Here is a 115,343-nt window from a genome sequence, read left to right as displayed (position 1 = left end):
GATCTTGTTGTGAACAAGCCTCTCACTGACATTGTCATCAGCGGCAGCGGGCCTGCCGGGATGATGGCAGCGCTGGCGCTTGGCGCAAAAGGCTATCGCACCGTGTTGCTTGGACCGGAGACCGATAAGGGTGACCGCCGCACCACCGCACTCATGATGCCCGCCATCAGACTACTGGAGGGACTGGGCGTCTGGTCGGATATCGAGCCGGAAGCAGCCCCCCTCGCTTCCATGCGCATTGTCGACGCAACGCGGCGCCTCGTGAGAAGCCCTGTCGTCACCTTCCGTGCGGGCGAAATCGATGAGACTGCGTTCGGCTACAATATCCCCAATGCCGTTTTGAACGAGAAGCTGGCTGAAGCCGTTTCCCGCAATCCGAATATCCAGCGCATCAATGCCTCCGTCATCGAGTACCGCCACAATGGTGACCACGTAACCATCACGCTTTCGGGTGGCGACACATTGCATACGCGGCTGGTCGTGGCTGCCGACGGGCGCAATTCGATGGCCCGCGAAGCGGCAGGCATCCGCACACGCCGCTGGAGCTATCCGCAAACAGCCGTCGTGCTTTCCTTCTCGCATAGCGTCGACCACGAGAATATTTCGTCGGAGTTCCACACCGAAGAAGGCCCTTTCACTCAAGTGCCGTTGAAAGGCAAACGCTCAAGCCTCGTCTGGGTGGTCAATCCCGGTCGCGCCGAAGCACTGCTTGCGCTTGACGAAGCCACGCTCGCTCAGCGCATCGAAGACATGATGCAGTCCATGCTGGGCAAGATTAACCTCGAGATCAAGCCGCAAGCCTGGCCCCTTTCCGGCCTCGTGCCCCATGTCTTTGCAGCCAAGCGCACGATCCTGATTGGTGAAGCCGCGCATGTGTTTCCACCGATTGGCGCACAAGGCCTCAATCTGGGTTCCCGCGATGTCGAAACGCTGGTCAAGGCTATCGAAAGCGATCCTGTCGACCCGGGCTCAGATCGGGTCATTCGCGCCTATGACCGCGCAAGACGTCCGGATATTCTAGCCCGCACCGGCTCTGTCGATGCGCTCAATCGTTCGCTTCTCTCCGGCATGCTTCCGGCGCAGATCGCGCGTGGAGTGGGATTGGAAATGCTTCGCTCATTCGCACCGCTACGCGCATTCTTCATGCGTGAGGGGCTTCGTCCTGGCAGCGGTTTCTCGCATCTGCTACCGAAACTGCCAAGCCTTCCACACCGAAGCGACGGCAAACGTTCCAGCTAACTTGATTTTCGGACCATCCGAGACATCGAACAGACAGAATTGCCGGTTGCCGCCGACTTTAATTTGTCACGCGGTGAACTACATAGTGTTGCATGGGTATGACACAGATAAAGCACGCGAAATTTCAGATCGGTCAGGTCGTCAAGCACCGGCTATTCCCCTTCCGCGGGGTTATCTTTGACGTAGACCCCGAATTTGCAAATACGGAGGAATGGTATGAGTCCATTCCGGAAGAAGCGCGCCCGCATCGCGACCAGCCGTTTTACCATCTGCTCGCGGAAAACGCGGAATCCGAATATGTCGCCTATGTATCGGAGCAGAACCTGGTGCCGGATTTAAGCGGCGAGCCTTTGCGCCATCCTCAGATCGAGGAGATGTTTGATCGACAGGACAATGGTTCCTATCGCGTAAAGTCGCAACATTCTAACTAATATAGCACTATCTTCTAAAGTGATGGTTCAAAAAAGGGGCGCTCAAAGCGCCCCTTTTTCATAACACACTGGACAGACAGCAATTTAGTTCGCTGCGCCTTTTGCCTTGTCCTGTTCAGCCTTCATCTTGGCTTCGAAATCCTTCTGGCGCTTCTGGACGGCGTCCTGAAGTTCCTTCTGGCGTTCTTCCAGTTCCGACTGCTTGAGAGCCGGGCCGGTCAGAGCGCCAGAGAAGCCGGTGAGTGCAACCGGAATCGGGTTCGGCTTGTTCTGATAGTTGACCGAAGTCAGGGTTAGCTTGCCGCCCTTCTTGAGCGCATTAATGAGATCGTCGGTCAGCGGAGCTTCTGCGATGCAGCGATCCGGGAAGCAGATGCCGTATTCAAGCTTGACCGGCTTGTTGTTGTCGATCTGGAGGCCGACGCCGGCAGGAATCAGACGACCAATAGGAACGGTCACCTGAAAGATCTTGCGGTTGATCTTGCCTTTGATCTCGATGAGGTTGACGGCAGTCAGGAGCTGGCCAGAATCCGCGGTGACGATGTTCTGCGTGTTGCAGATGTCATTGTCTTCCTGCTTCGAGCAAACCTTGAACCAGCCCTGTGGCGGCTGCTGTGCCGATGCAGGCATCGTCGCGGAGGCAAGCAGGGCGAACGCGCCAGCAATGGCAGATGCGGCAGCGATTGTCTTAGTGCTGGACATGATCAACAGGTTCCTTTCAACGCTCTGATCTATAGTTCCCGTTCTGTATTATAAGTCAGCGATAGACCGTCACTGGTTTTAAAATGCGGCAACAGCGTGACCTTGGGGATTTTAGCCCCCATCCGGACCCTTGCGGGCCCCAATCCGGAGCCGTGTTACAACGACTAGGGGTATGAATCCAGATGAGTTTCGACATTCCATGCCCGGAATCCGCCAAAATCTTTATTTTAGCCCCTACTGTCGCGTGACGGACACGCCCTAATTCCGCACTTAATGTACGATCATGCTAGTTTTCGGTTCCGAATCGACGCCTCCCGGCGCCGACCATCAAACTTATTTACAATGGACGATTGAAGTTGAACGGATTGATTGCCTTTCTCCGCAAAGTGGTTCTTGCGAGCCTTACCGGAGCTGTCGTCGGCGTGCTGCCGGCGCAGGCGATAGCCGAAGCACAGCCGGACTATGCGCTCTCCATGCATGGAGATGTGGCGCTGCCGGCTGACTTCACCCATTTCCCCTATGCAAATGCCGACGCCCCGAAGGGCGGCGCCATCACAATGGGCGTTGTCGGCACTTTCGACAGTCTCAACCCATTTGTTCTGAAAAGCATGCGTACGACAGCGCGCGGCCTGTTCGGGGATGTCGACCTCGGAAATCTGGTTTACGAAACGCTCATGCAGCGCTCGCGGGACGAACCCTTTACCCTTTACGGCCTGCTTGCTGAAAAGGTTGCGGTTGACCCGGACCGCAAATGGGTCGAATTCACCCTGAACCCGAAAGCGAAATGGTCGGACGACCAGCCGGTGACGGTAGATGACGTTCTCTTCACCTACGATATCCTGACGGAAAAGGGACGCCCTCCCTACAACAACCGGATGAGTCGGGTCGAGAAGATCGAAAAGACGGGGGAGCGCTCTGTTCGCTTCACCTTCAACGACAAGTCGGATCGCGAATTTCCGATGCTGATTGCCTCATCGATGCCGGTGCTGCCAAAGCACGCCATTGATCGCGAAACCTTTGGCAATTCATCCCTGAAACCGCCTGTCGGCAGCGGCCCGTATCTCGTTTCCGGCGTGCAGCCCGGCCAGCGTATTATCTACAAGCGCAACCCTGACTATTGGGGCAAGGATCTGCCGTCGCAGCGCGGTCTCAACAACTTCGATACGTTGACGATTGAATATTACCGAAACGAGACGTCCCTGTTTGAGTCTTTCAAGAAGGGGCTGCTGGATGTTTTCATCGAGGCAAACCCGACTCGATGGGAGAAGCTTTATGATTTCCCGGCTGTAAAACAGGGCCGTGTCATCAAGGACAGCTTTGAGAAAGGCACGCCAGCCAACATGTTCGGCTTCGTGTTCAACACGCGCCGTCTGATTTTCGCCGACCGTCGTGTCCGGCAGGCTCTGGGACTGCTCTTCGACTTCGAATGGGCTAACCGCAACCTTTTCGCCGATCAGTACCGCCGCACGCAGAGTTTTTGGGAAGGATCGGAGCTTTCCTCCGTCGGCAAGCCTGCCGATGACCGCGAGAAGCAGTTGCTGAAACCATTCCCCGAAGCCGTTCGCGACGATGTCATGAATGGTACATGGCATCCGCCGGTAACAGACGGTAGCGGTCATGACCGCACGCCTGCAAAGAAAGCCTATGATCTCCTGACTGACGCGGGTTTTCAGTTTGAACACGGCCTCGCCGTTGATCCCTCTGGCAAGCCGCTTAAATTTGAGATCATGACGCGCTCGCCCGACGAGGAAAAAGTCGCGTTGGCTTACAAGCGCAATCTCGCACGACTGGGCATCACAATCGAAATACGCACGGTGGACGATGCCCAGTATCAGCAACGCCTCCAGACATTCGACTACGACATGATTCTCGGGGCGCTGACCGGATCGCTTTCGCCCGGCAACGAACAATGGATGCGCTGGGGCGCAGCCTCACGTGACGTTCAGGGAAGTTTCAACTATCCGGGTGTTGCCGATCCGGCAGTAGATGCGATGATTGAAGCACTGCTGGCTGCAAGAAGCCGCGCCGATTTCGTGAGTGCGGTCCGCGCGCTCGATCGTGTGCTTATCTCCGGGGATTACTACATTCCGCTTTACCACCTGCCCTATCAGTGGGTAGCGCGCTGGGATCGCATCGAGCATCCGAAGAAGACTTCGCTCTATGGCTATCAACTACCGACTTGGTGGCGCTCAAAGCCATGATCGGGCTTTAACGTTGATGTAATTCGCCCTACATGCACCCAATATATGATGAGTATTCAACCGGAGGCCACGCCTCTGGTTCTCGTATGGAGACATTGCCATGGCCACCAGAAAGATAACTATCGATGTCGTGTCCGACGTCGTCTGCCCTTGGTGCTTTCTGGGGCGCAAGCGCCTTGAGGCGGCACTTGCCATGGTGCCGGATGTGGAGGCGGAAGTGCGCTGGCGTCCCTTTCAGCTCGACCCTACCCTGCCTCCGCAGGGAAAGGATCGCCAGACCTACATGCGCGAGAAATTCGGCACCGGCGGAAAGATTGATGACATCCACAAGCAGCTGACCCAGCTTGGTGAGGAAAACGGCATTGTCTTCGATTTCGATGCCATCGCCCGAGCGCCAAATACTCTGGACGCACATCGCGTCATCCATTGGGCAGCACAGGCTGCACCCGATACGCAGGACCGGATGGTCGGCATGTTGTTCTCGCTCTATTTCGAGCAGGGACAGGATATCGGCGACCACGAAGTGCTGGTTGATGCTGCGGCAAGCGTCGGCATGGATGCCGAAGTGGTCGCCCGGCTCCTGCAAAGTGAGGCAGACAAGGCAACGATTCGTGAGGAGATCGATACCGCCAGCCGCATCGGCGTGCGCGGCGTACCATGCTTCATCATCGATCAGAAATATGCCGTCATGGGCGCTCAGACGGCAGATGTCCTTGCTGACGCTATTCGCCAGACGGCTGAAGGCTTTGAGCCGGGGATTTCTGAAGATCGCTAAAAGACGCGAAGCGGCGGGTTAACCCGCCGCGATCTTCGCCAGTTGGGTCATGATGACGGCAGAACCGTTGAGGCGTTTCTCGGGTGTCGGCCAGTCGCGGATGAAAACGATGCTCTGATCCGGCCTGATCTTGGCCATGGACCCTTGCTCGCCGATCATTTTCACCAGACCGACCGGGTTGTTGAACGTCGCATGACGGAACTGGATGACCACGCCCTTCGGACCGGCATCGAGTTTCTCGACATTCGCGCGGCGGCAGAGCGCCTTGATGTAAACGATCTTGAGCAGATGCTGCACTTCATCCGGCATCGGACCAAAACGGTCAATGAGTTCCGCACCGAAAGCATCTATATCCTGCGGCTCTTCCAGATCGGCCAGACGGCGATAAAGGCCAAGACGCAGTTGCAAGTCAGGCACATAGGCTTCGGGGATCATCACAGCCGTGCCGATGGCAATCTGTGGCGACCACTGGCTATCTTCGACTTCGCCCACACCCTTGAGCGTGGCCACCGCCTCTTCCAGCATCTGCTGGTAAAGTTCGAAGCCAACTTCCTTGATATGGCCCGATTGCTCCTCGCCGAGCAGATTGCCTGCCCCGCGAATATCCATATCGTGGCTGGCAAGCTGGAAGCCTGCGCCCAGCGTGTCGAGCGACTGCAGAACCTTAAGGCGACGTTCCGCCATCTGCGTCAGCATCTTACCTGCCGGAAGTGTGAACAGCGCGAAAGCGCGCTGCTTCGAGCGACCAACACGACCGCGCAGCTGGTAGAGCTGTGCCAGACCGAACATATCGGCACGGTGCACGATCATCGTGTTAGCCGTCGGAATATCGAGACCGGATTCCACAATGGTCGTGGACAGAAGCACATCATACTGGCCGTCATAGAAAGCGTTCATGATGTCATCGAGTACGCCCGGCGCCATCTGACCGTGGGCCACGGCCACTTTCAGTTCGGGCACGTGCGTTTTCAGGAACTCCTCTATCTCGCCAAGATCGGAAATGCGCGGGCAGACGTAGAAACTCTGGCCGCCACGATAGCGTTCGCGCAAAAGCGTCTCGCGAATGACGAGCGGATCGAACGGTGAGACGAAGGTGCGCACCGCCATACGATCGACGGGAGGCGTAGTAATGAGCGAGAGTTCTCGCACACCGGTCAGCGCAAGCTGCAAAGTGCGCGGGATCGGCGTGGCGGACAATGTCAGCACATGCACGTCCGACTTCAGTTCCTTCAGCCGCTCCTTGTGCTTGACGCCGAAATGCTGCTCTTCATCGATGATGAGCAGACCGAGATTCTTGAACTTGATCGAGTTGCCGAGCAGCGCATGCGTGCCGACGACAATATCGACAGTTCCTTCTTCCAGCCCTTTCTTGGCAGCAGCAAGCTCCTTCGTGCCGACAAGACGCGAGGCATGGGCAAGATTGATCGGCAGGCCATGGAAGCGCTTCGAGAAGGTCTTGAAATGCTGGCGCGACAGGAGCGTTGTCGGCACGACTATCGCCACTTGAACGCCACTCATCGCCGCAATGAAGGCAGCACGCAGGGCTACTTCCGTCTTGCCGAAGCCGACATCACCACAGATCAGGCGATCCATCGGCTTGCCAGCAGCCAGATCGTCCGCCACGGACTCGATTGCCGTCAGCTGGTCGTCGGTTTCATCATAGGGGAAGCGAGCAGAAAATTCGGCATAGAGACCATCTGGCGGCGTCATCACCGGCGCACCGCGCATCTGCCGTTCGGCAGCGATCTGGATCAGATGCCCGGCAATCTCAAGCAGGCGTTTCTTGAGCTTGGCCTTGCGCATCTGCCACGCGCCACCGCCAAGCTTGTCGAGAACCGCATCGGAGCCCTCCGAACCATAACGCGAGAGCAGTTCGATATTTTCAACCGGCAGAAACAGCCGGTCATCACCCGCATAATGGATTTCAAGACAGTCATGCGGAGCGCCAGCGGCGGTAATGGTCTTGAGGCCAATGAAGCGACCGATACCGTGATCGACATGGACGACGATATCGCCAGCGTTTAGCGAGGCAACTTCCGAGATGAAATCCTGATCGCGCTTGCGGCGCTTGGAACGGCGGATAAGACGGTCGCCCAGAATATCCTGCTCAGCCACGATGACGAGATCGCCCGCGTCGAATCCGCTCTCGACGGCCAGCACCGCCGCCGTCACCTTGTCGCGTGACAGCGCCTTGACGGTAGAAAGCCGGTCAACCGACTCGATCTTTTCCAGCCCATGTTCATCCAGGACCTGCAAAAGACGGTCGAGAGAACCTTCAGTCCAGGCAGCAACCAGCACTTTCTTGCCCGCTGCACGCAGTTCGGCAATATGCTTCACCACCGCTTCGAACAGGTTCACGTCGGTGGCCGCGCGCTCCTCGGCAAAGCTGCGGCCCTTGTGCACATCGGCATGAATAATCGTCCGCCCCGTAACCTCCGGCGCACCGAATGGCGTCAGGTCGATGCGCATACCTCCGGCCTCAGCGTGCTTCTCGACCTCTGACGGGGTTAAATAAAGCGCTTCCGGCTTGACCGGCTTGTAAGGCACGGCATCACTGCCCGGCTCCTTGCCCTCCGCCTGTCTCAGCCGCGCTTCGTAGTGATCGACAACCATTGTGTGGCGCTCGGTCAGCGCTTCATGCACCAGATGATCGAAAACCACCGGCATATTGCCCGCATGGTCGAAGACGGTATCAAGCTTGTCGTAGAAAAGCGGCAGCCAATGTTCCATGCCCGCAAAGCGACGACCTTCACTGATCGCCTGATAAAGCGCGTCATCGCGCTGCGGCGCACCGAACATCGCGACGTAATTCTTGCGGAAACGGCTGATCATGTCCGGCGAAAGCGTGATTTCGCTCATCGGCTGGAGCACGAATTCCTTGCGTGTGCCCGTGGTACGCTGCGAAGCCGGATCGAAAGCGCGGATCGATTCCAGTGTGTCGCCGAAGAAATCAAGCCGCAACGGCTCTTCCGCGCCGGGTGCATAAAGATCGAGAATACCACCACGAACGGCAAACTCGCCGATGTCGCGCACGGTGGAAACACGTTCGAAACCGTTGCGCTCCAGCCGGGATGCCAGATCGTTCATATCCAGCTGGTTGCCGGGACGCGCCGAAATCACCTGTTCGGCTATCGCCGCTTCCGGCGGCAGCTTTTGCAGAACGGCATTGGCTGTGGTGAGAATGATGGCAGGATGCGGTGCCTTTTTAAGCTGGGACAGCGCACTGAGTGCGGCGAGCCGACGTGCCGATGCGTCTGCGCCGGGCGATACGCGGTCATAAGGCAAACAATCCCATGCAGGCAGATGCAGAACCGGCATATCCGGCGCCACGAAACTCAAGACCTGCTCCAGATCGGCAATGCGCTGCCCGTCGCGCACGATATACATAATCGGCCCGCGTTCGCCGATCTCTTCCGCCAGACGAATAAGACAGAACGCCTCGTAACCGTCGGCAACGCCGTCGATCACGATATGACGATTTGCCCCGAGCGCGCTGGAGGACTTGAGACCTAGTTTGCTGAAAACGGGCATGGGAACCTTGAACTCAGAATTCTATGCGGTCGCGAAACGCGACAATATCGCGGAACAGAGGCGTGTCGTAATCGATCGGGATCGGGCTTTCACCCGTCACCCATTTCAGAAGATCGCGGTCAAGCACTTCAAGAATATGCTCGAACTCCTCGAGCTGCGGATCGGTGAAGCCGATAATATATTCATCCGCATATTGCCCGAGGATCAAATCCATCTCGCGCATACCGCGATGCCACGCCCGAAACAGAAGCTTGCGGCGCCGTACATCCAGATTTTCCGTCGCCAATGTGCTGCCAGTCATCCTCGGTAAGCTCCAATCATTCAAATTGCTGCTGGTATATAGCATCTGCGCCGCAAACGGGAACCCGTTTATCCAACAAGAACAAAAAGAGCACAGAAAGATTGCGCACCGCCCTTGCACCGCAGGACAAAGCAGTTAATGCTCAAGCCCATGCGCCCATCCATGCTCGATCCATTTTTTGCTTCCGTTCGTTCGCTTTCCGGCATTGGCCCGAAGGTTGCCGCCCTGCTTGGCAAACTGCTTGGCACCGACATACCGGGCGCGGAGCCCAAGGTCGGTCAGCTCCTGTTTCTGGCACCGCACAGCGTGATCGACCGACGCAATCGGCCTGGTATCGCGCTTGCTCAGGAAGGCGCAATCGTGACGCTGGAAGTCATCGTAGACCAGCATCAGCCTGCACCACCCGGGCGTGGCAATGTTCCGCATCGCGTCTTCGCTCATGACGACACCGGCGAAATCGCGCTGACCTTCTTCCATGCGCAATTGCCTTGGCTGCAAAAAATGCTGCCTGAAGGTGAGACTGTCATCGTCTCGGGCAAGGTGGAATGGTTCAACGGTCGCGCCTCCATGGTCCACCCGGACTATATTGCGAGCCTGGAAGATGCAGCCAATCTGCCGATGGTCGAACCGGTCTATCCGCTGACCGCGGGTCTGTCGCCAAAGACATTGGCGCGCGCCGTCAAGGAAGCACTGACCCGCGTGCCTCCGCTGCCGGAATGGATCGACGGCCCGTTGCTGGCGCGGGAGCGCTTCATCAGTTTCCAGCAATCGCTGAACACGCTTCACCTGCCTGAAGACCCGTCGGATATCGCGCTTGAAAGCATTTCGCGGCGCAGGCTTGCATATGACGAGTTTCTGGCCGGACAATTGGCACTCGCCCTTGTTCGCGCGAAAACACGGCGGCTTTCCGGTCGTCCTCTGGAAGGTACAGGGCGCATCGTCGCCGAAATCATGCGCCACCTGCCCTATCGCTTGACCAAGGGGCAGGATCAGGCTGCTCGCGAAATCATCACAGATCTTAAGTCGCCGGAGCGCATGTTGCGGCTTTTGCAGGGCGATGTCGGCTCCGGCAAGACGGTCGTTGGATTGCTTTCCATGGCCCACGCCGCAGAATCTGGTGGACAGTCAGCACTCATGGCGCCGACGGAAGTTCTCGCCCGTCAGCATTTTGCAACCATCGCGCCGCTTGCGGAGAAAGCGGGACTGAAAGCCGCCCTTCTGACCGGTCGCGAAAAGGGCCGTGACAGGAATGCAGTTCTCGAAGGATTGAAAACTGGTGAAATCGATATCGTCATCGGTACACACGCGCTGTTTCAGGAAAAGGTCGAGTATCACGACCTCGTTCTGGTCATCATCGATGAACAGCATCGTTTTGGCGTGCACCAACGCCTGATGCTGACCGCAAAGGGTTCTGCACCGGATATGCTGGTCATGACGGCTACACCTATTCCGCGCACCCTCGTCCTCACCGCCTTTGGCGATATGGACGTGTCGAAACTGACCGAGAAGCCTGCCGGACGCCAGCCCATTACGACCGCCATCGTGCCAATGGAGCGTATGAGTGAACTTGTCGAGCGCATCCGAAAAGCTGTGGCAGAAGGACAGAAAATCTACTGGATTTGCCCGCTCGTTGAGGAATCCGAAGTCGTTGAACTGACTTCGGCAGAGGAACGTTTCGAGAGCCTCAAACCCGTCTTTGGGGATCGCATCGGTCTCATCCATGGCCGCATGAACGGGGCTGAAAAAGACGAAGCCATGCGGGCATTCAAGCAGAGCGAAACGCGGGTACTGGTCGCGACCACTGTGATCGAAGTCGGCGTAGATGTCCCCGATGCGACGATCATTGTTATCGAACATGCCGAACGTTTCGGCCTGTCGCAACTGCACCAGTTGCGCGGTCGCGTGGGGCGCGGCGACAAACCGTCAACGTGCTTGCTGCTTTACAAAGGCCCGCTGGGCGAAATCGCACAAGCCCGACTGAAGGTCATGCGCGAGACCGAAGACGGTTTTCGTATCGCGGAAGAAGATTTGAAACTGCGTGGCGAAGGCGAATTGCTCGGCACGCGGCAATCCGGCACCCCAGGCTTCCGCTTGGCCTCCATCGAAGCGCATGGTGATCTTCTGGAAATAGCCCGCAAGGATGCGCGCTATATTCTGACAAGCGATCCAGATCTGGAAGCCGAACGCGGACAAGCACTGCGCGTGTTGCTATATCTTTTCGGGCGCGACGAAGCGATCAGGCTCCTGAGAGCAGGATAGCAAAATGGCGGCCATCAGCCGCCATTTCTATTAACTTATCAAGATTTTGCTATAATAAGCTGATTTTACTCGACAGTTACCGACTTTGCGAGATTGCGTGGCTGATCGACATCCGTCCCCATCAGAACGGCTGTATGATAAGCCAGCATCTGGATCGGCAGCGCATAGACGAGCGGCGTGATAAATTCCGGCACATCCGGCAGAATGATGGTTGCCATCGTGTCGATGCTTGCTGCCTCGGCACCCTTCTTGTCGGTGATGAGAATGATGCGACCGCCACGTGCTGCAACTTCCTGCATGTTGGAAACGGTCTTCTCATAGAGCCGATCAGACGGCGCGATGACGATAACCGGCATGGTTTCATCGATCAGCGCAATCGGGCCGTGCTTCAACTCGCCGGCGGCATAGCCTTCAGCGTGGATATAAGAAATTTCCTTGAGCTTCAGCGCGCCTTCCATGGCCAGTGGGAAAGACGTGCCACGACCGAGATAAAGCACATGATTGACCTTGGCCAGTTCATGGCAGACCGCAGCGATCTGGTCTTCAAGCTTCAGAACCTGGTTGATGAAACGCGGCGCCTCGGAAAGCTGGCGTACGAGTTCCTGTTCCCGCTTGTCATCGATTGCGCCACGCGATTTTGCAGCCGCAATTACCAGCGATGCCATGGCCGAAAGCTGGCAGGTAAAGGCCTTGGTAGAAGCAACGCCAATTTCTGGGCCCGCAAGCGTCGGGAAAACAGCATCAGATTCACGCGCAATGGTCGAGCCGGTGACATTCACGACAGCTGCGATCTTCAATCCTTGCGACTTGCAGTAGCGTAGCGACGCCAGCGTATCAGCTGTTTCGCCCGACTGCGACACGAACATCGCCAGCGAATCCTTCGAGAGAGGCATTTCGCGATAGCGGAATTCGGAAGCGATATCGCTGTCGACTGGCAGTCGCGCGATCTGCTCGAACCAGTATTTGCCAACCGAAGCCGCGTAGTAGGCCGTACCGCAGGCAGAAATCGTCAGGCGATCGATCTTGCTGAAATCGATATCAATGGCTTCCTGACGAACCTTGCCCGTCGTGAAGTCGAGATAATTGGCGAGCGTATGGGAAATGACTTCCGGCTGCTCGAACATCTCTTTCTGCATGAAGTGACGATGATTGCCCTTGGAGACGAGCATATTCGCCGTCTGAGTCTTCTGAATCGGACGCTCAACTTCGTTGTTGTTTTCGTCGTAAACGGTCACACCCTTGCGCGTCAGCACGGCCCAGTCGCCATCTTCGAGATAGGCGATGGTATCCGTGAAAGGCGAAAGTGCGATAGCGTCGGAACCGAGGAACATTTCGCCCTCACCGTAACCAACGGCGAGTGGCGGCCCCTGGCGCGCTCCGATCAAGAGTTCTTCGTCACCCTCAAACAGGAAAGCGAGTGCGAAGGCACCATGCAGCATCGGCAGGCTGTCGCGCACAGCTTCAACCGGAGACTTGCCTTTTGCCAGTTCACGGGTGACCAGATGGGCAACAGCTTCGGTATCGGTTTCCGTCTGGAACTTGTAGCCTTCGGCCTCAAGCATGGTGCGAAGCTCGGCGAAGTTCTCGATGATCCCGTTATGGACGACCGCGAGGCGCTCGGTAATGTGCGGATGGGCGTTGCGCTCCACTGGCTTGCCGTGCGTAGCCCAACGGGTATGGCCGATACCAATAACGCCGGGAAGCGGCTCTCCGGCCAGGCGCTTTTCCAAATTCACCAGCTTGCCTTCGGCACGGCGACGGTCGAGCTTGCCGTTCTGTAGTGTGGCAATACCGGCAGAATCATAGCCGCGATATTCAAGCCGCTTCAGTGCATCCACAAGAAGCGGAGCGACTTCGTTATTTCCGATGATGCCGATAATTCCACACATAGGCTGCTCCAAATCCGACGTTCAAGCGTGTTGCTTTGCGGTTTAAAGATTCTAACGCAGAACGGCAACCCAGAGGATTGCCGTTCGGTTAAACAATTGGACGACTTATTTGGTCGCAGTTTTAGCCGCTTTGATGGCAGCGTACTTCTCTCGCAGGATCTTCGCCCGCCCCTCTTTTGTTTCCTGCCGGGCACGACCGAAAGCCAGCGCATCGGCAGGGACATTGTCGGTAATCGTGCTGCCTGAGGCAATATAAGCATTGTCGCCGATTTCCACCGGCGCGACCAGTGAGCTGTTCGACCCGATAAACGCGTTTTCGCCGATCACCGTCTTGTATTTGTTGTAGCCGTCGTAATTGCAGGTGATCGTGCCAGCACCGATATTGCTGGAGGCTCCCACAGTCGCATCGCCGATATAGGTTAGGTGATTGATCTTCGCGCCTTTGTGCACGGTGGCATTTTTCACTTCGCAAAAATTGCCGACCTTGGTTTTCTCACCGAGATTTGCACCCGGGCGCAGCCGCGCAAACGGCCCGATTTCGGCCTTCGGCCCAACGTCAGCACCTTCCATATGCGAGAAGGAATGGATCAGAGCTCCCGTCGCGACATGCACGCGAGGACCAAAAAACACGTTCGGCTCAACAATGACGTCGGCTTCGATCAGCGTATCATGCGAAAAGAAAACAGTTTCAGGTGCAATAAGCGTTACACCTGCAAGCATCATCTCGCGACGTTTGCGCTGCTGCCAGATGGCTTCGGCTTCGGCCAGTTCAACACGATTGTTGATGCCGATGACATTATCGACCGGCACTTCGATGGCCGTCACGTTCATGCCCTTGCCATGGGCGATGGCGACGATATCGGTCAGGTAATATTCGCCCTTGGCGTTGTCATTGCCCACCGCATCCAAAAGCGTCAGGGCGTGTTGACCGCGAACTGCCATCAGTCCGCCGTTGCAGAATCCGATCTGTTTCTGCTCTTCGGTTGCTTCCTTTTCCTCAATGATGGCGACAAGTTTGTCGTCCTTCTCGATGAGGCGACCGTAGCCATGTGGATCGTCTGGGCGAAAACCGATAACGACAACGTCTGCACTCTCGGCCAGTCGTTCGCGAGCTTTCTGCAGAGATTGCGCCTCGATCAGTGGCGTGTCGCCAAAAACGATGAGCAAATCGTCATAGCCGCGTTCGATCGCTTCGCGCGCTGCCAGGACGGCATGCGCCGTGCCGAGACGCTCCTTCTGTTCGAAGGCCGACACCGGGCCTGCGTTCTTTTCCACTGCCGCCCGCACATCGTCGGCGCCACGCCCGACCACCAGCGCAATGTCGCTCTTTCCGGTCCCCTGAACCGCCGTGACCACGTGAGAGACCAGCGGCAAGCCTGCCACCTGATGCAGTACTTTGGGCAAGTTGGATTTCATGCGTGTGCCTTCGCCAGCAGCAAGTACGATGGAAAGGCAGGTACGGTCTGTCATGGTATCGTCCAGAAAATTGAGATGATTTTCGCTCTTAACATCAAAGCGTCTATGAAAACTTACGGGCTGCTGCCAAACCTTTAACCCAACCGCCCCAGCGCGGGGAAATTCTCAAGCAGCCAGAACGAGAAGGATTGCATGCCTCCGGTCAGGAACAGGACACCTGCAGCGACCAGAAGCGCGCCCATTGCTTTCTCCACCTTGCCGAGATGCACGCGGAAACGTGAAAGAAACCGCATGAATGCGCCGGAAAAAAGGGCGGCGATCAAAAACGGAATGCCAAGGCCAAGCGAATAGGTCGCCAGCAATAACGCGCCCTCACCAACCGTGCTGCTGCCGCCTGCAAGCGTCAGAATCGGCCCAAGAACTGGCCCGATGCACGGCGTCCAGCCGAAGGCGAATGCCAGTCCCATGACATAGGCTCCAAGCGGCGATGCCGGAGCGTTGCGTGCCTGAAAACGAGCTTCGCGGGACAGGAACGAGAAACGCAAGATGCCAAGAAAATTCAGTCCCATCAATATGATGACGACGCCCGCAACGATTGCGATCTCCTGCTGCCACGCGCGCAGGAAGGCGCCGATGGACGAAGCTCCAGCGCCGAGCGCCACAAAAACAGTTGTGAAACCGAGAACAAAACAGATTGCCGCAAATGCCAACGAGCGGCGCGCTGAAGGCGCGGCGGCAACGGCTGTCGCCTTATCTGCGCGAAAATCTTCTACGCTCACGCCCGCCATATAACACAGATAAGGCGGCACGAGCGGGAGAACACAGGGCGACAGGAACGACAGTGCACCGGCTCCGGCTGCGGTCATATATGAAATATCGAGCACCAATACCTCTTTCAGTTCATCAAATCGCTTGCGGTCTGGCCAAACCACAGGCTTATATAGACTAGATTCTGCTCTACTTAGAATATTTTCAATGCGGCATCTCGCTCGAACACAAGTTCGCCCTAAATCGAGATCATTGCGCGATTTATAATATATTGCTCCAACCGGACGACGTTCCTATGAGCCTTATTGATGATGAAGTGCCTTCAACACCACCTGCAACGTCGACAAGACATTCTGGCTGGCTCAAGCGATACCAACATTTTCTGTTTCCGATAGCGGGCATCGCCATTGCGCTGCTGGCGATCTATGTGCTGGAGAATCTGCTCCAGAATACGTCTCGCACGGAAACACTCGCTGCCTTCCACAACATTTCGTGGACGACACTTGGTTTAGCTGTGTTCTTCACAGTTCTGAGCTATGCAGCCGTCGCACTCTACGATGTGGTGGCTGTCGATACGATTGCGCCCAACCAGATACCGCGCCGCATCGCTGCCGTCGCAGGTGCTGCCGGCTACGCAATCTCCAACGCGCTTGGGTTTTCCCTGCTGACCGGCGGCGCATTGCGTTATCGCATCTATGCTGCGGAGGGTGTTAGCCTTGCCGATATCGGCAAGATTGTCGGGACATCATGGTTCGCGATCTGGTTCGCACTGATCATCATGGTCGGTGCAGCGCTTCTCATCGACCCGCAGGATGTTCCCTGGCTTTCCGCCATCGATTCCCGAATCGATATCGTCGCCGGTATCGCCATTCTGGGTGGCATCGGCTGGCTGATCTACTGGCTGTCGCATGGACAGCGTAGTTTTACGGTGGGTTCGTTCAGTCTGCGCCTGCCGAACTCAAAAGGCGCTCTGACCCAGATCTTTGCCGGGCTTGTGGATGTGGGCGCAGCTGCCGCTACGCTCTATGTGCTCATGCCTGCAGACGCCGTGCCAAGCTTTGCGGTTTTCGCGCTGGTCTATGTCATCGCCATCGTGCTGGGCATTGCCAGTCATGCTCCGGGCGGTCTAGGCGCATTTGAAGCGACAATCATTGCTGGACTCGGCCTAGGCGGGAAGCCGGATGCGATTGCGGGGCTTCTCGCCTACCGTCTTATCTATACGGTTATGCCGCTCGTTGTAGCGACCGCAGGCATTCTCATATGGGAGATCATGCGGCGGCGCCATATGCTCGGCAAGCAGGCGCGCTTCGCCAAACGTCTGGTCGAGCCACTCATCCCGAGCCTTTCTGCCAGCATCATCTTTCTCGGCGGCATCATTCTTCTGGTGTCCGGTGCGACACCAGACCTTCGCTACCGCGTGAAATTGCTCTCCGACATAGTTCCTGAATCTTTCATGGAAATGTCGCATCTTGCCGCCAGTCTGGTAGGTGTAGCGCTGCTGATCGTTGCACGCGGTCTGTCGAAGCGGCTTGCACGTGCGTGGGTCGCAGCACTAATCCTCCTCCTCAGCGGCGCTGTCTTTTCCCTCGCCAAAGGCCTTGACTGGGAAGAGGCGACCATCCTTTGCATTTCTGCATTCACACTTTGGGGCTTCCGGGATTCGTTCTATCGCCGCCCGATTTCCGGACCGTTCGATTTAAGCTGGAACTGGATCGCGACCGTCGGCACGACGGTGCTTGTCTCCACATGGCTCGGCTTCTTCGTCTATCGCCACGTGGAATATTCCAATGACCTCTGGTGGGATTTCGCATGGAACGGCAATGCGCCCCGGTTCTTGCGTGCGACTGTCCTTGTCTTCGCAGTGGTCGCTGCAGTGGGCCTTTACTCGATTATCAACCGGGCTGGTCACCGCAAACGCAAGGTAGATTATTCCATACCTGATGCCGTGCCGGATCTCGTCGCCCAATGGCCACATACGGATGCCGCTTTGGCAATGCTTGGTGACAAGCAATTCCTCCTTGCGCCAGACAAGAGCGCCTTCATCATGTATGCGCAATCAGGTGGCAGCCTGATTGCGCTCGGAGAACCCATAGGCCAGGAACAGACGGCTAAGGAGCTTGCATGGTCATTTCACGCACTGGCCGACGAGCTTGCCCTGCGAACCGTATTCTACGGTGTCGGCCCGCAAAGCCTGCCCCTGTTTCTGGATATGGGATTGATTGCCCTGAAGCTCGGCGAAGTCGCCCGCGTTGACCTCACCAATTTCTCGCTCGATGGTCCGCGTCGCCAGCCATTCCGCTATGCCGACCGCAAGATCGACAAGGACGGCCTTACGTTTGAAATCATTCCGGCGGCCGACGTACCGCCACTCATTCCACGCCTGCGCGAGATTTCCGATGCGTGGCTCGATTTCAAGTCGGGCAGCGAGAAAGGCTTCTCGCTGGGGTACTTCGATGACGAATACATGAAACGCTTCGACGTCGCAGTGCTGAAAAGTGACGGAGAAATTGTGGCTTTCGCCAATATGTGGCGTGGCGCGGACAAGTATGAAATCACCGTCGACCTCATGCGCTACATGCCCAATGTACACAAGCTTCTGATGGACGCACTGTTTGCAAAACTGCTGATGGCCAGCAAGGAAGAAGGTTACAAGTGGTTCAATCTTGGTGCCGCCCCGCTTTCCGGCCTGAGCGGTAGCAGGCTGGCGTCCCGCTGGAATCGTTTCGGCTCCTTCATCTACAAGCGTGGAGCCGATCTCTATCATTTTGACGGACTGAAAGCTTTCAAGGAAAAGTTCGATCCGGTCTGGACCCCGCATTATATGGTTTGCCCGGGTGGCCTGGAAACGCCGCGCGCGCTTCTCGATGCCACAACCCTCATCAATGGCAGTCCTCTGGAGTTCATCCGCAAATGACGAAAAGACGCGTTCTCTTCATTTTTCTTGGACTGGCGTTGGTGGCTGCGGTGGGCGCGTATGGCGCAATGCATACAGGCAAGATCGCCCGACTCTGGACGAAAATCACCGATTCCGATGAACCGGTCATCCACGCCAGTGCTGAAAGACTGTCCAATATTCCGGTCTACATGCCGAAGAACGACCCCGTCGGCCTTGCGATTTTACTAAGCGACGAAGGAGGTATGAGCGACCGGGAGAAAAGCTTCATGGACGCCATGCTTGCCCGGAACATGATCGTTCTGCCGGTCGAGCTTGGCCCGTGGCGCGCCGCACTCGATAAGGAAGATGGCGATTGCAACTATCTCGACTCTGATTTCGAAGCCATCGCCAAGGAGGCTCTGCGTGGACTTGATTTGGGCGTCTATTTTCATCCCGTTCTGACAGGCGTTGGACAAGGCGCTACCATCGCATATGCCGCAGCCTCGGATTCTCCGGATGCGACGATTGCAGGCGCCGTATCGCTTGATCCGGTCCCAGCCAAGACCCGTCTGCCTTCCTGCACCGAGAAAGCCGAAGCGACCAAGGCGCCCGATGGCGGCTTCACCTATGGCTTCAACGCGGTAATTCCCGCCCCTGCCCTTGTGGTCGGTCCCAGCGGATCGCCGGTCAACAATCCGGTTACAGCCCGCCAGGAAAATGTTGCCGTGCTTCAATCCGCTCCGGAATTTCCTGCTCGCATGAAAATGGCTGTCGACAATGTCGTCGCCATGGCGGATCAGGATGCCAAGAACGAGGCCCTGCCTATCGTCGATCTTCCCGCCAAAGGCGGCAAAGCCGATATGGTTGCCGTTTTCTATTCGGGTGATGGTGGCTGGCGAGATCTCGACAAATCCATTGGTGAATGGCTGCAGGCTCATGGCGTTCACGTGATCGGTGTGGATTCGCTTCGCTATTTCTGGTCGGAACGAACGCCGGAAGAAATAGCCAATGACACGACGGCCATGATCAAGAAGGCCGACCCGACGAACAAATTGCCGGTTGCAGTTCTGGGCTACTCATTCGGCGCCGATACATTCCCCTTTGCCTGGAAATATCTCGACCCTTCCATACAGGACCGGACGAAAATGATCGGGCTTCTCGGTGTCGAGACGACGACGACCTTCCAGGTTTCGATTGAAGGCTGGCTCGGAATGGATGGCGACAAAGATGTCGTTCCTGCTATCTCGACAATCCCGCTTGATCGGGTTGTTTGCGTCTATGGCGAAGAAGAAGATGATACCGCCTGCACAGCTGCCGAGCTCAAAGGGATGGAAGTCATGAAACTGGCCGGAGGTCATCATTTCGATGAAAATTATGAGCCAATTGCCGCCAGTCTTCTGGAAAAGATGCGCGTCCGTGCCGGATTGCCGCCACGACCGGCCAGTTGATAATTAAGCCAGAGCTGGCGCCCGGAAGACGGGCGCCAGCCTGTTGATTTAGCGCACGACTGGTTTTTGACCGCCAAACCACCAGCGCACGGAATCAACCAGCAAGAATGCAATCAGACTGATACCGACCAATGGCAGCGTCCAACCTACAAATACAGCAGCGATTGCGATCCCAATCTGTTGCGCGGCAGTGAGACGTCTCCAGCTTGCAATCAACGTTCTGGGCATTGATCCGGCAGGCGGGCGACGCTGCCACCAGATGCGATAGCCATAGACAATCATCACAATCAGCGAGAGGCCGAGCGCAGCCATCACGATCTGATTAGTGACCCCGAACAGGACACCCATATGGAGATCGATACCCCAGCGGATCAATTTTGCGATAAGCGGAAAACTCTCGAAGTCAGCACGGCTGATAACCTCCATATTTTGGGGATCGAGAGCAATCGTATCCACTTGTGTCGGCCAGGAACGGTCATATTCACGCACCAGCCAGCCTTGATCCGATGAACGGGGCAGTCGGATTTCAAGCATCGGGGAATCGAGTCCTGCCTGTTGTACAGCCAGATAAACACTATCCAGCTGTCCGACATGATCCTGCGCATCCCCTGTTCCGGACGGCATCGGCATGCCGCCATGGTCCTGATGCGCACTCTCTTGGCTAGATTCTGTCGCCTTATTCAGAACTGTCGAGACTGAAGGCGTAATCCAGCCAACCGCCGCTCTGAACTGATCAATCCTTTCCCCCGCCAATTGCGACCAGGTCATGCCGGTTGCCGAAAGGAACAAAAGACCGACAGCTATCCAGATACCGACCTGACTGTGAAAGCGACGGGTCTTCAGGTGGAGATTTTTCGTTTGTTTTTGTTTTCGCCGGATATTCCGATTCCACCACCAAAGCAGAGTGCCGCCTAGAGACGCGATCCACAACCAGGATGCAGCGAGTTCACTGTAGTAACGCCCAAAATCCCCGAGCATCAGATTGCGGTGTAGGTAGTCGATCGCCGCGCGAAACGGCAAGGTCCCGCTTGTGCCATAGGCAACGAGGTCGCCCTTTACGGCCAGCGTGACGGGATCGATGAAGATTGCCCGGCTTTCAGATTCTCCCAATCCAGGTTGGGTGAACATGACCCGTGTATTCCAGCCGGGAGCAATTGAAGGCCTCACAGCAAAAAGTTTTGGGCCCTCGCCTATAAAGGTTTCGGCCGCCTTCACCTGATCCGCCAATGGCTGCAAGGTTCCAAGCGATGCGGTACGCAACTGGTCGCGGTAGATGTAGTTTTCAAGCTGGGGCGTCAGCACATAAAGCGTGCCCGTCACAGCTGCGATCAAGATAAAGGGACCAACAAACAGGCCGACATAGAAATGAAGCCGTGTGATGAAGGCCTGGAAGCCGGAGTTCGCAGAACTAGCGGTATTCGGTCGTGCTTGTACCCCAGTTTTTCCTTCAAGAAGCGTATCCGTCATGGAACCCTCCTTGAAAAACAGTAGAAGCACAGCACAGTGCGTGGGCAGCCAGCATTGGCTGCCGCGATAAAATCATGATTTTGCATCGATATCTCCAAACGATATGAAATTGCCGTCGCGGGGCGGCGGCGTCGTTTTCAAAGATCGTGCAAAGCGGGAGGCCCTCTGGCTTGAGCAGCCGTAACAAACTGATCAGGAGGTGCGCGAACCGCGAGAGGAAAAGCGACCGTGTCTTTCGCAACAATCGAATCGAAAGACACGGTGACCGGCTGTTCTGGCAATCCTGTCCCAATGGCACATGCGGCCTGACATAGGGTCGAGCAGCAATGTCTGGCGAGATCTTTCAGGGGAGCGTTTGCATCTGCCTGCGTCGTGTGGACTGAACAGATCACGGACGAGGGACCAGCGCTCCACGCCGCCATGGAAGCCTGCGCGTATGCCGTTACCAGCCCTTGCAGAAGAATAACAAGCGTCAGCGATACAACCCAAAGGGCGGTATCCGACCGATCGCCAACAATTCTTCTACGCAAGGTCATGATCGCTCATGGCACTCTTGCAATGCAAAGTCACTACGACAAAGGTGAAATGAACTAATTTGAAGAGAAAGTGGTGAGCGCGCAGGGATTCGAACCCTGGACCTACTGATTAAAAGTCAGTTGCTCTACCGGCTGAGCTACGCGCTCCCTGTAGGAGCAAATCGCCCCCGGAAGTGCGGCGGAACATAAGGGTGGCTTACGGATTGGTCAACACCATAAAATCAGGTTTCTTCAACATAAATTCAAAAAAATCACAGGTCTGGGATACTCCATGCCAGACCGCCTCTTCCATATGCCGGTAAACAGGCGCTTTTCATGCTCATTTGGATACTTAACACCCTGAGCAGAAGGGCGATTCTGAATCGCGAGGCGCCTAACCAGGACTATTCAGCTCCTGCTTCTCCGTGCCGGGCCTTGCCGCCCGCTCTTGCTACAGCTAGTTTCATTCCAATGACTTAATCTGCGTGGTGCTTCATGTCTCTGGCCACCAAGGCATTTTCTCATTTCCGACGTTCCTTGTCCGGCGTGGGTATCGCGCTCGGAACACTGTTTTTCGCCGCAGCCCTCACCCCCAGCCTTATCCCGCGAACCTACGTCATGCAGGGAATTCTCGGAGGTGTCGCCTTCGGAGCCGGTTATGGCATCGGCGTATTGTGGCGCTGGCTATGGCATTATCTGGAATTGCCTGAACCCCGGAATCGGCTGCGCAGTCGGGCCAATCTTGTGGTGGGTTTGGTTTGTCTCGCCGTGGCCGTCGTGGCACTCTATTTTGCCGCGGGCTGGCAGAATTCAGTTCGTGCAGTCATGGATATGGAGCCGGTGCCCAGCGCCTATCCAATGAGTGTCTCCGCGTTAGCTGTGCTGACATTTCTGGTTCTGCTAATTCTGGTTCGCTTTCTCATTCTACTAGGGAAATTCGTCTCCGCCAAAATACAACTCGTTATGCCTCTCCGGTTAGCCAATGTCCTGGGCATTACGATCACTGTTGTGCTCATCTGGACCATCGCCAACGGCCTGCTCATCCAGTCCACTTTCAAGGTTCTGGATCGTTCGTTTCGCGAGTTTGACGCTCTGATCGAACCGGACCGCCCACAACCGACATCACCGAACGAGACTGGCAGCGCCGCTTCGCTTTTGCATTGGAACGAGCTTGGGCGAGCTGGACGTGAGTTCGTTTCCTCAGGTCCCGGAGCTGCCGATATTGCTGCCTTGACTGGCGAAAAGGCTATAGACCCGATACGGGTCTATGCAGGTCTGCAAGTAGCCGATACGCCTGAACAAAGAGCCGAACTGGCACTTGAGGAACTGAAGCGTCAGAACGGTTTTGAACGTTCTGTGCTGGTCGTCATCACTCCAACCGGTACAGGGTGGGTAGATCCAGCAGCCATGGACGGACTGGAGTTTCTGCACAATGGCGATGTGGCCAGCGTTGCCATGCAATATTCCTATCTTTCCAGTCCCTTGTCGTTGTTGTTTCAACCGGAATACGGAGCAGAAGCGTCTCGAGCTCTGTTCATAACCGTCTATAATTACTGGAAAAGACTTCCGCACGATCAGCGCCCACGTCTGTATCTCTATGGCTTGAGCCTTGGGGCGATGAATTCTGAAGTCTCAGCCGAGCTTTTCGAAATGCTTGACGATCCAATCAACGGTGCCTTGTGGAGCGGGCCACCTTTCCCGAGCAGGGACTGGAAAGCCATGACCAGACGAAGAAACCCTGGAACTCCAGAATGGCTACCAGTGTTCCGAGACGGCTCCTTTGCCCGTTTCATGAATCAGAATGGTGAAGCGCCGGGAAATGGAACCCGCTGGGGGCCGTTGCGGGTGGTGTATCTGCAATATGCCAGCGATCCGGTGACATTCTTCGACAGTCTATCGTTCTATCGTCAACCTGACTGGATGCAGGCACCGCGCGGACCGGATGTTTCACCAGAGCTGCGGTGGTATCCTGTCGTGACCATGCTGCAATTGGCACTAGATATGGCTTTTGGGACCGCCACACCGATAGGACACGGGCATGTCTATGCTCCGGAACACTATGTCAATGCGTGGCTGGAAGTCACCGACGTGACCGGATGGGACGCAGACAAGATCATGAAGCTAAAGCAGCACCTGCGCCAGAAAATGGATGGAGAAAACGTCGAAGGTTATGACCAGCGTGGGGGGTAGAACACATCCCGAAAAGGATGAAACGCTTTTCGGGATGTGCGTCAAACGTGACAGTCACGACCCAGCTGGTCTCTCTGCAACTATATCAATAGTCAGGTGATTTCTGCTGCGTCTGGGAATTGCTCAGGTTCAGCATGGGTATTGCTCCATTCGGTAGCATCGTGCTTGGCAGCTGACCGTCCCATCGTTCTGCTTGCGTCAGTGCGACAAGACCCGGATTGTCACGAAGCGCATCGCCACGCGCCTTGATGGCAGTTGCTTCTGCCTCACCCTTTATCCTTATCGCTTCTGCGTCGGCTTCCGCCTGCAGACGAACCGCATCGGCCTGAGCCTGGGCTTCGGCACGGCGTGCGTCTGCCTGCGCCTTTGCCTGCGTCACTGTGATTTCAGCCTGTACCTTTTCGCGCTCTGCATTCTGGCGGAGACGCTGCACTTCAACTTCGGCCAACATACGCTGTTCGATGGACTGCTCATAGGAGTCCGAAAAATCGATATTCTCGATCTGCACCGTGTCGATAATAACCGGACCGCGTACACTGCTCTGAATTGCCTCAGCAATTTCCTGATTGAGACGGCTACGCTCCTGAATGGCTTCCACAGCATTGAATTTGCCGAAAACAGTCTTGCTTTCCTCAAAAACGCGTCGCTCGACAAGGCGGGACAAGAGGCCGTCTTCACCGCCGTAGGTCGCGTAGACTTCCTCCACACGGTCTGGCGGAATGCGATAATTGACCGACAGGTTCATCGTAGCTGGTTGCTGATCGCGGCTATAGGCTTCCATGCTGTTATAGATCGCAGCCTTGGATTGCACCGATATTCGCACAATCGAATCGATCACCGGAATTTTGAAGCCCAGCCCCGGTTGTGCAACGCCGGAAACCGCCCCATAGCGCAAAACAACGCCGCGCTCACCTTCGTCAATCGTGTACCAGGAACCAAGTACTACGCTCAGTATGCCGAGTATAACTATACCGGCCAAAGCCTTGGGTAAAATCTGGCGCATCCCGTCTCCTTTAGCGCTTCGTTATGAAATGGGGAGACCGAAAGCGATTCAACAAATGCACCCCGGAATCTTATCCCGCCGCCTTTTAGAATGCACTGATATGGATGACAATTACTCACGGATACAGTTGATAGACTTAGTCCACAAAAACAAAGCCGCCCATGAAGGGCGGCTTCATTGAGTTTAACAAATTTCCACTGTCAGTATGGCGAATAACACTGCTGACGGGGACCGTTATACGGCTGGAAAGTGTTGTCGGAAGCCCGATAGGACCGATAACGATTATAACACCACTGGACATGCGAGTTGCTGTAACCATAAGCAGGCGCGCGATAGACCGGTGGGGGCGGCGGAGCTGCAATTGCACCACCAATGATTGCGCCAGCGCCGAAAGCTGCGAGCGGATACCACCACCCATCATTGCTGCGACGATAGCCATGACGGTAGTGCCGATAACCGCGGTGTCCATTCCAATAGCCAGGTCCCGGACGATGAGGACGACCATGCCAGCCCGGACGATACCCAGGTCGGTGTCCACCCCAGTTTCCATGTCCTGGCCCGCGGCGCCAGCGGTCATCGCGGACCTGCTGAACATTCTCATTACTCGCCGCAGGCGCAGTTGGCATGACAGGTGCAGCCGAGACCGGAACCATTGCGCCGATCAGAAAGCTTGCACCGACGAGGCCAACCATCATCTTTTTGAAGGTGTTCATCCTGTGCTTCTCCATTTCAATGATGCCATCATTGCTTTCCGTTTATGAATGCACGCTGAATATTGTCGGTAAATTATGTGCATGCCTTATTTTCACGTCGCAATGCATGGCCATTCCATCAATGATTTAACGAAAGATCCAATATTTTCGTTCGAGCTACTCCATTATTTTTGTTCGCAAATTAAGCGACAATGAGATAACTTGCGTGAATTAGGACAGCTTGTAAGCGTTTTCAGCGAGTGGGGTTTGCATTGGCAACAAGAGTACAGCCGTCCGTGAAAGTTTTGGGAGCATCTTTCTCCCAGGAAGCGAATCCCTTCACGGCAGCGGTTGAACTGACGCCCATGCCAATGCTCATCACAAATCCGCGTCTGCCGGACAATCCGATCATCTTTGCAAACGAGGCCTTCCAGAACCTCACTGGTTACGAGGCCGACGAAATCATCGGGAAGAACTGCCGCTTTCTTCAAGGCCCTGGCACAGACCCGAAACATGTCGAGATCATCCATTCGGCATTGGAAGCCGAACAGTCCGTTGAGATCGATATTCTCAATTATAAGAAATCTGGCGAGCCGTTCTGGAATCGACTTCATATCTCCCCGGTCAAAACCGAGAATGGCGAACTTCATCACTTCGTTTCGTCGCAGCTTGATGTGACGCTGGAACTCGGCAAACTGGTTGAGCTCGAAAAAGAACGCGAAACGCTCTCAATTGAAAAGCAGCGTAGCAGCGATCAACTCCAGTATATCGTTGAAGTGGCGAATGTCGGTTTCTGGACGCGGGATTACACGACCGGGGAGATTAGCTGCTCGGCCGAATATCGTCGCATTTTCGGACTGACGCCGGACGAACCAGTCAACTACGACAAGATCATCGACATGGTGATGCTTGAAGACCGGATAACGCTTATCCAGCGTTCGGAGGAATCTTTTGCTACAGGCAAATCTTTCCGGGTCGAATATCGCATTACCAACAGGCTGGGACAGGTGCGCTGGGTGGAAACACGAGCCAAAGCTCTCCTCGGCAAATCACCTGCGCTTCTGGGTATCGTCATCGACGTCACCGAACGCAAAAAAGCCGAGGCTGACAAGCACTTGTGACCCGTGAAATTTCGCACCGTTTCAAAAACTCAATGGCAATGGTGCAATCAATCGCCAACCAGACCTTGCGCAATGCCACCGATCCGCAAACCGCGAACGAACTATTCAGCGAGCGGCTGCGAGCGCTTAGTCAGGCTCAAGACATGCTGCTTCGGGAGGACTGGACGGGCACAACGATCAGCCAGATCTGCGAAACTGCCCTCGCCCCTTTCAACAGCACGTTCGGTCATCGAATCCGAACCAGTGGTCCAGAACTCGTGGTAAGCGACCGTGTAACGGTTTCGCTTTCGCTTGGTTTGTACGAACTCGCGACCAATGCCGTGAAATACGGCGCGCTCTCCAATGAAAACGGCACGGTCCAATTCAGCTGGATGTGCTCGAAAGGCAGGGCGAGCGAAAATTTCATATGCGCTGGGTTGAAGACGGAGGACCTGCAGTCGAACGCCCTACCCGTCGTGGCTTCGGCCAGCGGCTGCTCTATTCCGTTCTCACGGGCGAACTCAGGGCCAAATGCGACATCAACTTCGCGCCAGATGGACTGGTGATTGACGTCCTGGCCCCTATGACAGCGGATGTATTTCCGCAACTTGACAGTCTTTCCGACACACAAGCCGAGCCGGTATAAAAAGAGCAGCGAAATCGCTGCTCTTTTTCTTTGTTAGTTGTGCGGGCCGCGACGACGTGGCTCGATATAGATTCTGTCGCGATGACGATCACGATCATGGCGCCAGCGGCGATCACGATCCCGTTCGCGATAATAACGTGGTGAGTGACGATCCCATCCGCGACGATCATCCCGCCAGCGGCGATCCGTAACACAGCGACCGCTCGGCGTGCGAACCATGCCGCGACGGCAGCGATAGTCGACCTGAATGGCCGAACCAGTGCTATTGGCGGCTACAGCCGGAATCGGAGCCGGAGCAACCGGTGTGCCTGCTTCAGCGACAGCGGTAACCGCAAAGAGCGCGAGAGCCGCAGAAATTAACGTAAATCTCATTCCGGAGTCCTTTCCAGAGATGGCCAGAATTGGAATCTTGCCCGCAGATAGGTAGGCCAAACAACCATTTGGTAAAGTCACTTAATCTTACGACGCTCTATCAATCTCGACCGCACTCTACAAAAAGCGCTGCCAATTAAACCCAATTACTAACCCGCCATTTTGCGGAGAGACTTTTTAAGAAAGTCGGGATATTAGGTGCCTGTTGAATTCGCACGCAGCCCTTTCCAAGCAAAGGGAAAGCCGCAGATTCTCCAATCCGCGAGGCCGATCCGGCACCGGTCCAGCACCGGTAGCGGGCGGAGCTTTGCGGTCATCGCAAGGAGCAGGAACATGGACTATTCGACCTCTGAAATCGACATGACATGGGGATCGAAAACTGGACTGGGCGCAACCCAGACCGAATGGGTCGAGCTGGTCAGCGGCCTGCCCGAAGAACATGCTCTCTTTCTCCGTGATCTGATTGGCCGTCACCGCGAGCAGTTTGTCGGTGTTTTTTATAATCGCCTTATGAACAATCGTGATGCAGCGACATTCCTGTCCCAGAAAATGGTGCAGGAACGTTTGCACAATTCACTGAGCGACTGGCTGTTGAAAATGTTCCAGAGAACAGCCGACGATGTTGAGGCATTCATTCGTGAACAGCGCAAGGTTGGCGAGGTTCACGCCCGCATCGATGTGCCGATCCACGTCGTCATGCAAGGCGCGCGCCTGCTGAAAAACGAAATCGTCCGTCAACTGAAAGTGGAAGTTGCCTCAAGAGAGGTTCTGGCGCGCCTGATCGTGCATGTCAGCAATGCCATCGACATCGCTATCGAAATCATGAGCCAAGCCTTCGTCAAGGACGCGCGCGAAAGTGCCCAGACCGACGAAGCCTACCGGGCTTTCACGCTAAGTCACGATTTTCCGCTTGAACGCGAATCGCAACGTGCAGCGCTTATGGAATGGAGCCAGTCGCTTCTCTTCAACCTCTACGGCAATGCCGATAGTCCGCTTCACTCGCTCGCAAGCTCGGATTTCGGATTGTGGTTGCAACACAAGGCTGATCTGATGTTCTCCAACTCCGGTACGTTGGAAAACATCCGCCGGAATGTAGAACATATCGACAATGTTCTCCTGCCTGCCATCAACAGCGCACGCAAGGACAACCCCGCCGGCCTTGCGGCTTCGTTGGCACAGTTTCAAACCAAGATCGGTGAAGTGAAATTCCTGCTATCCGAATTATTTCAGGCGGCCGCCGCGATGGAAACAGGTCGTGACCCACTGACACGTGCTCTAAACCGGCGTTTCATGCCTTCGATCCTGACCCGTGAAGTGCGCATGGCCTCGCAAAAGGCCATGGATCTGAGCGTTTTGATGATCGATATCGATCATTTCAAGAACATTAACGACACATACGGACACAGCAGTGGCGATGCAGTCCTTCAGCAGGTGGCCGAAGCGATCCTGTCGCTTTGCCGCCCGAGCGACTTCGTGTTCCGCTATGGTGGCGAAGAGTTTCTCGTCGCTCTCGTAGAAGCCGACGAGAACAAAGCTTTTACAATCGCCGAAGAGCTTCGCAGACAGATAGCACAACAACCGTTGAACCTTCCCGATGGCGCACGCCAGTCTGTAACGCTGTCCATCGGGGTTGCAGCATTCAACGGTCATCCCGATTATAGCCATCTCGTCAATGCCGCTGACCGCGCGCTTTATCGGGCCAAGCAGGCAGGACGCAATCGCTGTGAAAAGGAAGTACCGCTCGCGATTCATTGATCGGGGAGGCATTTTGCCATCTGGCGGTCGCGCTGCAAAACCGCCATATGGTGCCATCATGACGAATAATTCCGCCTTCCCCATTTTCGAGACAGCTTCACAAAAGCCGCGTGAACGCGATGCGCTGGAGGCACATTTCCGGCCTGTCGCCGCTGATGCGGCTCCGGTCGATTGGGTCGTTGCCGAAGGGCTGACGGATTATGAAGAAGCACTCACTTTCATGGAAGCACGTGTCCAGGCCATCCGGGACGGCACTGCCAATGAACTGGTGTGGCTGGTCGAGCATCCCTCGCTTTACACGGCAGGGACGAGCGCCAATGCAGACGATCTCCTGACCCCGAACAGTCTCCCTGTCTTCAACACGGGGCGCGGCGGAGAATATACCTATCACGGACCTGGCCAGCGCGTTGTCTATGTGATGCTCGACCTGAAACGCCGCCGCGAGGACGTGCGCGCCTTCGTGACAGCTCTTGAGCAGTGGATCATCGAGAGCCTTGCCGAGTTCAACGTCAAAGGCGAGCGTCGTGAGGATCGTGTCGGCGTATGGGTTACACGGCCTGAAAAGCCGCGCCTTGCCAATGGCGGCATGTGTGAAGACAAGATTGCTGCTATCGGCATCCGCCTCCGTCGCTGGGTGAGCTTTCACGGCATAGCCATCAATGTCGAACCCGATCTCAGCCATTATTCCGGCATCGTTCCTTGCGGAATCTCGGAACATGGCGTTACCAGCCTTGTAGACCTTGGATTGCCGGTAACAATGGGCGACATGGACGTCGCTTTGGGAAGAGCGTTCGAGACGGTCTTCGGAGCCCGTCAGCTGAAATAGAGCATTTCCAGCAAAAGTGCGAAGCGGTTTTGCGTTGGGTAATGCGTAAAATAAAGAAATAGAGCGGTCCCACGATTCCGTTATAACTGGAACCGCTCTAGCTCTGCCTCAGGCCACGGCGTCGACTTTCACACGGCGCTCGCGCATGAAAACATAGAAGCCCGATCCGACGATGATCGCGATGCCGCACCATTTCGACGGTGTCGGGAAATCGCCGAACACGATCAGGCCGACCAGAACCGCATTGACGATTTCCAGATATTGGAACGGTGCCAGCATGGATGCCGGTGCCAGCTTGAACGCCTGCACAACCATCAAATGGCTGACGGTTCCGATCGTCCCCAAAAGCAGCAAAAGCAGCCAAGGCTGAATGCCTTGCGGCAGACCTAAACTCAGATCACCAAGCCCCGCCGCAGTTCCGAAAATCACGGCAACGCCAGCGAGTACCCACCCGCCCACACCCGCATAGAACTGCATGACCAGCGGGCTTTCCTTCGCACCATATTTTCGGTTCAAGATCAGGTAGATGGCAAAGGTTACGGCTGTCGCCAACGGCAGAAGCGAGACAGCACCAAATATCTCGAAACTCGGCTGGATCACGATCATCGTGCCGATGAGACCGATGCCGACCGCGCTGAACCTTCTCCAGCCCACTTTTTCTTTCAGGAAAATTGCCGAAAAGAGCGTCAGAATAAGCGGCTCGGCGAAGAAGACGGCCATAGCATCAGCCAGCGGCATATATTTGACCGCCGTGAAGAAGCAGAGCCCACCAAACCCCATCAAGGCTCCGCGGATGAGATTACCGGCCAGATACTGTGTTCGCAGCGCAGCGAAACCACCAACGATGAGCAGGATAAAGAACATCAGCCAGCATTGAATGAAAAAACGCATGAAGGTGACAGTGGCAGGAGGCATATTATCCACCATGGCGAGCCATTTGCCGATGGCGTCCATCAGCGGCAGCAAAAGCACCGAGAGCACCATGATCGCCATGCCCTTAACGTGCGCTTCCATGCCGCTTGTCGCGCTGTTTTGCATTTCAAACTCTCGGTATTCTGAATATTCCCCGCTATCGCTCTATGCGAACTGTGGTAGCGTTTCCATCCAATTTGATCGGAAATGTCCTGCTTGTTTGACTTTCGCCTTCTTTCTGGTGCAAATCAGTTCCGTTCTGAACAAAACCCTTTGAAAAAGCCGTGCGGAAACGGAACGTAAGGCGAACTTTAGTCGCCTTTCGTGAGCGCGCATGGCATCATTCAGTTGATTCGCGAACAGTATTTTCCGGTCGATGGCGAGCAGGCTCGGCAAAGACCTCCTGAAATTCAGATAGAGAGCTTTTCGGAACAGATGGACGATAGCAACGATCTCTTCTCGAGAGTGGTCAACAATGCCCGGGCCCGAGAACGGGAACAAGAACAGGGGCGCCAGGGGGAAAAGCCTAGCGCAAAGCCTGTGGCACCACAGCCTGTTGCGCAGCCAGTGGCAGCGCCCTCGCTCTCTGTTCCAAAGCCGGTAACGGCCAAGGCGCCGCCTGCTTCATCGGCAGGCGACGACTATAACGCATCATCCATCCGCGTTCTGGAAGGGCTGGAGCCGGTGCGCCTGCGTCCCGGCATGTATATTGGCGGCACGGACGAAAAGGCGCTCCATCATCTCTTTGCCGAAGTCATCGACAACTCAATGGATGAAGCTGTCGCGGGACATGCCAATTTCATCGAAGTGAGCTTCGATGCCGACGGGTTTGTCACGGTGTCGGACAACGGACGCGGCATTCCTGTGGATGAACATCCCCAGGTTCCCGGGAAGTCCACGCTCGAAGTCATCATGACCAAACTGCACGCGGGCGGCAAGTTCGACGGCAAGGCCTATGAGACGTCAGGCGGTCTGCACGGCGTCGGTGTTTCTGTGGTGAATGCCCTTTCTGACATGCTGGAAGTGGAAGTCGCGCGCAATCGCCGTCTTTATCGCCAGCGTTTCTCGCGGGGTATTCCGCAAGGCGGGCTGGAAGAGCTCGGCGAAGTGCATAATCGTCGCGGTACTCGCGTCCGGTTCCATCCAGACCCTGATATTTTCGGCAAGACAGCCCAGTTCGATCCGCATCGTCTTTATCGCATGGCGCGGTCGAAAGCTTATCTGTTTGGCGGGGTTGAAATCCGCTGGAACTGCGATCCTTCCCTGCTCGACCCAAAGAAGGAAACACCTGAAAAGGCCGTGTTCCACTTCCCTGGTGGCCTGAAGGACTATCTTGAGGCTTCGCTTGGCAAGGAACATCAGGTCACGCGCGAGATTTTCGCGGGCAAGACCGAGAAACAAGGTGGCCACGGCGCCGTCGAATGGGCCGTTTCGTGGTTTGGTGGGGACGGTTTCGTCCACTCCTATTGTAACACTATCCCGACCGGCGATGGTGGCACACATGAAGCAGGTTTGCGTATTGCCTTGACGCGAGGGCTGAAAGCCTATGCGGAACTGACCAACAACAAGCGCGCTTCGATCATAACCACCGATGACGTGATGGTATCGGCTGCAGGGATGCTGTCGGTTTTCATTCGCGAGCCGGAATTTGTCGGTCAGACCAAGGACAAGCTTGCCACGGTCGAGGCACAGCGCATCGTGGAGAATGCGATCCGTGATCCATTCGATCATTGGCTCACGGCCTCTCCGCAGGAAGCATCTCGCCTGCTGGAATGGGTGATCGACCGCGCCGACGAGCGCTTGCGTCGCCGTCAGGAAAAAGAAACAGTTCGCAAAAGCGCAACGCGCAAGCTGCGCCTGCCCGGCAAACTTGCCGATTGCACGCAGAATGCCGCAGCCGGTGCAGAACTGTTCATCGTCGAGGGTGACTCGGCAGGTGGTTCAGCCAAGCAGGCGCGCAATCGCGCCAATCAGGCTATCCTGCCATTGCGCGGCAAGATTTTGAATGTTGCCAGCGCCGGGCGCGAAAAACTGACGGCAAACCAGCAGATAAGTGATCTTGTGCAGGCACTCGGCAGTGGTACGCGCAAAAATTATCGGGAAGACGACTTGCGCTATGATCGCGTCATCGTCATGACCGACGCTGACGTCGATGGTGCACATATCGCATCGCTGCTCATCACCTTCTTTTATCAGGAAATGCCGGACCTGATCCGCAATGGTCATCTCTATCTGGCTGTGCCTCCGCTTTTCCGCCTAAGCCAGGGTGGAAAGGTCGCTTATGCGCGTGATGAAGCGCATAAGGATGAGCTTCTACGCACCATGTTTACCGGGCGTGGTAAAGTGGAAATCGGTCGCTTCAAAGGCCTTGGCGAAATGCGTGCCGAACAGCTCAAGGAAACCACCATGGACCCAAAGAAGCGCACGCTTCTGCGTGTTCAGGTGGACGAAGATTATGTCGATGAAACCCGCAACACCGTGGATGAACTGATGGGCACCAAGCCAGAGGCCCGTTTCCGTTTCATTCAGGACCGTGCGGCTTTTGTGGAAGAGTTGGATATCTAGAGCGCGTCCCGAAAAGTGGGAACTGGTTTTCGGAACGAGATGCGCGTAAAATAGAGCATTTCAGCGGACCCGAAACGTGCCCGAGAGTGCAGACAGGATGAACGGCAATGCGCAAGTACGGTGCCGTTCATTTTCTTTTTCAATAAAACTATTTAAGCCGTTGAGAAAAAGAAGCTTCAGGCTTTCACATCAATGCCTAGCTTGGCTTCAATCTCCTCAATCGACTCTTTGACGAAGAACGTCTGATCCGTACTCAGCGTAACAATACGTGTGCCGGTTCCATAAGCGTTATAAGAGAGAACGTGATTAAAATTCACGGCGAGCTTTTCGCCGTTCACTTCCGTCAACATGATCCACATCGCTTGCCCTCCTCTTGATGTTATCCACTCCAAGGAAGAATAGGCGCGATAGACCATTCGGCAACGGTTGCGGTAAGCTGGCCTTCAAAGATCAGCGCGCATCCTGACTTTCTCGACGGTTCTTTCGAAACTTTCCGACCACTCATCTCCTTGCCGGTCGATCCGGAAACCAGCCTTTTTGTAAAGATTGATCGCGGGAAGATTATCCGCATGGGTGCCGATCAGTGCTTCATCAAAACCATCAAGCAGAATTTGCGCCATCAGGGCATCAAGAATCTGTCTGCCAATCCCCTGCCCGTGATGCGGTGGATCGACCCATAAATCGGAAATGTAATTGCTTTGGGGCACCCTGGCACCCCAGCCTGCTAGTATTCCTGCCTTTTCGGCAGCCAGAACACCGTCCGCAATTTCTTGGAGATCGCGTTGAAACCTGGCTTCCAGCAGTTTCTGCCGCTCAGTGGTCAGTTCAATATCGCGCGCGGCTATCCGCCAGGCCCTGACCGCTAATGCAGCCATAGAAACAAATTCGCCGGGGAAACCCCGGCGAATAAGAAGTTCGGTTTTTACCACCACTTTGCCGGAGTAAACCGTCCGGCAGCCTGCTCAATGGCATGCGCTGCCTGGAACAAAGTCTCTTCTTCGAACGGACGTCCGATCAGCTGAAGGCCAAGCGGCAAGCCTTTGTCATTGATACCGGCCGGCACGGCAATGCCCGGCAGACCGGCCATGTTGACTGTTACCGTGAAGATGTCATTGAGATACATCTTGACCGGATCATTGGCGAGATCCTCATCGGCAAGACCAAAGGCAGCCGATGGCGTCGCTGGCGTCAGGATCGCATGCACGCCCTTGGCGAATACATCTTCAAAATCCTTCTTGATCAACGTACGCACCTTCTGCGCACGCAGATAATAGGCGTCGTAATAGCCAGCCGACAGAACATAGGTGCCGATCATGATGCGGCGCTTTACTTCCTTGCCGAAGCCAGCCGCGCGGGTCTGTTCGTACATATCGGCAATGTCCTTGCCGGGTACACGCAAACCGTAACGCACGCCGTCATAACGGGCGAGGTTCGAAGAGGCTTCCGCCGGTGCCACGATGTAATAAGCGGGCAGCGCATATTTCGTGTGTGGCAGCGAAATATCGATGATCTCAGCACCGGCATCCTTCAGATACTGGATACCCTTCTGCCAAAGTTCCTCAATCTCGTCCGGCATGCCGTCAACGCGATATTCCTTCGGAATACCAATCTTCATGCCCTTGAGTGACTTGCCGATAGCAGCCTCATAATCCGGAATAGGCAGATCGACCGATGTCGTATCCTTGAGATCAAGCGAAGCCATGGATTTCAACAGAATAGCGGCGTCACGCACGTCGCGAGCGATCGGACCAGCCTGATCGAGCGACGAAGCGAAGGCAACCGTGCCCCAGCGTGAAACGCGGCCATAGGTCGGCTTGATGCCAACTGTGCCGGTGAAGGCTGCGGGCTGGCGGATCGAGCCGCCTGTATCGGTTGCGGTAGCGCCAGCGCAAAGCTGTGCGGCGACAGCGGCAGCCGAACCGCCCGACGAACCGCCCGGCACCAGATCGGCGTTGGAGCCGTTGGCGCGCCATGGATTTTTGACCGAACCGTAATAGGAGGTTTCGTTGGACGAACCCATTGCAAACTCATCCATGTTGAGCTTGCCGAGCATAACCGCACCATCAGCCCACAGATTGGCTGTTACGGTTGACTCATATTCCGGCTTGAAACCGTCGAGAATGTGAGAGCAGGCCTGCGTATGCACGCCCTTGGTGGCAAACAGGTCCTTCACGCCGAGCGGAATGCCTTCCAGTGCGCCCGCTTCACCCTTGGCAATACGCTCATCCGAAGCTTTGGCCATCGAACGCGCCTGATCGTGAGTTACTTTCACATAGGCGTTGATGGTTTCATTCGCGGAATCGATAGCGGAAAGATAGGCGTCGGTGAGTTCGGTCGCGGTGATGGCTTTGGCCTTCAGCTTGTCGCGCGCCTCGGCAATGGTCAGTGCGGTCAGTTCGCTCATCGTCAAATCCTGTCAGTGCGCCTCAACGAGACGCTTTTCAAAAAAGGCGCTGTATTCGGAATCCGGATAGTCCAGAACCACACCGCAGCGCGTAAAACCTGAATTCTCATAAAGCCGCCATGCACCTGCAAAACCGGGGCCCGTGCCCGTTTCGAGTACAAGGCGGGAAATGCCCTTGGCCCTCGCCTGATCGACAATCGCATCCACCAGAACCGAACCAACGCGCTTTCCGCGCACTTCCGGAAGTGTGAACATACGCTTCACCTCACCGACGCCATCTTCGTGCATCTTCAAGGCACCGCAGCCGACTGCCTTGCCGTCTTCATCGCGCGCCACAAAAACCGTCGTATCTGGCCCCGCCATCTGCTCAACTGTCATCTTGAACTGGAATTCCAGCGGTGACAGCGGCAGAAGATGCGCATTCAGGCCCTCGACCAGTGCGCGCACATCATCCTGCAAGGGGGTCTCGACTGAAACCCGTATGGCCATAACCTACTCCACGACCTTTGGTACGACGAAGAAATTGTCTTCCGTAACCGGTGCGTTGGCCACCACCGCAGCAGCAATACCGCCATCCGTTACCTTGTCCTGGCGCATGCGCATGTCCATCGGCGTAACAGAAGTCATAGGCTCGATACCATCGACATTGACTTCGTTCAGTTGCTCGACAAAGCCCAGAATAGCATTGAGTTCGCCAGTCATGCGTTCGGCATCGTCGTCATTGACGGCAATGCGCGCCAGATGCGCGACGCGCTTGACGGTAGAAATATCGACGGACATCCTGTTCTCCGCAAATGCTAGATTGGGCGGCGAACCGCCACCCTGAAAAGTTTTCCTACCGGCTATAACGGCGCGATTGTTGAAGCGCAACATTTCTTGCGCTTCAAATCCAAAGTCAGAACGAATGAACGGTGCCAGCTGGATCGGCAATAACCTTCGTTTCCCGATGATCTGCCATTCCGGCCAAGAACTTATCCGCCGTCTGGTCGATGATCGGAAATGAGGCGTAATGGCATGGCAGCACGGTTTTGAAGTTGAAATAGCGCTGGCAGGCGAGAGCCGCGACCGCGCCACCCATCGTGAAGCGGTCGCCAATGGGAACGATGCCGATTTCTGGCTGATGGAGCTCGTTGATAAGCCCCATATCCGAGAAGATGTCCGTGTCGCCCATATGATAGAGCGTCGGTGCATCTTCGAAATGGAATACCAGACCATTAGGATTCCCCAGCGCCTGCGAGACACCGTTTTGCGTCAGCATTGCCGAAGAGTGGAGTGCATTGACGAAAGTAACGGTAAACCCGTCATGCGCCACCGTGCCACCCGTATTGCCAGGATCGAGCTTTTCCACGCCCTGGCTGCCAAGCCAGGTTGCAAGATCGGCATTGGCAATCACAATCGCGCCATGCTCCCTGGCGATGGCAACCGTATCGCCCACATGGTCGCCATGACCATGGGTCAGCGCTATATGGGTTACGCCCTTGGTCGCCTCCTTGAAGTCGATGCCCTTTGCACCGGGATTTCCGTTCAGAAACGGATCGATGAGAATAACAGCCTTTGCCGTTTCAATGCGGAAAGCGGCGTGGCCAAGCCATGTTAGTTTCATAAAGTCTCTCCTCAATCTCTGTTTCCGGCTCGATTTCCGGTTTGCGAACAGATATGACGCCGATAAAGTTGAAGGCAATATGAAACCACTTCAAAATCCGATGAGGACCAATGGCTGTCGTTGAAATCGAGGAAATTCCGGCGCTGCTTCAGTCCGGGCAGACCATTGCCGGACTGGATCTGGGAACCAAGACCATCGGCCTTGCGGTGTCTGATCTCGGTCTTTCCTTCGCGCATCCGCGCCCCGTTATCAAACGGGTGAAGTTTTCCATCGACGCACAGGTGCTTTTGAAGGCACTCGACGCCGACAAGGTCGGCGTTATCGTCATCGGTTTGCCTATGAATATGGACGGAACATCCGGTCCCCGCGTTCAGGCCACACGGGCATTTGTGCGCACCATGCAGCCGTTGACCGACCTGCCCTTCGTTTTCTGGGATGAACGCCTATCGACCGTCGCTGCCGAACGGGCACTGATCGGTATGGACGTCTCACGCGGCAAGCGGGCCGAACGGATCGATTCGGCTGCGGCATCCTTCATTCTTCAAGGCGCACTCGACCGCCTGCACAGTATCAGGCGGTCGGCATCCGACGATTACGACGCCGGATAAAGCTGATCCAGAATCCGTTCCGCATTGTGGCGCGCATCCAGCATGCCATAGGTCGAACGCCACTGGCCGCCAAGACGGGTCTCGATGAACGCATCAGCCACATCGTCGGCCCCAATCTGACGCAATTCTGCTGCTGCAGCAGCATAGGCCAGTTGCTCGGTTAGAAGGCGTGCGACACCCGGATCGGTTTCGGTCAGCTGCAATGCAGCACGCAGCACATCAAGTGTCCCTTGCCCACGCGGACCAAGCTGCCCGCCGATCCACTCCAGCACTTCATCGAAAAGCCCCGGTGCGCGCGACAGTACACGTGCCACGTCCAGTGCCATGACATTGCCGGAACCCTCCCAGATCGCATTGACCGGCGCTTCGCGATAGGCGCGTGCGAGATTGCCTTCTTCGATGTAACCGTTGCCGCCGAGGCACTCCATTGCTTCATAGAGTAATGCAGGTGCGATCTTGCAAACCCAGTATTTCACCACCGGCGTCATGCAACGGGCAAAAGCCGCCTCGGCACGATCACTGGCAGCCATATCGAAAGCGCGTGCCAGCCGCATGGAAAGTGCAGTCGCACCGGCAACATCGAGCGCCATGTCGGCAAGAACGCGCTGCATCAATGGCTGCTCGACAAGAGCCTTGCCGAATACCTGACGATAACGGCTATGGTGCACGGCTTCGGCGAGGCCTGAACGCATCAGTCCGGCCGACGCGACAGCGCAATCGAGCCGTGTCAGCGTGACCATATCCATGATCGTTTTGACGCCTTCACCGGGATTACCGATCAGATGACCGATGGCACCATCGAATTCAACCTCCGACGAAGCGTTGGACTTGTTGCCAAGCTTGTCTTTCAGGCGCTGGAAAAAGAACCCGTTCCCGCTTCCCTCTGAAGTGAGGCGCGGGAGCAGAAAACAGGAAAGGCCTTCTTCCGCCTGCGCGAGCGTCAGAAAAGCATCCGACATTGGTGCGGACATGAACCACTTGTGACCGGTTATGGCATAGGTGCCATCGTCATTGTGTGTCGCGCGGGTCGTATTGGCGCGCACATCGGTTCCGCCCTGCTTTTCAGTCATGCCCATGCCAAGCGTAATGCCCTGCTTGGCAAAAGCGGGTTTCTGCGAAAAATCGTATTTGCGCGACAGGATGACCGGCGACCATTCCTTATAGATTTCCGGCGATGCCATAAGTGCTGCGAGCGATGCGCTGGTCATGGTAAGCGGGCAGAGGTGTCCCGCCTCGAGCTGTGCGGTCAGGAAAAAGCGCGATGCACGCGCCTGATGACGGCGGCCGCTTTCGAGCGGATTGCCTTCCCAGATCGAGCAATGCAGTCCTGACGCGATGGAACGGCGCATCAGCGCATGATACGCAGGATGATATTCGACAAGGTCGATACGGTTGCCCTGCCTGTCATGCGTGCTCAATTTTGGCAGTTCGGTATTGGCGAGACGCGCAAGGTCCTGCGCTTCAGCCGACGACACAAAACGTCCCGTCTGTTCCAGATCGGCATGCAGTTCCTTCGGGAATCCTGCCGCAATCTGCATCAAGAGCGGATCGCCCAGATAGGCATTGTTACCCGTCATGGGTGGCGTCTGGTTGGTAACGTCGTGCGTTTTCAAAAGCTCGTTCCGTATTGTGCGATTCAATTTAATTTAGGTTTCTTGCATTGCATTTGCTAAAATTTTGCCATCCCGAACACAATTTGTCGTCAGAACAGCACAGGTTTTTCTTGGTGAATCGCCTGAAGCCATTATAAGGACGGTTGCGGGACCTGCCTCATGGTCCTATACGGGTGACTTGCCATGATAAATCAAACGGTCCCTCCGCTTTTCCCTCACCGCCACCTGCTGGGCATCAAGGGGCTTTCGCCCCTGGACATTCTCTGCCTTCTTGATCTCGCCGATCAGGAAATCGCTGTCTCCAGACAGCCAGAGAAGAAAAAGTCCGTGCTTCGCGGTCGCACGCAAATCAATCTCTTCTTCGAAGCATCGACACGAACGCAATCGTCGTTCGAGCTGGCCGGAAAACGGCTCGGTGCCGACGTCATGAATATGTCTGTCGGCAACTCGTCGGTCAAGAAAGGCGAAACGCTCATCGATACAGCGATGACGCTGAACGCCATGCAGCCGGATATATTGGTTATCCGTCACGCTTCGGCGGGCGCGGCTGCCCTGCTCGCGCAGAAAGTCGGCTGTTCGGTGGTCAACGCCGGTGACGGCGCGCACGAACACCCCACCCAGGCACTTCTCGATGCGCTGACCATTCGTCGCGCCAAGGGCGGAATCGAAAACCTGATCGTCGCCATTTGCGGCGATGTGCTGCATTCCCGCGTCGCACGCTCCAACATTCTCCTTCTCAACGCGCTTGGCGCAAGGGTGCGTGTCGTCGCGCCATCCACCCTTCTGCCTTCCGGCATGGCCGATATGAGCGTCGAAGTCTTCAATTCGATGGAAGAAGGCTTGAAAGATGCCGACGTCGTCATGATGCTGCGCCTTCAGCGTGAGCGCATGGCCGGCTCCTTCGTGCCTTCGGTACGCGAATATTTCCGCTTCTACGGCCTGGATAAAGAGAAGCTCAAAGTCGCCAAGCCAGACGCGCTCGTCATGCATCCCGGTCCGATGAATCGCGGCGTCGAGATCGCATCCGACGTTGCCGACGGACCGCAGAGCGTGATCCAGCAACAGGTAGAAATGGGTGTCGCCGTGCGTATGGCCGTGATGGAAGCCCTGCTCGATCCGCGCCGTAATCCCAGCAACGGAGAAGCAGCATGAGCGCGATCCTGTTTGAAAACGCGCGCGTCATCGATCCGTCGCGCGGTCTCGATGAAACCGGCAGCGTTCTGATCTGCGATGGCAAGATTGTTGCCGCCGGAGCGGATGCCCGCAATCAGGGCGCGCCGGAAGGCGCAGAAATCATCGACCTGAATGGCAAGGCAGTATTGCCTGGCCTCGTGGATGCCCGCGTCTTCGTCGGTGAGCCCGGCGCTGAACATCGCGAAACCATCGCCTCGGCAAGCCGCGCGGCAGCTGCTGGCGGTGTAACCTCAATCATCATGATGCCCGACACCGATCCGGTGATCGATGACGTAGCTCTGGTGGAATTTGTCAAACGCACGGCGCGTGACACGGCTGTCGTCAATGTGCACCCGGCTGCGGCGATCACCAAAGGTCTGCGCGGCGAAGAAATGACCGAAATCGGCCTGCTGCGCGATGCCGGTGCCGTCGCCTTCACGGAAGGCAGGCAGACGATCGCCAATACCCAGCTCATGCGGCGCGCTCTGACCTACGCCCGCGATTTCAATGCCGTGATTGCCTGCGAAACACGCGATCCGTTCCTTGGTGCGAATGGCGTGATGAACGAGGGTCTGTTTGCAAGCTGGCTCGGTCTTTCCGGGAGTCCGCGTGAAGCGGAGGTGATTCCCCTGGAACGCGATCTCCGTCTAGCAGCCCTGACCAACAGCAACTATCATGCCGCACAGCTTTCCTGCGAAATGTCGGCGGAAGCTGTTCGCCGCGCCAAGGATCTCGGCGCGAAGGTAACGGCAGGCGTATCGATCAACCATTTGTCGCTTAATGAAAACGACATTGGTGAATTCCGCACGTTTTTCCGACTTTCGCCACCTTTGCGCGGAGAACAGGATCGCCTTGCTATGGTCGAAGCCGTGAAGAACGGCACCATCGATATTGTCGTTTCGGCTCATGATCCGCAAGATGTCGATACCAAACGCCTGCCCTTTGCTGATGCCGAAGCCGGTGCCATCGGCCTTGAAACATTGCTGGGGGCCGCACTTCGTCTCTATCACAATGACAGCATTCCGCTGCCGCGGCTGGTTGAAGTGCTATCAACAGCTCCAGCGCGTATTTTCGGCCTTGATGCTGGTACGCTAAAGCCAGGCGCCAAGGCAGATCTCGCCATTGTCGATCTGGATGAGCCTTGGATCGTACGTGAAGAAGATCTGCACTCGCTATCCAAGAACAGTTGCTTTGAAAGTGCTCGCTTTCAAGGTCGCGTCGTCCACACCTTAGTGGCTGGCAAGACCGTTTACTCGGCTTGAAAAACGCCGCATAACCCGGAACAATCATTCGAAAATTCCGGGTAGGCGGAATCAAGAAACAAGGGGACATTCATGGCCGAACCGGGATTCCTTAGCTTGACGCTCATAGGGGCGCTCGTCTTCGGCTATTTTCTTGGCTCCATTCCATTTGGTTTGATCCTGACCCGGCTTGCAGGATTGGGCGACGTCCGGTCCATCGGCTCGGGCAATATCGGCGCGACGAACGTGCTGCGCACCGGTAACAAGAAGCTTGCCGCTGCGACGCTGATTTTTGACATGCTGAAAGGTACGGTCGCCGTTCTCGTCGCTTCACGCTACGGCCCGGACGCCGCTATTGGTGCAGGCTTCGGTGCCTTTATCGGGCATCTCTTTCCAGTATGGATCGGCTTCAAGGGTGGCAAAGGCGTCGCCACCTATCTGGGCGTCCTCATCGGGCTTGCATGGCCCGGAGCATTGGTCTTCGCTGCCGTCTGGATCGTGACGGCACTTTTGACGCGCTATTCCTCCCTTGCGGCACTTATCGCCAGCATCGTTGTTCCCATTGCGCTCTATTCGCGGGGGTATCCAGCAATCGCAGTGCTCTTTGCGATCATGACGGTCATCGTTATCTTCAAACATAAGGCCAACATTACGCGCCTCTTAAACGGCACCGAGAGCAAGATCGGAGCCAAGGGATGAAGGAAAGCGCGAATTCGAAAACTGGAATTCGCCTCTCTGATCGCCAGCGGCTTAACTGGCTACGCCTCATCCGAACCGACAATATCGGCCCTGTCACCTTTCGCGATCTGATTCTGTTTTGTGGCTCAGCATCAAGCGCGATAGAAATGCTACCTGATCTCAATATCAGAGGCGGCAGTGCCCGTCCGATCCGCGTTGCGTCCATGGACGACGCTGAGCGCGAGCTTGAAGCTATTGAACGCGCCGGTGCCCGTCTTGTCGGCATGGGCGAACCGGATTATCCACAGCAACTCAAGAATTGTGAGGCTCCGCCCCCTTTGGTTACGATCAAGGGGAATGCAGCCATTTTCAGCAAGCCACCCATCGCTATTGTCGGTTCACGTAATGCTTCGGTGATTGGCGCACGTTTTACCGAGCGTCTGGCACATGATCTTGGCGAGGCAGGATTTGCTGTGATTTCCGGACTTGCCCGCGGCATTGATGCCGCTGCGCACCGCGCAAGCATGAAAACCGGTACCGTAGCAGTACTTGCAGGTGGACTTGACCGCCCCTATCCGCCGGAAAACCTTCCACTCTATCACGCCATACCAGAACAAGGTGGCGCGCTCATAAGCGAAATGCCAATGGGCGCAGAGCCACGCTCGCGTGATTTTCCACGCCGCAATCGGATTATTGCAGGCTTGTCGCTGGGTTTGATCGTCGTCGAAGCAGCAGAGCGTTCCGGCTCGCTTATCAGCGCGCGTATGGCTGGGGACATGGGACGCACCGTGTTCGCTGTTCCTGGCTCTCCGCTTGATCCTCGTGCGCGCGGCACAAACCTGCTTCTGAAACAAGGTGCGACACTGGTTACCGAAGCAAACGATGTCATTGAAGCACTCCGGCCGCTGGCCGGTCCAAACGCCTATCAGGCGAATATACCAGCACAGCCAGATCTTTTATCCCCAGCGCTGGAAGAACCGGAATCGCTCCAACCGTTCGCAACGGAAGAGCAAAGAGACATCGTTATCGATGCGCTCGGTCCTGTACCGACCGACATTGACACCCTCGTTCGTCACACGGGTATGGATACTGGAGCTGTTCAGCTCATTCTGCTGGAACTGGACTTGGCAGGGCGGCTCCATCGATATGCCGGCAATCAGGTGGCATTGGTTCCGATGGAGTGACGACTGTTACGACTCGGCCTCATTGTGAAGCGCTTCCCGAGCCTCAATGAGAGCTATTTCGATCATATAGGCCAGCAACACATAATTCGTACTTTTCGCCATCAAACTGAGCTGTTCAAGCATCTGCTCTATATATGCTACCGTCTCGGAGCGAGTCGCGGTTTCCATATCCTCACCGTCTTCCATCTCTGGAAAACTCGCCGTATCATCCATACCTATCTCCTCGAGAGATAAACTCGATTTCTTCATACCCTATGCTACTATTGGTTTCATTCAACTTAACAGCAATCTTAAGTTGTATTTCGTGATTTTTGTTGTCCTGCTCTTGACCAAACGCTGCCCGCTGTTCATGTGAAGGCAACGAATTTCACGCGGAGAGGAGGTATTTTATCTCCATGGGGCGCGAATCTGGGCTGCTTTAAATGAACGTCGTCGTTGTCGAATCGCCTGCCAAGGCTAAAACCATCAATAAATATCTGGGCTCGAACTATAAGGTTCTGGCCTCGTTCGGTCATGTGCGGGACTTGCCAGCCAAGGATGGCTCGGTTCGTCCCGACGAAGACTTTGCAATGTCGTGGGAGGTGGATAGCAATTCCTCCAAACGCCTTGCCGATATTGTCAAAGCGCTGAAAGACAGCGATGGCATCATTCTCGCAACCGATCCGGATCGCGAAGGTGAAGCCATTTCCTGGCATGTGCTTGAAGTGCTCAACCAGAAAAAGGCGCTCAAGGGCAAGACAGTCAAACGTGTGGCTTTCAATGCCATCACCAAGAAGGCTGTTCTGGATGCCATCGCCAATCCGCGCGACATCGATGAACCTCTGGTCGATGCATATCTTGCACGCCGTGCACTGGATTATCTTGTCGGCTTCACGCTTTCGCCCGTTCTGTGGCGCAAACTGCCGGGCGCGCGCTCGGCTGGCCGCGTTCAGTCTGTTGCGCTGCGTCTCGTTGCAGATCGTGAATCCGAGATCGAACGCTTCATCCGTGAGGAATACTGGAATATCGCGGCGTTGTTGAAAACGCCGCGCAATGACAGTTTCACCGCCCGTCTCACTGCCGTTGACGGCAAGAAGCTCGGCAAACTCGACATCAAGAATGGTGAACAGGCAACGGCCATTCGCACCATGCTGGAAGGCGCAAGCTTCAAGGCTCTTTCTGTCGAGGCAAAGCCAACCAAGCGCAATCCGGGACCGCCATTCACCACGTCAACCTTGCAGCAGGCCGCATCCGGCCAGCTCGGATTTTCTGCCTCGCGCACCATGCAAGTGGCGCAGCGACTTTACGAAGGTGTCGATATTGGCGGCGAGACTGCCGGCCTGATCACCTATATGCGTACCGATGGCGTGCAGATAGCTCCGGAAGCCATCAATGCGGCCCGCGACGCCATCGGCAAAAGCTTCGGCGCAAAATATGTGCCGGAAAAGCCGCGCTATTATTCCAGCAAGGCAAAGAACGCACAGGAAGCGCACGAAGCCATCCGGCCAACGGATTTCTCGCGTCACCCGAAGGATGTGCGTCGCTATCTCGATGACGATCAGGCGCGGCTCTATGAGCTCATCTGGAAGCGCGCCATCGCCAGCCAGATGCAGGCTGCCGACATTGAGCGTACAACCGTCGACATTGAGGCGGTCAACAGCTCGCGTTCGGCCATGCTGCGCGCCAATGGGTCTGTCACTAAGTTCGATGGCTTCCTCGCAGCCTATATGGATCATCGCGAAGAAGAGGACGACGACGAGGATAGCGCAAAGCTGCCGGAAATTCGTTCCGGTGAAGCTCTGGCGCGCGCGAAGATCGATGCGACCCAGCATTCGACCGAACCGCCGCCGCGCTATTCGGAAGCTTCGCTCATCAAGAAGATGGAAGAACTCGGTATCGGTCGTCCTTCGACCTATGCCGCGACTCTGGCCACGCTGCGCGATCGCGAATACATCACCATCGACAAGCGCAAGCTCATTCCGGAACCCAAGGGTCGTCTGGTCACCGCCTTCCTTGAGAGTTTCTTCGAGCGCTATGTGGAATATGATTTCACGGCAGACCTTGAGGAAAAGCTCGATCTTATTTCGGACGGCAAGCTTTCCTGGAAAGACGTTTTGCGCGATTTTTGGCGCGACTTCTCGGGTAATGTCGATGACATCAAGGAATTGCGCGTCACCAATGTTCTCGACGCACTGAACGAAGAACTGGCACCACTGGTGTTCCCGGCACGAGAAGACGGTAGCGATCCACGTTCGTGCCCGACCTGCGGCACAGGAATGCTGTCGTTGAAGCTTGGAAAATACGGTGCATTCGTCGGCTGTTCCAACTATCCGGAATGCAAGTATACTCGCCAGCTCGGCGGCGACGCCAACGGCGAATCTGCTGCTGCGGACGAACCGAAATCGCTCGGCAAGGACCCCTTCACCGGTGAGGAAATCACCGCACGGACCGGTCGTTTCGGCCCCTATGTCCAACGTGGCGAGGGCAAGGAAGCAAAGCGCGCCAGCCTTCCGAAAGGCTGGACCGTAGATACGCTCGACCATGAGAAAGCCGTTGCGCTTCTGTCCCTGCCGCGCGACATCGGGCAGCATCCAGAAACCGGCAAGATGATCTCCGCTGGCATCGGTCGCTACGGGCCTTATGTTAGCCATGACGGCACGTTCGCCAATCTGGAGAATGCCGAAGAGGTCTTCTCCGTCGGCCTCAATCGCGCCGTATCGGTTCTGGCCGACAAACAGTCGAAGGGGGGCGGTCGTGGCCGCTCCACGCCGGCTGCATTGGCGACACTTGGCGACCATCCAGACGGTGGCTCGATTACAGTTCGCGACGGTCGCTATGGGCCTTATGTCAACTGGGGCAAGGTCAATGCCACTTTGCCGAAGGGCAAGGACCCGGCAAGTGTCACGCTGGAAGAAGCATTGGCTCTGATTACGGAAAAGGCCGGGTCGTCCAAGAGTAAAAAAGCCCCTGCTCGCAAGGCTTCAGCCAGCACTGAAAAGAAAGCTGCTGCAAAAAAGCCCGCGGCCAAGAAGGCATCAGCAAAAGCCAAGTCGACAGCCAAGCCGAAAGCCAAATCCAAGGCCGAGACGGTAGAGGAGTAGCAATTGGCACGCCGTTTTTCCAAATCCGATACCGGTCGATCCGCACGGACCGAACGGCGTGCAGCCAAAGCAAAATCTGCCGATGGGAAGAGCGATCCCAATGCGTTTCTGCCAACCCGCGAAGAGGTTCTCAAATATATTGAAGAGAATCCTGACCGGGCAGGCAAGCGCGAACTGGCAAAAGCATTCAACATCAAGGGCGATGCGCGGGTTTATCTGAAAGATCTTCTACGCGAACTTTCTGATGAGGGTCTGGTTGAAAAACGCGCCCGCAAACTGTCTCGCCCCGGCGCACTGCCTGCTGTCACCGTGCTGGATATTACCGGGCGCGACGAAGATGGCGGTTTGCTCGCACGTCCGTCGGAATGGGACGAGGCCGGTTACGGCAAACCACCTATTGTCCTGATCCGCCGCACCCGGCTCAACAAAGCCTCAGAAGGCGGCCCGGCAGTCGGCGTCGGCGACCGCGTTCTGGCGAAAATATTCCGCAGTGAAGATCGCGACGGACCAGATTATACCGCCCGCGTCATGAAGCGTCTCGAGCACCGCACGAACGCGGTGCTGGGTATTGTTCGCAAGCTCGGCAACGGTGAATGGCGGCTGGACCCTGTAAATCGAAAACAGCCTGAGGTGCAGCTCGATCCGGCACAGCTGGAAAACGCTGAAGCTGGCGATCTTGTTGAAGTGGACCTGATTTCCTCGCGTCGTCAGGGATTGCCGCGCGGCAAAGTTCGACAGGTGGTTGGGTCTATCGACAGCGAAAAAGCCCTGTCGATGATTGCCATCCATGAGCATGAAATTCCGCATGTTTTCCCGGCTGAAGCGCTGAGCGAAGCAGAAGCCGCCCAGCCTGCGACGATGGACGGCCGGGAAGACTGGCGTGACATTCCGCTTCTCACCATTGATCCGGCTGACGCCAAAGATCATGACGACGCCGTTTACGCCGAGCCGGATAAAGACCCTGAAAATCCGGGTGGCCAGATTGTTATCGTAGCGATTGCTGACGTCGCCGCCTATGTCCGTCCAGATTCCGCGCTTGATCGTGAAGCACAGAAGCGCGGTAACTCGGTCTATTTCCCGGACAGGGTCGTGCCGATGCTTCCCGAACGGATTTCAAACAACCTTTGTTCGCTTCGTGAGCTTGAAGATCGCCCCGCTCTTGCCGTCCGTATGATTTTTGCTTCTGACGGGCGCAAGAAGTCACACAAATTCCATCGCATCATGATGAAATCGGCAGCTAAGCTTGCCTACTCGCAAGCCCAGGCTGCCATTGACGGCGCGCCGGATGACAAGACCACGCCCATTCTCGACGGCATACTAAAACCGCTGTGGGACGCCTATGCTGTGCTGAAGCGTGGGCGCGATGCCCGCGAGCCGCTGGAACTTGACCTGCCAGAAAAGAAAATTCTGCTCACGCCCGATGGAAAGGTAGACAAGGTTATCGTTCCTGAACGGCTCGATGCACACAAGCTCATCGAAGAGTTCATGATTCAGGCGAACGTCGCTGCCGCAGAAACATTGGAAGCGCACCGCCAGCCGTTGATTTTCCGCATTCACGATGCTCCGGCTCTTGCCAAACAGGAAACCCTGCGTGAATTCCTACGTACGCTTGATCTGAGTCTTGCCAAGGGCGCGGAGCTGCAGCCAGCACAGTTCAACCGGATTCTTGAGGCCGTTGAAGGCTCGGATCATCAAGAACTGGTCAATCAGGTCGTGCTGCGCACGCAAAGCCAAGCGGAATATAACCCCGATAATATCGGGCATTTCGGCCTGCATCTGCGCCGTTATGCGCATTTCACCTCGCCGATCCGCCGCTATGCCGACCTCATCGTTCACCGCGCTTTGATCAAAGCCCTGAAACTGGGAAGTGACGGACTAACGACAGAAGAAGAAACACAGCTCGAAGAAATCTCCGCACTGATTTCCTCGACCGAGCGTCGCGCCATGCTGGCCGAGCGTGAAACAGTAGACCGCCTCATCGCGCATTTTCTCGCCGCACATCTCGGCGACGAATATGAAGGGCGCGTTACGGGCGTCACACGGGCAGGCCTTTTCGTGAACCTTGCGACATATGGCGCGGATGGGCTGGTACCCATTTCAACTTTAGGTCATGAATACTATTTATATGACGAAGCGAACCATGCGATTGCCGGTGAACGGAGCGGTAAAGGCTTCCGGCTTGGTGATACAGTGACGGTTCGGCTTGTAGAGGCGCTCCCCGTTGCGGGCGCGCTTCGCTTTGAGATGGTTTCGGAACCGCATCCCCTGCCGATGGCGACCCGCTCGCATCATAAGGCAAGCCGGACGATGCGTGGGCGAAGGGGTAAACCCGCGGGTATTCCGCGTCAGAAGAGAAGAGGTCGCTGATGAGCACGCTAGAGGCCAATTCCGCGCAAAATGTTCAGGTTTTCGGTGGCGAAAGCCCCAAGGCCGCTCACCCGAAACGCCCTTTGGGTGAAGCTATGTGGCGCGGCTTTCGCGGACGTTGCCCGCATTGTGGTGAAGGAAAGCTTTTCCGGTCGTTTGTGAAGCCAGTGGCGCAGTGTTCCGTGTGTGGCGAAGACTACACGGAACAACGTGCCGACGACCTTCCTGCATACCTCACCATTCTGATCGTGGGACACGTGGTTGTAGGCGCTTTCATGGGTGTGGAAGCAACCACCAATCTGCCACTCTGGGCTCATATGGCGATCTGGGGACCGTTGACTGTGATCATGTCGCTGCTGCTGCTTCAACCTATGAAGGGCGCGACTATCGGCCTGCAATGGGCGCTCTACATGCATGGTTTCGGAGGTAAGGGCGAAGGTGAATATGGCGACGTGACCTGAAAGTCACCATGACTGCCATGGTTCAGCCCCCATCCACTTCGACTAAAGCCGTGAAAGCTTTGCGACCGCGTGACGCCGCATCCCTTTTGCTTGTCGACCGGTCGGGCAGCAAGCCGCGAATTCTCATGGGCAGACGCCACGCCAGCCTCGCCTTTATGCCCGGAAAGTTTGTTTTTCCGGGTGGTCGTGCCGATCCTGTAGACGGCGCTATCGCTGCCGCGGCTGAACTGAATAGTAATGATGTTGCCAAGCTGCTCGCAGGCATGGGGGCTCGTGCATCGCTGCGCCGCGCCCGTGCACTCGGCCTATGTGCCATTCGCGAAACCTTTGAAGAGACTGGCCTTCGCATCGGGCAAGCGACCTCAGCACCGGTTGCTTTGCCCACACATCGCGACTGGTCGGCCTTCCTCAATAAAGGCATGATGCCGGCTTTGAACAGCCTGCGTTATTTTGCTCGTGCGGTAACGCCCCCGGACTATGTTCGCCGTTTCGACACCCGTTTTTTTATCGCATTTCGCGATCATATATCGAAACTCGATCAGCAGCCACTCGTTCCCAGTGGCGAACTGGAAGACCTCGATTGGGTTTCCATTGATCAAATCGATTCACTCGACGTCGCTCATATTACTCAGGCGATCTTGAAAGAAGCGCGCGTGCTTCTAACGGATACCGAATTTGAACTGCCAGCCACCTTGCCGGTGGTACAATATTGGAAGCGGCATGGCCGCTTCATTCGCGAAGTGATCTGAACCCGATGAATAAAGAAATCCAACCCGCCGATCTTGTCCCGCAAGAACCTGGCGGCGGGCCGGCAGAGGGCCAGATGCACTGGCGTTCGCTTGCAGCAGCCATTGCCACGATCAGTGCAGTTGGTGCAGCAATTGGGCTGGGCATTCCGCTGTTGAGCGTTCTTCTGGAAAGCCGCGGTCATTCCGCCAGTCTGATAGGCGCTAACACTGCCGTGGCAGGACTGGCATCCATCGTTGCGGCTCCCCTTGCCGCCCCCATCGCCGCACGACTGGGTGTGGTCAAGGCGATTTTCCTTATGCTCATCATCGGAAGCGGAGCCTTTCTCGGCTTCCACTTCTTTCAACCGCTCTGGGCGTGGTTTGCGCTGCGCATCGTCCTGCATTTCGCGCTGACCGTACTTTTCGTTTTGTCCGAGTACTGGATCAATGCCTCCGCACCACCTGAGAAGCGCGGGCTCGTGCTTGGAATCTATTCGACATCACTTTCGCTGGGCTTTGCACTCGGACCGTGGTTGTTCTCGAAAATCGGGAGCACGGGCGGACTGCCTTTCTATGTCGGCTTCGTCATCATTCTGATCGCCCTCATACCGGTTGCGTTCGCATGGCGCGACAGTCCCGACTTCGAAGAAGGCGAACACGTCCCGTTCCTGCCCTTCATCTTTGCCGTTCCGACTGCAACTATGGCTGTCTTTGTTTTTGGTGCTGTGGAAACCGGCGGCTTTGCCCTCTTTCCAGTCTTCGGAGCGCGTATCGGTTATCCGGAAGCAGACGCAGCACTTCTGCTTACGATGATCGGCCTCGGCAATGTGTTGATGCAGATTCCATTAGGCCTTGTCAGCGATCGCATTTCGGATCGCCGCAAACTTCTGCTCTTCTGCGCCACGACGGGCCTGATCGGTATGATCGCCCTGCCCTATCTCATGCAGCACTGGTATCTCATGGCAGCCATTCTGTTCCTATGGGGCGGTGTAGTGGCTGGCCTCTATACGATCGGCCTCGCGCATCTCGGCTCCGAGCTGACGGGACGTGAGCTGGCATCCGCCAATGCCGCTTTCGTGTTCTGTTATGCCATCGGCATGCTTGCAGGACCGCAAGCCGTTGGTGTCGGTATGGACATGCTGGGACCAAAAGGATTCCCCATGACTCTCGGTGTGTTTTTTGCCGCATATGCACTCTTTGCAGCAGGAAGGCTGCTTTTGAGGAAGAAGCGGGCTTGACTTTTCGCCGCCAATACGTAGTGTCGCGCCAAATTTCCGCTGCCGGATGAGATTACCGGAATCGCTGGAGGTTTCCATCCATTGAGCATGATCCCGAGAATTGGGAACCGATTTTCGGCAAGATCATGCTCCGGCAAAGATACAGAGCAGGTAATTCGATATGGCCAAGGCTACGACGATCAAGATCAAGCTTTTGTCGACCGCTGACACCGGCTTCTTCTACGTAACGAAGAAGAACAGCCGCACGATGACGGAAAAGATGACAAAGACCAAGTACGACCCGATTGCGCGCAAGCACGTCGAGTTCAAGGAAACGAAGATCAAGTAATTCGTTTTCGGTCGTCATCGACAAGATGATTGAGATAAAAAGCCGTCTCTTCCGAGACGGCTTTTTTGCTTCCAGCTTCGTGGGTTCTTCAGGCAGCCGAAGAGACAATGCGATTGCGACCACCTTTCTTTGCCTGATAGAGCGCAGCATCTGCCCTCGAGAAAAGAGCGTCAGCGCTATCCCCCATCAGCCTCAGCCCTGCAACGCCCATGCTTATGGTCAAGTTGACCTTGTGCTTACCGGTGGCAACCGCAAAGGGCGTGTCTGACACAGCAACCCGGATTCGCTCGGCAACAGCCTTCGCAGCCTCCACATCGCTATCCGGCAGAACGACGACAAACTCCTCTCCGCCGTAGCGACACATGAGATCCATCCCACGGATATTCTTGCGCAGGCGCGTCGCAAATTCGCGAAGAACATCGTCACCAGCATCATGCCCGTATTGGTCGTTGATCCGTTTGAAGTGATCGAAGTCGAGCATGATGACTGACAATGGCCGCTCGCGCCCCATGGCGCGGGTCAGCAGGACAGGCATATGTGTATCGAGATAGCGGCGGTTGTGCAGCCCTGTGAGACTATCCGTCACCGCCATGGTGATCGTACGGTTCAGGCTCTGCCGCAGTAAATCGTTATAGCACTTCCGTTTGATCTGGGTTCGCAAGCGCGCAAACAGCTCCAGCTTCTCAAGCGGACGCATCAGATAGTCATTTACGCCAAGCTCCAGCGCACGCACCACGAGCGCGCCCTCATCTTCCCGAACAACGAGAATGATCGGCACCAGCCTTGTGCGTTCGATGGTTCGCAACTGCGAACAAAGGCGCAGCGGATCGTAATAAGTGAAGTTGGCTGAAACGACGATACTGTCGTAATCCGTATCTATCGCCCGGATCAAAGCCGTGTTGGCATCGCTGGCCACATCGACACGATAGGTCTCTCCAAGAATGAGACGAAGGCGTGCAGCCGCCAGTTCGTCCTCATCAACTATGAGAATGCGGGCGACCTCATCCTTATCGGCATAATTCCCGCCCATCTTGCTTGCCAGCAGCGTTTCCACTTCCGCGTCCGCAACTGTGCCCGTTCGCTGGAAAAGCTCATCAGAAACCAGTTTCAGCCGCGCCAGACTCTTCACACGCGACAATAATTGAAGATCGCTGACGGGCTTTGACAGAAAGTCGTCGGCGCCAGCTTCAAGGCCGCGAATCTTGTCATCGACACCATCGAGCGACGTCACCATCACAACAGGAATATTGGACGTACGTGGATCATCTTTCAATCGACGACATACTTCAAAACCGTCCATCTCCGGCATCAATATATCTAGAAGAACGACGTCAATCTGGCCGCCCAGACAAAGCTCAATGGCTTCAGGACCGCTATAAGCCGTAATAACCTCATAATATTCGGAGAGGAGCCTTGCCTCGAGGAGCTTTACATTGGAATCCACATCGTCAACGACGAGAATTCGTGCAGTCATGATGCCCCTCGCCCTGATTTCCGCTAAGCGTCGCCCAAATAGGATTTGATTGTCTCTATGAAGCGCGGCACCGATATCGGCTTGGATATATAGGCTTCACAGCCGCCCTGCCGAATACGCTCCTCGTCGCCCTTCATTGCAAAAGCCGTCACGGCAATAACCGGAATGTGCCGCAACTCGTCATCGTCTTTCAGCCATTTTGTGACTTCCAGTCCCGACACCTCGGGAAGCTGTATGTCCATGAGAATCAGATCAGGTCGATGTTCGCGCGCAAGATCGAGCGCCTCAAGCCCGTTTCTCGTCCGGATGGTCTCATATCCGCTGGCTTCGATAAGATCGCGAAACAACTTCATATTGAGTTCGTTGTCTTCGACAATCATCACGCTTTTCGGCATCGAAAATTCCTTGGTCTTATTCCCTGCAGCAACCCGGCATTTGCTCGATTTTCTTATCCGCCAGAGAGTCCCCACTTCTTAGACTGCGGGTAGTTTAACCTCATTTCATTGATGAAAGGCAAATAATTCCATTGTTCCTCGACTGAGCGACCGTTACACATTCGGCAAAGCAACAGAAAAAGCGGAGAAACCACATGAAAACGCCGATGAGCCAGGCGGATGCGGAAGCGATCGCCATTGAAGCGTTGGCGTGGTTGGCTCAGGACAAGGACCTGCTGCCTCGCTTCCTCGCCCTGACAGGCATTGAAGCTGCGTCGATCCGGCAGGCAGCACGTGAACCTGGCTTTCTGGCGGGTGTATTACAATTTTTTCTGACACATGAGCCGACGCTGCTGCGCTACTGCGACGAGGCTGGCCGTGATCCGGCAACAATTGAGAAAGCCTTGTCATATCTGCCCGGCGGGCTGAACCAGCACCTTTAGCAAAGACTTCGATCCGCAATTAAAAGCCCGGCATTGCCGGGCTTCTTGGTAATTATTCAGCAGCGGGATTTGCCGCAGAAACCTCGGCTTCGTTCGAAACCGACAATACGTTCAACTCGTGCTGCTTGCCATCCCGTGCAGTCCAGGAAATCGACTGGCCGGGTGCAAGGCCGATCAGCGCAGTACCGATAGGCGTGAGAATCGAAATTTTGCCCTGCGCGATATCCGCTTCGCCCGGATATACCAGAGTCACCCGACGCTCCTGCCCGTCATTGGAGCGAAACTCCACAGTAGAGCCCATGTGAATCACATTCTGCGGCAAACGCTTCGCAGGAACGACTTTCGCGCGGTCAAGTTCAACCATCAACTCCTCGGCGATCTCCTCGAGACGTTCCGAAACGTTTGTGGCCAGCCCCATCAGACGCTCATAGTCGATTTCGCTAACAACGATATTGGGCTTCTTGCGATTCTTTCCGCTCATGGCGAGTGCTCACTGCTGTTGAAAGGTAATAAGTCTCCGTGCTGTTTCTGCACGAAGCCGTTCAGATTGATTTTAATGAAAGCGCTTATTTGAAATCCGCTTTTGGACAAGCGGCGTACCGTCCCCCGGAGTTCCCCTGCGCTAGGCAGAACTCGAGGGTAGCTATCCCGTGATCGGATAAACCCGATGAAGTATGGATGCAAAACGGTTGTTCATATTGCTAAACTTGGTGATATTCCCGGCAATGTCAAGTGTAAGACCAACCGGGATGATATATCCCCATGGCACTTCGGCCTTTCGATGCTATAAAAGGATGTTCCTTTTATGTTCATCAGACGGTTCGTCCTCATGGCTGACACCATTGCACCTAACAGTTCGGAAAAAGGTGTATGCCGCGACTGCCTTGCGCCGCAAAAATCGCACACTGGCAGACGATGCCATGCATGCGGCAGCCCTCGCCTTCTCCGTCACAGCGAGCTTTATAAGCTCTCTCTGGCGCATGTTGATTGTGATGCGTTTTACGCCTCGGTCGAAAAACGCGACAATCCGGAACTGCGGGACAAACCGCTCATCATCGGCGGCGGAAAACGCGGCGTGGTATCGACGGCCTGCTATCTTGCCCGCATTCATGGCGTGCGATCTGCCATGCCCATGTTCAAGGCACTGGAAGCCTGTCCCGACGCCGTCGTCGTTAAGCCAAACATGGAAAAGTATGTTCGCGTTGGTCGTGAAGTGCGGCAATGATGCGTGACCTGACGCCCCTCGTCGAACCTCTTTCCATCGATGAGGCTTTTCTGGATCTGAGCGGCACGGAACGCCTGCATAAAGCGCCACCTGCTATTGTTCTCGCCCACTTCGCCAAACGCGTAGAGGATGAAATAGGCATTTCTGCCTCGATCGGGCTATCCTATTGCAAGTTTCTGGCCAAGGTTGCATCAGATATCGAAAAGCCGCGCGGTTTTTCCGTTATCGGTGAAGCAGAAGCCCTGACGTTTCTGCGAGACCGATCCGTCAGCACGATCTGGGGAGTAGGCAAGGCTTTCGCAGCCAAACTGGAGAGTGACGGAATCAGGTCGATTGGCCAACTCCAGACGATGGAAGAAGGTGCACTTATGAAGGCGTATGGCACTATGGGGCAGCGTCTTTACCGTTTGTCACGAGGACAGGACAGCCGGAAGGTCGAGCCGGACCACGACATGAAAAGTGTTTCGGCAGAAACAACCTTCAACAATGACTTGTCGGATGCCAACGATCTCGTTCCTGTTCTTCGGGCGCTCGCCGAAAAGGTCTCGCGGCGACTGAAAGCAAGTGAAATAGCCGGGCGTACTGTCGTTTTGAAGCTGAAAACACACGACTTCAAATCGCGTACGCGCAATCGGCAGCTTTCTGATCCCACCCAGCTCGCGGACAGAATCTTCCGCCACGGATTGCAGCTTCTTGAAAAAGAACTGGATGGAACACGATTTAGATTGCTAGGGATTGGGGTTAGCGAGCTTTCTTCAAGTGATCGCGCCGATCCGCCCGATCTTGTAGACACTCAGGCGACCAAACGCGCCGTCGCCGAAAATGCCATCGACAAGTTGCGAAACAAATTTGGATTGAGTGTTGTCGAAACCGGCTATACCTTCTCCAAGGGCAATCTGGCACGCCCGCAAATGCCGCCAGATCGAGACGACCAGCATTGAAATTACAAAGCGCGAAGAAACCTTTGTAGAAATCTTCTACATTTGGCTCTAACGGCTTGACGAGACCGATCTGTATCAATATTGGAACGGGCCAAGGCGCTACCAACTGATTTGGCAACTGCCTTACGGAAGGCCTCGTGGCGGAGTGGTTACGCAGAGGACTGCAAATCCTTGCACCCCGGTTCGATTCCGGGCGAGGCCTCCAATATTTCCATATATAAAATCAATGAGACTATTGAGATCAGCGTCGAATTCGACATGGCGAGCCTTGTTGCATCATGTTGGAAGTTAATTCCTATAAATTACAAATGGTGACGCAAAAATTGGGCGAACCCGTGTGACATCGAGCGCAACATACTTGGCTCTGTTTGTTGTCGTGAACAAAACAAAAGCCTCGGCAGGTGAAGTCTAAAGAAATTGCAGTCATGTTTGGTGGTATTTGTGTTCGTGTAACACGCAATAAATACGTAATTTAGACGCTTTGTAATTTCGACAGAATTGGCAAGCGCAATCCCGCTATTGCCAGATAAGAAATATTTCAAACACTTCTGAACTCTAACGGCGCAAGGACAAGACTTTGCGGCCACTATTCATATCAGCTGACTAAGAATAACGCCCGTACCAGCACTACATAGCGCAACAAGCACCAAGAACCTCGGTATCGAAAGCTGCTCGATCCATTCAATCGCTCGTATACGAGGCGCTTCTATGCCTTTCTTATCAAGCATTATCCCCTCCCACTATTTTTGTATATTTTATCATACGGTCAAAATTTGTCACCCGTCACTTTAGTTTAGAACGAGATCAGCTATTTACCGATGTGTAAGAACACCAAACACCGCGAGAAAAAATGAGAAACCATTGAAAAAAATGACGCATGTATTGTATGACTGATTTGATGCATCGGGCGGGACGTAAACTATACTTGGCAGGAGAGCCAGCTATGTCACCGAAGCTTAAAGCTGCCCTTGTGGGTGCAGTCATCGCAGTTGTTGTCGGCTTTGCCGCGTCGCAAGGACTGATCAGCCAACAGACAGCAGAAGACATAAAAACCAAGACAAATGAGGTCCTTGCAGAAGAACCTGCACCAGCACCTCAACAGCCTGCTCCCGCGCCTGCCGAAGCTTCTCAACCGCAAGAAAACGATACGCCGGCACAATAAGGCTCAAAGCGACTTCAACCCACCGCTTCCGCCGGCATTAAAAACCGGACCAACCTGTAATAAGCGACCCAGCTAGCGTCCGGTTAGAACTTTCGGGGCAAGGATTAACTGACCTTGTCCGTTGACATAATCCATATTGAAGTAAGCTCTGGCCCATTGAGAGAGCCAAGGAATGAAGCGCAACCGTTTCATCGACGAACAAATTATTGGTATTCTGAAGGAGCATGAGGCGGGCACACTGGTCTCGGAGCTTTGTCGTAATCACAGCGTCAGCGATGCCAGCATCTATAAATGGAAGGCCAAGTTCGGCGGGATGGACGTATCTGAGGCCAAGCGACTGAAGACGCTGGGGGACGAAAACACGAAGCTGAGGTGTCTCTTGGCGGAGGCGATGCTCTATAATGCAGCTTTGAAGGACCTTTTGTGACGCCCGCAGCCCAACGGAATGCTGTCGCGTATCTGATGAACCACCATCGGACGAGCGAACGGCAGACGTGTAAAGCCATCAGCGTTTGCCGGATGACGGTTCGTTACGAAAGCAGCTGTATCGACGACCATGACCTTCGCGAGCGAATGAGACTCTTCCGATTCTATCGGGAGGAGAAGTTGACAGTAAGCAAGCGTGGCGGTCGGAAGCGAGCGATAGGCACACGTACACCGATGCTGATCCCGATGGCAGCCAATGATCGTTGGTCGCTAGACTTCGTTTCGGATCAACTCACCGATGGACGCAGGTTCCGGATCCTGACTGTCGTCGATGATTGCACGAGGGAGTACCTGGTACTCGTCGGCGAGACGTCGCTTTCCGGTTTGCGCGTTGCCTGCGAGCTTGACCGGATCATTGAGGAACGCGGCAAACCCCGACTGATCGTCAGTGACAATGGCAGCGAATTCACCAGCAACGCGATCCTGCAATGGACGGCTGCGAGACGAGTTCTTGAATGAAACCTTCTTCTCGTCATTGCCCCAAGCTCGCTCAGCGCTTTCAATTTGGCGCAGCGATTACAACGGCCACCGACCACATTCTATTCTCGGCTGGCTGACACCTGCCAAGTTCGCTCAGACTATCGACCCGCGACGCGATGCGGTACTGCGCAGCCGAAATGGGTCCGCACCGCAACCCGCCGCTACCGCCCCAAATACAGCAACCCAAAACCGCTGGAGCGAACTCAAAACTGGATAAAATTTTTTTGGGGGGGGCACGGTCAGACATTTTCACCAGACTTGAATCACATCAAGTTAGCCTTCTTGATATCTCCCCAACCTTCAATAATCGCTCGGAGGAAGCGCGAACCAACGCTCCCCGCACGGGCCAATGGCAATCCAATTGATCTGCCACCCTTGACCATCAATGTTACCTAATGTTTGTAACACGCCGAATTGTTATCGGATCAACTGAACAAGCATGTGGGCGCAGACCGCGATAACAAAAACTGCGGCGAATCCGGATTCGAGACGAAAATACCAAGGCATTGCCATTCTCCAATCATGGTTAACAGACAGCTAACCAACGCACGAAAAACGATTTGGTTCAAAATGCTTCAGCAAAGAATGAATATCATCACCCGTTAAAGGACGCATCATAGCTTCATTGCTATCTATCCGCTTTGAATTGAGATGATACCGGCGAGCTCACATGGAGGGATTTTGATCATTCGCGAAGGTATGGCCGACCGTACAATGCCTGCGCTCTCAAGCGCTTAGCTACGTCGTCTCGACAAACTCGCTAAATCGTTAGCGTGCCCTTACACCGCAATCAATAGAGTGTCCAAGTAGTTCGGTCACGCACCAAAGTGCACTGCGCCAGAAACTTCGTTTTGAATGCAATGAAAAACTGAGCAACTTCATGAGATGAAGTGGCTCCCCGGGCCGGATTCGAACCAGCGACCAACCGGTTAACAGCCGGTTGCTCTACCGCTGAGCTACCGGGGAACAGGTGCTCGTCGTGTCAGCGAGGTGGCGTATAGCAAAAGGATTTCGCGTTTGCAAGGGCTAAATCCATTTTTTTTTCATCTTTTTGCATTATGGGACAAAAACCCTATATTCTCTGGGACGTTTTCCTCCTGTGAATTGTAACATATCAGCCTAAGAGATGCGCCTGTGAGTGACGAATACGCCGAAACACCCCGGAAAAAAGCCATCGTGATTCTTGGTCGGCGAATCCCAATGCCGCAATCAGTCATGATGCGGCGCATGCTTGGCGGCACGCTCGTCGTCGGCGGCTCGTTGGGGTTTCTCCCGATTCTCGGTTTCTGGATGCTTCCACTTGGGCTTATCGTGCTTTCTCACGATTCTCATCGCGTCCGTCGCTTGCGCCGCAGAAGTGAAATCCACATCTGGCGCAAATGGCTGAAACGAAGGCCGACCGACGCGTAAAGTTGTTCAGCTATTGCGTGCCTGATGTTGCTATCGCCCAGCCCCATTGCTCTATGAGGACGACACAAGAATGGGCCATCATTGCCAAGAGCGCCCCGATAGTTCTACTTGCGTAATTCGCCTGGCGTGGTCTGTCGGTGTTTTCGCAAAGCCGTTGTAAGATGGCTCTGGCTGGAAAAATTCAAATGGTGTGCGATCTCATTTATTGGCATCGATGTTTTTCTGAGGCACCGCTCAGCTTCGTCAAGCCTCAGTTCCATCAGGTACTGGTGAGGCGTCTGCCCAAAACTCTTTCGAAAGCATGTCGAAAAATGCCCAGCTGAAATTCCCAACAATGCTGCCATATCTGGAACCGAAAGAGGCTTGTGAAAGTTTTGGTTGAGATAGGCTTCTATCTGATGACGCGCTGCTTTGCTGAGTCCGACCTTATTGTCGATTGAAGCGCGCTCATTTAACAAGCTGCGCGCGACCGTGCGCATTAGAACCAACCCGAGAGCATTCAGGTAAGCTTCATCCTGCCCACCTCGCCGGCAAATTTCATCCCAGATCATATGAGATAGCGGCATGCAATCTTTGCATGAGAAACTCGCAACGTTCTTGGAGCCGTTGATTTCCCCGAATAGAGAGGCCAGAAAGGGCCCGTCCTGCAAAAGCTGCTCATCTGGCTGCATGGATATGATTTCGATGGGATTCGGCCAGTCGATTGATAAATCCGTAGAAGCCGGAATAATGAAAACAGTTCCAGCGGGGTAACTAGATTTCTCATCTTGCCGCACAGAAGAATACCATTTAAATTGTGGACCTGTTCTCGCAGAACCATGATGGTTGTAACATCTCTGTGGTAACTCGCCACCCCGATTTGGGTAGTCGCGCACGTTAAACCGCTCTTGCTCGCTTTCGTCTGCACTTTTGTACCAGCCTCCTTCCCCGCTCTCTAACCTGTAATAATTGATTGAAATTCAATCACTAAGCTCATCCTCACCTTAATCATTCGATCTGAAAACAGAGAATAAGAACACACAGTTTGTTGCTAGACCGCGCACAGCCTCCCTGTCGTACACTTGTAAAAAATACAACCAATCAACTTCAATGTTCACAATAATACAATTTAAACGTGTAGTTGAAATTTGCAATCGGAATCTCAAGCGCTAAACATCGATTATTCTTTTGCAAATGGTTCGCAATAGCACTTGATCGTAAAACAGCGATCGGCTATGCAATTGCAACTGATTGGCAACAAGGATTTGGATATGCTGCGTCGTATTTTACGAACAACAACACTCGGCCTCGTGAGCGGAGCTCTTCTCTGGACAAGCGCAAGCGTTGCTTTTGCGGAGAAATTCAAGGCCGTGACGACATTCACTGTTATCGCCGATATTGCGCAGAATGTTGCGGGCGATGCCGCGACGGTTGAGTCAATCACGAAGCCAGGTGCCGAGATCCACAATTATCAGCCAACACCGGGAGATCTGATTAAAGCTCAGGACGCCAAGCTGGTCCTCTGGAATGGCCTTGGTCTGGAACTATGGTTCGAAAAATTCTTTTCGCGTCTCAAGGATGTTCCAAGCGCAGTTGTTTCCGATGGCGTTGATCCAATCGATATCAGCGAGGGACCTTATAGCGGCAAGCCAAATCCGCATGCCTGGATGTCACCGAATGCCGCATTGATCTATGTCGACAATATTCGGGATGCGTTTGTCAAAAATGATCCGGCGAACGCTGACATCTACAAGGCAAATGCAGAGATTTACAAAGCGAAGATTAAAGCGACGATCGATCCTATCCGGGCTGAGCTGACGGCTATTCCTGAAGACAAGCGTTGGCTCGTTTCAAGTGAAGGCGCATTCTCCTATCTGGCTCGGGACTTCGGTTTGAAAGAGCTTTATCTCTGGCCAATCAATGCAGACCAACAGGGCACTCCACAGCAGGTGCGAAAAGTGATCGATGCAGTGCGCGAAAATGGCATTACGGCTGTCTTTTCCGAAAGCACGGTTTCTCCTGCCCCAGCCAAGCAGGTCGCTCGTGAGACCGGCGCAAAATATGCCGGTGTTCTCTATGTTGATTCACTTTCGGACCCCGACGGTCCCGTGCCGACATATATTGATCTCGTGAAAGTCACCTCCAGCACGATTGCCCAAGGGCTCAAACAATGAATGCACCCATAGATCTTCATGGAGATACCTTCGCCGTGCTGGATAAAAGCGCGGTCGACGGTATCAACGTGCAAAATGCAACTGTCACGTATCGAAACGGCCATACGGCTTTACACAATGCAAGTTTTACGACCCCAACCGGAACGATTACAGCGCTTGTCGGCGTCAACGGATCCGGCAAGTCGACCCTGTTCAAAGCGATTATGGGGTTTGTCAAACTAGCCAAGGGCGAAATATCTATTCTCGGAATGCCGGTTGGGGCTGCGCTCAAGAAGAACCTAGTGGCTTACGTCCCGCAAAGTGAGGACGTCGACTGGAACTTTCCGGTTCTCGTCGAAGATGTCGTCATGATGGGTCGCTACGGCCATATGGGCATGATGCGCATCCCGCGCCGCGCCGACAAAGAAGCCGTAGAAAAAGCGCTTGATCGCGTGAATATGCTCGAATTTCGTCATCGACAGATCGGTGAGCTTTCAGGCGGGCAAAAGAAACGGGTATTTCTTGCACGAGCGCTCGCACAAGACGGGCGCGTCATTCTTCTGGATGAACCCTTCACTGGCGTAGATGTGAAGACCGAAGAAGCAATCGTCACACTTCTTCGCAGTTTGCGAGATGAGGGGCGCGTCATGCTGGTCTCGACCCACAATCTTGGCAGTGTTCCCGAATTCTGCGACCGAACCGTATTACTGAAACGAACAGTTCTCGGTTACGGGCCGACTGCGGAGGTTTTCACACAAGAGAACCTCGAAAAGACTTTCGGCGGCGTGCTGCGCCATCTTGTACTCGGCGAGACTAGCGGTGCAGGACGAGGCGCCGTCAGCGTCATAACTGACGATGAGCGCCCGTTTGTTGTTTATGAGAACGAAGACTCCGCGACCCGCAAACGGAGCCAGCAACAATGACCGTATTACTTGAGCCGTTCAGTTATAGCTACATGCTGAATGCGATGTGGGTTTCGGCGCTGGTGGGCGGGGTATGTGCCTTTCTTTCGGCTTATCTCATGCTGAAAGGTTGGTCGCTGATTGGCGACGCTCTATCCCATTCCATCGTCCCTGGCGTTGCGGGCGCTTATATGCTTGGCCTCCCCTTCTCCATCGGCGCATTTTTCTCTGGCGGTCTCGCCGCAGCAGCGATGCTCTTTCTCAACCAACGTACAAAGCTGAAGGAAGATGCGATCATCGGTCTGATCTTCTCGTCATTCTTCGGGCTTGGCCTCTTCATGATCTCGTTAAAGCCGACGGCCGTCAGCATTCAGACCATCGTTCTCGGCAATATCCTCGCCATCACACCGGAAGATACTCTACAACTGGCAATCATCGGCTTCGTTTCCCTGTCGCTGCTTCTTTTGAAGTGGAAAGATCTGATGGTAGTGTTCTTCGATGAAAACCATGCGCGTTCGATCGGTCTCAAGCCCAATCTGTTGAAGATCATGTTCTTCACATTGCTGTCGGCATCGACTGTCGCCGCGATGCAGACGGTTGGTGCCTTTCTCGTCATCTGTATGGTGGTAACGCCCGGTGCAACCGCATATCTACTGACAGACCGGTTTTCGCGACTGCTTTGGATTGCTGTTGCTATCGGCTCTGTCACAAGCTTCACAGGAGCCTATGTAAGCTATTTTCTGGACGGTGCGACGGGAGGCATCATCGTCGTTCTCCAGACGCTTGTCTTCCTCAGTGTATTTCTGCTTGCTCCAAAGCATGGGCTGCTGGCCGCACGCCGCAAAGCGGCAATCGCTCTAAGGGAGTTCCAGCAATGACCATTCTGGATATGCTGGCCTCACCGTTTCAGTTCGAGTTCATGCGCTATGCACTGGCTATTTCCGTGCTCATCGCGATACCAACAGCATTGCTGTCGTGCTTTCTGGTCCTCAAGGGCTGGTCATTGATGGGTGACGCTATCAGCCACGCGGTTCTTCCGGGTGTGGTTGTCGCCTATATTATCGGAATACCCTTCGGTATCGGAGCCTTCGTAGCGGGCATGGCCTGCGCCCTTGCAACCGGCTACCTCACCGAAAACAGCCGCATCAAGCAGGATACGGTGATGGGCATCGTATTCTCCGGCATGTTCGGTCTTGGTCTGGTTCTTTATGTTGCGATCCGCTCGACGGTGCATCTCGATCATATTCTGTTCGGCGACATGCTCGGAATAACATTGTCCGACCTCATCGAAACGGCTATTATCGCCGCACTGACCGCTGGTATTCTTGTGGTCAAATGGCGCGACTTCCTGCTGCACGCTTTCGATCCGGCGCAAGCCAGAGCCGTCGGCCTACAGGTCCGCCTGCTGCATTACGGCTTGCTTTGCCTGATTTCACTTACAATTGTCGGCGTTTTGAAGGCCGTAGGCATCATTCTGGCTATCGCCATGTTGATTGCGCCCGGTGCAATTGCGTTTCTGCTCACACGCAAATTCAGCACCATGATGCTGCTCGCCGTAACAATTGCGGTCACCGCATCCTTCTTCGGTGTCTATCTGGCTTTTTTCATCGACAGCGCGCCCGCTCCGACAATCGTTCTGCTGATGACCGCAATGTTTCTCGCCGCGTTCATCTACTCTTCCCGGAGAAATGCCAAGTTCGAAGAACGTGCAGAAGAAGTTTGACTGAACGCTCATAACAAGCTGGGTCCTGTACACTCTCCGTCGGACCTGCTTGCGTGCGACGTGGACAGCTTTGCAAAGCTGTCCACGTCTTCGTCTTTACGTCATACAGCTGTTATAAATTCTCGCTAAACAGCGCCTAGACGACGTTCCAAAATGGAACTGAAGATAGTTTTTTCAGCGCAACTTCACTTTTGCGGCTTGTCGAGGTGGCTTAAAGATGCTTCAATCCAATTTGCACGGCTGTGCAGAAAAAATAAAATCAGCCGGCGATCCTGGGGAGGAGACGCTTATGCCAGCGTTTTTGGAGGTGGCGGACGCGCGCGTTCGTTATGGCAACAATGAAGTTCTCAAAGGCGTAAATCTATCCGTCAAGAAGGGTGAGTTCGTCGCGCTTCTCGGCTCGTCTGGGTGCGGCAAGACAACCCTGCTGCGTGCGATTGCAGGCTTCAACATGCCGTCCAACGGTGCGATCCGTGTAGACGGCAGAGACGTCACCAAATCGCCCCCGGATAAACGCGGAATGGCCCTTGTCTTCCAGTCTTACGCGCTCTGGCCGCATATGACTGTCGCGCAGAACATGGGTTATGGTCTGCGTATTCGTGGCACGACGAAGGAGACCATCAAGCAGAAGGTTGATGAAGTTGCTTGCCTGCTGGGGCTGGATGCTTTGCTGGAGCGCAAACCTGCCGCCCTTTCCGGCGGACAACGCCAGCGCGTCGCCCTCGGGCGCGCCCTCGCCATTCAGCCTGACATCCTGCTTCTCGATGAGCCGCTCTCCAATCTCGATGCACGCATCAGACTATCGGTTCGCCATGAGATCAGCGCTTTGCAGCGCCGTCTCGGCATTACAGCTGTTCACGTAACGCATGATCGGGAAGAAGCCATGGTCATGGCCGACCGTATCGTCATTCTCAATAATGGCGAAATTGCTCAGGCAGGTGCTCCAGAAGAGGTTTACAACCACCCCGCCTCGGATTTCGTCGCGGCATTTATGGGCGCTGAGAATCTGATCGAAGTACCAATCCAGATCAAAGCCGACCGTATCGAGATCGCAGCAGGCGCCAACAACAAGGCGAGCACGATTTCGGCAGGACGCCGAAATCTGTCCGACGGCATGGCATCGGCTCGTTTCCGCAGCGAAGCAGCCTGTCTCACCAAGCCGGGAGTTGATCGGAACTCCCCGACGTCCGAATTAGCCCTCAACGGCACGGTGGAGCAGACCAGCTATCCCGGTGGCCTCTGGAGACACATGATCCGCGTCGGGGATCGGCACATCATGGTCGACGCACAGGAAAGCCATCAGCCCGGCGCCAATGTAGAAATCCACATACCTGAACACGCCCTGTTTCTGTTCGACAAATAGTCAGGCGCTCGCCGTCTTTTCGTCAGTGTGCTGATGATGCGTCATTGAGTTAATGGGAGACTAGAGATCAACGAAATACGCAATTCACGTTGAACTTGATCGTGCACAGCTGTGCACGTTGACCTCGACGTCTTTCCCGCACCAAAATGGGGCCCCCCGTTTCAAGATCGTTTTCACGGGCATTTTCGTGCCCGTGAATGCCACCATTCCCGATAGACGCCACTGGATGCACTGCATCTGCTTTCAATCAAAAGACCGGAAATCCCGGTTTCATACAGGAGTCCTTTTCATGAGAACTATCCTGAACGCGGCAATGGCAATTGGCCTCACCGTTGCACCCGCCACCGCCGATGAGCTTACCGTCATCACGGCAGGTGACCAGAACATGGTTGACTATATCAATCAGTATCTCGGACCGTTGTTCGAGAAGGAAAATCCCGGAACGACCGTTCGCGTTGTGGGAACAGGTCCCGGCGATGCGGGTTCGCAGAAGGTTCTCGAGCGTTTCGAAGCCCAGTCCAAGGCTGGCGTGGAAAAATGGGACACCGACGTCGCCGTCGTCCACGAGAAGTTCGTCGGACCTATGGTAACAGCGAAGTTCCTCGAAAATTATCGCGGCAAAATCGACAGCGGTAAGCTGGTGACGCGCGATAATGCGAAAATGGCGCTCGGTACGGATGTCGACGGCTACGTCATGCCGATGTTCAACAGCCAGACCGCACTTGCCTACAATCCTGCACTCGTTGCCAATCCGCCAAAGAGTTATGACGAGCTCGTCGCATGGGCCAAGGAAAACCCAAAGCAATTCGGCTATAACGGCATCAAGGGTGGCGCATCGGGCGTGAGCTTTGTTATGGGCTGGATCTATGCTTATGGTGGCGACGCAGACAAGCTGATGAAGGGTCCATTCGAAGAGGGCGAAGCGAAGAACTGGGACAAGGCGTTTGCCTCGCTAAAGGACTTTACTAAGAACGCCACCCTCACCCCAGGCAATGCAGGCACTCTCGACATGTTGAGCCGTGGCGAAATCGCGATGGGACCAGTCTGGGTCGACATGTTCTATTCGTGGAAGGCGAATGGACAGCTTCCCCCGGAAATGAAACTTGTCCTACCGGCTCCCGGCATGCCCGGTCAGCCGATGCATTATGTGATCCCGGAAAAAAGCGCGCATAAGGAACTGGCCGAAAAATTCGTGGCATTGGCGACGAGCCCGAAAGTACAGGCCGAAGGTATCGTGAAGCGCTTCAACTGGTATCCGGGCATCGATGCCGACCATGTCAAGGCAGAGCTGGACGGTGACACCTGGAACAAGCTCTTCACCGACATTTCGCCGGATGAGCTTGCTAAATACGGCAAACCCTTCCCAATCGCACCTTATAACAGCGCGATTCTGGAAGCTTATGAGCGTCAGGTCGGCAATTAAGTCCGACAATCCTGCCTTCTATCGGAGCGCTTTGACGAACTGGGTTCCATTCGGAGCGCTCCGAAATTGACGCCGGATTACGCAATCAAAGCACCACGAGTGTTTCCGGCGCGCATCCTACTTCATGAGGTTTCGAATGTCGCATCGACTGACGGGGATTCTTCTTGTCGCGCCGGCACTGGCGATCGTCCTATTGCTGTTCATCGTACCGCTTTTTGGAGCGATCACCGGAGCTTTCAATGTTTCCGGGGAATGGGGAACCGGCAATTTCACCAAAGCATTCGAACTTTATTCCAGCGACATCATCTTCACCTTTGTCATCGTTACACTGTCGTCCCTGCTGATTGCGTTATTCTCTATCGCCATCGGCGGTTACCTGACGCTTGGCTCGAACCCGCGCGCTGTCACTGTCCTGCGCTGGCTCTATCGCTGGCCGCTTTTCATCCCCTTCATTGTCGTTGGCCAGATACTCCGCACCTTCCTTGCCAAGAACGGGTTGATGAACAGCCTGCTCATCGAAACAGGGGTCCTTACCCCCTTGCAGGCAATGAGCTTTCTCGACTGGCGTGGCATCGTCATTGCATTCGTCTGGAAACAGACGCCATTTGTCACGTTGTTGCTGGCAGGTGCAATGGCATCCATCGATCGCAGCACGATTGAATCCGCTCGCAATCTTGGTGCCGGGCGGCTGCGCATTCTCATCGAGATTGTTCTGCCGCAAGTCCGCCAAACGCTGCTCGTTGGGTTGATACTGAGCTTTGTCACCATGATGTCCGTCTTGTCCGTGCCTTTGATGATCAACGCCCAATCACCAACGATGATTACGGCAAACATGGCATTCCGTATCAATGCTTATGGGGATTACGGCGTCGCAAATGCATTGGGTACGATCTCGCTCCTCATGACCAGCCTCGTCGCCTGGGTTTACCTGCGCCAGACCATGAAGGAACACGGCCAATGAGCAACATCATCGACTGGCGCTGGATACCACGTGGCATATTGCTTGGTCTGCTCGCCTTCGCGATTTTCGGGCCACTCGCCAACCTGCTTCTGTGGGCTGTAGCTGAGCGTTGGTATTTCCCACACACACTGCCGCTTCAGTATGGTTTCTCTTTCTGGACGAATGTGTTTTCGCCTCGCGGCAATGCGCTCTCGTCACTTGGCACAAGCGTTCTTATTGCAGGCCTGACAGTGATCGTTTCACTTGGCCTCGCCATTCCCGCCGGTTACGCTCTCGCACGCCTGAAACTGCCGTTTCGCGGGCTGATCCTGCTGACGCTGCTGATCCCGCAAGCTTTTCCGAACCTGCCCGTTTACGTAAACATCGCGCAGATGTTCTACTCGTTCGGCTTGAATGGCACGATCACAGGTGTCGTTCTGGTGCATGTCACTCATGGTCTGGTCTATGCCGTCTGGATCGCCACGGCAGCGTTTTCGGCAATTGATCGGGAGCTTGAAGAAGCGGCGCGCTCAATGGGCGCTTCCGCCCTCAAGACGTTCTTCGACATCACCCTGCCAATAGCCGCACCGGGTTTGCTTGCAAGCGCGATCTTTGTCTTTCTTGAATCGCTCGACGAGTTCACCGGCACTTATTTCGTTGGCGCCCCTGATATTTCCACCCTGCCCTTGCTGCTTTATACAGCGAGTTCCGGCGGCAATTATCAAATCGCGTCGATCAGCGCATTGATATTGCTGGTGCCATCAATTGCCTTCATGTTCGTGGTCGAGCGCTTCCTCAGGGCCGATGTTCTTTCAAAAGTAGGGCGATAAAATGCCGGATAAAGAAATGCAGCGAGAACAAGACGGCGCGGATAACCAGCCACGGTTCATCAGCGCGCATGAAGTCGCGCTCGAGGCAGGCGTGTCACGCTCCGCTGTGTCCCGAACCTTTACGCCTGGCGCCAGTGTTTCGCCCTCAACACGCGAGAAAGTGCTCAAAGCTGCCGAAAAACTTGGATATCAGGTCAATGACCTTGCGCGCGGTCTTCTTGCCAATCGCAGTCGTATCGTCGGAATGATTGCGGCAGACCCGGATAGTCCTTTTCGCTCCCGCCAGATTGCAGCGCTTTCCCGTCGACTTGCAGCACGTGGCAGTGTGCCGGTGTTGATCCCGACCGGCCAGCATGGAGAAAACCTCTCTGCAGCCCACGAAACGCTGTTGCGCTATCGTGCCGAAGCGACGGTAGTTCTTTCCGGCATGCCCTCGTCGTCATTTGTCGATCTTGCCCAACGAAACGGCCAGACCCTGATCCTTGTCGGGCGAACCGAAGAGGGAGCCGATCATATTCACATCAACAATCGACTAGCCGCCGAAACGGCTGTCGAAATTTTCGCGGCACGAGGCATGAAAAAGCTTGGCCTCATAACGTCGAATGTCGGTAGTCTCAATCTGATTGAACGTGAGGAAGCTTTCATCGCCAAAGGCAAAAGCCTCGGATTGAGCGTCAGTATACAGCGCGGTGACCTGACCGACTATGACGGCGGTTACGGCGCGGCCTCCTTACTCCTCGGCGAGCGAGAGCGCGTCGAAGGCGTGTTTTGCGTCAACGACCTTATGGCTTTCGGCCTGATGGACTGCGCGCGCGATGTCTTCAATCTCTCTATTCCTGACGATATTTCGGTTATCGGCTTCGATAATGTCACGGAAGCACGCTGGGGGGCCTACCGGCTGACAACATTCGATCAGAATGCTGAACGCCTCTCTGCCGAAATCATCCGTCTGCTTGACGAGAGACAGGCCGCGCCAAATGCGCTGCCTCAGACAGTTGTGCTCGAACTACCGCTCATATTGCGGAACAGCGTCAGGCCACTTAAAAACGAACGCGGCGTTCGAGGGATGCCAAATCAATGACTTTCCACTCCATCTGGTTGCGTCCTGCACGCGATGACCTCAAATTTCTGGAATCCATCGTTGCAGAACTGGCTGGCCACTTTGCTTCGCCCGTATTTGAACCACATGCGACACTTGTACCCGATATGATACGCTCGGCAGACGAACTGCTGCCGCTGGTGCTCAGCCTTGCGGTCGGTCGCAAACCTCTGGATGTTCTCATTGAGAACGTGACCGGAACCGAGGCTTATTTCCGCTCTTTCTACGCCACGCTGCAGAAAACACCTGCACTCATGGCACTGAAACAGGATTCACTGGGTATATCTGGAGAGAACGACATCTCGACTTTCCTTCCACATGTTTCGCTTGCCTATGGCGTTGCTGATCGAGCTTCGCGCGAAACAGAGATGACTCGCCTAGCAAGATCACTTGCTGGTCGCAATCTACGCTTCGACCGAATGGTGATCGTCAGTTCTTCAAGCGAGACACCAATCGATCAATGGATCGTCAAACACGAAATTTATCTTGCCGGATAGAAAAAGCCTGCCAGTCGGCAGGCTCTCTATACGTCCTCTCGGCTCTAAAGCGGACGCGGATACTGCCTGTAAACTTTTTCGATATCAGTCAGGACATCTTCCGACAGTTTGACTTGATGGGCCGCGATATCGGTCTTCAACTGATCTACAGTCGTTGCGCCTATGATGGCCGAGGTCATAAACGGGCGTGTCAATGTAAAGGCAATCGCCATCTGGGCGATGTCGAGACCGTGCTTCTTCGCAACATCGATATAGGCGCGAATTGCGGGCTCTGAGTGAACATTGTTCCGCCAGATGCCGCCTTCGGAAATGACCGCGCGCGAACCGGCGGGCAACCTGCCGCCCAGATATTTCCCGGTCAGAACGCCAGCTGCAAGCGTCGAATAAGCAAGCAGTCCAACGTCTTCGCAGAGCGCCAGCTCTGCCATGTCAAAATCGAACTGGCGCTGCAGAAGACTATATTCGTTCTGGATTGAGGCGATGCGTGGCAGACTGTGCTGCTCCGCCAACCGAAGCCACTGCATCGTTCCCCAGGCTGTCTCATTGGAAAGACCGATATGCCTGATCTTTCCGTCGCGAACCATGTCTCCGAGCCCGAGCAGAACATCATGCATCTGTTGAGTTTCTGCCGCACAATCCGTGTTGGACGGATCGAAGCTCCAGCTCTGGCCGAAATGGTAGTGTGCACGCATCGGCCAATGGACCTGATAGAGGTCAATATAGTCCGTCTGAAGCCGTTTCAGACTGTTCTCCACCGCCTCGCGAACACTGGTTCGGCTTGGCCTGGCGCCGTCTCGAATCCACTTCTGCCTACCGCCACCGGCGATCTTGCTCGCCAGTACGATCTTGTCACGTTTTCTAGATTTCTTGAGCCAACTACCAATGTAGGTCTCTGTCTTGCCATAGCTTTCCGAACTCATCGGTATGGCATATCCCTCGGCAGTATCAATAAAGTTGATACCAGCATCGAGAGCAATGTCGAGCTGCTCATGAGCATCGGACTCGGTATTCTGTACGCCCCAGGTCATGGTGCCGAGGCAAATTTCAGTGACAGTAAGGCCGGTACGGCCCAAAGGCTTCATTTTCACGAGAATTTTCCGGATCGATTGTTCGCGACTGCGCGATATGAGAATGGGACCAATTGATAGCCCCGCTCTACCGTAACTGACAAGCCTGTCACGAAAGTTTTAGATAAAACTATAGAAACCGTTCAGCCGAATAGGGTTTCGGATCGACAAACGGCTCTTCTCCCACGAGCATCTCAGCGAGCAAGCGTCCTGTCGCAGGCCCAAGCGTCAATCCATGATGAGCATGACCGAAATTGAACCATAGTCCCTTATGTTTTGGCGCTGCCCCAATCACCGGGCGCATATCCGGCAGGCACGGGCGCAATCCAAGCCATGGCGTCGTTTCGATGGGGTCTCCCAACTGAGGCACAAGCTTGCGCGCGATTTTCTCGTCCTTCCTGAGTTGTATATGGTTGGCAGGCGCATCCGGTGAAGCAAACTCTATGCCTGTCGACAGCCGCACACCTTGTACCATTGGGGCAAGAACATAGCCCGCTTCTTCATCCACCACTGTATGACCAAGCCGCGAGCCATCCTTCATGGTGAAATGAAGATGATGACCACGCTTGATGCCAAGCGGGACCGGATAGCCGAACTTTCGGAAGATGAGGCCGGATTGCGGACCAAGTGCGACCACAACATCGCGCGCACGGACGATACCCACCTCCGTCGCCACCTGCCAGCCACTCTCATTCTGTGCCAGGCTTGCAGCATCTCCGTGAACGGAGACGCCACCATTCCTGCCGAACAGATCAGCATAGGCTTTAACCAGCCCACCCGGGTTCACAACCGTCTTGGGGTCAAGCCAGTGAATGCCACCAACCACATCGCCAAGCGACGGTTCACGCTGGCGCAAGGCTGCCGCATCCAGAATATCATAAGACAGTTTGAAGCGTTGCAAATCGGGCAAACGGCGCACTGCTGCGTCGAATGCAGAAGATGACCGGAACACCTCGATCCATCCTTGCGACCGGATCAACCGTTCACTGCCCGATTGGGCCACCAAAGTATCATGCTCGCGAACACTCGCTTCAATCAAGGGCAACATAGCATTCGTGGCAGTCTTCAACCGCTCTGGCGACGATTCCCGCCAATATTGAAACAGCCAGCGAGCCATCTTCGGTATGTAAAACGGGTTGTAGCGAACGTCTGAGCGACGGTTCATCCCGTAACGCACAAGCGTCCAGAAGCCTTGCGGAAAGGAATAGGGAATAACGCTTGATCGCTCGATCAGACCGGCATTGCCGAAACTGGTGCCATTTCCGGGCTCACCTTTGTCAATCAGGCAGACAGAACGGCCCCGCGCCTGCAGATGTAGTGCCGTGGACACGCCAACAATACCGGCGCCCAGAACGATGACATCTTGTTGCTGAATCGGCATTTCCGGCATCCACAAAACCAAACAAATAAACGCGCCGATTGCAGCCGGCGCGTTGTTGCTTACAGCAAAGAGCTGTATCTTTTACAAGCAATCAGTAGATGTCGAAGTCGAAATATTTCTTCACGATCGTGGCATAGGTTCCATCGTCGCGAATTTTCTTGATTGCCGCATTGAACTGTTCGCGTAGATCGTCATCGCCCTGACGGAGTGCAATTCCGGTATCGGTCTGCGTGCCGGGAATATCGCCGATAAGCTTGCAACAATCCGCACCGTCGCCCTTGATCCAGTCAGAGATCGGGAATTTGTCGGAAACAACCGCATCAAGCCGCCCATTCTTCAGGTCAGCATTGGCTTCGTCGGCAGTCGGGTAAAGCTTAACATCAGCGCCAGCCTTGCCGTAGACGTCCTCCGCATAATTGCCCTGCGTCGTCGATCCCTGAGCGCCAACCGACTTTCCCTTGAATGCTTCGGCATCCAGCGATGTGATCGGGCTATCCTTCGACACGGCAACGGAAAGTGGTGTGGAGTAATATTTGTCCGTGAACGCAACTTCCTTCTTGCGCTCTTCCGTGATGCTCATCGATGCAATGACCGCATCGAACTTGTTCGACTTCAGGCCGGGAATCATCCCGTCCCAGTCGTTAGCAACAATCGTGCACTTGGCATCCATCGCCTTGCACAGGGCATTGGCTATTTCGACATCAAGTCCCTGAAGCGAACCGTCCGCCGCCACGAAATTGAAAGGTGGATACGCACCTTCGGTGGCGATGCGGATTTCTTTCCATTCTTTGGCCTGGGCCGGCAAGGCAGCGATTACAGATGCTACGCCCGCAAATAGGATGGCTTTCAACATAACTATTCCCCTTACTGCTTTGTTATCGTTGTAATTGGCAGGGCACCCCCCGCGAATGGTAGCGCCTGATTTCATGCGCTTGCCATGACTGAAGCACCGGACGCCTTCCACTGCAAGCAGGTTTTGAAGACGCCCGGAGTCTAATTTGTCACATCAATAGATGTCGAAATCGAAATACTTCTTGCGGATCGTTTCGTAGGTGCCGTCGTCACGGATTTTCTTGATTGCGGCGTTGAACTGTTCACGCAGATCGTCGTCACCCTTGCGCAGGCAACGGCGATCTTCGTTTCAGAACCCGGAATATCACCAAGGAACTTGCAGCAGTTTGCGCCCTGCTTTTTCAGCCAATCTGCGGCGAGGAATTTATCGGCAGCGATTGCGTCCAGACGACCGCTTTCGAGATCGGCATTGGCTTCGTCAGCCGTCGGGTAAAGCTTCACATCCGCGCCTGCCTTGCCGTAGACATCATCAGCATAGTTGCCCTGCGTGGTGCCAGCCTGTGCACCAACCGTCTTTCCATCGAATGCCGACGGATCGAGCGAAGTCATATCCGTATCCTTCGGCACGACAACCGCAAGCGGGGTCGTGTAATAGCGCTCGGTGAAGGCAACCTGCTTTTCGCGCTCCTCGGTGATGGCCATCGAAGCGATGACTGCATCGAACTTGTTGGCCTGCAGGCCCGGGATCATGCCGTCCCAATCATTGGCGACAATCGTGCACTTGGCTTCCATCGCTTTGCAAAGTGCATTTGCGATATCAAGATCGAAACCTTCAAGCTTGCCATCTGGAGACATGTAGTTGAACGGCGGATATGCACCTTCGCTGGCGATGCGGATTTCTTTCCACTCCTTTGCCTGAACAGGCAAAGCGAGGAAGACTGAGGCCAGACCGGCCAGCAAAACTGATTTCAACATGACTTTCCTACTTCTTTAGAAGCGCACCCGAAAACTGTGAAACGGTTCTCAGTCAAGATGCGCCGGTAGACACACATAAGGCGGAGTAGCACATCCATCCGCCAGTCTGGATTGGGCAATGCGCTTACACCCGATCCCATTCAATTGCGACTTTGATAGGACAGATTGACTGAATACCAAAACGCAAAAAGGGTCTGCTGCGTACCAGCGCAACAGACCCAGCATTCATGCGGCAGAAGCTATCAGGCAACCATACGTGCGCAATGATCTTCTTGTGCATATGCCTTGCCAAAGCGGTTCGAGAGGAATGCTTCGAGCGTAATGTCTTCCTGGCGGATAAAGCCCTGCTGTGGAAGATCACCCTTGGCCAGCATGTCGAGCACAGCGCAGATCGCCGAAGCCGTGGTGATCTGGATGCCCGAGCGAATGATCTTGCCAACCGGAGCGGCATAAACCTTGTTTGCGTAGGTTTCCTGAACCAGACGGCCGTTCTTGGTGCCGGAAACGGTCACAAAAATCACCACGACGTCCTGAAGAGTCGTCGGCAGGGCATTTTCGAAGATGTCCTTGAGCACTTCACGGCGATGGCGCAAACCGAGATCGTTGAGGAGCGCCTTCATCAGCGCAACGTGACCCGGGTAGCGGATGGTGCGATAGTTGAGCGTGCGGACCTTGCCTTCGAGCGTTTCGCAGAGCGTGCCGAGACCACCGGAGGTGTTGAAGGCTTCGTAGGTAACGCCGTCGAGCGAGAACTCTTCGCGTTCTTCGAGAGCAGGAACTTCGCTCAGCTCGCCATTCACGATGGCTTCGCACGGCTCGATATATTCGTTGATGACGCCGTCGGTGCTCCACGTCAGATTGTAGTTCAGAGCATTCGAAGGGTACTGCGGCAGAGCGCCAACGCGCATACGAACGCTGTCGAGCTTGTCGAAACGCTTTGCCAGATCATAGGCAACGATGGAGATGAAGCCAGGAGCGAGGCCACACTGCGGAATGAAAGCGGTCTTGGCTTCCTTTGCCAGTTCCTTGACGCGGCGTGTGCTGGCAACATCTTCGGTCAGGTCGAGATAGTGAACACCTGCCTTAGCAGCTGCTTCGGCGATACGGGTCGTCAGATGGAATGGAGCGGCGCTGAGTACAGCGAACTTTCCGGTCAGAGCAGTTTCAAGAGCCTTGGCATCTTCAATATCAAGTGCCTGCGTCTTGACTTCTGCGCCCGATTCCAGTGCATCGAGCTGCGCCTGAGAGCGGTCGACAACGGTAACGGCATACTCGCCTGTGGAAGCGAGAAGATCGGCAATGGTGGCACCGATTTTGCCTGCGCCGACAACTACGATCTCTTTCATATAACTTTCCCCTTGGAATGCAATTCGGATATGCAAGAATCGCATAGTTCCATGCAAAAAGAAGCATACAAACTGACGATATGACGTTGTTTGTTTGCACATATTGACGTATTTAATATGCATTATGACGACAGAAGCCGATCTTACCCTCATCGCCCTCCTCCGTGAAAATGCCCGCGCCTCGACAGCTGACCTCGCACGGCGCCTCGGAGTGTCCCGAACTACTGTCCAAAGCCGCATCGAAAAGCTTGAGAAACGCGGAGTTATCGAGGGCTACACGGTACGAATCGCACCGGAATTCGAGCGTGATCTGGTTCGCGCTCATGTGCTGGTGACCGCACTACCCAAGCTCGCGCCCAAAGTCGAAACAGTTCTGCGCGGCATGATGGCCGTTCGTTCGCTCCATTCCGTCAGCGGGCATTTCGATATGATCGTCGTTGTGGAAGCTCCTTCTATACAGGAACTCGACGCCGTTCTGGATCGTATAGGCGCGCTGGAAGGCGTTGAGCGCACGATGTCATCCATCATCCTTTCGACGCGAATTGATCGCTGAGGCACAAGATTAGTACGGCAGAAAACGAGATCGCTCTCACCTATCAGATGGAGACTGTTCCACTGGTGCGCTTTCGGCGAAAGAGCATTGCCGCAAGGCCTAAAAGCACGGTGCCTGCGATGAACAAAAATGCTGCGGCAGCGATAGCCGGGCTGATATTTTCTCGAATTGTCGAAAACATCTGGCGTGCCAAAGTACGCTGATTTGGACCAGCGACGAACAGCGTCAGCACAACCTCGTCCAATGAAGTCGCGAACGCCAATACTGCACCAGACGCGATGCCCGGCGTGGCGAGCGGAAGTGTGACTTTACGAAAAACTGTCAGAGGCGATGCGCCAAGACTTTCGGCTGCCAGTTCAACACGGCGGTCGATACCTGCCAGAGCACCCGTAACGCTCACCAGAACAAAGGGGATCGAAATCACTGTATGCGCGATAATCACACCGAGATAGGAATTCGCTATTCCGAGCCGGACAAACAATAGCTGCATACCGACGCCCATTACCACGGCGGGAACGACCATGGGCAACAGGAACAAAGTTTTAATGGGGCCTGAAAGAAACAAAATCCTGCTGCGCAGGCCAAGTGCGGCCATCGTTCCCAGCACAGTCGCCAAAATCGTCGTTCCTGAGCCGATAATAAGGCTGTTGACGATTGCGCGCCGCCAGACATCCGCCGTGGCGAGTTCTTCAAACCAGCGCACTGACCAGCCGGGCACTGGATAGGTCAGAAACACGCTGGATGTGAAAGCAAGTGGAAGAATTGCAAACAGCGGAGCAATCAAAAAGACCACCGCGGCCACGCCGAACAGGATTTTCGCGAAGCGCCCCATGGTTACGCTCTCCCCGGTTCATCGGCAGTGAGCCGTCCGTAGACAGCATAGAGTACGAGACAGGCGACGAGCAGCACGAGTCCCAATGCGCCGGCCATACCCCAGTTGGCCGAACCGGTTGCGTAATAGGCGATGATCGAGCTTATCATCTGGTCGCCCGGTCCACCGATCAGAGCCGGAGTTATGTAGTAGCCAATAGCGCTCATGAACACGAGCAGCATGCCAGACAGGATGCCACGCATACTTAAAGGCAGTAGTACCCGCACGAAAGCCCTCCAAGGCGGTGCGCCGAGCGATGCAGCAGCCGGCATGAGATTGCTCGGGATCGATACAAGAACGCTATAAATCGGCAGCACCATGAACGGCAAAAGTACATGGGTCATGGCTATCACTACCCCTGCCCTGTTGAAGATCAACGGTAGCGGTCCATCGGTGACACCAAACCAGATCAACGTATCGTTGATAAGTCCCTTGTCCTGTAGAAGAATGAACCAGGCCGCAGTACGCACCAGCAATGATGTCCACAACGGCAACAGAACTGCCGCAAAAAGCACACTCCTGATCCAGCCTGAGGATGATGTGAGCAAGACGGCATAGGGATAGCCAATTATTGCACAGGCAAGTGTTACCAGCGCGGCAATCCAGAACGTGCGCAGCATAATCGCCCGGTTGGCCGATGTACCGGGCGCCATTGAAACAATTTCTCCGGATGTATCGCGCTCCATATCGACCGCCGCGAGCAGGTTGCGATCAGTTGTTGGTGAAAGCGCATTCGCAATAGCATGCCAAAACTCCGGTCGGCTCCATCGCTTGTCGATCATTTCCAGGTCAGGAACAGGATCGCCCTTCTCGATGGCTGAAAGTGTTTTGCTCATCAAGGTACGAAAGCCCGATTGGGCGCTGTTCAAGCGGCGGACCATGTCGCCTACGGCCTGCTGGTCGGTCGAAGCCTTCAGGTCTGCCACGAGCGCCTGTTTCATTTCAGGTGATGGAGCCGATTGTCCGTCCCAAAAAGTTACAGCCTCGGCGGTCTGGGGGAGAACACGCAAAACCGCCGTATCGGACACGGCCTGTTTCATCATCACCCCAAGCGGCCACAGAAAAAACAAGACAATGAAAACAAGCAGGGGCGCGATCAGAAATATCGCTCGGACAGTTTTGCCGGATGGAACCGTCATGCTGCAATAGTCCAGCAATCAGCAGCATTGAACCCCGCTACGACATCTGTTCCAGGCGCCCATTCACGCGCTTTCCTGTCAAGACGCACAATAAAGTCATGAGCGCTGGCATCCAGCTGGATGCGCAGATGGTCCCCTTGATAGACACTGTCGATCACACGTGTTTTAAGAAGATTGTCTGAACCACCCTCCTCGCCCAGTTCGATGCGCTCGGGCCGGATGGACAGAAGAACTTTCTGTCCCGCCCCCAACGTTCCGTTCGATGACGCGGTTAGTGTGCCGCCATCCTTCAGACGAATGAAAGCGCTCGTACCTTCCACCCGCTCGACCGTTCCTTCAGCAAGATTGGTTTCGCCTATAAATTCGGCGACGAAACGGGTCTGCGGCTCATCATAAATTGCACGCGGCGTGCCAATCTGTTCGATTTTTCCTTTGTTGAAGACAGCGATCCGGTCCGACATGGTCAGCGCTTCGCTTTGATCATGGGTGACAAAGACAATCGTCAGTCCTAACCGGCCATGCAACGCACGAATGTCAAGTTGCATCTGTTCACGTAACTGTTTGTCGAGCGCGCCAAGCGGCTCGTCCATCAAGACCACGCCCGGCTCGAAAACCAGTGCACGGGCGAGCGCCACGCGCTGTTGTTGGCCGCCAGAGAGTTGCGATGGCTTGCGTTCACGCATCGTGGAAAGCTGAACCATATCGAGCACCTTATCCACCAGCTCGCCAATCTCTGCTCTCCCAATACCTCGCATCTGAAGCGGAAAGGCGACATTCTCGCCAACTGTCATATGGGGGAAAAGCGCGTAGTTCTGAAAAACCACTCCCATGTTGCGCTTGTATGAAGGAACCGTATTGATTGCCTTGCCATCGACATGGATTGCTCCACTGCTTGGACTTTCAAACCCGGCAAGCATCATCAAAAGCGTCGTCTTGCCTGAACCCGAAGGACCAAGAAGACTCACGAATTCACCGCGATCAATATCGAGGTTCAAACCATCTATAACTTTGAAATCACCGTAGGATTTGCTGATATTCTCGAAGCGGATGCGGCAGTCCGTCAATGAATCACTCCATCTTCCGGAAAACAGGGAAACCCCGCCGATATTGCACCGACGGGGCCATGACTGTGGATTATTGCGCCAGCCAGGCGTTGAAGCGCTTCGTCAACTCCTCGGAGTTATCGATCCAGAAATCGACGTTAAGAGGAAGGGCGCCTTTCAGATTGTCTTCCGCCGTTGGAAGATCCGATGCGAATTCCGCAGGCACCTTGCTTGCAGCTTCCTTGTTCGGCAGACCGTAAGCGACATATTTCGGCAGCTTCACCTGATTGTCGGGCTGGCTGGCAAAAGCAATGAAATCCAGCCCAGCATCCTTGTTCTCGGCATCTTTCAGGATCACCCAGCTATCGACAGCATAAATACTGCCCGGCCAGACCACCTTGAAGTTCTTGCCTTCGCTCCTGTTTATGCCCGTGATGCGTCCGTTATAGGCCGATGCCATCACCACTTCATCCGAGGCCAGCAATTGCAGCGGCTGTGCTCCTGCTTCCCACCAGACGATGTTCGGCTTCAATTCATCAAGTTTTTTGAACGCGCGATCCACGCCCTCCGGGGTTGAGAGCACATCATAGACCTCATCCTTGTTGACCCCATCGGCGAGGAGAGCGAATTCAAGCGTATACTTGGCGCCCTTACGCAAGGAGCGCTTGCCTGGAAACTTCTTCACATCCCAGAAATCAGCCCAGGATTGTGGGCCATCTTTCAGCTTGTCCGCATTATAGGCGATTGCTGTCGACCACACGATTGCCCCTACACCGCAATCATTGACCGCACTGTCGAGGAACTTGTCCTTGCCGCCAACCTTGTCCCAATCGATTTTCTCGTAAAGACCGTCAGCACAGCCGAGAGCGAGTTCTTCGGCTTCTACCTGCACGACATCCCAGTTGGGTTTTCCTGCTTTCACCTTCGCCTGAACGACGCCGTAACCACCGTCCCAGGATTCATCTAGCAAAGGTTTGCCGGTCTTCTCGGAAAAAGGTTTGAAGTAAATTTCACGCTGGGCGTCCTGATAGTTGCCACCCCAAGACACGACCGTCAGGTCGCGGGCAGCAGCGGAGCCAGTATAAAGTGCGGTTGCTAGGAGTCCGCCCATCAGGGCAAGGCGAGCAATTTTCATCGACATGTTCCCCATTTTGGTTCGACGGGTTGTTCCCGCCGTTGTTGTAATGAGGTCATGCTAACTTGATCGGTAGTCGTGGGCAATATTGTAGTCGTCCAAGAATACAAAAGTAGTATCTGCCCAGCTAGATGTGACAAATCCGGGCGGGAAAGCACCCGGATATGTGATCTAGTCAGTGTCAGACGCGTTCCAGCGCAATGGCGATCCCCTGCCCGACGCCGATGCACATCGTTGCAAGAGCGTGTTTGCCGCCATTGAGCGCAAGTTCGAGCGCCGCCGTGCCCGCGATACGCGCCCCGGACATGCCTAGCGGATGCCCGAGCGCAATAGCGCCACCATTGGGATTGACGCGTTTGTCGTCATCAGCAATTCCAAGATCGCGCAACACTGCCAGTCCCTGCGACGCAAATGCTTCATTCAGTTCAATCACATCGAATGCGTCGGGTGCGATACCGATACGCGCAGATAGCTTCTTTGTCGCCGGAGCGGGACCAATACCCATAATGCGCGGAGGAACACCCGCCGTGGCGCCGCCCATAATACGGGCAATCGGTGTGAGGCCGTATTTCCTGATGGCTGCTTCAGATGCGATGATAAGCGCGGCAGCTCCATCATTGACACCGGAAGCATTGCCCGCCGTCACAGTGCCACCCTCACGAAAGGGCGTGCCCAACTTCGCCAGTGCTTCCAGGCTCGTGGCGCGAGGGTGTTCATCCTTAACGACAACGACCGGATCGCCCTTGCGTTGCGAGATCGTGATCGGAACGATTTCCTTTGCAAGGCGTCCATTGGCTTGCGCGGCTGCCGCCTTTTCCTGACTGCGAAGTGCAAAAGCGTCCTGATCCCGCCGCGAGACGTTGAAATCTTCGGCAACATTTTCACCCGTTTCAGGCATAGAATCGACACCGTACTGTTTTTTCATCAAAGGGTTGATGAACCGCCAGCCGATTGTCGTATCGAAGATTTCCGCCTTGCGTGAAAATGCACTGTCGGCCTTAGGCATGACAAAGGGGGCGCGGCTCATGCTCTCCACACCGCCAGCAATGAGCAGTTCCGCCTCACCAGCCCTGATAGCACGTGCAGCCGTTATGACTGCATCCATCCCGGAACCACAGAGACGGTTTATCGTCGTTCCAGACACTCCTGCCGGCAGCCCGGCCAGAAGCAGCGACATGCGCGCAACATTGCGGTTGTCTTCGCCCGCCTGATTGGCCGAGCCGAAAATCACATCGTCGACAGCTTCCCAATCGACGGAACCATTACGCTCCATAAGCGCTTTCAGCGGAATGGCGCCGAGATCGTCGGCACGCACGGAAGAAAGCGCGCCACCATAACGACCAATGGGAGTGCGAATGTAATCGCAGATATAGGCTTCACTCATTACATGGTCTCACAATTCGGGAACAACGAGATCGGCGACCGGGCCGTCGATATGCAACGTCGCGCCGGTCATGGCTTGAAGGTCTTCCAGCGTCATGGCGGCCAGCTTTTCACGCAACACGAAACGCCCCTTGTCGATATCGATCACAGCATGGCTGGTATAGATGCGGGTGATACATGCGACGCCGCTTAGCGGAAAAGTGCACTTTTCAACCAGCTTCGGTTCACCCTTCTTCGTTACATGCTCGGTGATGACGACAACTTGCTTCGCACCATGTACCAGATCCATCGCACCGCCCACTGCGGGCACGCCTTTGGCGCCAACACGCCAATTGGCGAGATCACCATTCTGGGCAACCTGATAGGCGCCGAGAATCGCGACATCGAGATGTCCGCCGCGCACCATCGCGAAACTATCGGCATGATGGAAAAATGCCGCGCCGGACTTTAGCGTAACAGCCTTCTTGCCAGCATTGATCAGGTCCCAGTCTTCCTCACCTGCTGGCGGCGCTTCACCGAAATCCAGAACGCCGTTCTCCGTGTGAAAAATCGCTTCACGTCCTTCCGGTTGATAGCGGGCGACCATTTCGGGAAAGCCAATTCCAAGATTTACATAGGCACCATCCTGAATATCCTGCGCGGCGCGCCATGCGATCTGGGCGTTGGACAGTTTGATGTCATCATGAATATCAATCATCATACGTAGGTCACTCCAGCACGAATGAGCTCTTCTTCTTGCTGCGGATTTGCAACTTCAACGACACTGTCGACGAAGATACCCGGCGTGATGATATTTTCCGGCTCAATGCCTCCGAGCGGAACGATTTCCGATACCTGTACAATCGTCCTTGCAGCAGCCATACACATGAGTGGATTGAAATTACGCGCAGCCATGCGGTAGGTCAGATTGCCGTGCGTATCGCCAAGATGCGCTTTAATGAGCGCATAATCAGCTTTCAGCCAACGCTCCTGCACGTAAGGTCGTCCATCAAATTCAGCTATTACCTTGCCTTCGGCGAGTTCCGTGCCATAGGCTGTCGGCGTGTAGAACGCCGGGATACCAGCGCCACCTGCTCGGATACGCTCAGCAAGCGTTCCTTGCGGTACAAGTTCCAGATCGATTTCACCGGCAATATATTTGTCCGTGAAAGCGCGCGGATCGGAAGACCGCGGGAATGAACAGATCATCTTGCGCACCATCCCGGCGTCAATCATTGCCGCGATGCCGATGCGCCCATTGCCCGCATTATTGTTGATCACCGTCAAGTTCTTCGGCCCCTTATCGATCAGGGCATGGATCAATTCTATTGGCGCGCCTGAGCCACCGAACCCCCCGATCATGACCGTAGCGCCATCGTCTATTCCGGCAACAGCCTCGGTCAGACTTCCGATTGTCTTGTCCATTTTACCTCCATACCAGAGCGTTCGAGCTTCGTGCTTGAGCGTCCGGTCGCAATCGCACTGGAGTTAGCCACCTCGTCGGCAAAGGGTCAAACATTTTGTGCGATATTTGACATTTGTTCAGATACCGCACAAAGTATCTACGCAAACTGAGAGGGATTTCATGCGCGAAACAGATTTCATCGGCGGTTTTGCAAAGGGATTGAAGGTCATCGAAGCGTTCGGTGAAGACCAACCACGTCTTTCAATAGCGGACGTTTCAAAAATAACTGGTCTCGATCGTGCAACCGCACGACGGTGCCTGCTGACGCTGACCGAGCTCGAATATGCCGAGTATGACGGCAAGTTCTTCATGCTTCTGCCCAAAATTCTTCGGCTCGGGCATGCCTATCTATCTTCGACGCCATTGCCGACAATTATCCAGCCGCATCTGGACCGGCTCTCTGATGCCGTCGGAGAGAGCGCATCCGCATCCGTTCTGGATGGAACGGAAATTGTTTACATCGCGCGCGCCTCACAAATGCGCGTGATTTCCATCAACTTGATGGCGGGAAGCAGGCTTCCAGCCTACTGTGCTTCGATGGGGCGTGTGCTTCTGGCCTGGCTTCATGAACCCGAGGCTCAGGTGCTTCTCGAGCGCACTGAACGGAAAGCTTTGACACCATTTACAAAGGTGGAAATTGCCCCGCTGATGACAGAACTCTCCATTATTCGTGGTCAAGGTTATGCAATCAACGATCAGGAACTGGAGATCGGACTACGCTCCATCGCTGTTCCTGTTTTCAATCATCGAGGTTTAGTAGTTGCGGCGCTTAACATCGGGGCACCCGTGGCACATGTCGAAACAATTGACCTTGTGGAACGCTTCCTGCCTGCAATGCTTCAAGTCCAGTTGGATCTACGCAATTTGCTGAGATGACCGCAGAGAATGAAAAATCCAATTAATTCTATGATGATGAATCCAGAGCGGCCAGACGCTCGCGCTCCCTCAAACGGAATGTACGGGGTGTTTCGCTCGTCATCTTCAGGAAAAAGCGTGAAAAATATGCGGGATCTGAAAAGCCAAGGCTGTAGGCGATATGCTGCACCGACGATGGCATGGCTATCAAATCGCGCTTGGCCGTCTCAATCAGCCTGCTTGCAACCATGTCTTGTGTCGTCCTTCCTGTCAGTTGTTTGACAGTCCGGTTGAGATGCGTTGATGAAACACCCAACAGTTTCGCATAAAATGAAACGGGCTTGTGTTCTCGGTAATGACGGTCGATCAGTTCCTGCAAGCGCTCAATACGAGCATGCCCATATATCTGACGGTCTTCCTGCTTTGCGGAATTTGAAGAATAAGCGTGTCGCAGAACATAGACGAATGCGGCTTGAACAAGAGATTCCAGCAGGCTGTTTTTATATGGTTTTCTCGTGTGAAACTCATCTTGTACTTGCCGCAGAAGAGAGGAAAGTAACGCCAGATTCTCGTCGCCCGCTCCTTTCATCGATATGAGTTGAGGATGCATCAACCACTTCGCCATAACGCCCCCAGAGCCGTCTCCAATAAACGGCATATGAGGGCTCAAAATCGTTACAATGTGCCCCACTATATCTCGAGAGAATGCAAACCCATGATTGAAACCGGGTGGCACCATAATGGCACATGGCGTTTGAAAGGGGTAGATGACGCCATCGAAGCTCACCTGCCCCGCACCCCCTTCAATATATAAAAGCTGAAAGAAGCTCTCGTGACGATGCAACGAAATTTCGAAATTATGCAAACTTGATCGCGAGAAAAGCGTCTCGCAGTGTAGCCAAAAATCCGGCTTCTGCTCGCGTTCTTCTCCATAAAGCTCGTATGTTGGAACAAAATTATCCGACACTTACCCTCCAATCATGTTCGATTTGTACAATAAATAGTCGAGATTATCCATTGCCAGCAGGAACGTTCCTTCAAGAATAAAGACGGAATTGCATTGGGAGGAACTTATGCGCACTCAGGTGGCAATCATCGGATCGGGCCCGGCCGGCCTGCTCCTCGGCCAACTTCTGACTAAAGCCGGGATAGACAATGTCGTGCTGGATCGCGTCAGCGCGGATTATATTCTGGGCCGTGTACGTGCTGGCGTCTTGGAAGAAGGCACCGTCAATCTGATGGATGAAGCCGAAGCTTCAACACGCCTTCAAGCAGAGGGATTGCCACATGACGGTTTCTCACTCGCCTTCGACGGTCGGGATCACCGTATCGACCTGCACAAACTGACCGGCAAGCGCGTTACGGTTTATGGCCAGACTGAGATGACGCACGACCTTATGGATGAACGGCGGAAGTCGAACACCACCAGCATTTATGAAGCCGCCAACGTAACACCGCATGATTTCGATACGACATCGCCATATATTACCTACGAAAAGGACGGCAAAACCCATCGCATCGACTGCGATTTCATCGCTGGATGTGACGGGTATCACGGCATAAGCCGCAAATCTGTACCGGACAAGGCAATCGATATCTTTGAAAAGATCTATCCTTTCGGCTGGCTCGGTATTCTGGCCGACATTCCGCCGGTCGCTCATGAGTTGATCTATGCCAACCACGAACGTGGTTTTGCGCTTTGCTCCATGCGCTCGCTCACACGCAGCCGTTACTACATCCAATGTTCACTTGATGAAAAGATCGAAAACTGGAGCGACGAACGCTTTTACGATGAACTGCGCTGTCGCCTTCCGGCACATCATGCCGAAGCAATGATAACCGGACCGTCTTTCGAGAAATCCATTGCGCCTCTACGCTCTTTCGTGGCTGAACCAATGCGCTTTGGACAGCTTTTCCTTGTTGGAGATGCCGCTCATATCGTTCCTCCGACAGGTGCGAAAGGGCTAAACCTCGCCGCCAGCGACGTGCACTATCTTTACGAAGGATTGAGAGAGTTTTATCTGGGCAAATCAAAATCTGGCATCGACGCTTATTCTGCTAATGCGCTTGCGCGCATCTGGAAGGCCGAACGCTTTTCATGGTCCATGACCAAAATGCTACACCGATTTCCTGATATGGTTCCGTTTGATCAGAAAGTGCAGGAAGCAGAACTTGACTACTTCTGCACTTCCGAAGCTGCCTCAACCGCACTTGCTGAAAACTACGTCGGATTGCCGTTCTGAACGGTGAATACTATAAATAAGGTTTAACTAATTTTATTTAATAAAACATATAGACTGATGCTTTAATTTAGAATTGATGTAGAATTCTATTTCTAATCGAACCCCCAGCAAGAAGTTCCGGCCAGAACTTCTTGCAAATAGCGCGGTCAGCTACCTTATTTGGGTAGCTGGCCGCGTTAATCTCTAGAGCTTCACACCAGCAGCTTCGCGCAACGTCTGGATCAGAATTTGCATAGCGGCTGTCTGTGTCGTGTCAGTTCGCATGGTCAACCCTACCGGACCTGTCGTTTCGCTTGTATCGATGGAAAGAGCGACAAGCTTGCCTTCAGATACATCTCTGGCAGCAACCCCTTCTGAAATGATCCACACCGCATCACTGTCGCGGACGAAAGCACGTCCAAATGCATCGGAAACGGTCTCAATCTGAACTGGCAGGGCACCTATACCGTTCGTAATCAGCAAACGATCCACAAACGGGCGAATGATTGAATTGCGTGTCGGCATCAGAACCGGGTAGTCGGCCAGATGCTCGAAAACCGCGCGTCCGTCCGTCAGGGGATGCCCTGTCCTGACAAGAAATCGAACCTGCTCCGAATAAAGATGCTCGAATGAAAAACCGGTCATCTTTTCTGGCGCGGCAAGCCGCCCTACAACCAGATCGAGATCGCCAACCCGTAGCTGCTCCAGAAGAACAGCATTTTCACCCGTAACGATTTTTACACGGCTAGACGTTCTTTCCGCGAGAAACAGGCTCATCGCTTTCGGCATGATGCGTGTTGAGACTGTCGGCAAGGCGCCAATACGAATAGGCGGTCCTGATCCATCCAATTCTTGCGACACGGAATCCAGCCCTTGCCGTAAGGCGGTCAAAGCCGTCCCAGCATGACGCAGGAATACTTCACCGAACCGCGTTATCCTTATGCCACGACCATCGCGTTCCACTACTGGAACGCCCAGAATCTCCTCCAGCTCACGCATCGTCTTGGTCACTGCTGGTTGGCTGATACTCAGGAGTTCGGAGGCCTTGACCACACTCTTCTGTCGCGCAACCTCAACAAACGTATGCAGATGACGAAATTTGATCCTGTTCCCAATCACTTATCTATAACCCTGTAGTTATGATTTTTGCGAATAATATCATTTTACTTAACCAGTTCAAAGCACGACAGTGCGATGCAAGAGGAGAAAGCTGTGCAGTTCGCATCCATAAACGACGTCGTCATCCATTATGATTTCCAGCCAATAGCCGCAGAGAAGCCTGTTCTGGTTTTCATCAACTCGCTCGGAACCGATTTCCGGATATGGGATGAAGTTCGCGCACGCCTGCGCAACGACGTATCGACGCTCGTTTATGATAAGCGCGGCCACGGCCTTTCAGATGTCGGAGCCCCCCCCTACACAATCGAACTCCTTGCGACCGACCTCATCAACCTGCTCGACAAGCTTTCGATAAAACGGGCGATCATTTGCGGTCTTTCCGTCGGTGGACTGATCGCGCAAGGTGTTTATGCAGCGCGCCCCGATCTGGTGGCCGGATTCGTTTTGTCCAACACCGCTCACAAGATCGGTACAGCAGCGATGTGGGACGCGCGCATAGCTGCTATTCAGCAAGATGGCCTTTCAAGCATCCTCGACGCGACAATGCCCCGCTGGTTCACGTCGGACTATCGCCGCTCCGATAATCCTGCCTATCATGCCTATTGCAATATGTTCGTTCGGCAACCGCTCGACGGCTATGCGGCCACCTGTGCCGCGCTGCGTGAAGCGGATTTAACCGAAGTAGCCAGAACTATTTCGGTGCCAACACTTTGTTTGGTCGGTGATCAGGACGGCTCCACGCCGCCTACCCTTGTGCGCGAACTGGCAAGTCTTATCCCTGAAGCAGATTTCACGGAGATTGCCGCCAGCGGTCACATTCCCTGCGTTGAACAGCCCGATGCCTATGTCTCGCTGTTGCGCAACTTTATTTCAAACAGATTCTAACATGGAGAGTAGCCATGGCTGACAAGGCAGTGCGGTCGGAACGCTACAAGATCGGCATGAACGTGCGCCGTTCAGTTCTGGGCGATACGCATGTGGATCGCGCTTCAAACGGTGCAACCGACCTTGATGCTCCGTTTCAGGAGCTTATAACAGAAGCCGCATGGGGCACGGTCTGGGCGCGACCCGGCTGGACCAAACGAGAACGGTCGATCGTTACGATTGCACTGCTTGCAGCACTCGGGCAAGACGATGAAGTTGCCATGCATATACGCGCTACGAAAAATACGGGCGCAACGAAGGAGGACATCTGCGAAGCATTGATGCATGTTGCAATCTATGCGGGGGTTCCGGCATCGAACCACGCTTTCAAGATCGCAAAGCAGACCTATGCGCAGATGGAAGCGGAGGAAACTGAAAAATGAAGAACAGTCTGCCGGAGGCAACTCCGTTCTTTGCTCGCGATCTGTCCATGCATCCACCGGCTTACACGCCGTGGTATAAGACCTCCGTCCTTCGCTCGCCTACTCGTGCTTTGCTTTCGCTCGAAGGCACCAAAAGTGAAATTACGGGCCCGGTATTCGGGCACAGTATGCTGCACGAGCTGGATAATGACCTCATCCTCAATTATGCGCGCCCCGGCGAAATGCCGATAGGTCCGCGCATCCTTGTTCATGGTCGTGTTCTGGACGAGAGTAGCCGTCCTGTTCCAGGCGCACTGCTGGAATTCTGGCAGGCCAACGCTGGCGGGCGTTATCGCCACAAGAAAGAAACCTATCTTGCGGCCATCGACCCCAACTTCGGCGGCGTCGGTCGCACGGTCACGGACGAAAACGGCTACTACTGGTTCAAGACCATAAAGCCCGGCCCGTACCCTTGGCCAAATGGTGTCAATGACTGGCGTCCGGCTCACATCCATTTTTCTGTGTTCGGTCATGGCTTTGCACAGCGCCTCATCACACAGATGTATTTCGAGGGCGATCCGCTAATCTGGATTTGCCCGATCGTAAAAACTATTCCCGACAAATCAGCTGTCGAACGGCTGGTCGCACCTCTGGACATGAACGCTAATTTGCCGATGGATATGCTTGCTTACAAGTTCGACATTGTGTTGCGCGGGCGCCGCGCAACCTTGTTTGAAAATCGCCCGGAGGGCAACTGATATGGTGCAACCTCTCGGCTATCTGAAAGAAACCGTATCACAGACTGCGGGCCCTTACGTCCATATCGGATTGACACCCAATTTTGTTGGCATCAACGGCATTTTCGAGCAGGATCTCGGCTCCGGCCCTCTCTATAATGAGAAGACGACAGGCGAACGCATCACTATCAAGGGCCATGTCATCGATGGCATAGGCGCACCAATCCGCGATGCGTTGGTAGAAATATGGCAGGCTGATGCAAAAGGCCTCTATAACAGCCCCTCTGAAACCGGCGGCAAGGCCGACTCTGGCTTTCGTGGATGGGGCCGTTGTGCGAGCCATATGGACACGGGCGAGTTCACTTTCGAGACGATCAAACCTGGCCGCGTTTTTTTCAAAGATGGCCGCCTCATGGCACCACACGTTACCTTGTGGATCGTGGCCCGCGGCATTAATCTCGGACTGCAGACGCGGATGTATTTTTCCGATGAAGCCGATGCGAATGCAGAGGACCCGGTCCTTGCACGCATCGAACATCGCAGCCGGGCGCAAACACTGATTGGTCAGCGTGAGGGTAGCGTCTATCATTTCGATATTCACTTGCAGGGCGAGAAAGAAACTGTCTTTTTCGATATTTGACGCATGAGCATCTCGGTCTTCGAACATCCGTTTCTGGCACAGCTTTTCGGCGACGACGAAGAGATATTGAGCCTGTTTACTGCGGCGGCTGATATTGCCGAGATGTTGCGCTTTGAAGCGGCTTTGGCTGAAGCTCAAGCGGGGCTCGGCTTGATACCGGTCGAGGCAGGACAAGCGATCAAACAAGCCTCAGAAACGTTCGAACCCAACCTATCCGATCTGGCAACAGCGACAGCGCGTGACGGGGTTGTCATTCCCTCACTCGTGAAAGAACTGCGTCTGGCGGTCGGAACGGATTACGGCGAATACGTTCATTTCGGCGCGACGAGCCAGGATGCCATCGATACGAGCCTGATTTTGCGGCTGAAACGCGCAAGTACAATTCTTTATGGGCGAATTCAGCAACTCACGCAGCGTTTCGATTGGCTTGATGCGACGTTCGGAAGGAATGCTCTGACGGGTTATACACGTATGCAATCCGCTATTCCGATCACCGTATCGGACCGCATCTCAAGCTGGAAAAACCCGCTCAACGCTTATGAGACCAAACTGAACACCATCGTCTTTCCCGTACAGTTCGGAGGTGCAGCCGGAACGCTTGAAAAATTCGGAGATCAGGCACCGGCTCTGCGTGCTTTGCTGGCTGATAGGCTCGGATTGCACGATAGCCCGCAATGGCATAGCCAGCGGGCCTTCATTGTCGAGTTCGGCAATCTGCTTTCGCTCATCACGGGTACTCTTGGAAAATTCGGGCAAGATATTGCGCTTATGGCTGAACTGGGCACCGAACTGTCCTTGACCGGTGGTGGCGGTTCGTCCGCCATGCCCCACAAGCAAAATCCGGTGTCAGCAGAGATACTGGTCAGCCTTGCCCGTTTCAACGCGGCCCAAATGGGTGGTTTGCATCAGGCTATGGTGCATGAGCAGGAGCGCTCAGGCGCGGCCTGGATGATCGAATGGATGATCCTGCCGCAAATTGTTGCGTCGACTGGCAGTGCCCTCAAGATTGCATCAATCCTGATCGATAAGGTGGTTCGAATCGGAAACGAACAATTCTCGGACACATAACCATCCGGGTATCGTTTATGAGGAATTTTTCATTTTACATGACCAATTAGATAGGCATGCTGAAATCAGGACATTCCCTGTTGCGACGAGACGGTCACGCGCGGGAATGGTGGGCGATAGGGAGGAGAACATGAAGAAAATTGTATTCACCGCGCTTGCGGTCTTTTCACTCACAGCATCAGCAGCTTATGCCGATGTGGTAAAGGTCGGCGTCATTGGTCCATTTTCAGGCCCGTTTGCTCTTCAGGGCAAGAACTTCAAGGCCGGCATCGACGCCTATATGACAGAGCACGGCAACACGATCGGCGATGACACTGTCGAGATCGTTTATCGTGATGTGCCGCAGGCCGATCCGGCGCAATCGAAGGCGCTTGCGCAGGAACTCGTGGTCAAGGAAGGCGTCCAATATCTTGCTGGCTTCTATTTCACCCCTGACGCCATGGCGGTTACGCCCATTCTCAAACAGGGCAATGTGCCGATGGTCGTCATGAATGCCGCCACCTCTTCCATTGTAACGAAGAGCCCTTATGTGGTGCGCACCTCGTTCACCACATGGCAAACGTCAACCCCGATCGCAAAGGTTGCACTCGACAAGGGTGTGAAGAAAGTCATCTCGGTTGTCAGCGATTATGGGCCCGGCGTGGATGCGGAAAACGCTTTCAAGGCAGCGTTTACAGAAGCTGGTGGCGAAGTGGTCGAAGCTATTCGGATGCCGCTCGCTACGAACGATTTCAGCCCTATCATGCAGCGTATAAAAGACTCTGGCGCGCAAGGCGTGTTTGCTTTTCTGCCGTCTGGACCAACCACGCTCGGTTTCATGAAATCCTATGTCGACAACGGATTGAAAGGCTCGGGCATTCAGCTTTTTGCTCCAGGTGACCTGACACAAGAATCCGATCTTCCCGCACTCGGAGAAAATGCTCTCGGTGTTCTGACGACTTTCCACTACGCAGTCTCGCATGACTCGCCAGAAAACAAGAAGTTTGTCGAGGAAGCTCGAAAGGCCATCGGCAATCCTGTGGAGTTGTCCTTCCCTTCGGTCGGCGCTTATGATGGCATGCATGTCATCTACAAGATGATCGAAGCGACCGGCGGTGAAAAAGATGCTGAAAAGGCGGTAGAGGCCGTGAAAGGCATGGAATGGATCAGTCCTCGCGGCCCTGTATCCATCGACCCCGAAAGCCGCCATATGACGCAGAACATCTATCTGCGCGAAGTCGCCAAGGCTGATGACGGCACTTACTATAACAAGGAAATTCAAACCTTCGAAAAGCAGGGCGACCCCGGCCTAAAAGCTCAATAACTCCGGCATTCAAGAGTTAACGCCTTGATGCCTGAGCAGGCGTAAAGCGCGCTCATAGCTCATAACTGCTTATTTTAACGCGCACCCGAAAATTTTTTCGTGCTTTTCGGGATGCGCTCAACAGGACCACTCAATGCAGACTGTGCTCAGCATTGCCGTTGATGCCCTCGCCTATGGCATGGTGCTTTTCGTCATTTCCATCGGCCTTTCGGTCACCATGGGCTTGATGCGCGTCGTCAATCTCGCTCACGGCGCATTTGCAATGATCGGCGGCTATTTTGCATCCTATGCTGCCCAGCAGCTTGGCCTCAATTACGGCTTTGCGATCATCATCGCCGTCGTCGGCACGATGTTAATCGCCGTTCCCGTGGAGAGATTGCTCTATCGGCGCATTTATGGAGCGCCTGAACTGACACAGGTGCTGATGACCATCGGCATCACCTTCTGCATCATCGGTCTCACCAACTATATATTCGGACCAACACTGAAGACCATTCCTTTGCCTGAAATGTTGCGTGGATCGGTCGATCTCGGCTTTCGGGCAATTGCCAAGCATCGCATCTTTGCAATCGGGTGCGGCTTCGCGGTGGCCCTTGGTCTTTGGCACATCATCGAACGCACTGCATTCGGCGTGAAACTGCGCGCTGCTGTCGACAATGCCAACATGGCGGCTGCGCTCGGTGTCAGAACCGAAATCGTTTACGCCATCAGCTTTGCGCTTGCCATTGGGCTCGCAGCTTTCGGCGGTGTTGTCGGCGCCGAACTTCTACCTGTCGAACCCTACTATGCACTCCGCTACATGGTGACATTTCTGGTCGTCGTCTCTGTCGGTGGCGCAGGCTCCATACCCGGAGCGCTGATTGCCTGCCTCCTGCTCGGAGCAATCGATACAACCGGGCGTTATCTGGCACCGGAATATGGCGAGTTCTTCTTCTATCTGGCAGTGATCGTCATTGTGACGCTGTTCCCGCGTGGTCTTGCAGGAAGGCTGGCCAAAAAATGACCGATATGACGCAAGCTCTCTCTCAACACCGTCACTCCTATGCGGGTCTTGTCGGCGTAGCAGCAATTATCGCTGCCAGTATTTGCGGCTGGTTTTTGTTCCCCGATAATCTGGCACTGCTGACACGCATCATTGCCATTGCCTTGCTCGTATTGTCACTCGATCTGGTGATGGGCTATTGCGGTATAGCAACGCTCGGCCATGCTGCTTTGTTTGGCGCTGGTGCCTATGGTGCCGGCATCGCCGCTGCCCATTTCGGTATTACCGACCCGATCCTGATGACACTTATCGGTCTTGTTGCAGGAGCTATCACCGGGCTTGTTTCCGGAGCCGTTATTCTGCGCGCGCACGGGCTCGCTCAACTCGTTCTATCGATTGCCGTTGTCCATCTGTTCCACGAAGTTGCAAACAAGGCATCAAGCTGGACCGGCGGCAGTGACGGACTAAGCGGCATTTCACCCGATCCGATCTTTGGCATGTTCGAGTTCGATCTCTACGGACACACGGTCTATGTCTATGCCGTATTCCTGCTGCTCGTTTCCTTCATCGTCCTACGTTATGTTGTTCGTTCACCCTTCGGTATGCTTTGCCGAGGTGTGAAAGAAGACCCGATCCGCATTCATGCCATGGGTGCTTCGGTGCAGTCAGCACAGCTTCGCATGTATGTCATTTCAGGTGCTGTTGCGGGCATCGGTGGCGCGCTGAATGCCATTTCAACGCAGGTCGTCGGGCTCGACAGTCTCAGTTTTACCATGTCGGCGGAAGCTTTGGTAATGCTGGTTCTCGGTGGCACGGGATCGCTGTTCGGCGGACTAGTTGGTACGGTTGTCTTCATGTGGTTCGAAGACCTCGTCTCTGCTGCGAACCCCTTCCACTGGCTTACAATGGTTGGGGCTCTGCTGATCGCCGTCGTGCTATTCGCGCCGCGTGGCCTCTATGGAACCGTCGCCTATTACTTTGAAAAGAAGGCGCGCCGCAAATGAGCACCGTGTTTGAAGTAACGAAACTGCGCAAGAATTTCGGCGGTCTGGCAGTGACAAACGATGTTTCGCTCAACATGGTGAAAGGCGACCGCGTCGCTCTCATTGGTCCCAACGGAGCAGGCAAGACCACTTTCGTCAATCTGGTTACAGGCAACCTCGCGGCAACTTCTGGCACCGTGGCATTGGATGGAGAGAACGTCTCCCGGCTCAACGCCATGCAGCGCGTCAGGCGCGGACTGGTGCGTTCATTTCAGGTGACCCGTCTCTTCTTCGACATGACACCCGAAGAACACGTGGCTCTTGCTGTTTTGCAACGCGAAGGCAAGACAGGACGTATTCTCGGAAACTATCGCAAAATGCCTGAAGTCATGGATGAAGTGCGCGATATTCTCGATGCGCTCGGACTTCTGCATCTCGGGCAGTTGCGGGTGAGCGAGATCGCATATGGCCAACAGCGGCTTCTGGAGATTGCCCTTGCATTGGCGCTTCGACCCAAAGTTCTGCTGCTTGATGAACCAGCTGCAGGTGTTCCACAGAGCGACACAGGCCGCATCGAGGAAGCGCTCGACCGACTACCGGCCGATCTGGCAGTACTCATGATCGAGCACGATATGGACCTCGTTTTTCGCTTCGCAAAACGCGTAGTCGTGCTGGCTGCAGGAACTGTAATTTTTGACGGATTGCCGGAAGATGTCGTGCAGGATACCCGCGTCCGCGAAGCCTATCTCGGGAGCTATGCGCAATGAGTGCCGCCTCGCTTGAAATTCGCAATCTCTCCTCCGGTTACGGCCCCACGCGCATCATCGAGAATGTATCGTTCAAAGCAGAACCGGGATCGCGACTTGCCATTCTGGGCCGCAATGGTGTCGGCAAGACCAGCCTCTTTGCTACTATCGCAGGGCAAACCCGCCGTTATGGCGGTGAAATTCTGCTGAATGGGAAGAATATCGCCACGCTTCCATCAGCCGCGCGCGCAATTGCCGGTCTCGGTTATGTGCCGCAAACTCGTGATGTTTTTCCGACCCTCACCGTCGAAGAAAATCTCTTCGTTGGCCTCAAAAACCGACCAAAGAATGCGCTTGAAGAAGCCTATGCGATGTTTCCGCGTCTTAAGGAACGACGCAGCAATCTTGGGTCGCAGCTTTCCGGGGGAGAACAACAGATGCTTTCCACCGCGCGCAGCATTCTCGGGCGACCGACAGTGCTGCTGCTCGATGAGCCGCTGGAAGGGCTTGCTCCTGTCATCTGTGAAGAGCTGATGGCTGCTTTCTCGACACTTGCACAGAAGGGAGACATGACGATTCTGCTTGTCGAACAGCGCATCCAGAGTGCGCTCGATTTTGCCGATCACATCATCATACTGGAACGTGGGCGCATTGCATGGTCTGGCACGTCAGCAGAACTCGCCGAAAACCAGCAGACTGTCGAAGAACTACTCGGTGTCGGTGGCTTGCATTGATCAGTTCCCGACAAATGCAAACTTGTCGACGTCCACAAGGCCGCGGTCAGTGATCTTGAGATGCGGGATCACAGGCAAGGCGATGAATGCCAGTTGCAAGAATGGCTCCTCCAGAACGGAACCCAGTTCTTCCGCTGCGTGACGCAGCACACGAAGCTGGTCGCGGACAGTTTCATATGGTTCGGCGCTCATCAATCCGGCAATGGGCAAAGGCATTTCAGCCAACACCTTGCCATCTCGCACGACAACGAAACCACCTTCAATTTCGCCCAATCGGTTGGCAGCTGCAGCAATATCTTCGTCTGACGTGCCAACCACACAGATATTATGGCTGTCATGACTGACGGTTGACGCGATTGCACCTGATTTCAAGCCGAAACCGTGCACAAAGCCGGTCGCAATATTTCCATTTTTGCCGTGACGTTCGACAACGGCGATCTTGACTACATCTTTTTCGAAATCGGGCTCAACGCCGTTCGGGCCAACCTTCAGATCGAATTCGAGGCTTTCCGTTATGATCTTGCCCGGAATTATACCGATTGCACGCGTCTTGCCGCTGTTGGAATGAGAGCGGAAACTGGACGCGCTGACTTTCGATGCCTTGACGCTATTGCGCCCGACAGGAGCAACGATCTTACGAGAGGCAAACAAATCCTCTGAAATCACTCTGCCCGCCGACAACACGATTTCAGCGTGACAACCTTCGAGGCTATCCACCACAACGAGGTCGGCGCGCTGACCCGGCGCAACCAGACCCCGGTCGAAAAGACCGAAAGCACGTGCTGCGGAAATGCTCGCGGCCCGGTAGATTGCAATCGGCTCCACGCCGCCTGCAATCGCCGTGCGGATAAGGTAGTCGAGGTGGCCCTGATCGGCGATATCAAGCGGATTGCGATCATCAGTGCATAACGCCAGGAACTGCGCATGACGTTCGGTAATGATCGGCATAAGCGCTTTCAGATCCTTGGAAACAGACCCTTCACGCACCAATACATGCATACCTTTACGCATCTTCTCCAGCGCTTCTTCCGCACTTGTCGCCTCGTGTTCGGTGCGAATACCTGCGGAAATATAGCCGTTCAGGTCGAGCCCGCGCAGAAGCGGCGCATGACCATCAATATGGCGTCCCTGAAACGCCTTGAGCTTCGCTATGCATTCGGGGTCTTTCGCCAGAACACCTGGAAAGTTCATGAACTCCGCAAGACCAATCACCTTGGGGTGGTCAGCAAAAGGCAACAGATCATCGATCAGAAGCTCGGCGCCAGACGTTTCCATATGGGTCGCGGGCACACAGCTCGAAAGCTGCACGCGGATATCCATGACGGTTTCCAACGCGCTATCGAGGAAAAACTTTATGCCTTCAGCACCCAGCACATTCGCAATCTCGTGCGGGTCGCAAATGACCGTGGTAACGCCCTGTGGCAATACACACCGGTCGAACTCATGCGGCGTTACGTGGGAGGATTCTATGTGAAGATGCGTATCGATAAATCCCGGCACGACGATCCGTCCGGAAATGTCGATTTCATGCTTGCCCCGATAGTTGCCGAATGTTCCAACAACCCGATCACCGCAGATTGCGATGTCACTTTCAACAAGTTCACCGGTTACGAGATCGAAGAAACGGCCACCCTTCAGCACGATGTCGGCAGGTTCCCGACCTGCGCCCTGATCGATCATCCGTTCCAGCATCACGTCACCTCACATTCGGAATCAATTGTCGAAAGTTACCACAATGCAAGACGCGGCGGTAAGGTCACCCTTCCGCCGCGTCCATAACCCACGAATGTCCAGATTACCGGACGTATTCGATCATTCTGGCTCGGCTGAGAACGAGCTCGACCCGATTGTCATCAAGCTTATGCAGACAGACGCGCTTGGTCCAAGGGCCATCATGCAACGTAAACAGCGCGCGCCCCTGACCGAGGTCTTCCAACGGCATGGCTCGGCGTGCCGGGCCTATACCCATGATGAGGTGACCATCCTTGATATCGAAACTGGCGCCATAGGGCGATGCCTGCCAGTGGCCGTCGAGTTCCCGGTACACAGGTTTCGGTGTCACCGGCTTCAACCGGCGAGATACGTAACCAATCTCACCTTCCAGTTCCGTACCCGTCCAGCGGAGTTCAACCGGCGAAGACGGCGACAGGGATGAGAACCAGCCATCGCCGATATCGTAAAGCGTGTCTTCGGAATCAAGCCAGTTGGCTATACCGTTGCGCATTTCCAGCCAGAACGGTCCACTCTCCGTCACATAAAGCCCGTCGGGGATCGTGCAATTGGTTTCTGGCAACGACAATCCGTTGAGAGCGGCCATGCAATCTCGCGCCATCTTATAGGTGTTGGCGTCTTCACGATTTGAAACAACAATCATGCCGGTTTTCGCGGCTGGATCGAGCAGAAAATAGCTCTTGTAGCCGGGATGCGAACCACCGTGCCCGACAAACCGCTTGCCATCCACTTCATTCCACCGCAGTCCGAGGCCGTAAGCGGTTACGCGCCCGTCAGAGAGACGACGGTCAGCTGACAGTTTATCGAGCAAACCTTTGAACACGCCCTCGCCATTAACAAGTGCTTGTGCCCATTTGGTAAGCGCCATGCCACTGCCAGTCAGGCTGCCAGAAGCCGAAATGTGCAGGCCAGCAGAGCTGAGCTGCCATTTTTCGTCAGACTTCCAGTAACCGGGAACCAAGCCCGCGACCGGATCATTCCAGACGTCCGGCGCCTCCATGAAAATATCGAGAAGCTGCGCAATATCCGATTTAACGAAATCATTGAAGCGAAACCCTTTTCGCTCCAGTGCAGCTTCCACCAGACGATAACCGGTGTTGGAATACGAAATTTCCGAACCCGCTTCGAAATTGAGCCGATTGAGAGAAGCAAGGTAGTCCAGAAGCTGACCCGCTTCCGTTTCTGTATAAACAGACAGCCCCAGAAGTGTGAGGCATTCTCGCGTATCGGGCAGACCACCAGTCATGTCGAGTGCACGCCCCACGGTGACATCGGCCAGTGGACTTTGCAACTCCGGCAGATGGTCGCCGAGCCGATCCTCGAGGTCGATGATATCGCTGTGCTTGAGAACCATCGCACAAAACGCATGTTTCGTGACTGATGCGTAGCGAACAACTGTATTCGCCGTGAACGGCACCCCCGTAGACAGGTTTTCAAGCCCGCTCGCATAGGCAAATTTCACTCCATCTGGGCCGAAACCGATGATGACGCCACCCGGCTCATCCTTGGCCCAGGTTCTCGACAAGACTTTCGCGGCAAGCGAAGCCGCATTCCAGTCAGCATGCGTTGACATGAAAACTCCGTCAGGCAGGTTCTTCCAGATTGACGCTTAGCGCGCGCAATTCTGTGGTATGCGGATGTGTCGTTCGCCCGGCGCGCAAATCATCGGCGCTAAGCTGTTCCACCATCTCGCCGTGTTGCATCACCCCCACCTGCGGGCAGAGATGCGCGATCACAGCGAGATTGTGGCTCACCAGCACATAAGTGAGATTCTTTTCAGCGCGCAAGTCCGCGAGAAGATTGAGAATTTCAGCCTGTACCGAGACATCAAGCGCCGATGTCGGTTCGTCCAGTAGCAAAACTTCCGGTTCGGCGATCAGGGCTCGCGCGATTGCCACGCGCTGGCGTTGTCCGCCCGAAAGCTGGTGCGGAAAACGGAACCGCGCAGCTTTGGGCAACGCGACTTCGTCAAGAACCTTTTCAATACGCTTGTCGATATCGCCGATACCGTGAACCAGCAGAAGCTCGCTCAGGATACGGTCGATGGTCTGGCGTGGATGCAGTGAGCCAAAGGGATCCTGAAACACCATCTGCACCTGACGGAAGAAGGCGGGTGCGCGCTTTGGGGCAACGTCCTTCCCGTCGAAAGCGATGCGGCCACTCCATTGTTCGTTGAGACCCGCCATTGCGCGCAGAATAGTGGATTTACCCGAGCCGCTTTCACCAACAATTCCAAAGCTCCCGCCCTTCTCGACATTGAAGGACACACCCTTGACGACTTCATGCTCGTTGAAGCTGATACGAAGTTGATCAATGACTATCATGAGTTCAGCCAGCTTTCTTCGCGATTAAGAACCGGCAATCGATCACGAGGATGCATGAGCGATGGAATGCAATTGAGAAGCCCCTTCGTATAAGGATGCTCAGCACGCACAAGTTCGGCAGCTTTCAATTCTTCCATGACACGCCCCATATACATGACCATGACACGGTCGCAGAAATGCGACACGAGTGGAAGATCGTGGCTAATGAGGAGAAGTCCCATTCCGCGCTTGGAAACCAGATCGTCGATCAGGCGAAGAATTTCCGCCTGAACAGTAGCGTCGAGCGCGGATGTCGGCTCGTCAGCAATGAGCAGTTCGGGATCGGGCGCCAGCATCATGGCGATCATGACACGCTGGCCCATACCGCCCGAAACTTCATGCGGGTAGAGCTTTGCCACGTCACGCGGATTGCGGATCATAACCTGATCGAGAAGATCAACCGCAGCATCCATTGCCTGACGTTTGCTACCGCCTTTGTGGGTACGCCACGCTTCAGCTACCTGCACGCCAATGGTCTTGACCGGGTTAAGCGAATATTTGGGATCCTGAAGAATAAAGCCCGCTCGCTTGCCGCGTATCTGACGCATGCCACGTTCAGTGGCTGACAGAATGTCGATGCCATCGAATGAAAGCCTATCCGCTTTCACCTCAGCGATTGGCGGCAACAGTTTCATGAGGGCCCGCGCGGTCAAGGACTTGCCCGAGCCGCTTTCGCCGACAATGCCCAGTTTTTCACGACCGAGCTGAAGCGAAATCCCGCGAACAGCGTCAAAACGGCTGGTACGCGTTTCAAAGCTGATCTGCAGATTTTTGATATCAACCAGCATCTGTTCTCTCAATTCTGCTTCGGATCGAGCACGTCACGCAGACCATCGCCGAGGAAATTGAAGGCGAGCGATACAAGGAAGATCGCGATGCCGGGGATGGTGGCAACCCACCATTGTTCGAAAATGAAGCGCTTAGCAGTGGCGATCATCGCACCCCATTCGGGCGATGGCGGCTGTGCACCCATTCCGAGGAAGCCAAGGCTTGCTGCGGTGATGATGATCGAGCTCATGTCGAGCGTAATGCGCACAATGACGCTCGGCACACAAAGCGGCATGATGTGACGCAAAATGATGCGGAATGGCGATGCACCGGTCAGCTTGGCGGCTGCAATGAAATCGCTCTTGCGCAAAGTCATGGTTTCCGCGCGCGCCAGACGCGCATAGGGTGGCCACGCAGTCAATGCGATTGCAAGCACGGCACTTTCAACACCTGGCTTCAGCGCAGCCACGAAGGCCAGCGCCAGGATCAGCCGAGGAAACGCAAGAAAGACATCAGTGACGCGCATCAACGCAGTGTCAACAATCCCGCCGAAATAGCCGGCAATACAACCGATAAAGAGCCCGATCGGCGCAACGAGAACGACAACAGCGATAACCATTCCAAGGGTTACGCGGCCACCGTAAAGAATGCGCGACAGGATATCGCGGCCTAGCTCATCAGTCCCGAACAAATGCGCGGCAGTGGGAGCAGATAGACGGTTGCCTAGATCTTGAACACTCGGATCATATGGCGTCAGCAATGGTGCGGCCAACGACAGAACGACGAAAGCGACAATGATAAAGAGACCAATCATCGCGAGCGGATTGGCCCGAAGGTTCACCCAAATGCGGTAGCGCCTGCCCCAGTTAGCCTGAGAACGAGAAGCAGGCGAGTCATCTAGCGCCCAGTTATGAAAATTGGCAAAAATCATCGGACACGCGGATCCAGAACTTTATAGAGAATATCGGCGAGCAGATTGAGTCCGACATAGATGATACCGATGAGCAACGTAGCGCCCACCACCGGATTCATATCGGCATTCATCAGCGACACGGTCAGATACTGCCCCAAACCCGGCCAGCTGAAGACCGTCTCGGTCACGACAGCACCTTCCAGCAGACCTGCATAGGTGAGCGCTAGAACTGTCACGAGCTGCACGGCAACGGTCGGGAAAGCATGTTTCCAGATGACCGAGGTCAGCGACAAGCCTTTCGCACGTGCCGTAATCACGAACTCACCCTTGAGCGCGTCAAGCATGAAAGCGCGGGTCATACGCGTGATATACGCCATGCTGAAGTAGGCGAGGATCAGAACCGGCTGAATCATGTGATAGACGGCATCCCGGAACGCGTCCCAGTCGCCCTCAATAAGAGTATCGATCGTGAGCAAGCCGGTAACATGCGGGATCATGCCCTCATAAATGATGTCCTGTCGTCCCGGACCGGGCGCTATATCGAGCGTTGCATAGAAGACGAGAAGCGATATCAGAGCCAGCATGAAAACGGGAACAGAGTGCCCTGCAAGACAGATCACGCGGATCGTCTGGTCGACGATGGAACCCTGCCGGACAGCAGCCCACACCCCCAGCGGAATACCGATAAGAGCAGCAACAAGAAGCGCAGCCGTTGCCAGTTCCAATGTCGCGGGAAAATAACGGGCGATATCCTGTGTCACCGGATTACGGGTCAGAATAGAGTTGCCGAAATCGCCGTGCAGGACCTGCCCGACATAATGCACGAACTGGATTACAAGTGGCTGATCGAGCCCCATCTCCGCGCGGACGCGCTGGATAACAGCCTCTGGCGCATTGTCGCCCACCGCAGCAATAACAGGATCAACCGGCATGACGCGGCCGATCATGAAGGTAATGACCATAAGCCCGAACAGCGTGATTAACACGCTGCTCAGGATACCGGTCAGGTTCTTGAGGCTTTTCTTCACGCCTTGGCGATCCCTGCATAGGAATGAGAATCGGACAAGACGCCGAGACGCATTCCGGTAACATCCTTGCGGCAGGCGGCTGTGGTAACAGTCTGAAGCATCACGATAAACGGACTATCGTTCATGAATTCGCGCTGCAGATTCTCATAGAGTTCGATGCGCTTTGCTGAATCGCGTTCATCGCGGGCTGCAATCGACTTCTTCGCGAACTCCTCGTTCTGATAGGACGAGCGCCAAGCGAAAGGCTTGGTAGCCGCATTATCCGAATTATCCGGATTGTTACAGAAGACGTCGGCATTGGTGTTCGGATCGAAGTAGTCTGAGCCCCAAGCGGTCAGCGCAATTTCGTGCTCGCGAGCACGCATTTTGGTGAGAACCTGACGGTTCTCGGCGGCCAGAAGTTCGACCTTGATTCCAATTTCGGCGAGGTTCGCCTGAATGGCCTGTGCGATATCCGGCCAAGGCTGAGCAGAATAATGATCCATCTTGATGGTAAAACCATCGGCAAGACCAGCTTCCTGCATCAGGCCCTTCGCCTTTTCCAAATCCTTCTGGAACGGTGTTTCGTTAACTGCACCGGGGAAACCTTCCGGGATGATGGTCTGGTGCACCTTGTGCGTCAGCGGAACGATATTCTTCTGGATGCCCTGATAGTCGACGGCCCACTTGATCGCTTGCCAGAGCTTCGGATTAGTGAGCTTTTCAATCTTCTGATTGAGAGACATCAGGCCAATGCCCGCGATTGCCTTGGTGACGAGCTCGAAATCACCATTGCCCTGAAGAACACGCAACTGCTCGGACGTCAGATTGCGGGCAATATCGACATCACCCTTCTGAAGCATCAAGAGCTGCGAAGACGGGTCCGCGACGTGACGCAGAAGGATGCGCTTCACATTGCCCTTGTATGCGCCATGTGGATTAACGTTCAGGATGATGCTTTCGCTCGGCTTCCAGGAAACGAGAACCCATTCGCCCGAACCGGCGCTGTTCTTCTGAAGCCAGCCGTTACCGAGATCGTCACCGGATGCATTTTCCAGAACGGTCTTCTTTTCCACAATGCTGGCAACGCTTGCCGACAGGCAATACAGCAGGAACGGCAGCGATGTCGACTGCTCGACCGTCAGAGACAATGTCGACGGATCGGTCGCTACGATGTTCTTTTCTGCATTCTCTGGCGTGAAACCGAACTGGCCAATGATGAAAGCCGGGCCCTTGTTCATCTTGATCGCACGCTGCAGCGAGAAAGCAGCATCTTCAGCCGTGATCTGCGCGCCGCTTGCAAATTTTGCATTCGGATCGATCTTGAAGATGAAGACCTTCCCATCAGCGTCGGCTTCCCAGGAAACAGCAACGCCGCCTTCCACCTGGTCCGGATTGGAAAGGCTTGGATGTACCAGACGCTGGTACATGTTGTTGCAGACTTCGCTGCCGACAGCTTCGAAGCTCTCATGCGGATCAAGACTGGTCATATTGTCGAGCTGCTGGGCCACAACCAGAATATCCTGACGCCCGGCTCCAATGGCAGGCAAAATGCTCGCATAGGACAGGAAAGGAACGGCAGCCGCACCTGCCAGAAAACCGCGTCTTGAAATCATTGAGAGCTCCTCTTGCAACGCTTTCTGAATGGCTCCCTGACATCGGGCGCTTATCGACAGCGTTCTATCTCTGGATATATTTTTCCAGCTTCCCGCTATCACGTCAGCGGAGGCAGGGGCCAATGCAGAATTTTGCATTCCCTATGCAGAGTTTGCATGAGGGCAAACTAAAGAAGAGCTTCTGCAAGAAAGAATCGCCCTTCATGCAGGGCCGTCATATCAAGTGACCGAAATCGCATTTGCAATTCTTCTCGCTTGGGTCCATCACCCCTCTCAAATACCAAACTTGATTTTGAAAAGGCTTCCCCATGGCGACAGAACAGAAGATACCCGTTTTCGATGGTCACAACGATGTGCTGTTGCGCCTGTGGTCATCGCATGCTTCCTCGCCTGAAAAGCGTTTTCTTGAAGGAGAAAATGTCGGCCATATCGACCTTCCACGTGCGCAGAAGGGTGGGCTCGGCGGCGGCTTGTGCGCAGTATATGTGCCCTCGCCTTCACGAGAACTCGACACTAATGGCAATCTGGCGACGCCGAGCCAGACCGATGCGATGAAGGCAACGCTCGCCATGTCGGCAATTCTTCTGAAAATCGAACGGGCGTCAGAAGGCAAGGTCCGTATTTGCAAAACTGCAGCCGATATTCGTGATGCCTTTGCCAACGGCATTTTTGCTTCTGTCTATCATATCGAAGGTGTGGAGGCTTTCAGCGAAGACCTTGATGCCCTTTATGTATTGCATGAGGCAGGCCTCAGAACGCTTGGGCCTGTCTGGAGCCGTCCGAATATTTTTGCCCATGGCATCCCGTTCCGGTTTCCGGCGTCACCTGACATCGGCCCGGGCCTCACTGATCATGGCAAAGCGCTCATTCGCGCCTGCAATGAACTCAAAGTCATGGTCGACCTTTCCCACATGAACGAGAAAGGCTTCTGGGACATAGCGGCAATTTCCGCTGCGCCGCTCGTGGCTTCGCATTCAAATGCGCACGCGCTTTGCCAGCAAAGCCGCAACCTGACCGACAAGCAGCTGGATGCCGTTCGCGATACTGGCGGTCTCGTCGGGCTTAACTTTGGCGTTTCATTCCTGCGTGAAGATGGAAAACGCGATCCGAATACGGATCTGAGCGAACTCGTTCGCCATGCTGATTACATTGTCAATCGCATCGGGATCGACCATCTGGCGCTGGGTTCCGATTTTGACGGCACCACGATTTCTTCCACGCTTCGCGATGTCGGTGATCTCCAGCTCGTCATAGACGCCTTCCGCAAGCACGGTTATGACGATGCTTCCATCGTCAAACTGGCTCATGGAAACTGGATCAATGTGCTTGAGCGGACATGGGGTGCTTAAGGGAAAAATAGAAACGATCTCACCCTCGTAGGGTGAGATCGAAAACATGATGGTGGATATGCCCGTCGAACATTTCCAGAAGCCCCTTCGTTGCCTCTCGGCTTTCATATCGCACACGTGAAGCAAGCGCTTTGGCCAATGCTTCCCTACTGTCATACTTGGTCCACAGCACCATCGGATAGGCTGGCGCACCTTCGTCGCGTTCGACAGCATAAAGAACTCGGACTTCCCTGATGCCCGGAAATTCAAGCCACATCGGCATAAGAATATCCGCGACATAAGCTTTGAACGCATCCTCGCGCCCAGCATGGATAGCGCCTTCAAAAAAGGCCTGCCTGACAATCATGGGAATAACTCAGTTTACTTTGGTGGGTGGGACATCGCCGGAAAAATAAGCGGCAAGATTGGCGAGTACGAGCTCACCCATTCCGACACGTGTTTCAACCGTTGCGCTGCCTTGATGCGGCATCAGCACGGTGTTTGGTGCGGACAGAAAATCCTCCCTGATCGTCGGTTCGTTGACGAAAACATCAAGACCGGCGCCGGCTATAGTTCCGTTATTCAAAGCAGCCAGAAGCGCATCTTCGTCGACGACGCTGCCGCGGGCCACATTGACCAAATACCCCCTGCTTCCAAGCGCTGCTAGCACATCCGCGTTCACAATATTCGCCGTCGACGGATTAGCCGCGACGCACACTGCGAGTACGTCGCTCTGCTGCGCTAGTTCCACGGGCGTCGCATGGGCAATCCAGTTTGTGCCCGCGACAGGAGAGCGGTTCCAATAGTGCACTTCCATGCCGAATGCTTCTGCACGTCGTGCAAACGACTTTCCTATCTGGCCAAGGCCCAGGACGCCAACCCGCTTCCCCTTGGGACTAACGCCAAGAGGAAATGCTTCACGGCGCTCCCATTTGCCTTCCCGCACGAATTGGTCACCCTGAACAACATGGCGCATAACCGCCAGCATGAGAGCAATGCCTGTGTCGGCAACATCATCGGTCAAAACGCCAGGCGTGGTGCTGACATGCACATCGCGATCCCGCGCAAAAGCAAGATCGACCTTGTCCGTCCCAACACCGTTGATGGCGATGAGGCCAAGCGATGGCAGACGCTCCATCCAATCATTGGAAAGCCCCGTTCCGCCACCAGTAACAACAGCACGAATGGTGCCAAGTGCCGCGTCAATCGCCGTCGTGTCTTCCGGCTTGTATAGACGAAGAACCTTGTAAGCTGCGTCCAATCGCTCTTCGATCAACGGCATCATCGGCTCGATAAGCAGAACTTCGTTCGTCACTTCAAACTCCATTACTAAACTACTAGAGGCGCTCAGGAAATCTGACCGATAAATGCCTTCGTGCGCTCATGCTTCGGATTGCCGAAAAATTCCTCCGGCTCCGCCATTTCAAGAATTTGTCCTTGATCCATGAAGATAACGCGATCTGCCACCTGCCGCGCGAAACCCATTTCATGGGTAACGCAGAGCATGGTCATGCCTTCCTTGGCGAGATCGATCATGGTGTCCAGAACTTCCTTGACCATTTCAGGATCGAGTGCAGAAGTCGGCTCATCAAAAAGCATGATCTTGGGATTCATGCATAGCGCACGGGCAATCGCCACACGCTGTTGCTGGCCACCCGACAGCTGGGCCGGATATTTATCCGCCTGTTCAGGAATGCGGACACGCTCGAGGTATTTGCGCGCTGTCTTCTCAGCTTCAGTTTTCGAAACACCGCGCACTTTCATCGGAGCCAGAGTACAGTTCTCAAGAACCGTCATATGCGGAAACAAGTTGAACTGCTGGAAAACCATGCCGGTTTCCTGCCGGACGATATCCACATTCTTTCCACCTGCCGTCAGATCGTGGCCGTCTACAATGATGCGGCCTTTCTGAATGGTCTCCAGCTGATTGATACAACGGATGAGGGTCGACTTCCCCGAGCCAGACGGGCCGCAAATAACAATGCGTTCACCGCGAGCGACATTCAGATCAATATCTCTGAGAGCATGATAAGTGCCGTACCACTTGTTTACTCCCTGCATGAGCACTGCAGGATCTGAAGCATCCTGCGGCAACCGGTTCGCTTTTCCCTGAGCCATCTGGTTCATGTCGAGAAACTCACTTTCGTGGACTGGATCGTCATGCCCGTCGGATGGACGGGCATGACGGAATTCGAGAGCTTACTTTGCCTGAGAGACAAAATCCGGTAGTGGCGCACCGAGCCACTTTTCATGAATCTTGTTCAGTTCACCGTCGCTCTTCGCCTTTTCGATGAACTTGTTGACGAATTCGAGCATTTCCGTCGCCCCCTTGCGAACAGCGATACCCTGTACTTGCTGGCTGAGCTGGATTTTCTGATCGTAGCGGCCCGGAGCAGCTTTTTCGATTTCGGCAGCCACTACATTGGAGAGCCCGATCAACTCAACCTGTCCCGAAAGCAGGGCTTGCACTGCGCTCGCATCATCATCGAAACGACGGATGTTGGCGTCCTGCGGCGCTACCTTGGTTACTGCCGTGTCCTGTGTCGAAGCACGAGCGACACCGATCGATTTGCCAGAAAGATCCTCCGGCTTTGTAACAACGGTGTCCTTCGGTCCGAATACGCCAATCGAAATACCAGCATAAGGCTGCGAGAAATCAACGCTCTTTGCCCGTTCCTCGGTGATGCCCAGCGAGGCAACCAGAACGTCCACCTGTCCGCTCTGCAGATAAGGAATACGGTTTGGACCGGTGACTGGCACGATCTGTGCGTCGACGCCCAGCTCCTTCGCCAGCAACTTTGCGACATCGGCGTCATACCCGTCCGGTTCATTGCTGGTGTTCATGATGCCAAATGGCGGAAAGTCGACCAGCATACCGATCTTGATTTTTCCAGCGGACTTGATGTCGTCAACGGTCTGAGCGAATGCAGCAGGTGCCAACGCCGTTGCAAGGGCACCCGCACCAATCAGGGCCATTGCCAAACGTCTGGTAATAGTCATGTTTATCCCTTCCCTATTAAGTACCAGTCTCCTCACCGGCACCGTTTCGTTATTTTCAACGCATTTCCTGACGCCATGTTGGTTTACATTCGGTCGAAAATGCTGATCGTTCCCCCTAAGCCCCCAATTACCGAGCTGTAGCGCGAGAAAACCTCGTTTCCATGCGGCGTGCCAAAATCGATAGCGGCCAGCATAGGACAAAATAGACAGCCGCTACCGTGCCAAACACCATGAACGGGCTGAACGTCGCGTTGTTGATGATCTGTCCCTGTCGCGTCAGTTCTGTAAATCCGATGATCGCGGCAAGCGAAGTGCCTTTGATGAGCTGCACGAGAAAGCCCACTGTCGGCGCAACCGAAATGCGTGCGGCTTGTGGCAGGATCACATAGCGCATGCGATTGTAGTAGCGCAGCCCCAATGCCGTCGCCGCTTCACGTTGGCCGGGGGGCACTGCATCAATACAGCCGCGCCAAATCTCCCCGAGAAAAGCGCTTGCATGCAATGTCAGCGCAATCGTCGCAGCAATCCAGGGGTTGATACCCAGACCGAAAATATTAAGGCCGAAGAACACCAGGAAGAGCTGCATCAGAAGCGGTGTACCCTGAAACAGTCTGATAAAGCCGAGTGCGATGTAACGTGGGGCGCGAGCGTCCGAAACACGCATCAGCGCGACAAGCAGCCCTCCGATGCCACCGCCGACAAAGGCAATAGCCGAAAGAGCAATGGTCCACTGCGCTGCATAGACGATAATGAGAAATTCGTTCCAGCCGAAAGGTCTGATCATGGCCCGCTCCTATCGGCTCAACGGGTATTTAAAAGCCACCTTCTCGATCACTGAAAAAATGGCCGAGAAACCGATGGACATGACGAGATACATGAGCGTGATAACAATATAGACCTCAAAACTCGCGAAGGTCGCCGACTGTAGATCGTTACCCGCCGCTGCAAGTTCGTTTGCGGAAATTACGGAGACCACACTCGAAGTCAGCATCAGATAGATAAATTGGCTGGTGAGTGACGGATAAACCGTCCGCAAAGCTGGTTTCATGATCACATAACGGAACACTTGCAGCTTTGAGAGACCGAGTGCGGTTCCTGCTTCCACCTGACCTTTATGAATGGATTCAATGCCGGCACGAATAATCTCGGTACCGTAAGCGCCGAAGTTCACCACCAGCGCAAGAAGCGCTGCACTGTTGGGCGACAATCGCAAACCAGCAGAAGGCAATCCAAAGAAGATGAAGAAAATCTGCACCAGAAACGGCGTGTTGCGGATAATTTCGATATAGGCATCAATGATTAAGCGTACTGGCTTTGGTCCAGACGTCTTCCCAAGCGCGCAGACTATCGAAACAATCAGGCCGAGCACCATCGCCGCGCAAGACAATTCAATTGTCTGCCACGCGCCGACAAGCAACTTATCCATCGCCGCGAAAACAGGCGCGAAGTTGAAATTATACAATGCTGAACCTCCCGGTACGCAATTGTGCCGATTTCTCCTCCCGGCATCAATAATTTAGATCGATCTAAATGCGTTTTGCCTCATACGTCAATCATTAATTGGGATTAGATAGCAGAGGCTCTCACCGGTCCACAGGACTGTCGAACTCGCAAATATGTTTCACTGATGATCCGCTGCGCCTGTTTTTCCGGGTTTGCCAAACGGGAAAGAAGCAATCCAGCGGCATTCTCACCAACTGTAACAGGTCGGGTTGACACGGAACTCAACCGGGGGCGGGTCGCTTCAGCATCGCTTACATCGTCGAAGCCGATCAACGAAAAATCCCCACCAACCATTCTCCCGCAATCATAAAGCCCTGCCGAAAGGCCTAGCGCAATCACGTCATTGAAGCAGATTGCAGCTGTCGGCTCCCGGCCGTCCTGAAAGAGAAGCGGAGCCGCTTTAGCGATATCCGGCATCGTCTGCGGAAAGCGGACAATCATCTCAGGATCGAGCCCTTGTTGTTGCATTGCCTCGCGAAAACCTTCGACACGTTCGCGGTAAGCGGAATGAATCGGCCCGTGCACAGCGAATGCGATTGTCCTGTGCCCAAGTGTAGCCAGATGATTGACCGCCTGCCGCATACCACCCGCGTAATCAACGCCTGCGTAATCGACACGATCGGTGACATGACGCAACACCTGCACAATAGGCAAGCCCCAGTCGGCAAGCTGCTCGACGAACTCCGGTGCTGTTTCCGCTGTTGGCGAAACGATCACGCCATCAACACCATGCTCACGCATACGCTGCATAAGGGTACTCTGATTGGTGAAGTTCTCGTGACTATTGGCGAGAAGAACGACCAGCCCTGCTTCACCCACAACACTGTCTATTCCTGAAAGCAATTCGCCGTAAAACGGGTTGCCAAGGGTGGGCACGATGACGCCAACCGTATTAGATCTCTCTACCCGGAGGCTAGCAGCCCCCATATTGTAGACATAGCCCAACTCCTGAAGGGCTTTTTCTACTTTTTCGCGCGTTACTGTTCCCACCAACGGGCTTTTGCGGATGACAAGGGAAGCCGTCGCGCGCGATACGTTGGCATGGCGTGCCACATCCAGCAGCGTAACGCGGCTTTTCCTGCGATCGTCACTCGGCATAACTTCACCTGTCAGCAAGTTGGGCAATGTCCGATCCGGTTGAAGACAAAACTCAATAAAACCGCCGGTCAGATTCGAAAGGCATATATCAGTTCAGTCTTGCACATTGGTCAATCCGTTGAACGGTGAACCAGCAGTCATCATGCGGAAATGGCATTACGTGGCGTTCCCAACCCATTAATTATACACATGTTCTCCCCACGATTATCACTTGCCTTTCGTTTTTTTTCATTTGGATCGCTATCGTTTTCGGATTTATTCTGCCATTGGAAGAATCGAAGGTTGATCCTTTGGCAAAAATTGCATTCATATAGGTGCAATGAAAATATTGCAGATGTCGGAACTTTGAGACCATCACCAAGGAACTCAAATGTTCACGCAATCTCACACTCGAGGAGGAAACATGCTTATCCGTCTGATCACGACTTCGGCGCTGACAAGCGCCCTCGCCCTCACCATCAGTTCTCAGGCATTTGCCCAGACGGAGCTGGCATGGTGGCACGGCATGACCGGTGCCAACAACGAAATGGTCAATGAACTCTCGAAGGAGTTCAACGAAATCCAGAGCGAATACAAGATTGTTCCTGTCTACAAGGGAACTTATCCCGAAACGCTGAATGCCGGCATTGCCGCGTTCCGTTCCAAGCAGCCCCCCGCGATCCTTCAGGTCTTCGACGCCGGTAGTGGCGTTATGATGGCAGCCGAAGGCGCAATGGTTCCAGCTGCCGAAGTTCTGGAAAAGGGTGGCTTCAAATTCGACAAGTCGCAGTATCTGCCTGGCATCGTCGCTTACTATTCGAAGCCAGACGGCACCATGTTGTCCTTTCCGTACAACTCCTCGTCACCAATCCTCTATTACAATAAGGATGCCTTCAAGAAGGCTGGTCTCGACGAAAACAATCCGCCGAAAACCTGGCCTGAAGTTTTCGAAGCTGCCAAGAAGATCAAATCCAGCGGTGCGGCACCGTGCGGTTTCACTTCCACATGGCTGACCTGGATTCAGACCGAAAACTTCGCGGCTTGGAACAACGTTCCTTATGGCACGAATGAAAACGGTCTCGGCGGCACCGATGTGAAGCTCGAAATCAACTCACCGCTTTACATTCAGCACTTCCAGTCGATTGCCGATCTCGCGAACGACGGTACGTTCCGCTACGGCGGCCGCACATCGGAAGCCAAGCAGCTTTTCACCTCTGGTGAGTGCGCAATGCTGACCGAATCCTCCGGCGGCCTCGGCGATGTTGTTAAGTCGGGTATCAATTACGGCATCGGCCAGCTGCCTTACTACGAAGGTCACGGTCCGCAGAATACGATCCCTGGCGGTGCATCTCTGTGGGTCTTCGCAGGCCTTAGCGACGAACAATACAAGGGCGTCGCAGAATTCTTCAACTTCCTCTCGCAAACCAAAATTCAGGTCAAGCTGCACGAAAAATCCGGCTATCTGCCTGTAACACTGGCGGCATACGAGGAAACCAAGAAGTCGGATTTCTATGAAAAGAATCCGGGCCGCGAAACGCCTATCCTGCAGATGATGGGCAAGGCACCGACCGAAAATTCGAAGGGCGTGCGTCTCGTCAACTTGCCGCAGGTGCGCGATATTCTGAACGAAGAGTTCGAAGCAATGCTCGGCGGCAAGCAGGATGCGAAAACTGCACTTGAAAACGCTGTCAAACGCGCCAACGACGCGATAGCCGCAGCTCAATAATTGATCACATAAACACAACGCCGCCTGCCCTTGTGGTGGGCGGCCTTGTCACCCACGAGGAAGCTCCCCGTGCAGAAAGTTACCTTTCCAAATAAAATCTTGCCCTACTTCCTGCTGGCCCCGCAGATCGTTCTGACTGTGGTGTTTTTCTTCTGGCCAGCCAGTCAGGCAATTTATCAGTCTTTCATGCGCGAAGACGCATTCGGGCTGAAGTCTACTTTTGTAGGCCTTGCGAACTTCACAACCGTTCTGGCCGACCCGAACTATCTACATTCATTCAGAGTAACGATTGTCTTTAATGTTCTGACCGCGCTGCTTGCCATGGGCGCAGCATTGTTGCTTGCAACGGCGGCAGATCGCGTCATTCGTGGCAAGACATTTTATCGTACGCTCCTGATCTGGCCTTATGCCGTAGCTCCAGCCGTAGCCGGCATGTTGTGGCTCTTCATGTTCAATCCTGCAATGGGTACTTTTGCATATATTCTGCGCCGTAATGGCATTGCATGGGATCCGCTGCTTGACGGCAATCAGGCTATGGGCCTCGTCGTCGTTGCCGCGGCCTGGAAGCAGATTTCCTATAATTTCCTGTTCTTTGTCGCAGGCTTACAAGCAATTCCTAAATCGTTGATCGAAGCAGCAGCCATTGATGGCGCGCGCGGCGCGCGGCGATTCTGGTCTATCGTATTTCCACTTCTTGCACCGACCTCCTTCTTCTTGCTGGTCGTGAATACGGTTTACGCCTTCTTCGACACGTTCGGCATCATCCATGCCGTGACCGGCGGCGGGCCTGCCAAAGCCACCGAAACGCTGGTCTACAAGGTTTACAACGATGGCTTCGTCAATCTGAATCTGGGTTCTTCCTCGGCACAGTCAGTTATTTTGATGGCAATCGTGATTGCCTTGACAGCGTTCCAGTTCCGCTTCGTTGAGAAGCGCGTGCATTATTCGTGAGTGAGGCG

The 115,343-nt window shown here is 54.7% G+C and carries 100 protein-coding genes, 3 tRNA genes and 5 pseudogenes (1 of these 108 only partly in view); 55 read left to right on the top strand and 53 right to left on the bottom strand.

Annotation, left to right across the window (positions count from 1 at the left end):
• Both LJ361_RS15290 and hspQ read left to right on the top strand, forming a co-directional pair.
• A protein-coding gene (locus LJ361_RS15290; RefSeq protein WP_010658833.1) for a UbiH/UbiF family hydroxylase crosses the window boundary here: on the top strand, window positions 1–1,239 show its 3' portion. Its footprint begins 6 nt before the window's first position; 1,239 of the gene's 1,245 nt are visible here — the last part of the coding sequence; the start codon falls outside the window, past its left edge; its stop codon occupies window positions 1,237–1,239.
• A gap of 92 nt (window positions 1,240–1,331) precedes the next feature.
• Window positions 1,332–1,670 (top strand): heat shock protein HspQ, encoded by a 339-nt coding sequence (gene hspQ / locus LJ361_RS15285; RefSeq protein WP_010658834.1) that lies wholly within the window; start codon window positions 1,332–1,334, stop codon window positions 1,668–1,670.
• Between the two features lie 84 nt (window positions 1,671–1,754).
• Here the strand turns inward: hspQ and LJ361_RS15280 are convergent, their stop codons facing one another.
• The gene (locus LJ361_RS15280) at window positions 1,755–2,372 is read right to left on the bottom strand and encodes an invasion associated locus B family protein (RefSeq protein ID WP_010658835.1); all 618 of its coding nucleotides are present in this window, start codon (window positions 2,370–2,372) and stop codon (window positions 1,755–1,757) included.
• 473 nt (window positions 2,373–2,845) lie between these two features.
• Between LJ361_RS15280 and LJ361_RS15275 the strand changes: the two genes are divergently transcribed.
• Window positions 2,846–4,573 carry an extracellular solute-binding protein gene (locus LJ361_RS15275; protein ID WP_226622803.1) on the top strand — a complete coding sequence of 576 codons (1,728 nt, stop codon included), beginning with the start codon at window positions 2,846–2,848 and terminating at the stop codon, window positions 4,571–4,573.
• A 100-nt stretch (window positions 4,574–4,673) separates the two neighbouring features.
• Entirely contained in the window at window positions 4,674–5,348 is a 675-nt protein-coding gene (locus LJ361_RS15270) for a DsbA family oxidoreductase (RefSeq protein WP_029927370.1), read from the top strand.
• 18 nt (window positions 5,349–5,366) lie between these two features.
• Here the strand turns inward: LJ361_RS15270 and mfd are convergent, their stop codons facing one another.
• Both mfd and LJ361_RS15260 read right to left on the bottom strand, forming a co-directional pair.
• On the bottom strand, window positions 5,367–8,879 hold the full coding sequence (mfd, locus tag LJ361_RS15265) for a transcription-repair coupling factor (protein WP_036581048.1): 3,513 nt from the start codon (window positions 8,877–8,879) through the stop codon (window positions 5,367–5,369).
• A 13-nt stretch (window positions 8,880–8,892) separates the two neighbouring features.
• Window positions 8,893–9,180 (bottom strand): succinate dehydrogenase assembly factor 2, encoded by a 288-nt coding sequence (locus LJ361_RS15260; protein ID WP_010658839.1) that lies wholly within the window; start codon window positions 9,178–9,180, stop codon window positions 8,893–8,895.
• A gap of 138 nt (window positions 9,181–9,318) precedes the next feature.
• Between LJ361_RS15260 and recG the strand changes: the two genes are divergently transcribed.
• A complete protein-coding gene (gene recG / locus LJ361_RS15255; RefSeq protein WP_029375959.1) occupies window positions 9,319–11,439 on the top strand; it encodes an ATP-dependent DNA helicase RecG in 2,121 nt (706 codons plus the stop codon).
• A gap of 65 nt (window positions 11,440–11,504) precedes the next feature.
• Here recG and glmS read toward each other — a convergent pair whose 3' ends face one another.
• The 3 genes from glmS to LJ361_RS15240 all read right to left on the bottom strand — a co-directional run bounded on the left by glmS (window position 11,505) and on the right by LJ361_RS15240 (window position 15,628).
• Window positions 11,505–13,328: a glutamine--fructose-6-phosphate transaminase (isomerizing) gene (glmS, locus tag LJ361_RS15250; RefSeq protein ID WP_010658841.1), complete on the bottom strand. Its 1,824-nt coding sequence runs from the start codon at window positions 13,326–13,328 to the stop codon at window positions 11,505–11,507.
• Window positions 13,329–13,433: 105 nt separating this feature from the next.
• Entirely contained in the window at window positions 13,434–14,798 is a 1,365-nt protein-coding gene (glmU, locus tag LJ361_RS15245) for a bifunctional UDP-N-acetylglucosamine diphosphorylase/glucosamine-1-phosphate N-acetyltransferase GlmU (protein ID WP_010658842.1), read from the bottom strand.
• Window positions 14,799–14,878: 80 nt separating this feature from the next.
• Window positions 14,879–15,628 carry a cytochrome c biogenesis CcdA family protein gene (locus tag LJ361_RS15240; RefSeq protein ID WP_012093029.1) on the bottom strand — a complete coding sequence of 250 codons (750 nt, stop codon included), beginning with the start codon at window positions 15,626–15,628 and terminating at the stop codon, window positions 14,879–14,881.
• Between the two features lie 179 nt (window positions 15,629–15,807).
• Here LJ361_RS15240 and mprF point away from each other — a divergent pair, with 179 nt between their 5' ends.
• Window positions 15,808–18,426 carry a bifunctional lysylphosphatidylglycerol flippase/synthetase MprF gene (gene mprF / locus LJ361_RS15235; protein ID WP_029375960.1) on the top strand — a complete coding sequence of 873 codons (2,619 nt, stop codon included), beginning with the start codon at window positions 15,808–15,810 and terminating at the stop codon, window positions 18,424–18,426.
• Window positions 18,423–19,835, top strand: coding sequence for a virulence factor family protein (locus tag LJ361_RS15230; RefSeq protein WP_012093032.1), 1,413 nt, complete (start codon window positions 18,423–18,425; stop codon window positions 19,833–19,835). The genes mprF and LJ361_RS15230 overlap by 4 nt, the downstream gene beginning before the upstream one ends.
• Before the next feature lie 48 nt (window positions 19,836–19,883).
• On the opposite strand, the gene LJ361_RS15225 is transcribed toward LJ361_RS15230, so the two are convergent.
• Window positions 19,884–21,302: a PepSY-associated TM helix domain-containing protein gene (locus LJ361_RS15225; protein WP_010658846.1), complete on the bottom strand. Its 1,419-nt coding sequence runs from the start codon at window positions 21,300–21,302 to the stop codon at window positions 19,884–19,886.
• Between the two features lie 607 nt (window positions 21,303–21,909).
• A tRNA-Lys gene (locus LJ361_RS15220) sits at window positions 21,910–21,985 on the bottom strand.
• Between the two features lie 327 nt (window positions 21,986–22,312).
• Here LJ361_RS15220 and LJ361_RS15215 point away from each other — a divergent pair.
• Window positions 22,313–24,007 (top strand): alpha/beta hydrolase, encoded by a 1,695-nt coding sequence (locus tag LJ361_RS15215; RefSeq protein ID WP_010658847.1) that lies wholly within the window; start codon window positions 22,313–22,315, stop codon window positions 24,005–24,007.
• A gap of 85 nt (window positions 24,008–24,092) precedes the next feature.
• Here LJ361_RS15215 and LJ361_RS15210 read toward each other — a convergent pair whose 3' ends face one another.
• Window positions 24,093–25,010, bottom strand: coding sequence for a prohibitin family protein (locus LJ361_RS15210; protein WP_010658848.1), 918 nt, complete (start codon window positions 25,008–25,010; stop codon window positions 24,093–24,095).
• Between the two features lie 200 nt (window positions 25,011–25,210).
• The gene (locus tag LJ361_RS15205; RefSeq protein ID WP_010658849.1) at window positions 25,211–25,723 is read right to left on the bottom strand and encodes a BA14K family protein; all 513 of its coding nucleotides are present in this window, start codon (window positions 25,721–25,723) and stop codon (window positions 25,211–25,213) included.
• 350 nt (window positions 25,724–26,073) lie between these two features.
• Between LJ361_RS15205 and LJ361_RS15200 the strand changes: the two are divergent.
• Window positions 26,074–27,448: pseudogene (locus LJ361_RS15200) on the top strand (HWE histidine kinase domain-containing protein).
• A 33-nt stretch (window positions 27,449–27,481) separates the two neighbouring features.
• On the opposite strand, the gene LJ361_RS15195 reads toward LJ361_RS15200, so the two are convergent.
• Complete coding sequence (locus LJ361_RS15195) at window positions 27,482–27,820, bottom strand: hypothetical protein (RefSeq protein ID WP_010658852.1); 339 nt, start codon at window positions 27,818–27,820, stop codon at window positions 27,482–27,484.
• A gap of 333 nt (window positions 27,821–28,153) precedes the next feature.
• On the opposite strand from LJ361_RS15195, the gene LJ361_RS15190 reads away from it, so the two are divergent.
• Together LJ361_RS15190 and lipB are read left to right on the top strand one after the other, a co-directional pair.
• A complete protein-coding gene (locus tag LJ361_RS15190; RefSeq protein ID WP_010658853.1) occupies window positions 28,154–29,575 on the top strand; it encodes a GGDEF domain-containing protein in 1,422 nt (473 codons plus the stop codon).
• 58 nt (window positions 29,576–29,633) lie between these two features.
• Entirely contained in the window at window positions 29,634–30,401 is a 768-nt protein-coding gene (gene lipB, locus LJ361_RS15185; protein WP_029375963.1) for a lipoyl(octanoyl) transferase LipB, read from the top strand.
• A gap of 108 nt (window positions 30,402–30,509) precedes the next feature.
• Here lipB and LJ361_RS15180 read toward each other — a convergent pair whose 3' ends face one another.
• Window positions 30,510–31,439 carry a DMT family transporter gene (locus LJ361_RS15180; protein ID WP_029375964.1) on the bottom strand — a complete coding sequence of 310 codons (930 nt, stop codon included), beginning with the start codon at window positions 31,437–31,439 and terminating at the stop codon, window positions 30,510–30,512.
• Between the two features lie 309 nt (window positions 31,440–31,748).
• On the opposite strand from LJ361_RS15180, the gene parE reads away from it, so the two are divergent.
• Entirely contained in the window at window positions 31,749–33,878 is a 2,130-nt protein-coding gene (gene parE / locus LJ361_RS15175) for a DNA topoisomerase IV subunit B (RefSeq protein ID WP_010658856.1), read from the top strand.
• 176 nt (window positions 33,879–34,054) lie between these two features.
• On the opposite strand, the gene LJ361_RS15170 is transcribed toward parE, so the two are convergent.
• From LJ361_RS15170 to LJ361_RS15145, 6 genes are all read right to left on the bottom strand, one after another.
• The gene (locus LJ361_RS15170; RefSeq protein WP_010658857.1) at window positions 34,055–34,237 is read right to left on the bottom strand and encodes a flagellar FlbD family protein; all 183 of its coding nucleotides are present in this window, start codon (window positions 34,235–34,237) and stop codon (window positions 34,055–34,057) included.
• Window positions 34,238–34,321: 84 nt separating this feature from the next.
• Window positions 34,322–34,807, bottom strand: a complete 486-nt coding sequence (locus LJ361_RS15165; protein WP_010658858.1) for a GNAT family N-acetyltransferase — start codon at window positions 34,805–34,807, stop codon at window positions 34,322–34,324.
• Window positions 34,801–36,282, bottom strand: a complete 1,482-nt coding sequence (gene gatA, locus LJ361_RS15160; protein WP_010658859.1) for an Asp-tRNA(Asn)/Glu-tRNA(Gln) amidotransferase subunit GatA — start codon at window positions 36,280–36,282, stop codon at window positions 34,801–34,803. Before gatA ends, LJ361_RS15165 begins: the two co-directional genes overlap by 7 nt.
• Before the next feature lie 12 nt (window positions 36,283–36,294).
• On the bottom strand, window positions 36,295–36,771 hold the full coding sequence (locus tag LJ361_RS15155; protein ID WP_010658860.1) for a GNAT family N-acetyltransferase: 477 nt from the start codon (window positions 36,769–36,771) through the stop codon (window positions 36,295–36,297).
• A 3-nt stretch (window positions 36,772–36,774) separates the two neighbouring features.
• Window positions 36,775–37,062 carry an Asp-tRNA(Asn)/Glu-tRNA(Gln) amidotransferase subunit GatC gene (gene gatC, locus LJ361_RS15150; protein ID WP_010658861.1) on the bottom strand — a complete coding sequence of 96 codons (288 nt, stop codon included), beginning with the start codon at window positions 37,060–37,062 and terminating at the stop codon, window positions 36,775–36,777.
• 115 nt (window positions 37,063–37,177) lie between these two features.
• Window positions 37,178–37,885 carry a metal-dependent hydrolase gene (locus LJ361_RS15145; RefSeq protein WP_010658862.1) on the bottom strand — a complete coding sequence of 236 codons (708 nt, stop codon included), beginning with the start codon at window positions 37,883–37,885 and terminating at the stop codon, window positions 37,178–37,180.
• 110 nt (window positions 37,886–37,995) lie between these two features.
• Between LJ361_RS15145 and ruvX the strand changes: the two genes are divergently transcribed.
• The gene (gene ruvX, locus LJ361_RS15140) at window positions 37,996–38,493 is read left to right on the top strand and encodes a Holliday junction resolvase RuvX (protein WP_029927310.1); all 498 of its coding nucleotides are present in this window, start codon (window positions 37,996–37,998) and stop codon (window positions 38,491–38,493) included.
• Here ruvX and LJ361_RS15135 read toward each other — a convergent pair.
• Window positions 38,478–40,106, bottom strand: coding sequence for an acyl-CoA dehydrogenase family protein (locus LJ361_RS15135; RefSeq protein ID WP_029375966.1), 1,629 nt, complete (start codon window positions 40,104–40,106; stop codon window positions 38,478–38,480). The two genes, ruvX and LJ361_RS15135, sit on opposite strands and share 16 nt — an antisense overlap.
• Window positions 40,107–40,289: 183 nt before the next feature.
• Here LJ361_RS15135 and LJ361_RS15130 point away from each other — a divergent pair, with 183 nt between their 5' ends.
• From LJ361_RS15130 to dprA, 4 genes are all read left to right on the top strand, one after another.
• Window positions 40,290–41,258, top strand: a complete 969-nt coding sequence (locus LJ361_RS15130; protein WP_010658865.1) for an aspartate carbamoyltransferase catalytic subunit — start codon at window positions 40,290–40,292, stop codon at window positions 41,256–41,258.
• A complete protein-coding gene (locus LJ361_RS15125) occupies window positions 41,255–42,541 on the top strand; it encodes a dihydroorotase (RefSeq protein ID WP_010658866.1) in 1,287 nt (428 codons plus the stop codon). Before LJ361_RS15130 ends, LJ361_RS15125 begins: the two co-directional genes overlap by 4 nt.
• Window positions 42,542–42,613: 72 nt before the next feature.
• Complete coding sequence (gene plsY, locus LJ361_RS15120) at window positions 42,614–43,219, top strand: glycerol-3-phosphate 1-O-acyltransferase PlsY (RefSeq protein WP_010658867.1); 606 nt, start codon at window positions 42,614–42,616, stop codon at window positions 43,217–43,219.
• On the top strand, window positions 43,216–44,382 hold the full coding sequence (gene dprA, locus LJ361_RS15115; protein ID WP_010658868.1) for a DNA-processing protein DprA: 1,167 nt from the start codon (window positions 43,216–43,218) through the stop codon (window positions 44,380–44,382). Before plsY ends, dprA begins: the two co-directional genes overlap by 4 nt.
• Before the next feature lie 6 nt (window positions 44,383–44,388).
• Here the strand turns inward: dprA and LJ361_RS15110 are convergent, their stop codons facing one another.
• The gene (locus LJ361_RS15110) at window positions 44,389–44,595 is read right to left on the bottom strand and encodes a hypothetical protein (protein ID WP_010658869.1); all 207 of its coding nucleotides are present in this window, start codon (window positions 44,593–44,595) and stop codon (window positions 44,389–44,391) included.
• A 209-nt stretch (window positions 44,596–44,804) separates the two neighbouring features.
• Here LJ361_RS15110 and topA point away from each other — a divergent pair, with 209 nt between their 5' ends.
• From topA to rpmG, 6 genes are all read left to right on the top strand, one after another.
• Complete coding sequence (topA, locus tag LJ361_RS15105; protein ID WP_010658870.1) at window positions 44,805–47,462, top strand: type I DNA topoisomerase; 2,658 nt, start codon at window positions 44,805–44,807, stop codon at window positions 47,460–47,462.
• Between the two features lie 3 nt (window positions 47,463–47,465).
• Window positions 47,466–49,829 carry a ribonuclease R gene (gene rnr, locus LJ361_RS15100; protein ID WP_010658871.1) on the top strand — a complete coding sequence of 788 codons (2,364 nt, stop codon included), beginning with the start codon at window positions 47,466–47,468 and terminating at the stop codon, window positions 49,827–49,829.
• Window positions 49,829–50,290: a DUF983 domain-containing protein gene (locus LJ361_RS15095; RefSeq protein WP_010658872.1), complete on the top strand. Its 462-nt coding sequence runs from the start codon at window positions 49,829–49,831 to the stop codon at window positions 50,288–50,290. The genes rnr and LJ361_RS15095 overlap by 1 nt, the downstream gene beginning before the upstream one ends.
• Window positions 50,291–50,298: 8 nt before the next feature.
• Entirely contained in the window at window positions 50,299–51,039 is a 741-nt protein-coding gene (locus tag LJ361_RS15090; protein WP_036563468.1) for an NUDIX hydrolase, read from the top strand.
• A gap of 74 nt (window positions 51,040–51,113) precedes the next feature.
• Window positions 51,114–52,256 (top strand): MFS transporter, encoded by a 1,143-nt coding sequence (locus LJ361_RS15085; RefSeq protein ID WP_010658874.1) that lies wholly within the window; start codon window positions 51,114–51,116, stop codon window positions 52,254–52,256.
• Window positions 52,257–52,416: 160 nt separating this feature from the next.
• A complete protein-coding gene (gene rpmG / locus LJ361_RS15080; protein ID WP_002966024.1) occupies window positions 52,417–52,584 on the top strand; it encodes a 50S ribosomal protein L33 in 168 nt (55 codons plus the stop codon).
• An 88-nt stretch (window positions 52,585–52,672) separates the two neighbouring features.
• Here rpmG and LJ361_RS15075 read toward each other — a convergent pair whose 3' ends face one another.
• Both LJ361_RS15075 and LJ361_RS15070 read right to left on the bottom strand, forming a co-directional pair.
• A complete protein-coding gene (locus LJ361_RS15075) occupies window positions 52,673–54,058 on the bottom strand; it encodes a PleD family two-component system response regulator (RefSeq protein WP_010658875.1) in 1,386 nt (461 codons plus the stop codon).
• Window positions 54,059–54,081: 23 nt separating this feature from the next.
• Window positions 54,082–54,453 (bottom strand): response regulator, encoded by a 372-nt coding sequence (locus tag LJ361_RS15070; RefSeq protein WP_010658876.1) that lies wholly within the window; start codon window positions 54,451–54,453, stop codon window positions 54,082–54,084.
• Window positions 54,454–54,647: 194 nt separating this feature from the next.
• Between LJ361_RS15070 and LJ361_RS15065 the strand changes: the two genes are divergently transcribed.
• The gene (locus LJ361_RS15065) at window positions 54,648–54,935 is read left to right on the top strand and encodes a DUF3572 domain-containing protein (protein ID WP_010658877.1); all 288 of its coding nucleotides are present in this window, start codon (window positions 54,648–54,650) and stop codon (window positions 54,933–54,935) included.
• 52 nt (window positions 54,936–54,987) lie between these two features.
• On the opposite strand, the gene rnk is transcribed toward LJ361_RS15065, so the two are convergent.
• Entirely contained in the window at window positions 54,988–55,416 is a 429-nt protein-coding gene (rnk, locus tag LJ361_RS15060) for a nucleoside diphosphate kinase regulator (RefSeq protein WP_010658878.1), read from the bottom strand.
• Between the two features lie 348 nt (window positions 55,417–55,764).
• Between rnk and LJ361_RS15055 the strand changes: the two are divergent.
• The 4 genes and pseudogenes from LJ361_RS15055 (at window position 55,765) to LJ361_RS15040 (ending at window position 59,446) form a co-directional block, all read left to right on the top strand.
• Window positions 55,765–57,101: pseudogene (locus LJ361_RS15055) on the top strand (DNA polymerase IV).
• A gap of 131 nt (window positions 57,102–57,232) precedes the next feature.
• Window positions 57,233–57,306, top strand: a tRNA-Cys gene (locus LJ361_RS15050).
• Window positions 57,307–58,044: 738 nt separating this feature from the next.
• Window positions 58,045–58,263, top strand: a complete 219-nt coding sequence (locus LJ361_RS15045; protein WP_010658880.1) for a hypothetical protein — start codon at window positions 58,045–58,047, stop codon at window positions 58,261–58,263.
• A gap of 172 nt (window positions 58,264–58,435) precedes the next feature.
• Window positions 58,436–59,446: pseudogene (locus tag LJ361_RS15040) on the top strand (transposase).
• 674 nt (window positions 59,447–60,120) lie between these two features.
• On the opposite strand, the gene LJ361_RS15035 reads toward LJ361_RS15040, so the two are convergent.
• A tRNA-Asn gene (locus LJ361_RS15035) sits at window positions 60,121–60,195 on the bottom strand.
• Window positions 60,196–60,429: 234 nt separating this feature from the next.
• Between LJ361_RS15035 and LJ361_RS15030 the strand changes: the two genes are divergently transcribed.
• Window positions 60,430–60,639: a hypothetical protein gene (locus LJ361_RS15030; RefSeq protein WP_010658883.1), complete on the top strand. Its 210-nt coding sequence runs from the start codon at window positions 60,430–60,432 to the stop codon at window positions 60,637–60,639.
• A 104-nt stretch (window positions 60,640–60,743) separates the two neighbouring features.
• On the opposite strand, the gene LJ361_RS15025 is transcribed toward LJ361_RS15030, so the two are convergent.
• Window positions 60,744–61,514: an AraC family transcriptional regulator gene (locus LJ361_RS15025; protein ID WP_264811847.1), complete on the bottom strand. Its 771-nt coding sequence runs from the start codon at window positions 61,512–61,514 to the stop codon at window positions 60,744–60,746.
• A gap of 375 nt (window positions 61,515–61,889) precedes the next feature.
• On the opposite strand from LJ361_RS15025, the gene LJ361_RS15020 reads away from it, so the two are divergent.
• From LJ361_RS15020 to LJ361_RS14975, 10 genes are all read left to right on the top strand, one after another.
• Window positions 61,890–62,792 carry a metal ABC transporter substrate-binding protein gene (locus LJ361_RS15020; RefSeq protein ID WP_264811846.1) on the top strand — a complete coding sequence of 301 codons (903 nt, stop codon included), beginning with the start codon at window positions 61,890–61,892 and terminating at the stop codon, window positions 62,790–62,792.
• Window positions 62,789–63,694 carry a manganese/iron ABC transporter ATP-binding protein gene (locus LJ361_RS15015; RefSeq protein WP_010658886.1) on the top strand — a complete coding sequence of 302 codons (906 nt, stop codon included), beginning with the start codon at window positions 62,789–62,791 and terminating at the stop codon, window positions 63,692–63,694. The genes LJ361_RS15020 and LJ361_RS15015 overlap by 4 nt, the downstream gene beginning before the upstream one ends.
• Complete coding sequence (locus LJ361_RS15010; RefSeq protein ID WP_010658887.1) at window positions 63,691–64,551, top strand: metal ABC transporter permease; 861 nt, start codon at window positions 63,691–63,693, stop codon at window positions 64,549–64,551. The genes LJ361_RS15015 and LJ361_RS15010 overlap by 4 nt, the downstream gene beginning before the upstream one ends.
• Window positions 64,548–65,396, top strand: coding sequence for a metal ABC transporter permease (locus tag LJ361_RS15005; protein WP_264811845.1), 849 nt, complete (start codon window positions 64,548–64,550; stop codon window positions 65,394–65,396). Before LJ361_RS15010 ends, LJ361_RS15005 begins: the two co-directional genes overlap by 4 nt.
• Window positions 65,397–65,685: 289 nt before the next feature.
• On the top strand, window positions 65,686–66,759 hold the full coding sequence (locus LJ361_RS15000) for an ABC transporter ATP-binding protein (protein ID WP_010658889.1): 1,074 nt from the start codon (window positions 65,686–65,688) through the stop codon (window positions 66,757–66,759).
• A gap of 289 nt (window positions 66,760–67,048) precedes the next feature.
• On the top strand, window positions 67,049–68,182 hold the full coding sequence (locus LJ361_RS14995) for an extracellular solute-binding protein (protein WP_029375970.1): 1,134 nt from the start codon (window positions 67,049–67,051) through the stop codon (window positions 68,180–68,182).
• Between the two features lie 136 nt (window positions 68,183–68,318).
• Window positions 68,319–69,143 (top strand): ABC transporter permease, encoded by an 825-nt coding sequence (locus tag LJ361_RS14990; protein WP_010658891.1) that lies wholly within the window; start codon window positions 68,319–68,321, stop codon window positions 69,141–69,143.
• Complete coding sequence (locus tag LJ361_RS14985; protein WP_010658892.1) at window positions 69,140–69,952, top strand: ABC transporter permease; 813 nt, start codon at window positions 69,140–69,142, stop codon at window positions 69,950–69,952. Before LJ361_RS14990 ends, LJ361_RS14985 begins: the two co-directional genes overlap by 4 nt.
• A gap of 1 nt (window position 69,953) precedes the next feature.
• Window positions 69,954–71,033 (top strand): LacI family DNA-binding transcriptional regulator, encoded by a 1,080-nt coding sequence (locus tag LJ361_RS14980; protein WP_029375971.1) that lies wholly within the window; start codon window positions 69,954–69,956, stop codon window positions 71,031–71,033.
• Entirely contained in the window at window positions 71,030–71,548 is a 519-nt protein-coding gene (locus LJ361_RS14975) for a haloacid dehalogenase (protein WP_010658894.1), read from the top strand. The genes LJ361_RS14980 and LJ361_RS14975 overlap by 4 nt, the downstream gene beginning before the upstream one ends.
• Before the next feature lie 44 nt (window positions 71,549–71,592).
• Here the strand turns inward: LJ361_RS14975 and LJ361_RS14970 are convergent, their stop codons facing one another.
• From LJ361_RS14970 to LJ361_RS14950, 5 genes and pseudogenes are all read right to left on the bottom strand, one after another.
• The gene (locus LJ361_RS14970; RefSeq protein ID WP_010658895.1) at window positions 71,593–72,630 is read right to left on the bottom strand and encodes an aldo/keto reductase; all 1,038 of its coding nucleotides are present in this window, start codon (window positions 72,628–72,630) and stop codon (window positions 71,593–71,595) included.
• Window positions 72,631–72,745: 115 nt separating this feature from the next.
• A complete protein-coding gene (locus LJ361_RS14965; RefSeq protein WP_010658896.1) occupies window positions 72,746–73,996 on the bottom strand; it encodes an NAD(P)/FAD-dependent oxidoreductase in 1,251 nt (416 codons plus the stop codon).
• Window positions 73,997–74,087: 91 nt separating this feature from the next.
• A complete protein-coding gene (locus tag LJ361_RS14960) occupies window positions 74,088–74,849 on the bottom strand; it encodes an ABC transporter substrate-binding protein (protein WP_010658897.1) in 762 nt (253 codons plus the stop codon).
• Window positions 74,850–75,002: 153 nt separating this feature from the next.
• Window positions 75,003–75,763: pseudogene (locus tag LJ361_RS14955) on the bottom strand (ABC transporter substrate-binding protein).
• 242 nt (window positions 75,764–76,005) lie between these two features.
• Entirely contained in the window at window positions 76,006–77,109 is a 1,104-nt protein-coding gene (locus LJ361_RS14950; RefSeq protein ID WP_010658899.1) for a saccharopine dehydrogenase family protein, read from the bottom strand.
• Between the two features lie 124 nt (window positions 77,110–77,233).
• On the opposite strand from LJ361_RS14950, the gene LJ361_RS14945 reads away from it, so the two are divergent.
• Window positions 77,234–77,662, top strand: coding sequence for an Lrp/AsnC family transcriptional regulator (locus tag LJ361_RS14945; RefSeq protein WP_029375973.1), 429 nt, complete (start codon window positions 77,234–77,236; stop codon window positions 77,660–77,662).
• Window positions 77,663–77,705: 43 nt separating this feature from the next.
• On the opposite strand, the gene LJ361_RS14940 is transcribed toward LJ361_RS14945, so the two are convergent.
• The 7 genes from LJ361_RS14940 to LJ361_RS14910 form a co-directional block, all read right to left on the bottom strand.
• Window positions 77,706–78,494, bottom strand: a complete 789-nt coding sequence (locus tag LJ361_RS14940; protein ID WP_264811843.1) for an ABC transporter permease — start codon at window positions 78,492–78,494, stop codon at window positions 77,706–77,708.
• Between the two features lie 2 nt (window positions 78,495–78,496).
• Window positions 78,497–79,672: an ABC transporter permease gene (locus LJ361_RS14935; protein WP_010658902.1), complete on the bottom strand. Its 1,176-nt coding sequence runs from the start codon at window positions 79,670–79,672 to the stop codon at window positions 78,497–78,499.
• Entirely contained in the window at window positions 79,669–80,736 is a 1,068-nt protein-coding gene (locus LJ361_RS14930) for an ABC transporter ATP-binding protein (RefSeq protein ID WP_010658903.1), read from the bottom strand. Before LJ361_RS14930 ends, LJ361_RS14935 begins: the two co-directional genes overlap by 4 nt.
• Window positions 80,737–80,806: 70 nt before the next feature.
• Window positions 80,807–81,850, bottom strand: a complete 1,044-nt coding sequence (locus tag LJ361_RS14925) for an ABC transporter substrate-binding protein (protein WP_010658904.1) — start codon at window positions 81,848–81,850, stop codon at window positions 80,807–80,809.
• A gap of 181 nt (window positions 81,851–82,031) precedes the next feature.
• The gene (pcaF, locus tag LJ361_RS14920; protein ID WP_010658905.1) at window positions 82,032–83,234 is read right to left on the bottom strand and encodes a 3-oxoadipyl-CoA thiolase; all 1,203 of its coding nucleotides are present in this window, start codon (window positions 83,232–83,234) and stop codon (window positions 82,032–82,034) included.
• 9 nt (window positions 83,235–83,243) lie between these two features.
• Complete coding sequence (locus LJ361_RS14915; RefSeq protein ID WP_010658906.1) at window positions 83,244–83,933, bottom strand: CoA transferase subunit B; 690 nt, start codon at window positions 83,931–83,933, stop codon at window positions 83,244–83,246.
• Window positions 83,930–84,637: a 3-oxoacid CoA-transferase subunit A gene (locus LJ361_RS14910; RefSeq protein WP_010658907.1), complete on the bottom strand. Its 708-nt coding sequence runs from the start codon at window positions 84,635–84,637 to the stop codon at window positions 83,930–83,932. Before LJ361_RS14910 ends, LJ361_RS14915 begins: the two co-directional genes overlap by 4 nt.
• A 160-nt stretch (window positions 84,638–84,797) precedes the next feature.
• Between LJ361_RS14910 and LJ361_RS14905 the strand changes: the two genes are divergently transcribed.
• The gene (locus LJ361_RS14905) at window positions 84,798–85,553 is read left to right on the top strand and encodes an IclR family transcriptional regulator (RefSeq protein WP_010658908.1); all 756 of its coding nucleotides are present in this window, start codon (window positions 84,798–84,800) and stop codon (window positions 85,551–85,553) included.
• A 28-nt stretch (window positions 85,554–85,581) separates the two neighbouring features.
• Here the strand turns inward: LJ361_RS14905 and LJ361_RS14900 are convergent, their stop codons facing one another.
• Entirely contained in the window at window positions 85,582–86,499 is a 918-nt protein-coding gene (locus tag LJ361_RS14900) for a helix-turn-helix domain-containing protein (protein WP_029375974.1), read from the bottom strand.
• A 106-nt stretch (window positions 86,500–86,605) separates the two neighbouring features.
• On the opposite strand from LJ361_RS14900, the gene pobA reads away from it, so the two are divergent.
• Complete coding sequence (gene pobA / locus LJ361_RS14895; protein ID WP_010658910.1) at window positions 86,606–87,775, top strand: 4-hydroxybenzoate 3-monooxygenase; 1,170 nt, start codon at window positions 86,606–86,608, stop codon at window positions 87,773–87,775.
• A gap of 183 nt (window positions 87,776–87,958) precedes the next feature.
• Here the strand turns inward: pobA and pcaQ are convergent, their stop codons facing one another.
• Entirely contained in the window at window positions 87,959–88,873 is a 915-nt protein-coding gene (pcaQ, locus tag LJ361_RS14890) for a pca operon transcription factor PcaQ (RefSeq protein WP_010658911.1), read from the bottom strand.
• A 93-nt stretch (window positions 88,874–88,966) separates the two neighbouring features.
• On the opposite strand from pcaQ, the gene pcaD reads away from it, so the two are divergent.
• The 10 genes from pcaD (at window position 88,967) to LJ361_RS14835 (ending at window position 97,352) form a co-directional block, all read left to right on the top strand.
• On the top strand, window positions 88,967–89,758 hold the full coding sequence (gene pcaD, locus LJ361_RS14885; protein ID WP_010658912.1) for a 3-oxoadipate enol-lactonase: 792 nt from the start codon (window positions 88,967–88,969) through the stop codon (window positions 89,756–89,758).
• Between the two features lie 14 nt (window positions 89,759–89,772).
• On the top strand, window positions 89,773–90,180 hold the full coding sequence (gene pcaC / locus LJ361_RS14880; RefSeq protein WP_010658913.1) for a 4-carboxymuconolactone decarboxylase: 408 nt from the start codon (window positions 89,773–89,775) through the stop codon (window positions 90,178–90,180).
• The gene (gene pcaH / locus LJ361_RS14870) at window positions 90,177–90,917 is read left to right on the top strand and encodes a protocatechuate 3,4-dioxygenase subunit beta (protein ID WP_010658914.1); all 741 of its coding nucleotides are present in this window, start codon (window positions 90,177–90,179) and stop codon (window positions 90,915–90,917) included. The genes pcaC and pcaH overlap by 4 nt, the downstream gene beginning before the upstream one ends.
• 1 nt (window position 90,918) lies before the next feature.
• The gene (pcaG, locus tag LJ361_RS14865) at window positions 90,919–91,536 is read left to right on the top strand and encodes a protocatechuate 3,4-dioxygenase subunit alpha (protein ID WP_264811842.1); all 618 of its coding nucleotides are present in this window, start codon (window positions 90,919–90,921) and stop codon (window positions 91,534–91,536) included.
• Between the two features lie 3 nt (window positions 91,537–91,539).
• On the top strand, window positions 91,540–92,604 hold the full coding sequence (locus tag LJ361_RS14860; RefSeq protein ID WP_010658916.1) for a 3-carboxy-cis,cis-muconate cycloisomerase: 1,065 nt from the start codon (window positions 91,540–91,542) through the stop codon (window positions 92,602–92,604).
• Between the two features lie 130 nt (window positions 92,605–92,734).
• The gene (locus LJ361_RS14855; protein WP_010658917.1) at window positions 92,735–93,907 is read left to right on the top strand and encodes an ABC transporter substrate-binding protein; all 1,173 of its coding nucleotides are present in this window, start codon (window positions 92,735–92,737) and stop codon (window positions 93,905–93,907) included.
• A 133-nt stretch (window positions 93,908–94,040) separates the two neighbouring features.
• A complete protein-coding gene (locus LJ361_RS14850) occupies window positions 94,041–94,910 on the top strand; it encodes a branched-chain amino acid ABC transporter permease (protein WP_264811841.1) in 870 nt (289 codons plus the stop codon).
• Window positions 94,907–95,893 carry a branched-chain amino acid ABC transporter permease gene (locus LJ361_RS14845; protein WP_010658919.1) on the top strand — a complete coding sequence of 329 codons (987 nt, stop codon included), beginning with the start codon at window positions 94,907–94,909 and terminating at the stop codon, window positions 95,891–95,893. Before LJ361_RS14850 ends, LJ361_RS14845 begins: the two co-directional genes overlap by 4 nt.
• The gene (locus tag LJ361_RS14840) at window positions 95,890–96,639 is read left to right on the top strand and encodes an ABC transporter ATP-binding protein (RefSeq protein WP_010658920.1); all 750 of its coding nucleotides are present in this window, start codon (window positions 95,890–95,892) and stop codon (window positions 96,637–96,639) included. Before LJ361_RS14845 ends, LJ361_RS14840 begins: the two co-directional genes overlap by 4 nt.
• Window positions 96,636–97,352, top strand: coding sequence for an ABC transporter ATP-binding protein (locus LJ361_RS14835; protein ID WP_010658921.1), 717 nt, complete (start codon window positions 96,636–96,638; stop codon window positions 97,350–97,352). The genes LJ361_RS14840 and LJ361_RS14835 overlap by 4 nt, the downstream gene beginning before the upstream one ends.
• Here LJ361_RS14835 and ade read toward each other — a convergent pair.
• The 7 genes and pseudogenes from ade to LJ361_RS14800 form a co-directional block, all read right to left on the bottom strand.
• Window positions 97,353–99,093 (bottom strand): annotated as a pseudogene (gene ade, locus LJ361_RS14830) (adenine deaminase).
• 54 nt (window positions 99,094–99,147) lie between these two features.
• The gene (locus tag LJ361_RS14825) at window positions 99,148–100,656 is read right to left on the bottom strand and encodes a serine hydrolase domain-containing protein (protein WP_010658923.1); all 1,509 of its coding nucleotides are present in this window, start codon (window positions 100,654–100,656) and stop codon (window positions 99,148–99,150) included.
• A gap of 10 nt (window positions 100,657–100,666) precedes the next feature.
• Window positions 100,667–101,407, bottom strand: coding sequence for an ABC transporter ATP-binding protein (locus tag LJ361_RS14820; protein WP_010658924.1), 741 nt, complete (start codon window positions 101,405–101,407; stop codon window positions 100,667–100,669).
• Complete coding sequence (locus tag LJ361_RS14815; protein ID WP_010658925.1) at window positions 101,404–102,234, bottom strand: ABC transporter ATP-binding protein; 831 nt, start codon at window positions 102,232–102,234, stop codon at window positions 101,404–101,406. The genes LJ361_RS14820 and LJ361_RS14815 overlap by 4 nt, the downstream gene beginning before the upstream one ends.
• 8 nt (window positions 102,235–102,242) lie before the next feature.
• Window positions 102,243–103,145, bottom strand: coding sequence for a nickel transporter permease (gene nikC, locus LJ361_RS14810; RefSeq protein WP_010658926.1), 903 nt, complete (start codon window positions 103,143–103,145; stop codon window positions 102,243–102,245).
• Entirely contained in the window at window positions 103,142–104,089 is a 948-nt protein-coding gene (locus LJ361_RS14805; RefSeq protein ID WP_235994163.1) for an ABC transporter permease, read from the bottom strand. The genes nikC and LJ361_RS14805 overlap by 4 nt, the downstream gene beginning before the upstream one ends.
• Before the next feature lie 62 nt (window positions 104,090–104,151).
• On the bottom strand, window positions 104,152–105,750 hold the full coding sequence (locus LJ361_RS14800) for an ABC transporter substrate-binding protein (RefSeq protein ID WP_010658928.1): 1,599 nt from the start codon (window positions 105,748–105,750) through the stop codon (window positions 104,152–104,154).
• Between the two features lie 308 nt (window positions 105,751–106,058).
• Between LJ361_RS14800 and LJ361_RS14795 the strand changes: the two genes are divergently transcribed.
• Complete coding sequence (locus LJ361_RS14795) at window positions 106,059–107,099, top strand: dipeptidase (RefSeq protein WP_010658929.1); 1,041 nt, start codon at window positions 106,059–106,061, stop codon at window positions 107,097–107,099.
• A 19-nt stretch (window positions 107,100–107,118) separates the two neighbouring features.
• On the opposite strand, the gene LJ361_RS14790 is transcribed toward LJ361_RS14795, so the two are convergent.
• From LJ361_RS14790 to LJ361_RS14760, 7 genes are all read right to left on the bottom strand, one after another.
• Window positions 107,119–107,445, bottom strand: coding sequence for a hypothetical protein (locus LJ361_RS14790; protein WP_010658930.1), 327 nt, complete (start codon window positions 107,443–107,445; stop codon window positions 107,119–107,121).
• A 9-nt stretch (window positions 107,446–107,454) separates the two neighbouring features.
• Entirely contained in the window at window positions 107,455–108,405 is a 951-nt protein-coding gene (locus LJ361_RS14785) for a 2-hydroxyacid dehydrogenase (protein ID WP_010658931.1), read from the bottom strand.
• Window positions 108,406–108,425: 20 nt separating this feature from the next.
• The gene (locus tag LJ361_RS14780) at window positions 108,426–109,205 is read right to left on the bottom strand and encodes an amino acid ABC transporter ATP-binding protein (protein ID WP_029375977.1); all 780 of its coding nucleotides are present in this window, start codon (window positions 109,203–109,205) and stop codon (window positions 108,426–108,428) included.
• A 72-nt stretch (window positions 109,206–109,277) separates the two neighbouring features.
• Window positions 109,278–110,078 carry a transporter substrate-binding domain-containing protein gene (locus tag LJ361_RS14775; RefSeq protein WP_010658933.1) on the bottom strand — a complete coding sequence of 267 codons (801 nt, stop codon included), beginning with the start codon at window positions 110,076–110,078 and terminating at the stop codon, window positions 109,278–109,280.
• A gap of 127 nt (window positions 110,079–110,205) precedes the next feature.
• Window positions 110,206–110,862: an amino acid ABC transporter permease gene (locus tag LJ361_RS14770; RefSeq protein WP_010658934.1), complete on the bottom strand. Its 657-nt coding sequence runs from the start codon at window positions 110,860–110,862 to the stop codon at window positions 110,206–110,208.
• 9 nt (window positions 110,863–110,871) lie between these two features.
• Complete coding sequence (locus LJ361_RS14765) at window positions 110,872–111,540, bottom strand: amino acid ABC transporter permease (protein WP_010658935.1); 669 nt, start codon at window positions 111,538–111,540, stop codon at window positions 110,872–110,874.
• Window positions 111,541–111,644: 104 nt separating this feature from the next.
• A complete protein-coding gene (locus tag LJ361_RS14760) occupies window positions 111,645–112,679 on the bottom strand; it encodes a LacI family DNA-binding transcriptional regulator (RefSeq protein ID WP_029375978.1) in 1,035 nt (344 codons plus the stop codon).
• 403 nt (window positions 112,680–113,082) lie between these two features.
• Between LJ361_RS14760 and ugpB the strand changes: the two genes are divergently transcribed.
• Both ugpB and ugpA read left to right on the top strand, forming a co-directional pair.
• Window positions 113,083–114,384, top strand: coding sequence for a sn-glycerol-3-phosphate ABC transporter substrate-binding protein UgpB (ugpB, locus tag LJ361_RS14755; protein ID WP_010658937.1), 1,302 nt, complete (start codon window positions 113,083–113,085; stop codon window positions 114,382–114,384).
• Window positions 114,385–114,453: 69 nt separating this feature from the next.
• A complete protein-coding gene (gene ugpA / locus LJ361_RS14750) occupies window positions 114,454–115,335 on the top strand; it encodes a sn-glycerol-3-phosphate ABC transporter permease UgpA (RefSeq protein ID WP_010658938.1) in 882 nt (293 codons plus the stop codon).
• Window positions 115,336–115,343 lie beyond the last annotated feature (8 nt).

The organism is Brucella sp. JSBI001, assembly GCF_026014005.1.
Lineage (GTDB): Bacteria > Pseudomonadota > Alphaproteobacteria > Rhizobiales > Rhizobiaceae > Brucella > Brucella anthropi.
The sequence above is the reverse complement of the archived record's forward strand: the minus strand, read 5'-3'. Positions and strand labels throughout refer to the sequence as shown.

Bases quoted from the DNA above. Each gene is read 5' to 3' on its own strand.
- hspQ (WP_010658834.1), top strand. From the start codon at position 1,332: ATGGGTATGACACAGATAAAGCACGCGAAATTTCAGATCGGTCAGGTC.
- LJ361_RS15280 (WP_010658835.1), bottom strand. From the start codon at position 2,372: ATGTCCAGCACTAAGACAATCGCTGCCGCATCTGCCATTGCTGGCGCG.
- LJ361_RS15275 (WP_226622803.1), top strand. From the start codon at position 2,846: ATGCATGGAGATGTGGCGCTGCCGGCTGACTTCACCCATTTCCCCTAT.
- LJ361_RS15270 (WP_029927370.1), top strand. From the start codon at position 4,674: ATGGCCACCAGAAAGATAACTATCGATGTCGTGTCCGACGTCGTCTGC.
- mfd (WP_036581048.1), bottom strand. From the start codon at position 8,879: ATGCCCGTTTTCAGCAAACTAGGTCTCAAGTCCTCCAGCGCGCTCGGG.
- LJ361_RS15260 (WP_010658839.1), bottom strand. From the start codon at position 9,180: ATGACTGGCAGCACATTGGCGACGGAAAATCTGGATGTACGGCGCCGC.
- recG (WP_029375959.1), top strand. From the start codon at position 9,319: ATGCTCAAGCCCATGCGCCCATCCATGCTCGATCCATTTTTTGCTTCC.
- glmS (WP_010658841.1), bottom strand. From the start codon at position 13,328: ATGTGTGGAATTATCGGCATCATCGGAAATAACGAAGTCGCTCCGCTT.
- glmU (WP_010658842.1), bottom strand. From the start codon at position 14,798: ATGACAGACCGTACCTGCCTTTCCATCGTACTTGCTGCTGGCGAAGGC.
- mprF (WP_029375960.1), top strand. From the start codon at position 15,808: ATGAGCCTTATTGATGATGAAGTGCCTTCAACACCACCTGCAACGTCG.
- LJ361_RS15230 (WP_012093032.1), top strand. From the start codon at position 18,423: ATGACGAAAAGACGCGTTCTCTTCATTTTTCTTGGACTGGCGTTGGTG.
- LJ361_RS15225 (WP_010658846.1), bottom strand. From the start codon at position 21,302: ATGACGGATACGCTTCTTGAAGGAAAAACTGGGGTACAAGCACGACCG.
- LJ361_RS15215 (WP_010658847.1), top strand. From the start codon at position 22,313: ATGTCTCTGGCCACCAAGGCATTTTCTCATTTCCGACGTTCCTTGTCC.
- LJ361_RS15210 (WP_010658848.1), bottom strand. From the start codon at position 25,010: ATGCGCCAGATTTTACCCAAGGCTTTGGCCGGTATAGTTATACTCGGC.
- LJ361_RS15205 (WP_010658849.1), bottom strand. From the start codon at position 25,723: ATGAACACCTTCAAAAAGATGATGGTTGGCCTCGTCGGTGCAAGCTTT.
- LJ361_RS15195 (WP_010658852.1), bottom strand. From the start codon at position 27,820: ATGAGATTTACGTTAATTTCTGCGGCTCTCGCGCTCTTTGCGGTTACC.
- LJ361_RS15190 (WP_010658853.1), top strand. From the start codon at position 28,154: ATGGACTATTCGACCTCTGAAATCGACATGACATGGGGATCGAAAACT.
- lipB (WP_029375963.1), top strand. From the start codon at position 29,634: ATGACGAATAATTCCGCCTTCCCCATTTTCGAGACAGCTTCACAAAAG.
- LJ361_RS15180 (WP_029375964.1), bottom strand. From the start codon at position 31,439: ATGCAAAACAGCGCGACAAGCGGCATGGAAGCGCACGTTAAGGGCATG.
- parE (WP_010658856.1), top strand. From the start codon at position 31,749: ATGGACGATAGCAACGATCTCTTCTCGAGAGTGGTCAACAATGCCCGG.
- LJ361_RS15170 (WP_010658857.1), bottom strand. From the start codon at position 34,237: ATGTGGATCATGTTGACGGAAGTGAACGGCGAAAAGCTCGCCGTGAAT.
- gatA (WP_010658859.1), bottom strand. From the start codon at position 36,282: ATGAGCGAACTGACCGCACTGACCATTGCCGAGGCGCGCGACAAGCTG.
- LJ361_RS15155 (WP_010658860.1), bottom strand. From the start codon at position 36,771: ATGGCCATACGGGTTTCAGTCGAGACCCCCTTGCAGGATGATGTGCGC.
- gatC (WP_010658861.1), bottom strand. From the start codon at position 37,062: ATGTCCGTCGATATTTCTACCGTCAAGCGCGTCGCGCATCTGGCGCGC.
- LJ361_RS15145 (WP_010658862.1), bottom strand. From the start codon at position 37,885: ATGAAACTAACATGGCTTGGCCACGCCGCTTTCCGCATTGAAACGGCA.
- ruvX (WP_029927310.1), top strand. From the start codon at position 37,996: ATGGCTGTCGTTGAAATCGAGGAAATTCCGGCGCTGCTTCAGTCCGGG.
- LJ361_RS15130 (WP_010658865.1), top strand. From the start codon at position 40,290: ATGATAAATCAAACGGTCCCTCCGCTTTTCCCTCACCGCCACCTGCTG.
- LJ361_RS15125 (WP_010658866.1), top strand. From the start codon at position 41,255: ATGAGCGCGATCCTGTTTGAAAACGCGCGCGTCATCGATCCGTCGCGC.
- plsY (WP_010658867.1), top strand. From the start codon at position 42,614: ATGGCCGAACCGGGATTCCTTAGCTTGACGCTCATAGGGGCGCTCGTC.
- dprA (WP_010658868.1), top strand. From the start codon at position 43,216: ATGAAGGAAAGCGCGAATTCGAAAACTGGAATTCGCCTCTCTGATCGC.
- LJ361_RS15110 (WP_010658869.1), bottom strand. From the start codon at position 44,595: ATGGATGATACGGCGAGTTTTCCAGAGATGGAAGACGGTGAGGATATG.
- topA (WP_010658870.1), top strand. From the start codon at position 44,805: ATGAACGTCGTCGTTGTCGAATCGCCTGCCAAGGCTAAAACCATCAAT.
- LJ361_RS15095 (WP_010658872.1), top strand. From the start codon at position 49,829: ATGAGCACGCTAGAGGCCAATTCCGCGCAAAATGTTCAGGTTTTCGGT.
- LJ361_RS15090 (WP_036563468.1), top strand. From the start codon at position 50,299: ATGACTGCCATGGTTCAGCCCCCATCCACTTCGACTAAAGCCGTGAAA.
- LJ361_RS15085 (WP_010658874.1), top strand. From the start codon at position 51,114: ATGCACTGGCGTTCGCTTGCAGCAGCCATTGCCACGATCAGTGCAGTT.
- rpmG (WP_002966024.1), top strand. From the start codon at position 52,417: ATGGCCAAGGCTACGACGATCAAGATCAAGCTTTTGTCGACCGCTGAC.
- LJ361_RS15075 (WP_010658875.1), bottom strand. From the start codon at position 54,058: ATGACTGCACGAATTCTCGTCGTTGACGATGTGGATTCCAATGTAAAG.
- LJ361_RS15070 (WP_010658876.1), bottom strand. From the start codon at position 54,453: ATGCCGAAAAGCGTGATGATTGTCGAAGACAACGAACTCAATATGAAG.
- LJ361_RS15065 (WP_010658877.1), top strand. From the start codon at position 54,648: ATGAAAACGCCGATGAGCCAGGCGGATGCGGAAGCGATCGCCATTGAA.
- rnk (WP_010658878.1), bottom strand. From the start codon at position 55,416: ATGAGCGGAAAGAATCGCAAGAAGCCCAATATCGTTGTTAGCGAAATC.
- LJ361_RS15045 (WP_010658880.1), top strand. From the start codon at position 58,045: ATGTCACCGAAGCTTAAAGCTGCCCTTGTGGGTGCAGTCATCGCAGTT.
- LJ361_RS15030 (WP_010658883.1), top strand. From the start codon at position 60,430: ATGCCGCAATCAGTCATGATGCGGCGCATGCTTGGCGGCACGCTCGTC.
- LJ361_RS15020 (WP_264811846.1), top strand. From the start codon at position 61,890: ATGCTGCGTCGTATTTTACGAACAACAACACTCGGCCTCGTGAGCGGA.
- LJ361_RS15015 (WP_010658886.1), top strand. From the start codon at position 62,789: ATGAATGCACCCATAGATCTTCATGGAGATACCTTCGCCGTGCTGGAT.
- LJ361_RS15010 (WP_010658887.1), top strand. From the start codon at position 63,691: ATGACCGTATTACTTGAGCCGTTCAGTTATAGCTACATGCTGAATGCG.
- LJ361_RS15005 (WP_264811845.1), top strand. From the start codon at position 64,548: ATGACCATTCTGGATATGCTGGCCTCACCGTTTCAGTTCGAGTTCATG.
- LJ361_RS15000 (WP_010658889.1), top strand. From the start codon at position 65,686: ATGCCAGCGTTTTTGGAGGTGGCGGACGCGCGCGTTCGTTATGGCAAC.
- LJ361_RS14995 (WP_029375970.1), top strand. From the start codon at position 67,049: ATGAGAACTATCCTGAACGCGGCAATGGCAATTGGCCTCACCGTTGCA.
- LJ361_RS14990 (WP_010658891.1), top strand. From the start codon at position 68,319: ATGTCGCATCGACTGACGGGGATTCTTCTTGTCGCGCCGGCACTGGCG.
- LJ361_RS14985 (WP_010658892.1), top strand. From the start codon at position 69,140: ATGAGCAACATCATCGACTGGCGCTGGATACCACGTGGCATATTGCTT.
- LJ361_RS14980 (WP_029375971.1), top strand. From the start codon at position 69,954: ATGCCGGATAAAGAAATGCAGCGAGAACAAGACGGCGCGGATAACCAG.
- LJ361_RS14975 (WP_010658894.1), top strand. From the start codon at position 71,030: ATGACTTTCCACTCCATCTGGTTGCGTCCTGCACGCGATGACCTCAAA.
- LJ361_RS14970 (WP_010658895.1), bottom strand. From the start codon at position 72,630: ATGAAGCCTTTGGGCCGTACCGGCCTTACTGTCACTGAAATTTGCCTC.
- LJ361_RS14965 (WP_010658896.1), bottom strand. From the start codon at position 73,996: ATGCCGATTCAGCAACAAGATGTCATCGTTCTGGGCGCCGGTATTGTT.
- LJ361_RS14960 (WP_010658897.1), bottom strand. From the start codon at position 74,849: ATGTTGAAAGCCATCCTATTTGCGGGCGTAGCATCTGTAATCGCTGCC.
- LJ361_RS14950 (WP_010658899.1), bottom strand. From the start codon at position 77,109: ATGAAAGAGATCGTAGTTGTCGGCGCAGGCAAAATCGGTGCCACCATT.
- LJ361_RS14945 (WP_029375973.1), top strand. From the start codon at position 77,234: ATGACGACAGAAGCCGATCTTACCCTCATCGCCCTCCTCCGTGAAAAT.
- LJ361_RS14940 (WP_264811843.1), bottom strand. From the start codon at position 78,494: ATGGGGCGCTTCGCGAAAATCCTGTTCGGCGTGGCCGCGGTGGTCTTT.
- LJ361_RS14935 (WP_010658902.1), bottom strand. From the start codon at position 79,672: ATGACGGTTCCATCCGGCAAAACTGTCCGAGCGATATTTCTGATCGCG.
- LJ361_RS14925 (WP_010658904.1), bottom strand. From the start codon at position 81,850: ATGAAAATTGCTCGCCTTGCCCTGATGGGCGGACTCCTAGCAACCGCA.
- pcaF (WP_010658905.1), bottom strand. From the start codon at position 83,234: ATGAGTGAAGCCTATATCTGCGATTACATTCGCACTCCCATTGGTCGT.
- LJ361_RS14915 (WP_010658906.1), bottom strand. From the start codon at position 83,933: ATGATGATTGATATTCATGATGACATCAAACTGTCCAACGCCCAGATC.
- LJ361_RS14910 (WP_010658907.1), bottom strand. From the start codon at position 84,637: ATGGACAAGACAATCGGAAGTCTGACCGAGGCTGTTGCCGGAATAGAC.
- LJ361_RS14905 (WP_010658908.1), top strand. From the start codon at position 84,798: ATGCGCGAAACAGATTTCATCGGCGGTTTTGCAAAGGGATTGAAGGTC.
- pobA (WP_010658910.1), top strand. From the start codon at position 86,606: ATGCGCACTCAGGTGGCAATCATCGGATCGGGCCCGGCCGGCCTGCTC.
- pcaC (WP_010658913.1), top strand. From the start codon at position 89,773: ATGGCTGACAAGGCAGTGCGGTCGGAACGCTACAAGATCGGCATGAAC.
- pcaH (WP_010658914.1), top strand. From the start codon at position 90,177: ATGAAGAACAGTCTGCCGGAGGCAACTCCGTTCTTTGCTCGCGATCTG.
- pcaG (WP_264811842.1), top strand. From the start codon at position 90,919: ATGGTGCAACCTCTCGGCTATCTGAAAGAAACCGTATCACAGACTGCG.
- LJ361_RS14860 (WP_010658916.1), top strand. From the start codon at position 91,540: ATGAGCATCTCGGTCTTCGAACATCCGTTTCTGGCACAGCTTTTCGGC.
- LJ361_RS14855 (WP_010658917.1), top strand. From the start codon at position 92,735: ATGAAGAAAATTGTATTCACCGCGCTTGCGGTCTTTTCACTCACAGCA.
- LJ361_RS14850 (WP_264811841.1), top strand. From the start codon at position 94,041: ATGCAGACTGTGCTCAGCATTGCCGTTGATGCCCTCGCCTATGGCATG.
- LJ361_RS14845 (WP_010658919.1), top strand. From the start codon at position 94,907: ATGACCGATATGACGCAAGCTCTCTCTCAACACCGTCACTCCTATGCG.
- LJ361_RS14840 (WP_010658920.1), top strand. From the start codon at position 95,890: ATGAGCACCGTGTTTGAAGTAACGAAACTGCGCAAGAATTTCGGCGGT.
- LJ361_RS14835 (WP_010658921.1), top strand. From the start codon at position 96,636: ATGAGTGCCGCCTCGCTTGAAATTCGCAATCTCTCCTCCGGTTACGGC.
- LJ361_RS14825 (WP_010658923.1), bottom strand. From the start codon at position 100,656: ATGTCAACGCATGCTGACTGGAATGCGGCTTCGCTTGCCGCGAAAGTC.
- LJ361_RS14820 (WP_010658924.1), bottom strand. From the start codon at position 101,407: ATGATAGTCATTGATCAACTTCGTATCAGCTTCAACGAGCATGAAGTC.
- LJ361_RS14815 (WP_010658925.1), bottom strand. From the start codon at position 102,234: ATGCTGGTTGATATCAAAAATCTGCAGATCAGCTTTGAAACGCGTACC.
- nikC (WP_010658926.1), bottom strand. From the start codon at position 103,145: ATGATTTTTGCCAATTTTCATAACTGGGCGCTAGATGACTCGCCTGCT.
- LJ361_RS14805 (WP_235994163.1), bottom strand. From the start codon at position 104,089: ATGGTCATTACCTTCATGATCGGCCGCGTCATGCCGGTTGATCCTGTT.
- LJ361_RS14800 (WP_010658928.1), bottom strand. From the start codon at position 105,750: ATGATTTCAAGACGCGGTTTTCTGGCAGGTGCGGCTGCCGTTCCTTTC.
- LJ361_RS14795 (WP_010658929.1), top strand. From the start codon at position 106,059: ATGGCGACAGAACAGAAGATACCCGTTTTCGATGGTCACAACGATGTG.
- LJ361_RS14790 (WP_010658930.1), bottom strand. From the start codon at position 107,445: ATGATTGTCAGGCAGGCCTTTTTTGAAGGCGCTATCCATGCTGGGCGC.
- LJ361_RS14785 (WP_010658931.1), bottom strand. From the start codon at position 108,405: ATGGAGTTTGAAGTGACGAACGAAGTTCTGCTTATCGAGCCGATGATG.
- LJ361_RS14780 (WP_029375977.1), bottom strand. From the start codon at position 109,205: ATGAACCAGATGGCTCAGGGAAAAGCGAACCGGTTGCCGCAGGATGCT.
- LJ361_RS14775 (WP_010658933.1), bottom strand. From the start codon at position 110,078: ATGACTATTACCAGACGTTTGGCAATGGCCCTGATTGGTGCGGGTGCC.
- LJ361_RS14770 (WP_010658934.1), bottom strand. From the start codon at position 110,862: ATGATCAGACCTTTCGGCTGGAACGAATTTCTCATTATCGTCTATGCA.
- LJ361_RS14760 (WP_029375978.1), bottom strand. From the start codon at position 112,679: ATGCCGAGTGACGATCGCAGGAAAAGCCGCGTTACGCTGCTGGATGTG.
- ugpB (WP_010658937.1), top strand. From the start codon at position 113,083: ATGCTTATCCGTCTGATCACGACTTCGGCGCTGACAAGCGCCCTCGCC.